98 protein-coding genes and 1 pseudogene (1 of these 99 running past the window's edge) are annotated in these 115,343 nt (G+C 53.1%); 55 read left to right on the top strand and 44 right to left on the bottom strand.

What is annotated here, in order from left to right; all coding sequences use genetic code 11:
• Nucleotides 1-26 precede the first annotated feature (26 nt).
• From IMQ48_RS07090 to IMQ48_RS07110, 5 genes are all read left to right on the top strand, one after another.
• A complete protein-coding gene (locus IMQ48_RS07090) occupies nucleotides 27-5,354 on the top strand; it encodes a peroxidase family protein (protein ID WP_196208456.1) in 5,328 nt (1,775 codons plus the stop codon).
• A gap of 10 nt (nucleotides 5,355-5,364) precedes the next feature.
• Nucleotides 5,365-7,104, top strand: a complete 1,740-nt coding sequence (locus IMQ48_RS07095; protein ID WP_196208457.1) for a type I secretion system permease/ATPase — start codon at nucleotides 5,365-5,367, stop codon at nucleotides 7,102-7,104.
• 2 nt (nucleotides 7,105-7,106) lie between these two features.
• On the top strand, nucleotides 7,107-8,441 hold the full coding sequence (locus IMQ48_RS07100; RefSeq protein ID WP_196208458.1) for an HlyD family type I secretion periplasmic adaptor subunit: 1,335 nt from the start codon (nucleotides 7,107-7,109) through the stop codon (nucleotides 8,439-8,441).
• A gap of 158 nt (nucleotides 8,442-8,599) precedes the next feature.
• On the top strand, nucleotides 8,600-8,887 hold the full coding sequence (locus IMQ48_RS07105; RefSeq protein ID WP_196208459.1) for a VF530 family DNA-binding protein: 288 nt from the start codon (nucleotides 8,600-8,602) through the stop codon (nucleotides 8,885-8,887).
• An 11-nt stretch (nucleotides 8,888-8,898) separates the two neighbouring features.
• On the top strand, nucleotides 8,899-10,266 hold the full coding sequence (locus IMQ48_RS07110) for a glycoside hydrolase family 10 protein (RefSeq protein ID WP_196208460.1): 1,368 nt from the start codon (nucleotides 8,899-8,901) through the stop codon (nucleotides 10,264-10,266).
• Nucleotides 10,267-10,409: 143 nt separating this feature from the next.
• Here IMQ48_RS07110 and IMQ48_RS07115 read toward each other — a convergent pair whose 3' ends face one another.
• Complete coding sequence (locus tag IMQ48_RS07115; RefSeq protein ID WP_196208461.1) at nucleotides 10,410-11,048, bottom strand: helix-turn-helix domain-containing protein; 639 nt, start codon at nucleotides 11,046-11,048, stop codon at nucleotides 10,410-10,412.
• Nucleotides 11,049-11,244: 196 nt separating this feature from the next.
• On the opposite strand from IMQ48_RS07115, the gene IMQ48_RS07120 reads away from it, so the two are divergent.
• Together IMQ48_RS07120 and IMQ48_RS07125 are read left to right on the top strand one after the other, a co-directional pair.
• Nucleotides 11,245-11,583, top strand: a complete 339-nt coding sequence (locus IMQ48_RS07120; protein ID WP_196208462.1) for a DUF3302 domain-containing protein — start codon at nucleotides 11,245-11,247, stop codon at nucleotides 11,581-11,583.
• 2 nt (nucleotides 11,584-11,585) lie between these two features.
• The gene (locus tag IMQ48_RS07125; RefSeq protein ID WP_196208463.1) at nucleotides 11,586-12,725 is read left to right on the top strand and encodes an HlyD family secretion protein; all 1,140 of its coding nucleotides are present in this window, start codon (nucleotides 11,586-11,588) and stop codon (nucleotides 12,723-12,725) included.
• 48 nt (nucleotides 12,726-12,773) lie between these two features.
• Here the strand turns inward: IMQ48_RS07125 and IMQ48_RS07130 are convergent, their stop codons facing one another.
• Complete coding sequence (locus IMQ48_RS07130) at nucleotides 12,774-14,717, bottom strand: methyl-accepting chemotaxis protein (RefSeq protein WP_196208464.1); 1,944 nt, start codon at nucleotides 14,715-14,717, stop codon at nucleotides 12,774-12,776.
• Nucleotides 14,718-14,872: 155 nt separating this feature from the next.
• Nucleotides 14,873-15,202: an acid-activated periplasmic chaperone HdeB gene (gene hdeB / locus IMQ48_RS07135; protein ID WP_196208465.1), complete on the bottom strand. Its 330-nt coding sequence runs from the start codon at nucleotides 15,200-15,202 to the stop codon at nucleotides 14,873-14,875.
• 399 nt (nucleotides 15,203-15,601) lie between these two features.
• Here hdeB and IMQ48_RS07140 point away from each other — a divergent pair, with 399 nt between their 5' ends.
• The 7 genes from IMQ48_RS07140 to IMQ48_RS07170 are packed head-to-tail and all read left to right on the top strand — an operon-like array spanning nucleotide 15,602 to nucleotide 22,526.
• On the top strand, nucleotides 15,602-16,468 hold the full coding sequence (locus IMQ48_RS07140) for a MurR/RpiR family transcriptional regulator (protein WP_196208466.1): 867 nt from the start codon (nucleotides 15,602-15,604) through the stop codon (nucleotides 16,466-16,468).
• A gap of 14 nt (nucleotides 16,469-16,482) precedes the next feature.
• On the top strand, nucleotides 16,483-17,070 hold the full coding sequence (ddpX, locus tag IMQ48_RS07145) for a D-alanyl-D-alanine dipeptidase (protein WP_196208467.1): 588 nt from the start codon (nucleotides 16,483-16,485) through the stop codon (nucleotides 17,068-17,070).
• Nucleotides 17,071-17,085: 15 nt separating this feature from the next.
• Complete coding sequence (locus tag IMQ48_RS07150) at nucleotides 17,086-18,648, top strand: ABC transporter substrate-binding protein (RefSeq protein ID WP_196208468.1); 1,563 nt, start codon at nucleotides 17,086-17,088, stop codon at nucleotides 18,646-18,648.
• Nucleotides 18,649-18,696: 48 nt separating this feature from the next.
• Nucleotides 18,697-19,719 carry an ABC transporter permease gene (locus IMQ48_RS07155; RefSeq protein WP_096757048.1) on the top strand — a complete coding sequence of 341 codons (1,023 nt, stop codon included), beginning with the start codon at nucleotides 18,697-18,699 and terminating at the stop codon, nucleotides 19,717-19,719.
• Nucleotides 19,716-20,612, top strand: coding sequence for a D,D-dipeptide ABC transporter permease (gene ddpC, locus IMQ48_RS07160; protein ID WP_196208469.1), 897 nt, complete (start codon nucleotides 19,716-19,718; stop codon nucleotides 20,610-20,612). Before IMQ48_RS07155 ends, ddpC begins: the two co-directional genes overlap by 4 nt.
• Entirely contained in the window at nucleotides 20,609-21,595 is a 987-nt protein-coding gene (locus IMQ48_RS07165; protein ID WP_196208470.1) for an ABC transporter ATP-binding protein, read from the top strand. Before ddpC ends, IMQ48_RS07165 begins: the two co-directional genes overlap by 4 nt.
• Nucleotides 21,588-22,526 (top strand): ABC transporter ATP-binding protein, encoded by a 939-nt coding sequence (locus tag IMQ48_RS07170; protein WP_196208471.1) that lies wholly within the window; start codon nucleotides 21,588-21,590, stop codon nucleotides 22,524-22,526. The genes IMQ48_RS07165 and IMQ48_RS07170 overlap by 8 nt, the downstream gene beginning before the upstream one ends.
• Before the next feature lie 27 nt (nucleotides 22,527-22,553).
• Here IMQ48_RS07170 and IMQ48_RS07175 read toward each other — a convergent pair whose 3' ends face one another.
• Nucleotides 22,554-23,444: a LysR family transcriptional regulator gene (locus IMQ48_RS07175; protein WP_181619426.1), complete on the bottom strand. Its 891-nt coding sequence runs from the start codon at nucleotides 23,442-23,444 to the stop codon at nucleotides 22,554-22,556.
• Between the two features lie 142 nt (nucleotides 23,445-23,586).
• Between IMQ48_RS07175 and IMQ48_RS07180 the strand changes: the two genes are divergently transcribed.
• The 6 genes from IMQ48_RS07180 to IMQ48_RS07205 are packed head-to-tail and all read left to right on the top strand — an operon-like array spanning nucleotide 23,587 to nucleotide 29,296.
• Nucleotides 23,587-24,294: a CoA transferase subunit A gene (locus IMQ48_RS07180; RefSeq protein WP_196208472.1), complete on the top strand. Its 708-nt coding sequence runs from the start codon at nucleotides 23,587-23,589 to the stop codon at nucleotides 24,292-24,294.
• 2 nt (nucleotides 24,295-24,296) lie between these two features.
• A complete protein-coding gene (locus tag IMQ48_RS07185) occupies nucleotides 24,297-24,953 on the top strand; it encodes a CoA transferase subunit B (RefSeq protein WP_196208473.1) in 657 nt (218 codons plus the stop codon).
• A gap of 10 nt (nucleotides 24,954-24,963) precedes the next feature.
• Complete coding sequence (locus IMQ48_RS07190) at nucleotides 24,964-26,169, top strand: acetyl-CoA C-acetyltransferase (RefSeq protein ID WP_196208474.1); 1,206 nt, start codon at nucleotides 24,964-24,966, stop codon at nucleotides 26,167-26,169.
• Nucleotides 26,159-27,082, top strand: a complete 924-nt coding sequence (locus tag IMQ48_RS07195; RefSeq protein WP_196208475.1) for a 3-hydroxyacyl-CoA dehydrogenase family protein — start codon at nucleotides 26,159-26,161, stop codon at nucleotides 27,080-27,082. The genes IMQ48_RS07190 and IMQ48_RS07195 overlap by 11 nt, the downstream gene beginning before the upstream one ends.
• A gap of 40 nt (nucleotides 27,083-27,122) precedes the next feature.
• Entirely contained in the window at nucleotides 27,123-28,514 is a 1,392-nt protein-coding gene (locus IMQ48_RS07200; protein WP_196208476.1) for a GntP family permease, read from the top strand.
• A gap of 11 nt (nucleotides 28,515-28,525) precedes the next feature.
• Nucleotides 28,526-29,296: a 3-hydroxybutyrate dehydrogenase gene (locus tag IMQ48_RS07205; RefSeq protein ID WP_196208477.1), complete on the top strand. Its 771-nt coding sequence runs from the start codon at nucleotides 28,526-28,528 to the stop codon at nucleotides 29,294-29,296.
• A 42-nt stretch (nucleotides 29,297-29,338) separates the two neighbouring features.
• Here IMQ48_RS07205 and IMQ48_RS07210 read toward each other — a convergent pair whose 3' ends face one another.
• Nucleotides 29,339-29,770: an OsmC family protein gene (locus tag IMQ48_RS07210; protein WP_196208478.1), complete on the bottom strand. Its 432-nt coding sequence runs from the start codon at nucleotides 29,768-29,770 to the stop codon at nucleotides 29,339-29,341.
• Between the two features lie 228 nt (nucleotides 29,771-29,998).
• Between IMQ48_RS07210 and sra the strand changes: the two genes are divergently transcribed.
• Together sra and maeA are read left to right on the top strand one after the other, a co-directional pair.
• Nucleotides 29,999-30,139, top strand: a complete 141-nt coding sequence (gene sra, locus IMQ48_RS07215) for a stationary-phase-induced ribosome-associated protein (RefSeq protein ID WP_181619429.1) — start codon at nucleotides 29,999-30,001, stop codon at nucleotides 30,137-30,139.
• A gap of 179 nt (nucleotides 30,140-30,318) precedes the next feature.
• Complete coding sequence (gene maeA / locus IMQ48_RS07220) at nucleotides 30,319-32,016, top strand: malate dehydrogenase (protein WP_196208479.1); 1,698 nt, start codon at nucleotides 30,319-30,321, stop codon at nucleotides 32,014-32,016.
• Nucleotides 32,017-32,210: 194 nt separating this feature from the next.
• On the opposite strand, the gene IMQ48_RS07225 is transcribed toward maeA, so the two are convergent.
• A complete protein-coding gene (locus IMQ48_RS07225; RefSeq protein WP_196208480.1) occupies nucleotides 32,211-33,113 on the bottom strand; it encodes an endonuclease/exonuclease/phosphatase family protein in 903 nt (300 codons plus the stop codon).
• Nucleotides 33,114-33,578: 465 nt separating this feature from the next.
• Between IMQ48_RS07225 and IMQ48_RS07230 the strand changes: the two genes are divergently transcribed.
• From IMQ48_RS07230 to IMQ48_RS07240, 3 genes are all read left to right on the top strand, one after another.
• Complete coding sequence (locus IMQ48_RS07230) at nucleotides 33,579-35,294, top strand: ABC-F family ATP-binding cassette domain-containing protein (protein ID WP_196208481.1); 1,716 nt, start codon at nucleotides 33,579-33,581, stop codon at nucleotides 35,292-35,294.
• Nucleotides 35,295-35,481: 187 nt separating this feature from the next.
• Complete coding sequence (locus IMQ48_RS07235; RefSeq protein WP_196208569.1) at nucleotides 35,482-35,760, top strand: type II toxin-antitoxin system RelE/ParE family toxin; 279 nt, start codon at nucleotides 35,482-35,484, stop codon at nucleotides 35,758-35,760.
• Complete coding sequence (locus IMQ48_RS07240; protein WP_196208482.1) at nucleotides 35,760-36,044, top strand: HigA family addiction module antitoxin; 285 nt, start codon at nucleotides 35,760-35,762, stop codon at nucleotides 36,042-36,044. The genes IMQ48_RS07235 and IMQ48_RS07240 overlap by 1 nt, the downstream gene beginning before the upstream one ends.
• A 103-nt stretch (nucleotides 36,045-36,147) precedes the next feature.
• Here IMQ48_RS07240 and fdnI read toward each other — a convergent pair whose 3' ends face one another.
• The 3 genes from fdnI to fdnG are packed head-to-tail and all read right to left on the bottom strand — an operon-like array spanning nucleotide 36,148 to nucleotide 40,742.
• Nucleotides 36,148-36,804 carry a formate dehydrogenase-N subunit gamma gene (gene fdnI, locus IMQ48_RS07245; RefSeq protein ID WP_096757031.1) on the bottom strand — a complete coding sequence of 219 codons (657 nt, stop codon included), beginning with the start codon at nucleotides 36,802-36,804 and terminating at the stop codon, nucleotides 36,148-36,150.
• Entirely contained in the window at nucleotides 36,797-37,681 is an 885-nt protein-coding gene (gene fdnH / locus IMQ48_RS07250; RefSeq protein WP_115258486.1) for a formate dehydrogenase N subunit beta, read from the bottom strand. Before fdnH ends, fdnI begins: the two co-directional genes overlap by 8 nt.
• A gap of 13 nt (nucleotides 37,682-37,694) precedes the next feature.
• Nucleotides 37,695-40,742, bottom strand: a complete 3,048-nt coding sequence (gene fdnG / locus IMQ48_RS07255; protein WP_196208483.1) for a formate dehydrogenase-N subunit alpha — start codon at nucleotides 40,740-40,742, stop codon at nucleotides 37,695-37,697.
• A gap of 288 nt (nucleotides 40,743-41,030) precedes the next feature.
• Between fdnG and yddG the strand changes: the two genes are divergently transcribed.
• The 3 genes from yddG (at nucleotide 41,031) to IMQ48_RS07270 (ending at nucleotide 43,979) form a co-directional block, all read left to right on the top strand.
• Complete coding sequence (gene yddG / locus IMQ48_RS07260; RefSeq protein ID WP_196208484.1) at nucleotides 41,031-41,912, top strand: aromatic amino acid efflux DMT transporter YddG; 882 nt, start codon at nucleotides 41,031-41,033, stop codon at nucleotides 41,910-41,912.
• Between the two features lie 460 nt (nucleotides 41,913-42,372).
• On the top strand, nucleotides 42,373-43,455 hold the full coding sequence (gene ompD, locus IMQ48_RS07265; protein WP_196208485.1) for a porin OmpD: 1,083 nt from the start codon (nucleotides 42,373-42,375) through the stop codon (nucleotides 43,453-43,455).
• Between the two features lie 143 nt (nucleotides 43,456-43,598).
• The gene (locus tag IMQ48_RS07270; protein WP_196208570.1) at nucleotides 43,599-43,979 is read left to right on the top strand and encodes a GFA family protein; all 381 of its coding nucleotides are present in this window, start codon (nucleotides 43,599-43,601) and stop codon (nucleotides 43,977-43,979) included.
• Here the strand turns inward: IMQ48_RS07270 and IMQ48_RS07275 are convergent, their stop codons facing one another.
• Nucleotides 43,980-45,467, bottom strand: a complete 1,488-nt coding sequence (locus IMQ48_RS07275; RefSeq protein WP_196208486.1) for an MFS transporter — start codon at nucleotides 45,465-45,467, stop codon at nucleotides 43,980-43,982.
• Nucleotides 45,468-45,583: 116 nt separating this feature from the next.
• Here IMQ48_RS07275 and IMQ48_RS07280 point away from each other — a divergent pair, with 116 nt between their 5' ends.
• From IMQ48_RS07280 to IMQ48_RS07310, 7 genes are all read left to right on the top strand, one after another.
• Nucleotides 45,584-46,162: a TetR family transcriptional regulator gene (locus IMQ48_RS07280; RefSeq protein ID WP_196208487.1), complete on the top strand. Its 579-nt coding sequence runs from the start codon at nucleotides 45,584-45,586 to the stop codon at nucleotides 46,160-46,162.
• A gap of 207 nt (nucleotides 46,163-46,369) precedes the next feature.
• On the top strand, nucleotides 46,370-47,755 hold the full coding sequence (locus IMQ48_RS07285) for a NarK family nitrate/nitrite MFS transporter (protein WP_196208488.1): 1,386 nt from the start codon (nucleotides 46,370-46,372) through the stop codon (nucleotides 47,753-47,755).
• Nucleotides 47,756-47,810: 55 nt separating this feature from the next.
• Nucleotides 47,811-51,551, top strand: coding sequence for a nitrate reductase subunit alpha (locus tag IMQ48_RS07290; RefSeq protein ID WP_196208489.1), 3,741 nt, complete (start codon nucleotides 47,811-47,813; stop codon nucleotides 51,549-51,551).
• Nucleotides 51,548-53,092: a nitrate reductase subunit beta gene (narH, locus tag IMQ48_RS07295; RefSeq protein ID WP_115258480.1), complete on the top strand. Its 1,545-nt coding sequence runs from the start codon at nucleotides 51,548-51,550 to the stop codon at nucleotides 53,090-53,092. The genes IMQ48_RS07290 and narH overlap by 4 nt, the downstream gene beginning before the upstream one ends.
• On the top strand, nucleotides 53,092-53,787 hold the full coding sequence (gene narW / locus IMQ48_RS07300; protein WP_196208490.1) for a nitrate reductase molybdenum cofactor assembly chaperone: 696 nt from the start codon (nucleotides 53,092-53,094) through the stop codon (nucleotides 53,785-53,787). The genes narH and narW overlap by 1 nt, the downstream gene beginning before the upstream one ends.
• Complete coding sequence (gene narI, locus IMQ48_RS07305) at nucleotides 53,784-54,464, top strand: respiratory nitrate reductase subunit gamma (protein ID WP_096757016.1); 681 nt, start codon at nucleotides 53,784-53,786, stop codon at nucleotides 54,462-54,464. Before narW ends, narI begins: the two co-directional genes overlap by 4 nt.
• Nucleotides 54,465-54,584: 120 nt before the next feature.
• A complete protein-coding gene (locus IMQ48_RS07310; RefSeq protein WP_196208491.1) occupies nucleotides 54,585-55,481 on the top strand; it encodes a PhzF family isomerase in 897 nt (298 codons plus the stop codon).
• 51 nt (nucleotides 55,482-55,532) lie between these two features.
• Here the strand turns inward: IMQ48_RS07310 and nhoA are convergent, their stop codons facing one another.
• On the bottom strand, nucleotides 55,533-56,378 hold the full coding sequence (nhoA, locus tag IMQ48_RS07315; protein ID WP_196208492.1) for an N-hydroxyarylamine O-acetyltransferase: 846 nt from the start codon (nucleotides 56,376-56,378) through the stop codon (nucleotides 55,533-55,535).
• A gap of 157 nt (nucleotides 56,379-56,535) precedes the next feature.
• Between nhoA and IMQ48_RS07320 the strand changes: the two genes are divergently transcribed.
• Both IMQ48_RS07320 and IMQ48_RS07325 read left to right on the top strand, forming a co-directional pair.
• Nucleotides 56,536-57,108 (top strand): flavin reductase family protein, encoded by a 573-nt coding sequence (locus tag IMQ48_RS07320; RefSeq protein WP_196208493.1) that lies wholly within the window; start codon nucleotides 56,536-56,538, stop codon nucleotides 57,106-57,108.
• 209 nt (nucleotides 57,109-57,317) lie between these two features.
• Nucleotides 57,318-59,294, top strand: coding sequence for an alkyl/aryl-sulfatase (locus IMQ48_RS07325; protein WP_196208494.1), 1,977 nt, complete (start codon nucleotides 57,318-57,320; stop codon nucleotides 59,292-59,294).
• 39 nt (nucleotides 59,295-59,333) lie between these two features.
• On the opposite strand, the gene pptA is transcribed toward IMQ48_RS07325, so the two are convergent.
• Together pptA and IMQ48_RS07335 are read right to left on the bottom strand one after the other, a co-directional pair.
• Nucleotides 59,334-59,561 carry a tautomerase PptA gene (gene pptA, locus IMQ48_RS07330; protein WP_196208495.1) on the bottom strand — a complete coding sequence of 76 codons (228 nt, stop codon included), beginning with the start codon at nucleotides 59,559-59,561 and terminating at the stop codon, nucleotides 59,334-59,336.
• Nucleotides 59,562-59,583: 22 nt separating this feature from the next.
• Complete coding sequence (locus tag IMQ48_RS07335; RefSeq protein ID WP_230326315.1) at nucleotides 59,584-60,519, bottom strand: LacI family DNA-binding transcriptional regulator; 936 nt, start codon at nucleotides 60,517-60,519, stop codon at nucleotides 59,584-59,586.
• A 388-nt stretch (nucleotides 60,520-60,907) separates the two neighbouring features.
• Between IMQ48_RS07335 and IMQ48_RS07340 the strand changes: the two genes are divergently transcribed.
• Nucleotides 60,908-62,104, top strand: coding sequence for an L-talarate/galactarate dehydratase (locus IMQ48_RS07340; RefSeq protein ID WP_196208497.1), 1,197 nt, complete (start codon nucleotides 60,908-60,910; stop codon nucleotides 62,102-62,104).
• A 74-nt stretch (nucleotides 62,105-62,178) separates the two neighbouring features.
• On the top strand, nucleotides 62,179-63,489 hold the full coding sequence (locus IMQ48_RS07345) for an MFS transporter (RefSeq protein WP_196208498.1): 1,311 nt from the start codon (nucleotides 62,179-62,181) through the stop codon (nucleotides 63,487-63,489).
• A 139-nt stretch (nucleotides 63,490-63,628) separates the two neighbouring features.
• Here the strand turns inward: IMQ48_RS07345 and IMQ48_RS07350 are convergent, their stop codons facing one another.
• The 6 genes and pseudogenes from IMQ48_RS07350 to IMQ48_RS07375 form a co-directional block, all read right to left on the bottom strand.
• Entirely contained in the window at nucleotides 63,629-64,402 is a 774-nt protein-coding gene (locus IMQ48_RS07350; protein WP_146716843.1) for an amino acid ABC transporter ATP-binding protein, read from the bottom strand.
• Nucleotides 64,386-65,312, bottom strand: a complete 927-nt coding sequence (locus IMQ48_RS07355; RefSeq protein WP_115258470.1) for an amino acid ABC transporter permease — start codon at nucleotides 65,310-65,312, stop codon at nucleotides 64,386-64,388. Before IMQ48_RS07355 ends, IMQ48_RS07350 begins: the two co-directional genes overlap by 17 nt.
• Nucleotides 65,313-65,321: 9 nt before the next feature.
• A complete protein-coding gene (locus IMQ48_RS07360; RefSeq protein WP_196208499.1) occupies nucleotides 65,322-65,831 on the bottom strand; it encodes a GNAT family N-acetyltransferase in 510 nt (169 codons plus the stop codon).
• 9 nt (nucleotides 65,832-65,840) lie between these two features.
• Nucleotides 65,841-68,099, bottom strand: a pseudogene (locus tag IMQ48_RS07365) (NtaA/DmoA family FMN-dependent monooxygenase).
• Nucleotides 68,100-68,124: 25 nt separating this feature from the next.
• Nucleotides 68,125-69,246: an amidohydrolase gene (locus IMQ48_RS07370; protein ID WP_196208500.1), complete on the bottom strand. Its 1,122-nt coding sequence runs from the start codon at nucleotides 69,244-69,246 to the stop codon at nucleotides 68,125-68,127.
• The gene (locus tag IMQ48_RS07375; RefSeq protein WP_196208501.1) at nucleotides 69,246-70,244 is read right to left on the bottom strand and encodes an MsnO8 family LLM class oxidoreductase; all 999 of its coding nucleotides are present in this window, start codon (nucleotides 70,242-70,244) and stop codon (nucleotides 69,246-69,248) included. Before IMQ48_RS07375 ends, IMQ48_RS07370 begins: the two co-directional genes overlap by 1 nt.
• Nucleotides 70,245-70,876: 632 nt before the next feature.
• On the opposite strand from IMQ48_RS07375, the gene IMQ48_RS07380 reads away from it, so the two are divergent.
• Nucleotides 70,877-72,418 carry a PAS domain-containing methyl-accepting chemotaxis protein gene (locus IMQ48_RS07380; protein WP_196208502.1) on the top strand — a complete coding sequence of 514 codons (1,542 nt, stop codon included), beginning with the start codon at nucleotides 70,877-70,879 and terminating at the stop codon, nucleotides 72,416-72,418.
• A 147-nt stretch (nucleotides 72,419-72,565) separates the two neighbouring features.
• The gene (gene ansP, locus IMQ48_RS07385; protein ID WP_196208503.1) at nucleotides 72,566-74,008 is read left to right on the top strand and encodes an L-asparagine permease; all 1,443 of its coding nucleotides are present in this window, start codon (nucleotides 72,566-72,568) and stop codon (nucleotides 74,006-74,008) included.
• A gap of 43 nt (nucleotides 74,009-74,051) precedes the next feature.
• Here the strand turns inward: ansP and IMQ48_RS07390 are convergent, their stop codons facing one another.
• From IMQ48_RS07390 to IMQ48_RS07405, 4 genes are all read right to left on the bottom strand, one after another.
• Nucleotides 74,052-74,273, bottom strand: coding sequence for a YgdI/YgdR family lipoprotein (locus IMQ48_RS07390; RefSeq protein ID WP_196208504.1), 222 nt, complete (start codon nucleotides 74,271-74,273; stop codon nucleotides 74,052-74,054).
• Nucleotides 74,274-74,410: 137 nt separating this feature from the next.
• The gene (locus tag IMQ48_RS07395; RefSeq protein ID WP_196208505.1) at nucleotides 74,411-75,472 is read right to left on the bottom strand and encodes a YncE family protein; all 1,062 of its coding nucleotides are present in this window, start codon (nucleotides 75,470-75,472) and stop codon (nucleotides 74,411-74,413) included.
• 208 nt (nucleotides 75,473-75,680) lie between these two features.
• Entirely contained in the window at nucleotides 75,681-76,715 is a 1,035-nt protein-coding gene (locus IMQ48_RS07400) for an NADP-dependent oxidoreductase (RefSeq protein ID WP_196208506.1), read from the bottom strand.
• A 69-nt stretch (nucleotides 76,716-76,784) separates the two neighbouring features.
• Entirely contained in the window at nucleotides 76,785-77,360 is a 576-nt protein-coding gene (locus IMQ48_RS07405; RefSeq protein ID WP_196208507.1) for an XRE family transcriptional regulator, read from the bottom strand.
• 37 nt (nucleotides 77,361-77,397) lie between these two features.
• Between IMQ48_RS07405 and mddA the strand changes: the two genes are divergently transcribed.
• Nucleotides 77,398-77,916, top strand: a complete 519-nt coding sequence (mddA, locus tag IMQ48_RS07410) for an L-methionine sulfoximine/L-methionine sulfone acetyltransferase (protein WP_196208508.1) — start codon at nucleotides 77,398-77,400, stop codon at nucleotides 77,914-77,916.
• On the top strand, nucleotides 77,913-78,362 hold the full coding sequence (locus IMQ48_RS07415) for a DMT family transporter (RefSeq protein ID WP_196208509.1): 450 nt from the start codon (nucleotides 77,913-77,915) through the stop codon (nucleotides 78,360-78,362). The genes mddA and IMQ48_RS07415 overlap by 4 nt, the downstream gene beginning before the upstream one ends.
• 87 nt (nucleotides 78,363-78,449) lie before the next feature.
• Here IMQ48_RS07415 and IMQ48_RS07420 read toward each other — a convergent pair whose 3' ends face one another.
• Both IMQ48_RS07420 and IMQ48_RS07425 read right to left on the bottom strand, forming a co-directional pair.
• Nucleotides 78,450-78,683, bottom strand: a complete 234-nt coding sequence (locus tag IMQ48_RS07420) for a YdcY family protein (protein ID WP_096756992.1) — start codon at nucleotides 78,681-78,683, stop codon at nucleotides 78,450-78,452.
• A 17-nt stretch (nucleotides 78,684-78,700) separates the two neighbouring features.
• Nucleotides 78,701-80,299 carry an ABC transporter substrate-binding protein gene (locus IMQ48_RS07425; RefSeq protein WP_196208510.1) on the bottom strand — a complete coding sequence of 533 codons (1,599 nt, stop codon included), beginning with the start codon at nucleotides 80,297-80,299 and terminating at the stop codon, nucleotides 78,701-78,703.
• Nucleotides 80,300-80,581: 282 nt separating this feature from the next.
• Here IMQ48_RS07425 and IMQ48_RS07430 point away from each other — a divergent pair, with 282 nt between their 5' ends.
• The 3 genes from IMQ48_RS07430 to IMQ48_RS07440 are packed head-to-tail and all read left to right on the top strand — an operon-like array spanning nucleotide 80,582 to nucleotide 87,034.
• Nucleotides 80,582-81,892: an SrfA family protein gene (locus IMQ48_RS07430; RefSeq protein ID WP_196208511.1), complete on the top strand. Its 1,311-nt coding sequence runs from the start codon at nucleotides 80,582-80,584 to the stop codon at nucleotides 81,890-81,892.
• Between the two features lie 4 nt (nucleotides 81,893-81,896).
• Nucleotides 81,897-84,878, top strand: a complete 2,982-nt coding sequence (locus IMQ48_RS07435) for a virulence factor SrfB (RefSeq protein ID WP_196208512.1) — start codon at nucleotides 81,897-81,899, stop codon at nucleotides 84,876-84,878.
• The gene (locus IMQ48_RS07440) at nucleotides 84,875-87,034 is read left to right on the top strand and encodes a virulence factor SrfC family protein (protein WP_196208513.1); all 2,160 of its coding nucleotides are present in this window, start codon (nucleotides 84,875-84,877) and stop codon (nucleotides 87,032-87,034) included. Before IMQ48_RS07435 ends, IMQ48_RS07440 begins: the two co-directional genes overlap by 4 nt.
• 8 nt (nucleotides 87,035-87,042) lie before the next feature.
• Here IMQ48_RS07440 and IMQ48_RS07445 read toward each other — a convergent pair whose 3' ends face one another.
• Complete coding sequence (locus IMQ48_RS07445; protein ID WP_196208514.1) at nucleotides 87,043-87,216, bottom strand: GhoT/OrtT family toxin; 174 nt, start codon at nucleotides 87,214-87,216, stop codon at nucleotides 87,043-87,045.
• A gap of 192 nt (nucleotides 87,217-87,408) precedes the next feature.
• Here IMQ48_RS07445 and yncL point away from each other — a divergent pair, with 192 nt between their 5' ends.
• Complete coding sequence (gene yncL / locus IMQ48_RS07450; RefSeq protein ID WP_115258458.1) at nucleotides 87,409-87,504, top strand: stress response membrane protein YncL; 96 nt, start codon at nucleotides 87,409-87,411, stop codon at nucleotides 87,502-87,504.
• 211 nt (nucleotides 87,505-87,715) lie between these two features.
• Here yncL and IMQ48_RS07455 read toward each other — a convergent pair whose 3' ends face one another.
• Together IMQ48_RS07455 and IMQ48_RS07460 are read right to left on the bottom strand one after the other, a co-directional pair.
• Nucleotides 87,716-89,458 (bottom strand): SulP family inorganic anion transporter, encoded by a 1,743-nt coding sequence (locus IMQ48_RS07455; protein WP_196208515.1) that lies wholly within the window; start codon nucleotides 89,456-89,458, stop codon nucleotides 87,716-87,718.
• A gap of 389 nt (nucleotides 89,459-89,847) precedes the next feature.
• Nucleotides 89,848-90,714, bottom strand: a complete 867-nt coding sequence (locus IMQ48_RS07460; protein ID WP_196208516.1) for an arylamine N-acetyltransferase — start codon at nucleotides 90,712-90,714, stop codon at nucleotides 89,848-89,850.
• Between the two features lie 243 nt (nucleotides 90,715-90,957).
• Between IMQ48_RS07460 and IMQ48_RS07465 the strand changes: the two genes are divergently transcribed.
• Nucleotides 90,958-91,872, top strand: coding sequence for a LysR family transcriptional regulator (locus IMQ48_RS07465; RefSeq protein WP_196208517.1), 915 nt, complete (start codon nucleotides 90,958-90,960; stop codon nucleotides 91,870-91,872).
• A gap of 318 nt (nucleotides 91,873-92,190) precedes the next feature.
• On the opposite strand, the gene patD is transcribed toward IMQ48_RS07465, so the two are convergent.
• From patD to IMQ48_RS07495, 6 genes are all read right to left on the bottom strand, one after another.
• On the bottom strand, nucleotides 92,191-93,618 hold the full coding sequence (gene patD, locus IMQ48_RS07470; protein ID WP_196208518.1) for an aminobutyraldehyde dehydrogenase: 1,428 nt from the start codon (nucleotides 93,616-93,618) through the stop codon (nucleotides 92,191-92,193).
• 21 nt (nucleotides 93,619-93,639) lie between these two features.
• Complete coding sequence (locus tag IMQ48_RS07475) at nucleotides 93,640-94,446, bottom strand: ABC transporter permease (protein ID WP_196208519.1); 807 nt, start codon at nucleotides 94,444-94,446, stop codon at nucleotides 93,640-93,642.
• Nucleotides 94,436-95,380: an ABC transporter permease gene (locus IMQ48_RS07480; RefSeq protein ID WP_196208520.1), complete on the bottom strand. Its 945-nt coding sequence runs from the start codon at nucleotides 95,378-95,380 to the stop codon at nucleotides 94,436-94,438. Before IMQ48_RS07480 ends, IMQ48_RS07475 begins: the two co-directional genes overlap by 11 nt.
• Nucleotides 95,381-96,397: an ABC transporter ATP-binding protein gene (locus tag IMQ48_RS07485; protein WP_196208521.1), complete on the bottom strand. Its 1,017-nt coding sequence runs from the start codon at nucleotides 96,395-96,397 to the stop codon at nucleotides 95,381-95,383.
• A 16-nt stretch (nucleotides 96,398-96,413) separates the two neighbouring features.
• On the bottom strand, nucleotides 96,414-97,559 hold the full coding sequence (gene ydcS, locus IMQ48_RS07490; protein WP_196208522.1) for a putative ABC transporter substrate-binding protein YdcS: 1,146 nt from the start codon (nucleotides 97,557-97,559) through the stop codon (nucleotides 96,414-96,416).
• A gap of 330 nt (nucleotides 97,560-97,889) precedes the next feature.
• Complete coding sequence (locus IMQ48_RS07495) at nucleotides 97,890-99,299, bottom strand: PLP-dependent aminotransferase family protein (RefSeq protein ID WP_196208523.1); 1,410 nt, start codon at nucleotides 99,297-99,299, stop codon at nucleotides 97,890-97,892.
• A gap of 349 nt (nucleotides 99,300-99,648) precedes the next feature.
• Here IMQ48_RS07495 and IMQ48_RS07500 point away from each other — a divergent pair, with 349 nt between their 5' ends.
• The 4 genes from IMQ48_RS07500 (at nucleotide 99,649) to IMQ48_RS07515 (ending at nucleotide 102,604) form a co-directional block, all read left to right on the top strand.
• Nucleotides 99,649-101,052 (top strand): cytochrome ubiquinol oxidase subunit I, encoded by a 1,404-nt coding sequence (locus IMQ48_RS07500; RefSeq protein ID WP_196208524.1) that lies wholly within the window; start codon nucleotides 99,649-99,651, stop codon nucleotides 101,050-101,052.
• Nucleotides 101,052-102,062 carry a cytochrome d ubiquinol oxidase subunit II gene (gene cydB, locus IMQ48_RS07505; RefSeq protein WP_115258450.1) on the top strand — a complete coding sequence of 337 codons (1,011 nt, stop codon included), beginning with the start codon at nucleotides 101,052-101,054 and terminating at the stop codon, nucleotides 102,060-102,062. The genes IMQ48_RS07500 and cydB overlap by 1 nt, the downstream gene beginning before the upstream one ends.
• Nucleotides 102,062-102,187: a DUF2474 domain-containing protein gene (locus tag IMQ48_RS07510; RefSeq protein WP_135912010.1), complete on the top strand. Its 126-nt coding sequence runs from the start codon at nucleotides 102,062-102,064 to the stop codon at nucleotides 102,185-102,187. Before cydB ends, IMQ48_RS07510 begins: the two co-directional genes overlap by 1 nt.
• A 186-nt stretch (nucleotides 102,188-102,373) precedes the next feature.
• Nucleotides 102,374-102,604, top strand: a complete 231-nt coding sequence (locus IMQ48_RS07515) for a DUF2554 family protein (RefSeq protein WP_196208571.1) — start codon at nucleotides 102,374-102,376, stop codon at nucleotides 102,602-102,604.
• A gap of 3 nt (nucleotides 102,605-102,607) precedes the next feature.
• Here IMQ48_RS07515 and IMQ48_RS07520 read toward each other — a convergent pair whose 3' ends face one another.
• Nucleotides 102,608-104,569: a U32 family peptidase gene (locus IMQ48_RS07520; protein ID WP_196208525.1), complete on the bottom strand. Its 1,962-nt coding sequence runs from the start codon at nucleotides 104,567-104,569 to the stop codon at nucleotides 102,608-102,610.
• Nucleotides 104,570-104,647: 78 nt separating this feature from the next.
• Nucleotides 104,648-105,184: a helix-turn-helix domain-containing protein gene (locus tag IMQ48_RS07525; protein ID WP_196208526.1), complete on the bottom strand. Its 537-nt coding sequence runs from the start codon at nucleotides 105,182-105,184 to the stop codon at nucleotides 104,648-104,650.
• A gap of 103 nt (nucleotides 105,185-105,287) precedes the next feature.
• On the opposite strand from IMQ48_RS07525, the gene IMQ48_RS07530 reads away from it, so the two are divergent.
• Entirely contained in the window at nucleotides 105,288-106,454 is a 1,167-nt protein-coding gene (locus tag IMQ48_RS07530) for a benzoate/H(+) symporter BenE family transporter (protein ID WP_196208527.1), read from the top strand.
• Here the strand turns inward: IMQ48_RS07530 and IMQ48_RS07535 are convergent.
• Nucleotides 106,437-107,306, bottom strand: coding sequence for a helix-turn-helix domain-containing protein (locus IMQ48_RS07535; protein WP_115258445.1), 870 nt, complete (start codon nucleotides 107,304-107,306; stop codon nucleotides 106,437-106,439). The genes IMQ48_RS07530 and IMQ48_RS07535 overlap by 18 nt on opposite strands.
• Nucleotides 107,307-107,494: 188 nt before the next feature.
• Between IMQ48_RS07535 and IMQ48_RS07540 the strand changes: the two genes are divergently transcribed.
• Nucleotides 107,495-108,403, top strand: coding sequence for a DMT family transporter (locus IMQ48_RS07540; RefSeq protein ID WP_196208528.1), 909 nt, complete (start codon nucleotides 107,495-107,497; stop codon nucleotides 108,401-108,403).
• A 41-nt stretch (nucleotides 108,404-108,444) separates the two neighbouring features.
• Here the strand turns inward: IMQ48_RS07540 and IMQ48_RS07545 are convergent, their stop codons facing one another.
• From IMQ48_RS07545 to tehA, 3 genes are all read right to left on the bottom strand, one after another.
• The gene (locus IMQ48_RS07545; RefSeq protein ID WP_196208529.1) at nucleotides 108,445-109,116 is read right to left on the bottom strand and encodes a DUF3313 domain-containing protein; all 672 of its coding nucleotides are present in this window, start codon (nucleotides 109,114-109,116) and stop codon (nucleotides 108,445-108,447) included.
• 156 nt (nucleotides 109,117-109,272) lie between these two features.
• Nucleotides 109,273-109,869, bottom strand: a complete 597-nt coding sequence (tehB, locus tag IMQ48_RS07550; protein WP_196208530.1) for a tellurite resistance methyltransferase TehB — start codon at nucleotides 109,867-109,869, stop codon at nucleotides 109,273-109,275.
• Nucleotides 109,869-110,870, bottom strand: coding sequence for a dicarboxylate transporter/tellurite-resistance protein TehA (gene tehA / locus IMQ48_RS07555; protein ID WP_196208531.1), 1,002 nt, complete (start codon nucleotides 110,868-110,870; stop codon nucleotides 109,869-109,871). Before tehA ends, tehB begins: the two co-directional genes overlap by 1 nt.
• 113 nt (nucleotides 110,871-110,983) lie before the next feature.
• Between tehA and ydcK the strand changes: the two genes are divergently transcribed.
• On the top strand, nucleotides 110,984-111,964 hold the full coding sequence (ydcK, locus tag IMQ48_RS07560) for a YdcK family protein (protein ID WP_196208532.1): 981 nt from the start codon (nucleotides 110,984-110,986) through the stop codon (nucleotides 111,962-111,964).
• Here the strand turns inward: ydcK and rimL are convergent.
• The 4 genes from rimL to IMQ48_RS07580 all read right to left on the bottom strand — a co-directional run.
• Complete coding sequence (rimL, locus tag IMQ48_RS07565; protein ID WP_196208533.1) at nucleotides 111,956-112,501, bottom strand: 50S ribosomal protein L7/L12-serine acetyltransferase; 546 nt, start codon at nucleotides 112,499-112,501, stop codon at nucleotides 111,956-111,958. The genes ydcK and rimL overlap by 9 nt on opposite strands.
• A 394-nt stretch (nucleotides 112,502-112,895) precedes the next feature.
• Complete coding sequence (locus tag IMQ48_RS07570) at nucleotides 112,896-113,120, bottom strand: YdcH family protein (protein WP_003833168.1); 225 nt, start codon at nucleotides 113,118-113,120, stop codon at nucleotides 112,896-112,898.
• A 167-nt stretch (nucleotides 113,121-113,287) separates the two neighbouring features.
• Nucleotides 113,288-114,943 (bottom strand): glucan biosynthesis protein D, encoded by a 1,656-nt coding sequence (locus IMQ48_RS07575; protein ID WP_196208534.1) that lies wholly within the window; start codon nucleotides 114,941-114,943, stop codon nucleotides 113,288-113,290.
• Between the two features lie 193 nt (nucleotides 114,944-115,136).
• On the bottom strand, nucleotides 115,137-115,343 hold the 3' end of the coding sequence (locus IMQ48_RS07580; RefSeq protein ID WP_196208535.1) for a VOC family protein. Its footprint extends 1,137 nt past the window's final position; the window shows 207 of its 1,344 coding nt (coding positions 1,138-1,344); the start codon falls outside the window, past its right edge; the stop codon is at nucleotides 115,137-115,139.

Raw genomic sequence — 115,343 nt, forward strand, 5'->3', positions numbered from 1 at the left:
CAAAGTAAAGATAGGGGTAATTATTTATGGCCTCACAATATGACTTTACTGTCACACTGCACGATCTCGCTTTTATTCTTAAGCAGATCAAAATATCTGAAGCAGCAACGAACGAAGATGGTTCCGTCAATGGCGACCTGCTTCGAGAACTGGTGTCCAGCCCACTATTGCCCTATGGACTACGTACAGTAGATGGTTCATGGAATAATCTTCTGCCTGGTCAGGAATTATACGGCTCTGCCGATCAGACAATGCCGAGGTTAACGGCTTTAAACTGGCAGGACGCCGATCTGGGTTCCAGCTACTTCCAAATCGGCGGTACGGTTACTGATGCGGACCCCAGAATTATCAGTAACTTGATTTCGGACCAAACAGCCTCTAACCCAGCAGCACAAGAGGTGTTTGACGCATTATCAGGCGTGCCTGGCGGTGGTACCATCACGGGGGAAGGCAATACGTTAACCATCCCTAACCAGTCTCCTGATGTGGGTCTATCCCCTGCTTTCAACGGCTGGATGACTTTCTTTGGTCAGTTTTTTGACCATGGGCTGGATTTGATCCCTAAAGGGGGGAACGGTATTGTCTTTATTCCGTTGCAGCCCGATGACCCTTTATACGTGGAGGGCTCGCAAACTAACTTTATGATCTTAACCCGGGCCACGGTTGATAAAGACCGTGAAACGGTCAACACAACGACGCCTTTCATTGATCAAAACCAAACCTACACCTCGCACCCTTCTCATCAGATTTTCATCCGCGAATATGTATTGATTGATGGAAAACCTGAGCCTACCGGTAATTTGTTGGGCGGCGCTAACGGTGGTCTGGCGACCTGGGCTGATGTCAAACACCAGGCGGAGACCTTACTCGGTATTACACTCACCGACCAGGATGTCTTTAGTGTTCCACTGCTGGCAACCGACCGTTACGGTAATTTGATTTTAAGTGACAGTGGTAAAGTACAAATTGTGACTAAAGGCGGCCTGGTTGAGGCTAACGGTGGCGTGTTACCCGAAGATACGTTCCGGACGGGACATGCGTTCCTCGATGATATTGCCCACACGGCTGCGCCAAAAGCGGGCCTGATCGCAGATGATGATGATGTCATTGGCGGCGTACAAGCTCCCGGAACGTATGATGATGAGCTGCTCGACCGCCACTTTATCACCGGCGACGGGCGCGGTAATGAAAACATTGGCTTAACTGCAGTCCATGCTGTGTTCCACAGCGAACATAACCGCCTGGTGGAACAATATAAAACGACCCTGCTGGAAACCGGTGATGTCGGTCTCATTAACCAGTGGTTGATGCCGAATCACCAGATAACTGAACTGCCAGCAGATACCAGTACCCTGGTCTGGAATGGTGAGTACTTATTCCAGGCGGGACGTTTCTCCACGGAAATGCAGTACCAACACCTGGTGTTTGAGGAGTTTGCCCGTACTGTACAACCTGCCGTCGACCCGTTTGTCTTCTCTAACACGGCGGATATTAACCCGCTGATCTTTGCCGAGTTTGCACATGTGGTTTACCGTTTTGGCCACTCGATGCTCACAGAAACCGTGGCGCGTATCGATATCGACAACAAAGACGGCGATCTCGATTTAATTACTGCGTTCCTCAACCCGGTGGCATTTAATCAAATTAACGGCGTCGGCGTTTCTGATGACGTGGCCATCGGCGCGATTGTTCGCGGTATGACGCGCCAGGTCGGCAACGAAATTGATGAGTTTATTACCGATGCCTTGCGTAATAACCTCATTGGGCTGCCGCTGGACTTAGGTGCACTCAATATTGCCCGCGGTCGTGATACGGCAATGCCAACGCTGAACCAGGCTCGCGAGCAGTTTTTTGAACTCAGCGGTGATTCTCAATTACGCCCGTATACCAGTTGGGCTGATTTCACCACCTACCTGAAAAACCCGGCGTCCATTATCAACTTTATGGCCGCCTACGGTCAGCATGAGCTGATCCTTAACGCCACCACCCTCGTCGAAAAACGCGCAGCGGTTAACTTCTTGTTGTTTGGCGAGGGCACCACTAAACCACCTGTAGATGCGCTCGATTTCTTTAACAGTACCGGTGCATGGGCTACCAAAGAAACCGGTCTGAATATGGTCGACTTCTGGATTGGCGGCCTGGCAGAGCGCAAAAACGAATTCGGCGGCATGCTGGGTTCAACCTTCAACTTTGTTTTTGAAACGCAGATGGAAATGCTGCAGGACGGCGACCGGTTCTACTACCTGAGCCGTGTTCAGGGGCTGAACTTACTCAACGAACTGGAGGCAAACTCGTTCTCCGCACTGGTGATGCGCAACAGTGACCTTGGCGAAGCGAATTCCTCTCACCTGCCCGCTAACCTGTTCCAGACGCCGGATCATATCTTCGAAGTCAACACCGCACTGCAAATGGAAAGCGACCCAACCTGGAATAATCCGCTGAAAGACCTGCTGACTCCTTTACTGGTGCGTCGCGCACCGGGGAATGATGTGGATGGTGATAGTCATGCCGACGGCGGCTACCTGAAATATATCGGTGACGGGCACGTGGTACTTGGCGGTACTGCCGGAAACGACACGTTAATTGGTGGTAAAGGTATCGATAGCCTGTGGGGTGACGGTGGTGATGACCGTCTGGACGGGGGCGACGAAGCAGATGTGGTCCACGGCGGTGACGGCAATGACATTATTACCGACACCGGGACACCGGTTGGCGATGCTGATTTTCTGCACGGCGATGCCGGGCACGATGTCATCTTCTCCGGCAACGGTAACGATCTGGTCTTTGGCGGCAGCGGTAGCGACTTCGTGGTGGTTGGCGAAGATGCACAGGAGGTCTTCAGCGGGCAGGATAACGACTTTGCACTGGGCGGATCGGGTGCTGATACCCTGATGGGTAACGAAGGCGATGACTGGCTGGAAGGCGGCGACGGCTTCGACACGCTCGCCGGTGATAACTCTGAGCTGTTCTTCAACAGTACCATTATTGGCCATGATGTCCTGAACGGTCAGGGCAACGATACCGACTATGATGGTGAAGCTGGCGACGACATTATGGTTCAGGGCGCGGGTATTCAACGCAACAATGGCATGGCCGGTTTCGACTGGGCAATCCATAAAGGTGACCCGAACGGTGCGAACTCCGATCTCGGGATCCCGATTTTCGTTAACCAGCAGGAATTTATTCTGCGTGACCGCTTTGACCTGGTCGAAGGGCTTTCAGGATGGAAGCACAACGATATCTTAACCGGCACGGAACAGCCCATTGGTACTGCGCCGGTTCAAGGTACCCCGCTCTCCAACAACTTGACCCAGGAAGGTGCAGACAGAATTAGCGGCCTGCAAAGTATCCTCGGTGTACAGCGTTCCTCTAACCCAAATGCGGTGTTGCTGAATCCGGATGACGGCAGCGACATCATCCTCGGCGGTGGCGGCAGCGACCGTATTATGGGTAAAGCGGGTAACGACATCATTGATGGCGATGCCTGGCTGAACGTGCGGATTGCCGTCACCGGCATGGCAGGACTCACCAGTGCAGAAAGCATGGCTGAGCTGAAATCGTACATGCTGGCCGGCACCCTGAAACCGAACCAGCTGTCGATCGTGCGTGAGATCTTGCGTGAAGGTAACGGCACCGAAACTGACGTTGCGGTATATCGCGATGTCAGCAGTAACTATGCCTTTACCCGTATGGCGGACGGTAGCCTTCGGGTCGACCACGCAACGCCTAATGCTGCTCTAAACCTGGATGACGGGACCGACCGCCTGCTGAACATTGAAAAACTGGAGTTTGGCGACGGTCAACAGCTGTGGGTCACCGCACAAAAAGCGACGGGTAACGTCAACATTAGCAGCGCGACACCTTCGGTCGGTGACTTGCTGCGCGTTAACGTGGCCAACTTGCTGGATGGTAACGGACTCGCGGCAAACACGGTGATCACCATGACCTGGCAGGCTCTGGTCAACGGACAATGGCGCGATCAGGCAACCGGCGTAGAGTTCAGAGTACCGGGCTCTATTCAGGGTGCTCCGCTGCGTGTGGTCGCCAGTTTTAACGACCAAATGGGTGATGCGGAAACCTTAGTCTCTGCACAAACTCAGGCGATCATGCCGCGAAATCAGGCGACCACCGGCGCACCGGTGATCAACGACCTGACGCCGACGGAAAGCCTGACGCTGACCGCAGTGGTCTCCGGCATTGCCGACGCTGACGGTCTGACTGGCGGCAACTTCAGCTACCAATGGCGAATGAGTTCCCCAACCGGATTCATCAACATTGCGGGTGCCACATCGGCCACCTACACCCCAGGCCAGGCGGCCGTAGGACGGACGTTGCAGGTGGTGGTCACAGTCGTTGATGACGAAGGCAACCCCCCTGTTGTTCTGACATCAACCACCACCCAACCGGTGGGCGATCTGATTGTCGGTAATAACGGAAACAACACCCTGAACGGTACCGCATGGAGTGACATTCTGCGCGGCGAAAACGGCAATGACAATTTGTTTGGTGGTGCGGGTGATGACCTGCTGGTCGGTGGGGCCGGAAACGACAACTTGTCTGGTGACGCGGGACAAGACACGCTGCAGGGCGATGCCGGAGACGACCTCCTCGACGGCGGTTTGGGGGCAGATAGCATGACCGGGGGAACCGGAAATGACACTTACATCGTCAATGACGTTGGTGATGTGGTGATCGAAGGTCTGAACGGTGGGACGGATGTGGTTCGCACCAACCTCAGCAGCTACGACCTGACCGGCAACGTTGAAGAACTGGTGTTCACCGGCAGCGGCAGCTTTATCGGTACCGGTAATGGGCTCGCCAACATCATTACCGGTGGTGCGGGCAACGATCAGCTGTTTGGTATGGGAGGCAACGATCAGCTGTTCGGTGGGATCGGGAATGACTTCCTGGATGGCGGAGACGGCAATGATAACCTGCAAGGTGGAAACGGCAACGACGTCATGATTGGTGGTGCGGGTGTCGATACTCTCACCGGCGGTAACGGTAACGATATCCTCAATGGTCAGGAAGGCAATGACAATCTGGATGGCGGTACCGGGAATGACATCTTCGCCTTTGCTGCCAGCTTTGGGCGAGACCGCATCACCGGTTTCGATAGTAACCCCAATGGTGGTCAGGACTATCTTGACCTGGTTCAGTTGGGCATTAACGCAGGCAATTTTGCCAGCAGCGTGTCCATCACCGGCAACAACGGCAATACCGTCGTTACCATCGGTACTGACAACATTACATTGGTTGGCGTCAATTCGAACACCGTCACTATTGGTGATTTCTATCTGGAAATGCCGAACACCCTTGCCAGTAACAACGGCAACGGTTCATTGATCGTATAAGGAGAAGACTATGTCGCGCCAGCATACGCCAACAGAACTGAATGATGCATTAAAAGGAACGAAACCTACTTTTCTTATCCTGTTATTTTTTAGTTGTGTGATTAATATGCTTATGCTGGCGCCGGCAATTTATATGCTACAGGTTTATGACCGCGTTCTGGTAAGTAAAAACACCACCACGCTGTTAATGTTAACCTTACTCATTGTCGGCTTATATATTGTAATTGCCATGATTGAATCGGCCCGTGCTAAGGTCATGGTTCGTCTGGGGAATCGGCTGGATGTAAAGTTAAGCCAGCTGATTTTTAACTCGGCGTTTAAAAGAAAGATTGCCACCGGTGATAACAACCCCGCGCAGTCAATAGCAGAACTTGACCAGGTTCGTCAGTTTCTTTCTGGCAATAGCCTGTTTGCCCTGCTGGATATTCCGTGGACGCCCATTTATTTATTCATCGCGTTTCTTGTCCACCCTTTATTGGGATATCTCTCCCTCGGTGGGATATCCATACTGTTTATTCTCACCATAGTGTCTGAATTATCGACGAAGCGACCTATTCAACAGGCCCATGCATTGACCATCAACAATGCCACCAAACTCAATAAGCAGTTGCAAAACTCCGATGCCATTGAAGCGATGGGGATGCTCTCTACCCTCAAGTCCAACTGGCAGACCCAGCATGACAAGGTGCTGGTATTACAAACGCAGATCGCCGACAAAACGGCAGGATTAAGCAGCCTGAGCCGCTTCGTGCGAGTGTTATTGCAATCCATCGCGCTGGGCGCGGGTGCCTTACTGGTAATCGGCGGGCAAATTACCCCCGGCCTGATGATTGCCGCCTCGATTATTCTGGGGCGCGTACTGAACCCGGTTGAACAAGTGATCGGCAGTTGGAAGCAGTTTGTACAATTTCGCAGCGCGTGGCACCAGTTATCAAACCTGCTGAAGGAGTACCCGGCACCGAAAGATGTCCTGCCCCTGCCGAAACCCAAAGGAAATATCAGCGTCGAAGCCGTCTTCGCGGCGGCACCCGGCCAGCATACTCCGCTGTTACGCAATATTTCATTTCAGCTCGAGCAAGGCGAAGTGCTGGGGATTATCGGCCCATCAGCCTCAGGCAAAACATCGCTGGCTAAAGTGCTGGTCGGTGTGTGGAAACCGTTATCAGGAAAAGTCAGATTAGACGGCGCGGATATCTGTCAATGGGATAAAGAACTGCTCGGCCCGTCCATCGGCTACCTTCCGCAGGATGTCGAACTGTTTGACGGCACAATCGCGCAAAATATCGCCCGTTTCACAAAAAATGACAGTGAACTTATCGTGGCAGCCGCGCTGCTGGCGGGTGTTCACGAGATGATCCTGCGCCTGCCACAAGGGTACGACACGCTACTGGGTTCTGGCGGACATCAGCTATCCGGTGGTCAGCGTCAGCGTATTGGACTGGCGCGCGCCGTGTATAACAACCCTGCATTTCTGGTTCTTGATGAACCGAATGCTAACCTGGATGATGCCGGTGAATTTGCCCTCATCAAGGCCATTAATACGCTCAGGACCCAAGGGCAAACCACCGTTATCATATCCCACCGACCCACACTGCTTGGTGTGGTGAATAAGGTATTACTGCTCAATGAGGGAGCTATCCAGGAGTTTGGTACCCGCGACCAGGTATTTACCACGTTACGCCAGGCCAACGTATTGAAACCGGTGGCGACAGCGTCTTCATCCAACAATGAACAAAAACGCGAGGCATGAAGATGAAAAAGAACACCAAAGGTTCCGGAAATCCGGGCTCTGCAGATGTGGATACCAACATATGGGCCCCTATTATCCGGGGAGTCATCGTCATCGTACTCGGCGTCGGCGGCTTTCTGCTCTGGGCGGTGCAAGCACCGTTGGATGCCGGGGTCGTCGCGGATGGCACGGTAACCGTGTCAAGCAACCGGAAAACAATTCAACATCTGAGCGGAGGGCGCGTAACGGATATTTTTATTAAAGAAGGTGACCAGGTCAAAAAAAATCAGGTCCTCGTCCGTCTGGATAAAATGCAGCTCGATATGCGTTTCAGTGCCTTAAACGCACAGTACATTTCAGCAAAAAGTATTGAAGACCGGCTGATGGCAGAGCGAGACGGCCTGGAGGAGATTGCCTTCAATAGCGCGCTCACTCAGCAGTTTTCCGGGAATAAACGTCTGACAGAGGTCAGAAATTTGCAGGCCAAACTCTTTGATACCCGGCGTAAAACGATTCAGGATGAATTGTCGATGATTCAGGAAACGCTTGATGGACTGATCGGCCAAACAGAAAATCTCAACAAAATAAAAGGCTATCGCGATCATCAGTTCACGCTGATTAACCGCGAGCTCGGCGCAATTCGTGCTCTGAGTGAAAAAAACTACTATCCGAAAGCACAATTACTGGTGCTTGAACGTGAGGCCGCTGAAATCTCCAGCAGTGTGTCAGAAGATATTCTGAACATTGCCAAACTTAAATCTCAGCAAAATGAGTTGAAAATCAAAGCGTACCAGTCGCGCCATCAATATCTGCGCGAAGTGGAGTCTGAACTGACCGAAAACCAAAAAGAAGTCGCCATGCTGGAAGATGAACTGGTATCTACCCGCCATGAGCTGGACAACACGGAAATTCGCTCCCCCATTAATGGTGTGGTACTGGACGTTAAGGTCAGTACCGTCGGGGGTGTTATTCAGCCAGGCGAACATTTGATGGATATTGTCGCCGCCGGACAACCGATGCAAATCGATGCCAAAATACCAGTGCATGCCATTGATAAACTTGCCCCGGGGTTAACCGTGGACGTCCTGTTCCCGGCCCTTAACCACGCGCTGCTGCCGTCAGTACCTGCGCATGTATTAACCGTCTCCGCTGACCGGTTAATTGATGAAGCCACTCAGCAGCCGTATTATCTCGCCGAAGTGCAGGTTTCCTCTGAAGGTGCGCGCTTGCTGGGTGATTACAAGATTAAAGCCGGGATGCCCGCCAGCGTAACGATAAAAACCGGCGAGCGGACATTTTTAAGCTACCTGTTTAAACCGTTACTCGCCCGTCTGGAACTGGCGTTTAAAGAGTACTGATTGCCAATTCATTACCATGACAGGACCCCTGGTGCTCATTCGCGAGCATCAGGCCTGTTTATGCCATTGCTGGTCGCCCTGCTTTCTTGTAACCTTCCCCTTCGCAAGCCTACTGCGTGCGTGAATGATTAATTTGGAACCCCTGAACTGGACTTCATATGAATGCTCATACTTCTAAAGACCCTTTACACGGCGTAACGCTTGAAATGCAGATCAATGCGTTGGTTGCTCGCTTTGGTTGGGCTGAGCTGAGCCAGCTCATTAACATCAACTGTTTTAAAAACGATCCCAGCGTTAAGTCCAGTTTAAAATTTCTGCGCCGCACACCCTGGGCGCGTGCCGAAGTTGAAGCGTTGTATCTTGATTCCCTGAATGATCCCGCCCCGGAAAATACCGCGTCTCCTGCCTTCGACCCTTGGGCGAATAGTCGTATTAACAAGAAATAAGAGCCTTTCAGATGTCAGCATCCGGTTTTATTTCAGGTCATTATCAGAAAAAACTGGCGAATCTCATCGCCCGTTCTCGCAACATACTGCCAATAACTAACGTGAAATGGTTCGCCGTGCTTGTCGGCAGTATGCTCTTACTTGGTAGCTGTTCCTCCGAGCCTCCGGTGCCAAAAACCTCGCCGAAGCCGCCGCTGACCAAACCGCAGCGTAGTCATGAACCTGTGCGCGGTGTCTGGCTGGCAACGGTTTCTCGTCTGGACTGGCCGCCGATCTCCTCCGTTAACGTTAGTTCACCCACTATCCGCATTAGCCAGCAGAAAAAAGCGCTGACGGATAAGCTGGATAATCTTAAGCGTCTCGGGGTCAACACCGTATTTTTCCAGGTCAAGCCGGACGCCACCGCGCTATGGCAATCCAAAATTTTGCCGTGGTCAGATACCCTGACGGGCAAAATTGGTGTAGATCCCGGTTACGATCCGCTGCAGTTTATGCTCGATGAAGCCCACAAGCGTGGGATGAGAGTTCATGCCTGGTTTAATCCGTATCGTGTTTCCGTCAACACCAAACCCGGAACCGTAACGGAATTAAATAATACCCTGTCCCAGCATCCATCAAGTGTCTATGTTCTGCATCGGGACTGGATCCGCACGGCGGGTGAACGTTTTGTCCTCGACCCGGGCATTCCCGATGTCAGAGACTGGGTTGCCAGCATCGTTGCGGAAGTGGTTGAGAATTATCCCGTCGACGGCGTGCAGTTTGATGACTACTTCTATACCGAGTCACCCGGCTCGACGCTTAACGACAGTGAGACCTTCAGAAAGTATGGCCAGGGATTTGCCTCGAAAGCGGACTGGCGACGCAATAACACAGAAAAGCTGATTGCGCAGGTTTCGCAGACCATTAAGAAACTGAATCCTGAAGTGGAGTTCGGCGTCAGTCCGGCAGGCGTATGGCGTAACCGTTCACACGACCCGGCAGGTTCCGACACGCGTGGTGCAGCGGCATATGATGAATCCTATGCTGATACCCGCCGCTGGGTACAACTGGGTCTGCTGGATTACATCGCCCCGCAGCTTTACTGGCCTTTTGCCCGGGATGCCGCGCGTTATGATGTGCTGGCGAAATGGTGGGCTAACGTGGTTAAGTCGACCAACACGCGCCTGTATATTGGGGTTGCGTTGTATAAGGTTGGTGAGCCATCAAGAAAAGAGCCCGACTGGGCGGTTAACGGTGGTGTTCCGGAACTGAAAAAACAGCTCGATATGAACGAGTCTGAACCACACATTAACGGGACGATCCTGTTCAGAGAGGATTACCTCAATCAACCGCAAACCCAGGATGCAGTAACCTATATCCGCAGTCGTTGGGGGCAGTAATATTGCCACTGTCCGCCGCTATGGCACTAAGCGGCGGACAGTTCAGAACCCTGCTCACCCAGTCCCGCAATAAGCCCCATTAAAAGAAGGTTAACGGCATAAATCCAGGATAAGTATCGCTATATTGGATTTACGTGCGAGCGTTAATCTATACAGATGCACACCAGATGACCGCGCTGAAGCTGGATTGCCCCCTGCCGTTTGAGTCTGGCAAGGGTATCCATAACGGTGCTGCGCGAAAGTCCCGTTCGTTCCCTGATGTATTGTGCTGCAGAGATCCTTTTTCTGATTTCCTCAGGCTCTTGCTGTAACAGTTCGAGGTGTCCCCAAACCATATCCGTTGCGCTCCGGCTGGTGATAAGGCGATCGCGTTGGCTCATCACCTGGATAATGTAGGCTTCCACGACCGCTACCGATTCCCATAACTGGTCGCGATTTACGACGGTCATAAAATCTGTTTTCTTGATCACATGTGTCGTACAAGGACTGACGGCCTCGATATCATAAAATTTTTGCCCGGTAGGGAGAAAAAATTCGGCCATCCCCAGCATTATCGGTGCCTGCTGGCTTGCCAGAATAAGCCCATCAATACGACGTCTGATTACTATCCTTCCTTCGGTCAACAGCCAGATCCCGTTCTCTCCCTGAGAATCCATAATAAAAGAGCCACTGCGATATAAGGATTGTGGCTCGGAGAGTGGTAATAATGCATTGAAAAGTCTGGTAATATTTATCGCCAGAAGTTCGTCACTGCAACCTGATTGTTCGGGAGGATTTGTCATAGCGTTCTCAAGATTATTTATATTGCCTTTCTTAAAGAATCATCCTTTTTAACGAAAAAAGCAAATATGGAAAATCCAATTTCGGATTAAATTATATTTAGATTTTTTTGATAAAGTCTTATTTTATACTTTTAACATATTAAAACTCTTTGCCATTAAAAAATAGCGATAATGTATGCTAACCACAGGAGTTTTTATGTTACTCAATTATATCGCACTGGCGATGCTCGTTTTCGTGTTCTTAGTTATTTTTTATGGCGTGCTGACATTGCATGACATTCCCTATGAAATTGCCAAGAAGCGCAACCACCCGCACCTGGATGCTATTCATGTTGCCGGGTGGGTAAGTCTGTTTACGCTGCATGCGATCTGGCCATTTCTGTGGATATGGGCAACGTTATACAGTGATAAGAATGGCTGGCATGGACGTCCCCCACGCGATGATGCGGAGGAACTTAGCGCGCGTATCGCATTATTAGAGAAAACACTTGAACAAATGGCACCCGGCAACGTGCAGGAATCGAAGGTGAATTGATCGTGGAAACATTACTAGTATTAACCTACGCGGCTATTGTTTATGTCATTTTCAAAATATTTAAAGTCCCACTGAATAAATGGACGGTCCCTTCGGCAGTCCTGGGTGGAATAGTGATGCTGGGTGCATTAATTCTCACCATGAATTACAACCATCCCTATACCGAGGATGCGCAAAAACTGGTTGTCGGTATTCCTGTTGTCCCGCAGGTCACCGGGGTGGTGTCCGAGGTCACGGATAAAATTAATACCCCAATCAAAAAAGGTGACGTTTTGTTTAAAATTGACCCTACCCGCTATAAAGCCAAACTGGAAAAACTGGAAGCGGACATTGCTACGCAAAAGCATGACGTCATGGCGCTGGAAGAAAAACGTAACAGTGCGCGTCTTCAGTTTGAGCAGGCAAAAGCGGAGCGCGATAAATATTACAAAAATTATCAGCGCTACCAGCAAGGAAGCCGGGCCAGGGTCAATCCCTTTACTGCCAATGATATTGATACTGCACGTCAGGATTATCTGGCACAGAATGCCGCAATGGATGCAGCCCATGCTGAATTGAACAGCATTCAAAAAGAACTCGACAGCAGTATTAATGGTCAAAATTCGCAGATAGCCAGTTTACAGGCTGAGATTGATGAAGCGCGATTTAATTATGAACAAACGATTGTTCGTGCCCCAAGCGACGGTTATGTCAGCCAACTTTTGGTTCGTCCGGGAACGTATGCGTCGAGGCTCCCATTTAAACCCGTGATGGTCTTTATTCCTGCCCACAAGAATCAAATTGTGGCGGCTTTTCGCCAGAACTCTATTTTACGTCTTAACGTGGGCGACGACGCAGAGATTGTATTCAATGGTTTACCCGGACAGGTGATTGAAGGAAAAGTGGTGAACATAGCGCCGGTAATTCCAACTGGGGCCTATTACGCCCAGGGCGCGCTACAATCGCTGAATGTGGCGTCAGGAAGCAACAAAGTGCTCGTCAGTATAGATGTCGATGACAATCAGGCGGAAAAGCAGTTGCCAGATGGTGTCACCGCCCAGGTCGCCGTCTATTCCGCACACCATTTTGAAGCCTTATCATTGATACGAAAAATACTGCTACGCATGACCAGCTGGATGCACTATCTGTATCTGGATCACTAATTGCGTATCCGGGCGCAGACGTTGCGCCCGGATACGGTTATTGCTGAATCAAGCCGCTGTCGGTTCAGGTAATCTGAAAGTAGAAACCAGCAACGCTAACTGCTCGGCCTCTTCTTTAAGCACCTGGGTTCGTGCGGCAGCATCATCGATTAACGACGCATTCTGTTGTACGGTGCTGTCCATTTCGGTCACCGCCAGCGTGACTTCAGAAACGCCTTTGCGCTGTTCTTCCCCCGCGACGCGAATTTCACCCATCAACTGGCGTACCTGACGCACATTGTTGACCAGTTCTTCCAGTCGTTCACCGGCAGTGTGAATTTGCTGACTGCTACTGCCAACATGAGACACCGACTCATCAATCAACGCTTTGATTTCTTGAGCAGCTGTCGCACTGCGCTGCGCCAGTGTGCGAACTTCAGAGGCGACTACGGCAAATCCTCTACCCGCATCGCCGGCGCGTGCGGCTTCAACGGCAGCATTCAGAGCCAAAATATTGGTCTGGAAGGCAATGCTGTCAATCACCGCGACAATTTCCACCATTCTTCCGGATGAGCCGCTAACGTTATCCATGGTTGAGATCACGCCCTGCATCACATCGCCGCAGCGGTTGGCCGTTTGCGCGGTATTGTCAGATAACTCATCCGCCAACTGTGTATTGCTCGCATTTTGATGAACGGTCGCATTTAATTGTTCCATTGCCGCCGAACTTTCTTCCAGCGCCGCAGCCTGCTGTGTCACCCGCGAAGAGAGTTCCATATTGCTGTCTGCCAGACTGACGGCGTTATTGGCAACGACTACGCTACTGCTTCTGACGGTAATCAGGATGGCCGCGATTTTATCGACAAACAGATTAAACGCCTCAGCGATGGCTGATATCTCATCTTTGCCGCGCACATCGAGACGACGGGTGAGATCACCTTCGCCCTGTGCAATATCATCCAGGGCGCGACGCGTATCGTCCAGACGCGAGATCAGTCTGCGTACCACCAGCCAGGAACCCACCAGCAGAACCGTCATAATCGGGATCAACACTTCCAGTACGTCCTGCATCATTACTTTGGCGAGGCCAACGATGCGTGATTCTGGCGTGACCAGGCCCACCACCCAGCCGGTGTCAGCCATCGGGAACAGCATCACCCGCGACGGCGCATTCAGTACGCCATCATTTTCCAGCGGAATAGTCTTCACACCGTCTGTAACGCGAAGCGATTTCAGGCCATTCTCGATCGGTGTCAGCCATTGTGCGCTACGAGACAGATCGCTAAATGTTTTCTGTTTCACGTTGTCGGCCTGTGGGAAATACAGGATTTGCCCCTGCTTATCGACCACGAATGCATAGCCACCGGTACTGTTACCCTGCTGCTGCATAAAGGTGGCGACGTTATCCAGACGAATATCGGTGGTCGCTACCCCGGCGAACTTACCCGAGAGCAGGTATGGGATACTGCAGGTCACCATATTGACGCCGGAACTGGCATCCTGATAAACATCAGACCACAGACAACTGTTCTGCGAATGCCCTTTGGCATGCTGATACCAGCTTTCGTTGTGATAACCGGCAGATCCTTCAACATTGTAATCATTGGAGAAATCAAGTTTTCCCTCGGTGTTGCGCGCCCAGAAAAAGCTGCGCTTCTCCACTCCCGGAGTGAAGGCATTTGGCTCCGGCCAGATCCCGCCGCCGGTAATAATCGAATTGTTATCCTCGCCAATCAGATGTGGTACCACGCTTTGGTACAGGGATTCATCGTTAGGCAGCACCTCAGCAAGACGTGACAAACTGACCGTTTCGCCTTCAATACGCGACAACACGGTACTCAGTTGACGGGTTAACCCTTGTCCCGTCTCTTCTATCAGGGCGGTATTGATCTCAACGACGCGTGGCTGACCGCGCCAGAGCATAATAGCGACAATCACCAGAGTAGTGACAGCAAGCAACAGAATGCCGCCAATGGTTAAACGCGTGGAAATACGAGTAGGATACCAGGCCATACAAACTCCTTCTGCAAAAGGCTAACTTTTATGCAGTATCGGCACCGGAGTTTATATCTTTATAAGATTTTCTTAAGTATTACAAAGTAAATAAGTGACGTTGTCACAAATAACAAAACCCAGCACTATGACTGGGTTTTTATAGATCTAAAATCTTATTTAGATAATTCTTTTTTGATCTCAGCTTTTATTTTGCTTAATTCACTCTGTGGGTTTTTCTTGCACATCTCAATGGTCAGCGGAACCGCAGTGGTGATTGTTTCGTTATAGTCTACGAAGTCGCCACCTTTGAAGTCTTCATCTTCGTTCAGCACCCAGAAGGCAACCGGCGCCATAGTTTGCGGGTTCAAATCAATAAATTCCTGGCAGCTCATACCTTTCGGGGTCACTTCCGTTTTTGCTGCCTCTGTTGCTGCATTGACGCTGACACTGGTTAACAATGCAGCAACCAGAATGCCTGCAGTAGAAAGGGAGAATTTATTCATTGTAGTACTCCATTTATAATATAGATAATATCTACACTTGCGCTTTAAACCGTTAATGTAGTTCGAGAAAAATAATACTCCCGCAGCCAAAATAATAAAGATTATGGTCATTGATATGGCTGAAATTTATATTTCAGTTAACCAATTCTGATGTCAGTGGGTAAACCTCGTCCACAATGTGATCCTCCCGACGAAATCAGCAGATTCATACCCCGTCTTCCCTACCGTTGCACCAAAACTGAACTACGCTGCACAAATGTTGATCATTAGTTAATTGAAATGCGTAATTTTTAACAATCAACGCCAGTAAACCGGGCGCGCAGACATGGCACGCGTCCTGCATTGTTAATCCAGTAACAACGAAACGGTATCTGACAGATAACTAACAGCGAGACGGTAATGACATCAAAGCCTGAATTATTCGCCCGCGTAGAACATACCTTCAGCCAGCTTACACCGAGTGAAAAGCGCGTTGCCGGTTGGCTGTTAGCACACGCTGCACAGATCCCGTTCGAAACGGCAGACGGCATTGCTAAAGCGACAGGGACCAGTGGTATTACCGTTGGACGCTATCTGCGCAAACTGGGTTTTCGCAATCTGGAAGATGCTAAAGCCAGCCTGCGCGAACTGCCTGCTATGTCCTATCAACCGTGGGGAATGAATGAACGGCTTGATTCCTGGCACCAGCAGCAACGTCTGCCGGACCGGGCACAGCAGTCGCTGTTGCTGGAAATTGATGCCATTACCCATGTTTATCAGCTGGCGCAAAGCGAGACATTTTTACGCATTGCGCGGCAGCTGGCGCACGCCGAAGCCGTGTATATCCTCGGCATTCAGTCGACCCGAGGGATCGCCAACGCCTTTTTCAGCCATCTGGAATATCTGCGGCCCAAAGTGAGTTACTCCGAAGGACTTTCCGGTAGCTGGGTTGAGTCGCTGAATTCAGGGTTTGATCAGCCGTATGTGGTGATAACCGATACGCGCGCCTATTCCGCAACGTCACGACAATATTGCCGGGTCGCCAGTGAACGCCAGATACCGCTTGCGCTGATAACCGACGTCTGGTGTCCATGGGCCAGAGACTACAGCATAGATTTACTTCAGGTGAAAACCGACACCGGGCATTTCTGGGACTCCCTTGCCCCCGTCAGCTGTCTGTTCAACTTATTACTCTCCGCGGTGGTGGCGCAATTAGGCGACACCCTCGCCGGGCGCCTGCAAACCAATCGTCAACTCCAACAGCAGTTTGGTCAATTCGAACAATAAACAGGAATCGTGCTATGCCAGAAACCTCTGTTCTGGTCGATCTGTCGGTGATCTTTCCGTCACTGCATATCGATCTCAAATACGCCACCCGCGATAACATTACCGGCGCACCCGTCTACCGGGAAGCACGCTGCCTGTTACACACCGATGCGGTCACGGGACTGGCCAAAAGCATCAGCATTGCGAAGCTGGCGGGCCTGAATCTGGTGGTCTACGACGCCTACCGTCCACAGCTGGCACAGGCGATGCTGTGGAATGCCTGCCCGGATCCGCAGTATGTCGTCGATGTGGCGATTGGCTCCAATCACAGTCGGGGCACAGCCATTGACGTCACGCTGATGGATGAACGTGGCAATGTCCTCGATATGGGGGCCGCTTTTGATGAGATGCACGATCGTTCCCACGCCTGGCATCCTTCCGTTCCCCCACAGGCGCAACGTAATCGGCTGATGCTCAACGCCATTATGTCCGGAGGCGGTTTTGTCGGGATCAGCAGCGAATGGTGGCATTTTGAATTACCAGACGCGGCTCGTTACCCCCTGCTTGATGACTGTATTGCGTGTTTTCCTGCACCCCAAATAACAACACCACACCCCCTTTAATTCTGGAGCCAGGTTATGAAGACAACACAGACCTTAACATCGCTGTTTCGCCCCGCTCTTATTGCCTTAGCATTAGCAGCAGCCCTGCCCGCTGCACAGGCCGCGGTGCCCAAGGATATGTTGGTGATCGGTAAAGCCGCCGATCCACAAACGCTCGACCCTGCCGTCACGATTGATAACAACGACTGGACGGTAACTTATCCGTCATATCAGCGTCTGGTGCAGTATAAAACCGAAGGTGATAAAGGCTCCACGGAAGTAGAAGGCGATTTAGCCAGCGGCTGGAAAGCGTCTGACGATCAAAAAGAGTGGACCTTCACCCTGAAAAGTGAAGCCAAATTTGCCGACGGTACGCCGGTAACGGCAGAGGCGGTGAAACAATCTTTTGAGCGCTTACTTAAAATTGGCCAGGGACCTGCCGAGGCGTTCCCCAAAGATTTGAAGGTAGAGGCCATTGATGCCAGTACGGTGAAATTTACCCTCAGCCAGCCGTTCGCGCCGTTCCTGTACACACTGGCGAATGACGGTGCGTCGATAATCAACCCGGCGGTGTTAAAAGAACATGCCGCCGACGATGCGCGCGGTTTCCTTGCCCAGAATACGGCGGGCTCGGGTCCCTTTATGTTAAAGAGCTGGCAGAAAGGACAGCAGCTGGTCCTGGTGCCTAACCCGCATTGGGCGGGCACCAAGCCGGTGTTTAAGCGCGTATCGGTGAAAATCATCGGTGAAAGCGCCTCCCGTCGTCTGCAGCTGTCGCGCGGCGATATCGACATTGCCGATGCGCTACCCGTTGACCAGCTTGCAGCCTTAAAGCAGGAGGGCAAAGTCAAGGTAGCGGATTACCCGTCACTGCGCGTGACCTACCTGTACCTGAACAACAGTAAAGCGCCGCTCAATCAGGTGGATTTGCGCCGCGCTATTTCGTGGTCAACGGATTATAAGGGCATGGTGAACGGGATCCTCAGCGGCAACGGTAAGCAGATGCGCGGCCCGATCCCCGAAGGCATGTGGGGCTTTGATGAAAAAGCCATGCAATACAGTTTTGATGAAGCGAAAGCCAAAGCCGAGTGGGACAAAGTCGCAAACAAACCAGACAGCCTGAGCTTCCTGTACTCGGATAACGACCCTAACTGGGAGCCAATTGCCCTCGCTACCCAGGCCAGTCTTGGCAAGCTGGGGATCAAGGTCAAGTTGGAGAAACTAGCCAACGCCACCATGCGTGACCGCGTCGGTAAAGGTGATTACGACATCGCCATCGGCAACTGGAGCCCGGACTTCGCCGACCCGTATATGTTTATGAATTACTGGTTTGAGTCGGATAAAAAAGGCTTACCGGGCAACCGCTCATTCTATGAAAACAGCGAGGTCGATAAGTTACTGCGCAGCGCGTTGTCAACGACCGACCAGGTGGCCAGAACCAACGATTACCAGCAGGCGCAAACCATCGTCATTGATGAGGCGGCCTACGTCTATTTATTCCAGAAAAACTACCAGCTGGCGATGAACAAAGACGTCAAAGGATTTGTATTCAACCCAATGCTGGAACAGGTCTTCAACATCTCCACCATGAGTAAATAATCTCACCACGTTTATGCGGAGCCACATTGGCTCCGCAAGGGGAAGCCAATGACTTTCTGGAGCATTTTACGCCAGCGCTGCTGGGGACTTATCCTGGTGGTGGCCGGTGTTTGCGTCATCACCTTTATTATTTCGCACCTGATCCCGGGCGACCCCGCGCGGCTGCTGGCGGGCGATCGCGCCAGTGATGAAATTGTTGAAAACATTCGCCAACAGTTGGGCCTTAATCAGCCGCTGTACGTGCAATTTTTTCGCTACGTCAGTGATGTGTTTCAAGGCGATTTAGGCACCTCGATTCGCACCGGACGTCCGGTGATGGATGAGCTGCGTGTGTTCTTCCCCGCCACGCTTGAACTGGCCTTTTGCTCCCTGCTGCTGGCGCTAATTATCGGGATCCCACTGGGGATTTTATCTGCAGTCTGGCGTAACCGCTGGCTTGACCACCTTGTGCGTCTGATGGCAATTACCGGGATTTCGACGCCGGCGTTCTGGCTTGGCCTCGGGGTTATCGTACTGTTTTACGGTCATCTGCAAATATTGCCCGGCGGTGGACGCCTGGACGACTGGCTGGATCCACCGACGCACGTTACCGGCTTTTATCTGATAGATGCGCTGCTGGAAGGCAATGGCGAGGTGTTTTTCAATGCGCTCCAGCATCTGATCTTACCGTCCCTGACGCTGGCCTTTGTGCATCTTGGCATTGTCGCCCGTCAGATCCGCTCTGCCATGCTCGAACAGCTTAGCGAGGATTACATCCGCACCGCTCGCGCCAGCGGCTTACCGGGCTGGTACATCATTTTGTGTTATGCGCTACCCAACGCGCTCATTCCGTCCATCACCGTCCTCGGTCTGGCGCTGGGCGATCTGCTCTACGGCGCGGTACTCACCGAAACAGTGTTCGCATGGCCAGGCATGGGTGCCTGGGTCGTCACCTCCATTCAGGCGCTCGACTTCCCGGCCGTCATGGGATTTGCCGTGGTGGTGTCATTTGCCTATGTGCTGGTCAACCTGGTGGTGGATTTACTCTACCTGTGGATTGACCCGCGCATCGGACGCGGAGGTACGCAATGATGCTCTCACAAGAAACGCCCGCCACCTCGCCAACCGCTCACCGTCGCCGCGACTGGGGCAAACTGTTCTGGATGATGAAAAGCAGTCCGCTGACGCTGATTGGCGGAGCGATCATCGTGCTGATGCTGTTGATGATGGTGCTATCACCGTGGATAACACCTTACGATCCCAACGCGATTGACCTCACCGCACGTCTGCTCCCCCCGTCAGCCACGCACTGGTTTGGTACTGATGAGGTGGGACGCGATCTGTTTAGCCGTGTACTGGTCGGCAGCCAGCAGTCGATCGTCGCCGGCCTGGTGGTGGTGGGTATCGCCGGTGGGATTGGCTCATTGGTTGGCTGTTTGTCCGGCGTGATGGGCGGCCGAGCCGACGCGATTATTATGCGTGTGATGGATGTGATGCTGTCGATCCCCTCGCTGGTGCTGACCATGGCGCTGGCCGCCGCACTGGGCCCCAGCCTGTTTAACGCCATGCTGGCGATTGCGATTGTGCGCATTCCTTTCTATGTACGCCTGGCCAGGGGACAAACCCTGGTAGTCCGCCAGTTTACGTACGTACAGGCTGCCCGTACGTACGGCGCGTCTCGCTGGCATCTGATTAGCTGGCATATCTTACGTAATTCGCTGCCGCCGCTGATCGTGCAGGCATCACTGGACATCGGCAGTGCGATCCTGATGGCCGCCACGCTGGGGTTTATCGGTCTGGGTGCGCAGCAACCGAGCGCAGAATGGGGAGCCATGGTGGCAATTGGCCGCAACTACGTGCTCGACCAGTGGTGGTACTGCGCGTTTCCTGGCGCTGCCATTCTGATCACCGCCGTGGGTTTCAATCTCTTTGGAGATGGTATTCGTGACCTGCTGGACCCGAAAGCCGGAGGAAAACAGTCATGAGCCAATCCGTACTGGAAATCGAGAATTTACACCTGAGTTTCTCTGGCTATAAAGCCGATGTACATGCGCTGAACCATGTCTCGCTGCACATTAACCGGGGTGAGATTGTCGGTGTGGTCGGCGAGTCCGGCTCCGGGAAATCCGTTACCGCCATGCTTGCCATGCGCCTGTTGCCGGAGGGCAGTTATCGCATTCACCAGGGACGCGTGTCACTGCTGGGTGAAGATGTACTGAACGCCAGCGAGAAGCAAATGCGCAAATGGCGCGGGGCGCGTGTGGCGATGATTTTTCAGGAACCAATGACGGCGTTGAACCCGACCCGGCGCATTGGCCAGCAAATGGTGGAGGTGATCCGTCATCATCAATCACTCAGCCGCACGGATGCGCGACAAAAAGCCATCGCCTTACTGGAGGAGATGCAAATCCCGGACGCCGCCGAGGTCATGTCACGATTCCCGTTTGAGCTTTCCGGCGGTATGCGCCAGCGGGTGATGATCGCGCTGGCTTTTTCCTGCGAGCCGGAGCTGATTATTGCCGATGAACCGACGACCGCGCTGGATGTGACGGTGCAACTGCAGGTGCTGCGCTTGCTGAAGCATAAAGCACGGGCCAGCGGCACGGCGGTGCTGTTTATCAGCCATGATATGGCGGTGGTTTCGCAACTGTGCGACAGGGTATATGTCATGTACGCCGGAAGCGTGATAGAAAGCGGACCAACGCAGACGGTGATCCAGCACCCGACGCATCCCTACTCCATTGGTTTGCTGAAATGCGCGCCAGAACACGGAGTGCCCCGCGCGCCGCTGCCCGCAATCCCGGGTACCGTACCTAACTTAACCCAATTACCTGCCGGATGTGCATTCCGCGAACGCTGCTATGCGGCCGGGACGCAGTGTGACGCGGTCCCGGCATTACGCAGTCAGGGGCATGCGGATCAGCAGTCCGCCTGCTGGTATCCCCAACTGGAGACTCGTCATGACTGACATTTTACTGTCACTACAGGATGTACATGTCAACTTCCCGGCCCGAAAAAACTGGCTTGGCAAGGTCACCGAGCGCGTGCATGCGCTCAACGGATTAGATTTACAGATCTGCCAGGGGGAAACGCTTGGCATTGTCGGCGAATCTGGCTGTGGCAAAAGTACACTGGCCCAACTGCTTATGGGTATGCTCAAACCGAGCCAGGGGCAATGCGCCCGTCGTGCAGAAAAACACAGCAGCATGCAAATGGTCTTTCAGGACCCACTCTCGTCGTTGGATCCGCGCTTACCGGTGTGGCGAATTATTACTGAACCGGTGTGGATCCAAAAGCGCAGCACCGAACGTCACCGCCGCGCCCTCGCTGAAGAGCTGGCGTTACACGTGGGGATTCGCCCGGAATACCTTGACCGCCTGCCGCACGCGTTTTCCGGCGGGCAGCGCCAGCGCATTGCCATTGCCCGCGCGTTGTCCTCTGAGCCGGATGTGATTGTGCTTGATGAACCCACCTCGGCGTTGGATATTTCCGTGCAGGCGCAAATCCTCAACCTGCTGGTGGCATTACAGGCACGCAGAAACCTGACCTATGTGCTGATCTCGCATAACGTGTCGGTCGTGCGGCATATGAGCGACCGGGTGGCGGTAATGTACCTCGGGCAAATCGTCGAACTGGGTGACACACAACAGGTATTAACCTCTCCGACGCACCCCTATACACGTCTGTTGCTGGACTCGGTCCCTAAAACCGGTGCACCGCTGGCGGAAGATCTGGTGTTACGTAAAACCGATTTGCCGGGAAATCGAACCCTACCGCAGGGATGTTATTTCCGCGATCGCTGCCCGCTGGCGACTCAGGGATGTGAGAAGAAACAGGCATTATTGAAAAACGAGACCGGGAGTGAAGTCCGCTGCTGGCGGGCAGTTAGCGGAATCTGACCGCACAGGCATAGTGTACCTGGTGTATCAGGCGCAATATGCCTTTTTCAGCGCATCCACCAGCATTTCGGATGCGGTCGACAACTTATGATGCGCAGAACGCAGGATCCCAATACGACGCTGGATAACCGGGCCGTCCAGCTCGATACAGGTTGCGCCAAGTTCGGTCATCTGTGTGCGGCACAATGCAGGCACGGCACTGCCGCCTAAACCATTCGCCACCAGGCGTCCAATGGTCACCAACTGGTGACTCTCCAGCGCCACTTCCAGCGCATGGCCGCTTTGTACCAGTTGCTCTTCCAGCATCAGACGTACAGCAGAGGGACGTTGCAAGGTAATAAAATCCAGCGTCAGCAAGTCCTTCCATGCGATGCGTTCCCGGCCAGCCAGACGACTGGTCGGAGGGACGATGGCGATAAAACGATCCATTCCGAGCGGGGTAAAATGCAGGTGTCCGGAGTAGTCCGGTTCAAAGGCAATCCCCATCTCGACCCGCCCTTCGCTTACCATTTCAATCACCTGCTCGTTAATTACGTCGTGCACCGTGACATTGACACCGGCATAGCTGTCGCGAAAGGTCTTGAGCACCGGCGGCAGCACGTTCGCGGCGAATGACGGCATCGCAGCAATCGAAATTTTGCCACGTTGCAGTGTAAAGCGCTGGCGCATGGCTTCTTCGGTATTTTCCCAGTCGGCAAGCAGCTGTCGCCCCATGGTCAGCAGCGTTTCGCCCTCCTGCGTCAGGGTCACCTTGCGGGTGGTTCTCAACAGTAAAGCGCCGCCTAACGACTCTTCTAGTCCTTTGATCGCCAGGCTTAACGCAGGCTGCGACATATTCAGCCGTTCACTGGCATGAGCAAAATTCAGAGTGTGAGCTACCGCTAAAAACGCGCGTAACTGTTTGATGCTCATTCTCATTACTCATTCCTTTAACTTGTTGAATACCTTTAATTAACATTAAATTGATAAAAAAACCCAATGAGTGAGTCACAAATTTAAAATTAACAAATCATTTTTCACCCCCAATGATGTCGCCAGGAACAACTGGAGGGGCAAGTGTATGGCTGGACTGGATAAACGGGTCGCCACGTATCAACAGGCGCTGGAAGGACTGACCGACAACATGACGCTGCTGGCAGGCGGTTTTGGCTTATGCGGTATTCCTGAGAATCTGATTGCAGAAGTGCGCCGTCGGGATGTTCAGGGACTGACCGTGGTGTCGAACAACTGCGGCGTGGACGGCTTTGGCCTCGGCGTGCTGCTGGAAGCACGCCAGGTACGCAAAGTAGTGGCGTCCTATGTGGGTGAAAATGCCCTGTTCGAAAAGCAGGTGCTGAGCGGAGAGCTGGAAGCCATTCTGACACCACAGGGCACGCTGGCGGAGCAGCTACGAGCCGGTGGTGCGGGCATTCCCGCCTTCTTCACCGCTACCGGGTACGGTACCCCCGTCGCCGAAGGCAAAGAGGTGCGTGAGTTTGCCGGCCGGCCTTACATCATGGAGCAGGCGATTACCGGTGATTTCGCGCTGGTCAAAGGCTGGAAAGCCGACTGGTACGGCAACGTCATCTATCGCCATACCGCACAAAACTTTAACCCGCTGATGGCAGCAGCCGGACGCATCACGGTAGTCGAAGTGGAAGAAATTGTCCCTCCCGGCGAGCTGGATCCCGCCGCTATTCACACCCCCGGAATTTTCGTCAATCGCATTATTCAGGGTCAGTTCGAAAAACGTATTGAACAACGCACCCTACGCCATCAAGGAGCCTGACCATGTTAACGCGTGAACAAATGGCGATGCGTGTCGCTCGCGAACTGCGCGACGGTTATTACGTCAACCTCGGTATCGGTATCCCGACCCTGGTGGCCAATTATATCCCCGACGGCATGGACGTGATGCTGCAATCAGAGAACGGCTTGCTTGGTATGGGGCCGTTCCCTACCGAGGACGACATTGATGCCGACATGATCAACGCCGGTAAGCAAACCGTGACGGCGCGTAAAGGCGCGGCAATTTTCGACTCCGCACAATCCTTCGCCATGATCCGCGGCGGCCACGTCGACCTGACGGTGCTTGGCGCATTTGAAGTGGATACCAATGGCAATATCGCTTCGTGGATGATCCCCGGAAAAATGGTGAAAGGCATGGGCGGCGCGATGGATCTGGTCGCTGGCGCTGAAAACATCATCGTGGTGATGACGCACGCCTCGAAAAGCGGCGAATCCAAGCTGCTTCCCGCCTGCACTCTGCCCTTGACCGGCGTGGCCTGTATCAAGCGCGTGCTGACCGACCTGGCGCTGCTGGAAATTGCCGACGGCGCGTTCATTCTGCGCGAACGGGCACCGGGCGTCAGCGTGGACGACATTGTTGCCAGAACCGCCGGCAAGCTGATCGTTCCCGATCATGTCCCCGAAATGCACTTCAACTGAGGATCTGACCATGATGGATGTTGTTATTGTTGCGGCAACGCGCACGCCAATTGGCAGTTTTCATGGTGCCCTTGCCCCGCTCTCTGCCGTTGAGTTAGGGACAACGGTTATCCGTGCCCTGCTGGAAAAGACCGGCGTTGTGCCAGAACAAATAGACGAAGTGATCCTGGGCCAGGTCCTGACGACCGGCTGTGGTCAGAATCCGGCCAGACAGACCGCAATTCGTGCCGGTTTGCCGGTAACTACCCCGGCGATAACCCTCAATTTACTGTGCGGCTCGGGGCTAAAAGCGGTCCATCATGCGGTACAGGCCATTCGCTGCGGTGATGCGGACATCGTGATTGCCGGCGGCCAGGAAAGCATGAGCAATGCGCCCTATTTTCTCGACGGCGCGCGCGCAGGATTACGTCTGGGGCATACCAGCCTGAAGGACAGCGTGGTACATGACGGGCTGTGGGATGCGTTCAACGACTACCATATGGGCATTACCGCCGAGAATCTGGCGGATAAATTTGCCATCAGCCGCGAGCAACAGGATGCCTTCGCCCTGCACTCCCAGCAAAAAGCGGCCGCCGCCCTCGAAGCCGGTCGGTTTAACGCAGAAATCACCCCGGTTAGCGTCCCGCAAGGGAAAAAAGCACCGCGCGTGGTGGAGCGTGATGAGCAACCTCGCCCGGAGACTCAGGCAGAAAAACTGGCGCAGTTGAAACCGGCATTTCGTCCTGGCAACGGCACGGTGACGGCGGGCAATGCGTCTTCCCTAAACGACGGCGCGGCGGCGGTAATGGTAATGAGTGCCGCTAAAGCCGCTGAATTAAACCTTCCGGTACTGGCAAAAATCACCGGCTACGCTGTCTCGGGCGTCGATCCGGCCATTATGGGGATCGGCCCGGTAGACGCCTCGCTGAAGTGCCTGAAGCGTGCGGGCTGGACGCTGGATGAGATTGATTTGATTGAAGCCAACGAAGCTTTTGCCGCCCAGGCGCTGGCGGTCGGCGAATCGCTGAACTGGGACAGCAGCAAGGTTAACGTAAACGGTGGGGCAATTGCGCTCGGTCACCCTATCGGAACCTCAGGCTGCCGCATTCTGGTCACCCTGCTACATGAAATGGCGCGGCGCAACGTCGCCAAAGGTCTGGCGACGCTGTGCGTCGGTGGTGGCCATGGCGTGGCGCTGACGGTGGAACGTCCAACAGGAGCACACTATGCAGACTAATCACATTAGCGTCCTGGGGGCCGGGCTAATGGGCGTTGGTATCGCCACCCACTTTGCCCGTTTTGGTCATCCTATCTGGCTGTTTGATACCGACAGCAACCGCATTGCCGAGATAACGGCTGTTGCCAGTAGCATTCTGGACGAGCTGATCGCCACCGACCAGTTTGCCGCCGCAGAAAAAGCCCCCGTTCTCGCGCGACTGCACAGCACAACCTCTCTGGCGGATATCGCCGCGTCAGGATTATTGATTGAAGCGATCCCGGAACGGCTAGAGCTGAAGCACGCGCTGTACGCACAGCTGGAAGCCGTTATCTCACCGGAAGCGATTATCGCCAGCAACACCAGCGGCCTGCCGCCAGATGCGCTGGCGGAAAAGCTCGCGCACCCGGAGCGGTTGCTGATCGCACATTTCTGGAACCCACCGCATTTTATTCCACTGGTCGAAATCGTGCCGGGCACGGCGACCAGGCCTGAATATCTCAGTGATTTGCAGCAATTGCTGGTCGCGATGCAGCTTGAGGCGGTGGTGCTCGATCGCGCCGCGCCGGGCTTTGTCGGCAACCGCCTGCAGTTTGCCCTGCTGCGTGAAGCGCTGCATATCGTCAAAAGCGGTATTGCCAGCGCCGAGGTGGTGGACCAGGTGATGCGTGCTTCGCTGGGTCGCCGCTACGCGATGGTTGGCCCGCTGGAAGCGGCGGACATGACCGGACTTGCAACCGTGCAGGATATTTGTCGACATCTGCTTCCAACACTTGCCACCGGCAGCGACATGATGTCGCTGGTCGCTGACAAGGTTGCTCGCGGTGAAACCGGTTTACGCAGCGGTCAGGGGTTCTATCACTGGGATGATTCGCGCAAGGAATACATCCAGCAACGCCGGGAACATCAGCTGCGCTTTGCCCTGAAACCATAATGTCACTTTCTGCACCCAACTATAATAATAAGGAGTCAAGATGAGTGTATTAATCGCCCTGGCCGCGCTGGGCCTGCTGATGCTGGCAGCCTATCGCGGATACAGCGTCATCCTGTTTGCCCCCATCGCGGCATTAGGTGCTGTTTTGCTGACTGAACCCAGCGCCGTCGGCCCTGCCTTTACCGGCTTGTTTATGGAAAAAATGGTCGGTTTTGTGAAGCTGTACTTCCCGGTGTTCTTACTGGGCGCGGTGTTTGGCAAGTTAATCGAATTATCCGGTTTTTCCCGTTCAATCGTCGCCGCCGCCATCAATATTCTCGGTCGGCGACACGCCATTCCTGTCATCGTACTGGTGTGTGCGCTGCTGACTTACGGCGGTGTTTCGTTGTTCGTGGTGGCGTTTGCGGTGTATCCGTTTGCCGCTGAGCTGTTTCGTCAAAGCAACATTCCTAAGCGACTGATCCCGGCAACTGTGGCGCTGGGCGCCTTCTCTTTCACCATGGATGCGCTGCCCGGTACACCGCAGATCCAGAACATTATCCCGACCAGCTTCTTTGGCACCAACGCCTGGGCCGCGCCCTGGCTGGGGTTGATAGGCTCGCTGTTTATTATCTTTGTCGGCCTGATTTACCTTGAGCGTCAGCGCCGCAAAGCGCAGGCAAAGAACGAAGGCTATGGCACTGAACTGCTTAATGAACCGGAAACGCCGGATAACATTAACCTGCCAAACCCGATTATTGCGATCTCGCCGCTGATTCTGGTCGGTGTGTTTAACCTGTTGTTCACCCGCTGGATCCCGGTATTTTATGGTTCGACGCATCAACTTGAACTGCCGGGTCTTGCCAAACCGATTACCACTGAAGTCGGCAAAATTACCGCTATCTGGGCGGTGGAAGCCGCGCTGATTGCCGGGATCCTGCTGGTCGTGATTTTTGGTTTTCGTAATATCAAAGGTCGCCTGGCGGAAGGCAGCCGAACGGCGGTGGGAGGTGCGATCCTCGCGGCAATGAATACCGCCTCAGAATACGGTTTTGGCGCCGTGATCGCCGCGTTGCCGGGCTTTCTGGTACTGTCAAAAGCGCTGGCGGCTATTCCGGACCCGCTGCTCAATGAAGCCATCAGCATCACCACTTTGGCCGGGATCACCGGTTCAGCATCCGGCGGGATGAGTATTGCGCTCGCGGCAATGTCCGACACCTTTATCGCCGCCGCCCATGCCGCTAACATCCCGTTGGAAGTCTTTCACCGCGTGGCCTCTATGGCCAGTGGTGGCATGGATACTCTGCCGCATAACGGGGCGGTTATCACGTTGCTGGCCATCACCGGTCTCAGCCACCGTCAGGCATATGGCGGGATCTTCGCCATCACCGTGATCAAAAGTCTGGCCGTTCTGTTTGTGATCGGCGTCTTCTACACCACTGGAATTGTTTAAGGAGAATCATCATGAACTTAACGGGAAAAGTGGCCCTGGTTACCGGCTCTACCAGCGGTATTGGATTAGGTATTGCGCAGGTGCTGGCGAAAGCCGGCGCCACCCTTATTCTCAACGGCTTTGGTGATGCTGAGGCGGCAAAAGATGCCGTGGCGAAGTATGGCAAAACACCGGGGTATCACGGGGCGGATCTCAGCGATGCAGCGCAAATTACCGAGATGATGCGCTACGCCGACAGCGAGTTCGGCGGTGTGGATATTCTGGTCAACAACGCCGGGATCCAGCATGTTTCACCGCTGGAGACGTTCCCGGTCGATAAATGGAATGCGATCATCGCGATTAACCTGTCCTCCGTTTTTCACACCACCCGTCTGGCGCTGCCCGGTATGCGTCAACGCAACTGGGGGCGGATCATTAATATTGCCTCCGTGCATGGGCTGGTGGCGTCAAAAGAAAAATCGGCCTATGTCGCGGCCAAACACGGCGTGGTAGGGTTAACCAAGACCACGGCACTGGAAACAGCGCAGACCGGCATAACCTGTAATGCGCTGTGTCCCGGTTGGGTACTGACGCCGCTGGTACAACAGCAGATCGACAAGCGCATTGCCGAGGGCACGGCGCCGGATGTCGCGCGCGAAGCTCTGCTCGCGGAGAAGCAACCGTCACGCGAGTTTGTTACCCCGGAGCAACTGGGAGAGCTGGCGCTATTTTTATGTTCAGACGGTGCGGCGCAGGTGCGCGGAGTGGCGTGGAATATGGACGGCGGTTGGGTGGCGCAGTAAATGATATCAGCCGGATGCGCTCTCGCATCCGGCACACCATCGTTAAGACTTCAGCTGGTAATCCAGCGTAATTTCCGCGTTCAGAACCTGTGATACCGGACATCCGGCTTTCGCTTTCTGGATAATTCCGTCGAAGGTTGCGGCATCAATGCCGGGTACAGAAACTTCACTGTGCAGCGCCACTTTGGTAATAGCAAAACCTGCATCTACCTTATCCAGAGAAACATCGGCAATGGTATCAATGGCGTCAGGCGTGAAGCCCGCCTCACCCAGCATTAACGAAAGCGCCATCGAGAAACAGGCCGCATGAGCCGCGCCAATCAACTCTTCAGGATTGGTGCCTTTCGCCCCTTCAAATCGCGTATTAAACCCATACGGTTGCTGGTTCAGCACGCCACTTTCGGTCGACACGGTCCCTTTACCGCGTTTAATGTCGCCTTCCCAGTGTGCCTGACCTTTCTTATGGATAGTCATTACCGCTCTCCTGTGTTGTCGTTGGAGTAACAAGTATAGGACGCTGAGGGAAACGTATGACACATATTGGATAGTTCTGTATTAAATGCTTAAGCATTGACCTTTCAGATGAAATGACCGACCATCCAGAAAGCCGTTATTTAAGACATCGGCTGTTAATCAGGTTGTATTTCGTCCGCACTTACGCGGGCTCGCCCTTGAAACCAGTAACAGGATTAAGGAGTTAGAATGAAATCGAACCGTCAGGCCCGTCATATTCTTGGACTGGACCACAAAATCTCCAATCAACGTAAAGCCGTGACCGAAGGCGACAAAACCAGCGTGGTCAACAATCCTACCGGAAGAAAACGTCGCGCTGACGCTAAGTAGTTCTCCGCACGTCATACCGAATAATGATGATAAACACCATTGCAACCGCAGTGGTGTTTTTGCTTATAAAACCCCTTAACCCATTCACAATGCTTTATACTTCGGCCGTTTCCCTGGCGGAAGGCAACCTACGATCATAAACAGTGCCAGGGAGGGTTATTCAAAAAAGAGTGAGTGACATGGAAAACGAAACTAAAACACTGCGTTCCCTTTACATCCCTTACGCTGGCCCGGTACTGCTGGAATTTCCCTTATTGAACAAAGGGAGTGCTTTCAGTGTGGAAGAACGCCGTAACTTCAACCTGCTGGGGTTACTGCCGGAAGTGGTCGAGACGATTGAAGAGCAGGCCGAACGCGCCTGGATCCAATATCAGGGATTCAAAACGGAAATCGACAAACATATCTACCTGCGCAACATTCAGGATACCAACGAAACCCTGTTTTACCGACTGGTGCAAAATCATCTTGATGAGATGATGCCGGTTATCTATACCCCGACGGTGGGTGCCGCCTGTGAGCGTTTCTCTGAGATTTATCGTCGCGCGCGCGGCGTGTTCATCTCCTATCAGAACCGCCATAACATGGACGATATCCTGCAAAACGTCCCGAATCACAATATCAAAGTTATCGTCGTGACCGACGGTGAACGTATTCTGGGTCTTGGCGACCAGGGGATCGGCGGGATGGGTATTCCTATCGGCAAACTGTCGCTGTACACCGCCTGTGGTGGCATCAGCCCGGCCTACACCCTGCCGGTGGTGCTGGATGTTGGTACCAACAACCAGCAGTTGCTGAACGATCCTCTGTATATGGGCTGGCGTAATCCGCGCATCACCGACGATGAGTACTACGAATTTGTTGATGAGTTCATCCAGGCGGTGAAACATCGCTGGCCAGAAGTTCTGCTGCAGTTTGAAGACTTTGCGCAGAAAAACGCCATGCCGTTGCTAACCCGCTATCGTGATGAAATTTGCTCGTTTAATGACGACATTCAGGGCACGGCGGCGGTTACCGTCGGGACGCTGATTGCAGCCAGCCGCGCGGCGGGCAGCCAGTTGAGCGAACAAAATATTGTCTTCCTTGGCGCAGGCTCCGCCGGTTGCGGGATTGCCGAGCAGATCATCGCACAGATCCAGCGTGAAGGATTAAGTGAAGAAGCCGCCCGTCAGCGTGTGTTTATGGTTGACCGCTTTGGCCTGTTAACCGACAAAATGCCTAACCTGCTCTCGTTCCAGACCAAACTGGTGCAAAAACGCGAAAACCTGCAGCACTGGGATACGAAAGAAGATGTGCTGTCTCTGCTCGACGTGGTTCGCAACGTGAAGCCGGACATTCTGATCGGTGTCTCCGGTCAAACGGGTCTGTTTACCGAAGAAATTATTCGTGAGATGCACAAGCACTGTCCGCGTCCAATCGTCATGCCGCTGTCTAACCCGACGTCGCGCGTGGAAGCCACGCCGCAGGATATTATTGCCTGGACCGAAGGCAATGCGCTGGTGGCCACCGGTAGCCCGTTTGCTCCGGTCGCCTGGAAAGATAAAATTTACCCGATTGCCCAGTGTAACAACGCCTATATCTTCCCGGGTATCGGCCTTGGCGTAATCGCTTCTGGCGCCAAGCGCATCACCGATGAAATGCTGATGTCGGCCAGCGAAACGCTGGCGCAGTATTCACCGCTGGTGCTGAATGGTGAAGGGCTGGTGTTACCGGAACTGAAGGATATTCAGACCGTTTCCCGCGCCATTGCCTTTGCCGTCGGTAAAATGGCCCAGCAGCAAGGTATGGCGGTGAAAACGTCTGCCGAAGCCCTGCAGCAGGCGATTGACGAGAATTTCTGGCAAGCAGAATATCGCGACTACCGTCGTACCTCTATCTGACGGTTTACCCGGCGGCGCCCTGCCGCCGGGTCATTTTAATCGTCGCTGAACAAAACGGTTTTATATATACCCGTCATACTTCAAGTTGATTATGTGTTGGCTACGCTCGCTCACCCCAGTCACATAGTTATCTATGCTCCAGGGGAATCACTCCCTTGCCGCCTTTAAGCAACTCGAATTATTTAGGGTATAGATCATTGCTCTGAAAGTTCAAGCTCCGCAATAATCGGTAAGTGGTCACTTGCCGTGGACCAGGTAAACTCTGGTGAATTATGCGGGACATCTAATTTTGAGACGTTCCACTTTTGACCTTTGAATGTAAAAATATGGTCTATGTCAATTGCAGGGTTTACGGCGGGCCAGCTACGAGTATCGGTTTTTTCTTTCGCCACTTCATTGAAAAAATAACGTATTTCTTTAATGGGCTGTTCATCGCTGGTCGAATTAAAATCGCCCGCGAGGATCTTAATAGAGGAAGCGATGTCTTTGAAATCAGACGTTGCGTCACCAATGCTGAGATCTAACAGATAACGGGCTTGCTCAGTGCGCATGGTTGGATCTTTTTGCCAGTCGAGATGAGTCACCATAATAATAGGTGCTGAATCAAATCCCGGCACGTCAACCTGTGCCAGCAACACCACGCGTTGCTCGGCATTACCTGACGGTAATTTTACTACCTGTGAATGCAGTATTTTATATTTAGAAAGAAGTCCTAAGCCGTACTCCCCACCATCAAAATCAATGGCTTTGCCAAAGGCGTAATACAGTTTATTAGCATCCGCGATTCTTTTGAGTTGATCAATCTTTTGACTACGATTTGTCTTATTATCCACCTCCGGGACAGCAATAATATCGGCATCAATTTTTTTAATGGCTGAATTAAGTGCAGTAAAATCCGAAACATCAGCAGAGGCTTCGTTTTTACCAATGTTATAGGTCGCTATCTTTAAATGAGGTTTATTCTGCGAGTATATTTTGTCTGGAACTCCGCCTTTTTGAACGGCAAGTATCTCATTACCAGAAAGTTTTTCACTTGCTTGTGCATTTGCTAAAAGACAACCTAGAGCAATCATAGTAAATGTAATTGTTTTTCTCATGTCATCTAATTCCTCAATGAAATAAATAATGGTTAGAAGATACTGAAGAAATTTGAGCGTTATCGTGATCCTTAACTCAAACTTTCAATGTGAGGAAAATTAACTTTCAGGAGGCGCGGGTCCTATCATTGCAACAGACCACTCTGCCCTTGTGTTTGAATTTCAGCGTGCAAACTGCCGCCGGGTGTTCAACACTTGCGCAATTCAGCGACTTGCGATTACACTTTCACCATCGATTAACATTCGGGAAAAATAAAAGGAGGATACTTATGCTGTACTGTGAACGTTTGATCGTTTCACATGCTTTTGGCGATCGCCAGTGCTCAAGCGTTATCGGTATCGTGCTGCGATAACTTCTGCTTGAGCGAAGCTAACTTCTAAACCCCCTTCTCTCGGGCTTACCGGGTTATCGTCAGCGATGTTTGACGAGGCGTTCTTACGCCTGTAACTCTTGAGTAAGCAACAATGAGCACATTACTAACCGCACAATCCTTACACGTTGATACGGCATTTGGCACGCTATTCGACGATCTCACTTTTACCCTGAAAAAAGGCGACCGCATTGGGCTTATCGGCTACAACGGCTGCGGCAAAAGCACGCTGTTAAAACTGCTGGATGGCACGATTTCTCCCACCAGCGGATCCATTGCCCAGGCACATTACTGTCACCTCGCACGCGTAGAACAGCATTTGCCGGATGAAATCCTGCCGCTAACACTCCAGGAAGCTGTACTGGCACAACTTCCCGAGCATGAACGCGCGGGTCAGCAATGGCGGGTTGAGTCATTACTCGCAGAAATGGGCTTTACGCCGGAGAATTTGCACCTCACCGCACAAACGCTGAGCGGCGGCCAGCACACCCGCCTGCTGCTGGCCCGCGCGCTGATGCGCAACCCCGACCTGCTGCTGCTGGATGAACCGGGTAACCATCTGGATTTACCCACATTGCTGTGGCTGGAGCAGTTTTTGCAGCGCTGGTCCGGCAGTTTTGTGGTGGTGTCTCACGATCCACAATTGCTGGATGCAGTGACGCACGGAACGTGGATCCTCCGAGATCATTCCCTGCACGCGTTCGATCTCCCCTGTAGCGCAGCGCGTCAGGCGTTGGTGGACAGAGATGCCAGCGATGCCCTGCGCCATAAGGCTGAACAAAAGGAAATTGATCGCGTTACTGCCAGCGCCAAACGTCTGGCCACCTGGGGACGGGTCTACGACAACGAAGATTTATCCCGTAAGGCCAAACAGATGGAAAAACAGGTGCAGCGCCTGAAGGATGACCAGACGGATGTCACCGCCGGAAGTCAGTGGTCACTAACATTGCACGGCGATGCCCTGCGTGCCGATCGCCTGCTGGAAATGACGGACCTCCCCGTCTCTCCGGCAGCAGATGCGGCAACGCTGTTTTCCATTGCCGGTATTCGCATCAAAAGCGGCGATCGCGTGGCGATTGTCGGGCGTAACGGCTGTGGAAAATCGTCGCTATTAAAGCTTATCTGGCAGCAATATCAGACGCAAATGACCTCGACATCGCTGGTGCTGCACCCGCGGGTGACGCTGGAGTATTACGACCAGTCGCTCAACCAGCTTGCGGATGATGATTCGTTGTTTGAGGCTCTCGAACCGTTTGCCCCACAGCCGGATGTGCGCAAAATGGCGCTAATTAGCGCGGGTTTCCCGTGGATCCGCCACGCACAACGGGTCAGCACCTTAAGCGGTGGCGAGCGTTCGCGCCTGCTGTTTATCGGACTGACGCTGGCGCGCTATAGCCTGTTGATGCTCGATGAGCCGACCAACCATCTGGATATGGAAGGCAAAGAAGCGCTGGCGCACACGCTGCAACACTTCAGCGGCGGCGTGCTGCTGGTCAGTCATGACCGTCAGCTTATCAGCCAAAGCTGCAACCGCTTCTGGTTTATCGACGAGGGTGAGCTTAGTGAATGGCACGATCTGGAAGCGATTAACGCCTGCATTCAGGAAACCGCCGATGAGCTAACGGTGAGCAAAACGGTGGCAGAGGTTGTTCCTGATCCCCATCCTCATAGCGACGAAATACTGGAGAAACTGCTTGAGCTGGAGCAGCGACTGAATGATGACCTGGCGCGCAAAACCAAACATCAAAAGCCGCACCTGCAGGCGCAGTGGCGTAAGGAGATTGAGGATCTAAATTCACGACTGGAGTAAAACGGTTGCCGGATGGCGGCATTATGCTGCTGTCTGGCGAATCTTGCGTGCTGCTTTCCATTTATCCTCCTGCCCGCTTTTCCTTTTAACGTACTCGCTGCACACTCTGACAAAATTCGGTAATGAGTGTTGCGTTCAGCGGAACATTCATGATAGTGTTCCTTTTGAGGGAACAAGGATGGTATGGATGATCATGAACTTCAGACACAAAGGATTGCGCGACTTGTTTCTTCATGGGCGAACATCAGGCGTGACGACGAAGCATGTCCGGCGATTGCGGCACCGACTTGCCGTTATTGATGCAGCGAGCCATGTAACAGATATCAATATGCCCGGTTATAAACTGCATGCGTTAACGGGCGATCGCGACGGCGTTTGGTCGATTTCTGTTTCAGGCAACTGGCGTATTACGTTTGAGTTCGTCAATGGCGATGCATACATACTGGATTACGAGGACTATCATTGATGAAAATGGCTAATCATCCCCGTCCGGGGGATATTATTCAGGAAGCGCTGGATGAGTTAAACGTCAGTCTGCGCGAATTTGCCAGAGCAATGGAGATTGCCCCCTCAACTGCGAGTCGACTGTTAACGGGCAAGGCAGCATTAACCCCGGAAATGGCGATCAAACTTTCAGTGGTGATCGGCAGTTCCCCCGAAATGTGGTTGAATCTGCAGAATACCTGGAGTCTGGCAGAAGCGCAAAAAAGCGTCGATATCTCACGTCTGCGCAAACTGGCAGCACAGTAACGGTATTGTAGGCTGAATAAGCTTGCGCTATCCGGCAGGTCTTAATGGACAAAAAAATGGCGCTACACCGGTAGCGCCATTTCATCAGCAGAACATCAATGGGTTATTGTAACCCTTGCTCGTTCTCTTTTTTCGCCTCGGCTTTTTCGACTTCGCGATACCAGCGTGGGTGATGCTTTTTCGCCCAGCGGCGGCTAACCTTCCCTTCGACCATGCCTTTAATCGATCCTTTCACCCAAAATGCCATGTACATATGGATGAGGATAGCGTGCATCAAAATAATGCCTGCCGCAGCGTGGATCAGCAGGCTGTAACGTACAACCTGCATTGGGAAGAACTGCGCAAAGTACGGACGCCAGATAATCACCCCGGTAATCAACAGCACAAAAATCATGCTCATGATCGACCAGAACATCATTTTTTGTCCGGCGTTATACTTACCGACGTCCGCCACCTTGTGTTCATTGCCCTTCAGCACTTCCACAATGTTTTTCAGCCACGGAATATCTTTCTTATCCGGGATGTTGTGGTGCACAAAGCGCACAAACATGAACATCAGCGCGACGAAAATCAGCAGACCGAAGAACGGGTGCAAAATGCGGCCCATCTGCGGTGTACCGAAGGTCTGCGTCAGCCATTGCAGCGTCGGGAAGAAAAACGAAATCCCCGACAGCGACACCAGAAAGAAGCAGATCACCACCGTCCAGTGACAGGCGCGGTCGATAAACTTCGTGCGCACAATCATTTTCGACTTACTCATGATGATCCTCCTCGTCGTCGTCCACTTCCTTGTTCGGGCCAATACCGATGTAGTGATAAATCAACCCGGCGAAGGTGGCGATAAATCCGGCGGCGGCCAGCGGTTTCAGCGCCCCTTTCCACAGATTGATAGAGGTATCTATCTGCGGATCTTTTGGCAAACCGTGGTACAACTCCGGCTGGTTGGCGTGATGCAGGACGTACATAACGTGCGTACCACCCACACCCTGCGGGTTGTAGACACCGGCATGTTCGTAGCCGCGCGATTTCAGTTTTTCAACGCGCTGTTCGGCCATTTCCAGCATCTCTTGCTTGGTACCGAAATGTATCGCCCCGGTCGGACACGTTTTCACGCAGGCAGGTTCCTGCCCGACGCTGACGCGATCCACACACAGCGTACATTTATACACGCGGTTATCCTCTTTATTGAGGCGCGGAATATTAAATGGACACCCGGCAATACAGTAACCGCAGCCAATGCAATGCTCTGACTGGAAATCGACAATCCCGTTGGCGTACTGAATGATTGCCCCGGCAGACGGGCACGCCTTCAGGCAGCCAGGATCTTCACAGTGCATACAGCCGTCTTTACGAATTAGCCATTCCAGCTTGCCATTCTGTTCGGTTTCGGTAAAACGCATCACCGTCCAGGATTTAGCGCTGAGATCGGCAGGGTTGTCGTACACCCCGACACAATGGCCGACTTCATCACGGATATCGTTCCACTCTGAACATGCCACCTGACAGGCTTTACAGCCTATACAGGTGGATACGTCGATTAGCTTCGCGACTTCTGCTTTGTAATCACGTGCCTGAGGAGGCGGCGTGATGGAGTTGGTAGCGGACCTTTTGATGATGTCCTGCGTTTCCATAGACATATGATCGCCTCCCTTACGCCTTCTCGATGTTAACTAAAAACGCTTTGTATTCCGGCGTTTGCGAGTTTGCATCACCGACATTTGGCGTCAGGGTGTTGGCGATAAAGCCTTTACGCGCGACTCCTTCAAAGCCCCAGTGAATCGGGATCCCCACCGTCTCAACCTGCTGACCGTTGACGTTCAGCGAGCGCAGACGACGTGTCACCACCGCAACCGCACGAATGAATCCGCGCTTGCTGCTGACTTTCACGTGATCGCCGTTGGCAATCCCTTTCGCCGCCGCCAGCGTTTCGCTGATTTCCACAAACTGCTCTGGCTGGGCAATCGCATTCAACAACGCGTGCTTGGTCCAGGTGTGGAAATGTTCGGTCAGACGATAGGTCGTCCCAACGTATGGGAAGTCTTTCTTGTTCCCCATACGTAACGCATCAGCCTCGTACACACGCGCTGCCGGGTTGGAGATGACGTTCGGGTGCAGCGGGTTGGTGCCCAGCGGCGTTTCCATCGGCTCGTAGTGTTCCGGGAACGGTCCTTCCGCCAGCTTATCGATGGCAAACAGACGACCCAGACCTTCCGGCTGCATGATAAACGGATTGGTCGCGCTGCCTGGTGCTGCGTTGTTGAAGTCCGGGATATCGTTCCCCGTCCACTTCGTCCCATTCCACTTGATCAGCATCCGCTTCGGATCCCACGGTTTACCCTGCGGATCCGCCGAAGCGCGGTTATACAGCACGCGACGGTTCAGTGGCCATGCCCATGCCCAACCCAGCGTATTCCCCAGCCCCGACGGGTCAGAGTTATCGCGGTTAGCCATCTGGTTGCCCTGTTCGGTCCAGCTACCGGTGTAAATCCAGCAGGAGGATGCCGTGGTGCCGTCATCACGCAGCAGCGCAAAGCTGTTCAGCAACTGACCTTTCTTCGCAATCAGCACGCCGTTGGCATCATAGAGATCTTCCAGCGCATAGCCGTTGTTCTCTTTCGCCACTTCCTCTGAGTGAGGCTCGTCCGGCTGCTTGTAGCTCCAGCTCATTTTCAGTATTGGCTCGACACCTTTACCACCTTCGGTGCGATACATATTGCGCAGACGATGGTAAATACCGGCCAAAATTTCGCCGTCATTACGCGCTTCACCCGGTGCATCCTGACCTTTCCAGTGCCACTGCAGCCAGCGTCCGGAGTTGGCAATTGAGCCGTCTTCTTCCGCAAAGCAGGTTGATGGCAGACGGAACACTTCGGTCTGGATAGTTGACGGATCGACATCGTTCGATTCGCCGTGGTTTTGCCAGAACGTTGAGGTTTCTGTCACCAGCGGATCGATAACCACCAGATACTTCAGTTTGCTCAGAGACTGCACCACTTTGTTTTTGTCCGGGAAGGACGCAACCGGGTTAAAGCCCTGACAGATGTAGCCGGTGACTTTCCCGCTATCCATCATGTTGAAGTATTTAATGACGTCGTAGGACTGATCCCACTTCGGCAGCCAGTTAAAGCCCCAGTCATTGTCTTTCTGCGCCGCATCGCCGTAGAAAGATTTCATCAGACTAACGAAGAACTTAGGATAGTTACCCCAGTAGTTCACCTGATCGGCCAGCGTTGCTTTTGGCGTATTCGCCGTCAGATACGTTTGCAGATCGGTCTGTTTCTCAGATGGCAGCGTCAGATAACCCGGCAGGCTGGTAGACAGCAGACCTAAGTCGGTTAACCCCTGAATGTTGGAGTGACCGCGCAAAGCGTTGACACCGCCACCGGCCATCCCCATGTTACCCAGCAGCAACTGGATCATCGCCATGGTACGGATGTTCTGTGCGCCCACGGTATGCTGAGTCCAGCCCAGTGCATACAGGAAGGTGGTGGTACGATCGGCTGCGCTGGTGGAGGCCAGTACTTCACATACTTTCAGGAAGTCGGCTTTTGGCGTACCGCAAATGTTTTCCACCACGTCCGGCGTATAGCGGGAAACGTGCTGTTTCAGCAAGTTCCAGACGCAGCGCGGATGGGACAGGGTTTCATCGCGTTTGGCGTAGCCGTTTTCATCGAACTGGTAGTTCCACGACGATTTATCGTATTGACGTTTTTCTGCGTCGTAGCCGCTGAACAGGCCATCTTCGAAAGCAAAATCATCCCGCACCAGCAGGCTGGCGTTGGTGTAGTGCTTAACGTATTCAGCGTTAATTTTGTTGTTTTCAATCAGGTACAGCAGCACACCGGAAAGGAACGTAATGTCCGTACCGGAACGAATCGGCGCGTAAATATCCGCGACGGAGGCTGTACGTGTAAAACGAGGGTCGACAACAATCAGCGTGGCATCATTGTTGTTCTTGGCTTCCATCGCCCAGCGGAATCCCACCGGATGTGCTTCAGCGGCGTTACCGCCCATCACCATCACGACGTTAGCGTTTTTGATATCAACCCAGTGGTTGGTCATCGCACCGCGACCAAATGTTGGAGCAAGACTTGCTACCGTTGGTCCGTGTCAGACGCGCGCCTGGTTATCTACCGCCAGCATGCCGAGTGAGCGCACAAATTTTTGCGTCAGCATGCCGGTTTCATTACTTGCCGCAGATGCGCACAGCATCCCGGTTGAAAGCCAGCGGTTTACTGTTACGCCCTGCTCATTCTTCTCAATGAAGTTGGCGTCACGGTCGGCTTTCATTAATTTTGCAATGCGGGTGAATGCTTCATCCCAGCTAATGCGCTGCCATTTATCGGAACCCGGAGCGCGATATTCAGGATAACGTAAACGGTTTTCACTGTGTACGTAGTCCAGCAAACCTGCGCCTTTCGGACATAATGCCCCACGGCTCACCGGATGATCCGGATCCCCCTCGATATGGTAAATCGATTCTTTGGCGTTTTTTGCTCCATCACCCAGGCTATACATTAATAGCCCGCAACCTACGGAACAGTATGTGCAGGTGTTTCGGATCTCTTTCGCGCGAATCAGCTTGTAATTTCGCGCCTGAGCCAGTGCCATTTTGGGTGCAAAACCCAGTGCGGCTACTGTTGTTCCCGCCATACCGCCCGCGCAGATTTTAAAGAATTGTCTGCGGCTGACGTCCATTGCTTTCCTCTTTTTTGCAGGGATGCGTACACTGGCATCTTCTCGTTGCACTAAAGCGGCAGCTTGAAAGATGATGTGTACAACTTCGCGACGAAACTAACAGCTATACCCATAAATTTTTTGCGTCAAATCAATAACGAAACGGTTCCGCTACTAAATAGTGCAATTTGTTTAACCCGCATACCTACAAGGGGTTAAACAAAAGGTAATTCGTTAGCGTGTTACGACCTAAAGGTGCTATAAATTTCCGCTCCATTTTTTTGCCAGTACTATGGACAGACAAACAGAATGACAAAACAAAAAGCAACGTTGATTGGGCTTATCGCCATCCTACTCTGGAGCACCATGGTCGGGCTGATCCGTGGCGTCAGCGAAGGACTGGGGCCAGCAGGCGGCGCGGCCATGATCTTTTCTTTAAGCGGCCTGCTGCTGATATTCACCGTTGGTTTCCCGAATATCCGTCAGTTTCCTGTACGCTATCTCATCGCCGGTAGCGTACTGTTTGTCAGCTATGAAATATGTTTAGCGTTGGCCCTGGGCTATGCCGCCACCCGCCATCAGGCGATTGAGGTCGGCATGGTTAATTATCTCTGGCCCAGCCTGACCATTTTGTTTGCGATATTATTTAATGGCCAAAAAACAACCTGGCTGATCATCCCCGGATTAATCGTCGCATTAACCGGCGTTTGTTGGGTACTAGGCGGCGAGAATGGACTTAATCCAGATGAAATTATCAGTAATGTTGCCAGTAGCCCACTCAGCTATTTTCTCGCTTTTCTTGGCGCGTTTATCTGGGCAACTTATTGCACGGTGACTAACAAATATGCAAAAGGCTTTAACGGTATCACCGTATTCGTTTTACTGACGGCCACCAGTTTGTGGATTTATTATTTTTTCACGCCGCAACCTGAAATGGTGTTCAGCACACCGGTCACTATTAAATTGTTTACCGCGGCATTAACTTTAGGATTTGCCTATGCGGCGTGGAATATCGGCATCCTGCACGGGAATGTTACGGTTATGGCCGTTGGATCTTATTTCACCCCGGTCCTGTCTTCAGCGCTCGCCGCCATGCTGTTAAGCGCCCCGCTGTCGTTTTCGTTCTGGCAAGGTGCGCTGATGGTTTGCGCCGGCTCTTTGCTGTGCTGGCTGGCAACGCGCCGCGCCTGAAAAAAGACGCCGGGTTTAGCATTAAATCAAAACCCGGCTACACTGAAGTCAAATTAATGGATAATTATTGTTCATTCCACTTGCGCTTTATGTTTTATTTTGTTTAATTAAATGTTAAAAATATGATAATTAATTAACCTTTGAAAATATTGCATAGGTATCTATAACCCTCCGAATGTATATATTAAACAAGCGTAACTAACGCTAATTAAACCATAGTCACCACAATAGTCCCCTGTGTAAATATACCCATTCCGACAAGTAACATAATACGACTAATATAATCAGTTGTATTATGTAGATCTGGATCACACAACTTCAAATATTCTGCAATATTATGAAACTTATTATTGAACTCATACCTCAAGGTCATTTAAAAATAGTTCGCCATTGACGAACCCCTTCGTTTAGCAATGGTTTAGGAATCACACCAAGAAGAAAATTATAAGGATTATTTAGAATGAAACTTAAATTAGTTGCAGTGGCAGTGACTTCCCTGTTGGCAGCAGGTGCGGTAAACGCAGCTGAGGTATATAACAAAGACGGCAACAAACTGGATCTGTACGGTAAAGTTCACGCTCAGCATTACTTCTCTGACGACAACGGCAGCGATGGCGACAAAACTTACGCACGTATGGGCTTTAAAGGCGAAACTCAGATCAATGACCAACTGGTAGGTTTTGGCCAGTGGGAATATGAATTTAAAGGCAACCGTACCGAATCTACCGGTGGTTCAGACAGCGACAAAACCCGTCTGGCATTCGCTGGCCTGAAATTCGCTGAATACGGTTCTTTCGACTACGGCCGTAACTACGGCGTAGCCTACGACATCGGCGCATGGACCGACGTTCTGCCTGAGTTCGGTGGCGACACCTGGACCCAGACTGACGTATTCATGACTGGCCGTACTACTGGCGTTGCAACCTACCGTAACACTGACTTCTTCGGTCTGGTTGAAGGTCTGAACTTTGCTGCTCAGTACCAGGGCAAAAATGACCGTAGCGACGTTCAGGAAGCGAATGGCGACGGTTTTGGTCTGTCTACCACTTATGAGTACGAAGGCTTCGGCGTAGGTGCTACCTATGCGAAATCTGACCGTACTGACGCGCAGAACAACCATAACAGCATCTACAAAGCTAACGGTGAAAACGCAGAAGTATGGGCTGCAGGCCTGAAATATGATGCGAACAACATCTACCTGGCAACCACCTACTCCGAAACCCGCAACATGACCACTTATGGTTCAAAAGTTGCAGGTATCGCTGAGAAAGCACAGAACTTTGAAGCAGTGGCTCAGTACCAGTTCGACTTCGGTCTGCGTCCGTCCATCGCTTACCTGAAATCCAAAGGTAAAGACATTAATACTTATGGCGACCAGGATCTGGTTGAATACGTAGATCTGGGTGCGACCTACTACTTCAACAAAAACATGTCCACCTTCGTTGATTACAAAATCAACCTGCTGGACGACAATGCCTTCACCAATGCTGCCGGTGTAAGCACCGACAACATCGTTGCTGTTGGCCTGAACTACCAGTTCTAATTTTGTTGTAAGTGGAATACAAAGCCAGTCCTCTCCGGGCTGGCTTTTTCTCTTGAAGTAGACTCGGTCATAAGGAGTATGCCGTGCAGACGTTCACAGGTCGTTGTCTTTGCGGACAAAGTCATTTTACCGTTAACGTCGACATGCTTGATGTCTATGCCTGCCACTGCACGCTGTGCCAGAAGTGGTCTGGCGGCATCGCCATGTATCTGGAAGCCAGCGGTCATCCGCTGATGTCACCAGAATCTGCGGAACCTTCGCACTTCCCTTCGTCAACGCGCGGAGAGCGTTTCTTCTGTTCCGGTTGCGGATGCCCGCTGTGGTTTACGCTGACCGACAGCGAACGCTACTTTATACCGTGGACATTACTGGAACTTAACGAAGTAGACCGCCGCCGCCTGATTTTAGCGGCAGAGATCTACACCGAAACACAGCCTGCGTTCTGGAGACTGACGGGGCAATACGCTCGACTGAGTGGAAAAGAAGTCGAAGAGATGGATTACCCCTGCCATTTAGCCCACTAGTTATTGCCGTTTCACTTTTGCCAGACTGAACCACATTCCTACTGCCAGGACGATCAGCATGCTGCCCGCGCTGCTCAATGCCACGCTATGCGACCAGGTAAAGGCTTCTCTGGCTGCTGTTAATAGCGCATCGCTGAGTGACTGCGGGAGCGAGTGCGCCAGTTGCACGGCTTCCCCCATCGATGATGAGGCACGCTCAATCTCCTGCGGGTTAAGTCCTGCTGGCGGCACAATCGACGCGGAAAAACTGCGGCTCAGCAGTAATCCAAAAATCGCAATTCCCAGGCCCGCGCCCAGCTCGTAGGCCATGGTTTCGATGGCCCCGGCGGCGGCCGCTTTTTCTGCGGGTGCCGCCGCCATAATGGCCGCCGTGGAGGCTAACAGCGCGCTGGCGGCGCTGAAGCCCAACAGGGCCATTAATATCCAGGCCTGGATCTGCTGGGTGCTAAAATCGGTCATCGCCAGCCCGTAGAAGCTGACGGCACTCAGTGCCATGCCCGCCGTTGCTACGCAGCGTAATCCCAGACGCGACACCAACATCCCGGCAATTGGGCCGCTGAATCCACTGGCCAGCATCACCGGCAGCATAAAGAGACCAGCCTGATACGGTGTTAATCCGTGCACAAACTGCAGCTCCTGGGCCATCAACAGCTCAAAGCCTACCAGGGTTATCATCGCGGTCATCGCCATGACAACGCCGCTTAAGATAATGCGATGGGTAAACAGTCGCATATCAATCATCGGGCGCGATGCGGCAAGCTGGATGCGCACGAACTGCCCCAGCAGTAAAGCACCCACCAACAGCGTCAGCACAATCACGCCCGTGGCGATGTGTCCCTTCAGCGCCGTTTTCGCGCTATACACCAGCAGCAGAATGGCGACAATCAGCATAATCGCATGGCCGAAATTTAGTGACTGATCGCGACGACCGGCCTGGCGCGGAACAAAACGCGCGGTCAATGCCATCACCACTAACACAATCGGTACATTGATTAAAAATACAGATCCCCAATAGAAGTGCTCCAGCAGCATACCGCCAACCAGCGGACCAAATGCTGCCCCGCCGGAACCGACCGCCGCCCAGACGCCAAGCGCCATATTACGGTGGCGCTGTTCAGCAAAAGTCGCACGAATACCGGCCAGCGTCGCCGGGACGATCATCGCTGCACCAATTGCCAGCACGGCGCGCGTGGCGATCAGCCATCCGGCAGTATGAGCAAAAGCGGCGGCCAGCGATGCCATACCAAACAGGCCGCCACCCAACAGCAGCAGGCGTTTAAAGCCAATGCGATCGCCCAGTGCCCCCATCGGCAGCACCATCCCTGCCATCACCAGGGAATAAATATCAATGATCCACAGCAGCTCGTTACCACTGGCACCCAGCGTCATACTCAGCGTGGGCGCGGCAACGTGCAGCACCGTTGCATCAATCGCAACAGGGATGTAGACCAGCACAATAATCACTAACGTTAACCACTGACGAAACATAAAACTCCCTACAAAACTTAAACTGGACACATGTCCAGCTTTAACGATCCTACGGAAAATTGAACATATGTCCAACTTTTTGTTAGACTGCCTTCAACGTAGGTAGAGGGGGATGTATGAGTTATTTGAATCGGGATGAACGTCGGGAAGTGATCCTGCAGGCGGCAATGCGCGTCGCGCTGGAAGAAGGGTTTAGCGCCATGACGGTGCGACGCATTGCCACCGAGGCGAAAGTGGCGACAGGTCAACTGCATCATCATTTCACCTCTGCCGGCGAACTTAAGTCTCAGGCGTTTGTTCGTCTGATTCGTACCCTACTTGATGCGGAACAGGTCAGCGAAGGTGCCACATTCCGTGAGCAACTCCACGCTATGCTCGGCAGTGATGACGGTGGATTTGAGCCGTACATTAAACTCTGGCGTGAAGCGCAGATCCTGGCGGACAAAGATCCCGAAATCAAAAGCGCCTATTTGCTGACCATGCGCATGTGGCATGAAGAGACAACGGCGATCATTCTTCGCGGCCAGAAGGAAGGTGAATTTTTGGCCGAGCCGGATGCTGCCGACGTCGCCTGGCGCTTGATCGGACTGGTGTGTGGCCTCGATGGTATGTATGCGCTGGGGATGTCAGAAATGGCGGATCCGGCCTTTACGCGGCATCTGGATCGAATGATTCGTCTGGAGCTGTTTGGTTAATGTTATTGATACATTAATAATGTATCTTTTATATTTACAATTAGTAACACATAAGCAACGCTTAATTCTCCACTCACTCCGCACTACTGCGCTTTTTTATCTATCCTTTCATTCAATATTCTTAACGCTTTTCAATAATTTCTAATCAGGGCCAGTACGGCTCTGTATGCGTTTATTTCTTGAACGTCGTGCGCATGTGAGGATAATATGTCACCTTCAAATGAGAAAAATAATCGTTATCTTTTAACCGACTGGAAACCAGAAAATGCCGCCTTTTGGGAAAATAAAGGTAAGCATATCGCCCGAAGAAACCTCTGGATATCAGTCAGTTGTCTCCTTCTTGCTTTCTGCGTCTGGATGCTATTTAGCGCCGTAGCGGTAAACTTAAATAAAATTGGTTTTAATTTCACCACCGATCAACTCTTTTTATTAACCGCATTACCGTCCCTTTCTGGTGCAATATTACGCGTCCCCTACTCCTTTATGGTGCCTATATTTGGTGGCCGCCGTTGGACGGTTTTTAGCACCGCGATTCTTGTTATCCCTTGTCTGTGGCTCGGATTTGCGGTGCAAAATACGGCTACTCCGTTTGGCGTATTTATCATTATTGCGCTGATGTGTGGTTTTGCCGGTGCCAACTTTGCTTCCAGCATGGGCAATATCAGTTTCTTCTTCCCAAAAGCAAAGCAAGGCAGCGCGCTCGGCGTTAACGGCGGCCTCGGTAATCTGGGCGTCAGCGTGATGCAATTGATCGCCCCGCTGGTGATTTTTCTGCCCATTTTTACCTTCCTCGGTGTCCAGGGTGTGCCACAACCCGATGGTTCGTTACTGTCGCTAACCAACGCCGCCTGGATTTGGGTACCGTTGCTGCTGCTCTCCACTCTGGCTGCGGGCATCGGCATGAACGATATCGCCAGTTCCAAAGCCTCTATCGCCTCGCAGCTGCCGGTGCTGAAGCGTTTTCATCTGTGGCTGCTAAGCCTGCTGTATCTCGCCACCTTCGGTTCATTTATCGGTTTTTCCGCCGGGTTTGCCATGCTGGCCAAAACCCAGTTTCCTGACGTGAATATTCTGCAACTGGCGTTCTTTGGGCCGTTTATCGGTGCTCTGGCGCGCTCGGCGGGTGGCGTTATCTCCGACAAGTTCGGCGGTGTGCGGGTGACATTAATCAACTTTATGTTTATGGCGCTGTTTAGCGGCCTGCTGTTCCTCACCTTGCCGGGTTCTGGTTCGGGAAACTTCACCGCCTTCTATCTGGTGTTTATGGGACTGTTCCTGACCGCCGGTCTGGGCAGCGGCTCAACCTTCCAGATGATTGCGGTGATCTTTCGCAAAATCACGATTTACCGCGTGAAGCTGCACGGTGGTACGGAAGAACAGGCCCAGCGTGAAGCGGTAACTGACACAGCAGCAGCCCTCGGTTTTATCTCGGCCATCGGTGCGGTGGGCGGTTTCTTTATCCCGAAAGCGTTCGGTACATCTCTGGCACTGACCGGTTCGCCTGTCGGCGCAATGAAAATATTTTTAGTGTTTTACATTGTCTGCGTGCTGGTGACCTGGCTGGTCTATGGCCGCAAATCGCAAAAAAAATAACAACTATTTGGCCTGCAGAACGTAGGCAGCATCCATTAGGAGCAGGAGAAATGTCATGAGTAAACTGTTGGATCGCTTTCGCTATTTTAAACAAAAGGGCGACACGTTTGCCGACGGGCATGGGCAAGTGATGCACACCAACCGGGACTGGGAAGACAGCTATCGTCAGCGCTGGCAGTTCGATAAAATTGTCCGTTCGACCCACGGGGTCAACTGTACCGGCTCATGCAGCTGGAAAATCTACGTTAAAAACGGTCTGGTCACCTGGGAAACCCAGCAAACTGACTATCCGCGCACCCGCCCTGACCTGCCTAATCATGAACCCCGCGGATGTCCGCGTGGTGCCAGCTACTCCTGGTATCTTTACAGTGCCAACCGCCTGAAATATCCGCTGGTGCGTAAACGCCTGATCGAACTGTGGCGCGACGCCCTTTCCCGCCAGCCCGACCCGGTGCTGGCGTGGGAATCTATTATGCACGATCCGCAAAAGTGCCAGAGCTACAAACAGGTACGCGGACGCGGCGGATTTATCCGTTCCAACTGGAAGGAGTTAAATCAGCTGATCGCCGCCGCCAACGTCTGGACGGTGAAAACCTACGGCCCGGATCGCGTGACCGGATTCTCCCCCATCCCCGCCATGTCGATGGTTTCCTACGCGGCGGGAACACGCTATCTCTCGTTGATTGGCGGCACCTGCCTGAGCTTCTATGACTGGTACTGTGACTTGCCTCCGGCCTCACCTATGACCTGGGGCGAGCAGACTGACGTGCCGGAATCCGCCGACTGGTATAACTCCAGCTATATCATTGCCTGGGGTTCTAACGTTCCGCAGACCCGTACGCCAGATGCTCACTTCTTTACCGAAGTCCGCTATAAAGGCACCAAGACCATCGCCATTACACCGGACTACTCGGAAGTTGCCAAGCTGTGCGATCAGTGGCTGGCACCGAAGCAAGGCACTGACAGCGCGCTGGCGATGGCCATGGGGCACGTTATCCTCAAAGAATTCCACCTTGATAAGCCCAGCGACTACTTCATCAACTATTGCCGCCGTTATACCGACATGCCGATGCTGGTGCTGCTGGATGCCCGTGAAGACGGTAGCTTTGTACCAGGACGGATGATGCGTGCCTCTGACCTCGTCGACGGACTGGGGGAAAGCAACAATCCTGAATGGAAAACGGTCGCGTTCAACAGCGCCGGTGAACTGGTGGTGCCGAACGGCTCTATCGGTTTTCGCTGGGGCGAAAAAGGCAAATGGAACCTCGAATCGCTGGCAGCCGGCACGGAAACCGAACTGTCCCTGTCGTTACTCGGTCAGCATGATGAGGTGGCGGGTGTGGCGTTCCCCTATTTTGGTGGTAACGAAAATCCGCATTTTCGCAGCGTGAAGCAGGAGCCGGTACTGGTGCGTAAACTGCCGGTTAAGCACCTTACCCTCGCTGATGGCCGCCGTTGTCCGGTGGTCAGCGTGTACGATTTAGTGCTGGCGAACTACGGGCTCGATCGCGGACTTGATGATGACCTCGCGGCCCATGATTACAGTGAGATTAAAGCCTACACCCCGGCCTGGGGCGAACAAATCACCGGCGTGCCTCGCCGTCATATCGAACAAATTGCCCGTGAATTTGCCGATACCGCGCACAAAACCCATGGTCGCTCGATGATCATCCTCGGGGCGGGCGTCAACCACTGGTACCACATGGACATGAACTACCGTGGGATGATTAACATCCTGGTGTTCTGTGGTTGTGTCGGCCAAAGCGGCGGCGGCTGGGCGCACTATGTCGGACAGGAAAAACTGCGCCCACAGACCGGCTGGTTACCGTTGGCCTTTGCGCTGGACTGGAACCGCCCTCCGCGTCAGATGAACAGCACCTCGTTTTTCTACAACCACTCCAGCCAGTGGCGCTATGAAAAAGTCACCGCCCAGGAGTTACTCTCTCCGCTGGCCGACGCGTCGAAATTTACCGGACATCTGATCGATTTCAACGTCCGAGCCGAGCGTATGGGCTGGCTGCCTTCTGCCCCACAGCTCAACCTGAACCCATTGACCGTTAAATCAAGGGCGGAACAGGCGGGATTGTCTCCAGCGGAATACACTGCGCAGGCACTGAAGTCTGGTGATATCCGCATGGCCTGTGAGCAACCGGACAACGGCAGTAACCACCCGCGTAACCTGTTTGTCTGGCGTTCGAACTTGCTTGGCTCCTCCGGCAAAGGGCATGAATACATGCTCAAGTATTTGCTGGGTACCGAAAGCGGTATTCAGGGTGAAGCGTTGGGCGAAAGTGATGGTATTAAACCTGAAGAGGTGGAATGGCAAACGGCGGCCATCGAAGGCAAACTTGACCTGCTGGTCACGCTTGATTTCCGTATGTCCAGCACCTGCCTGTTCTCCGATATCGTGTTGCCGACCGCCACCTGGTATGAAAAAGACGACATGAATACCTCGGATATGCATCCGTTTATTCACCCACTGTCTGCGGCGGTTGATCCGGCCTGGGAATCCAAAAGCGACTGGGAGATTTACAAGGGCATTGCCAAAGTGTTCTCCGAGGTCTGCGTGGGGCATCTGGGCCAGGAAACCGATGTGGTGCTGCAACCGCTCCAGCATGACTCTCCGGCAGAGTTGTCGCAGCCGTTTGATATTCAGGACTGGCGCAAGGGTGAATGTGACTTCATTGCCGGTAAAACGGCACCCAATATAACCGTTGTGGAACGCGACTACCCCGCCACTTACGAACGCTTCACCTCACTCGGTCCACTAATGGATAAACTGGGTAACGGCGGGAAAGGCATTTCGTGGAATACCCAAGCTGAAGTCGATTTCCTCGGTAAGCTGAACTACACCAAACGTGAAGGCCCGGCGAAAGGCCGACCGCTAATCGACACCGCGCTGGACGCCTCTGAAGTGATCCTCGCGCTGGCGCCGGAAACCAACGGTCAGGTGGCGGTGAAAGCCTGGCAAGCGCTGGGGGCGATGACCGGGCGTGACCACACGCATCTGGCCCTGAACAAAGAAGACGAGAAGATTCGTTTTCGCGACATTCAGGCACAGCCGCGCAAAATCATCTCCAGCCCAACCTGGTCAGGTCTTGAAAGCGAGCATGTCTCCTACAACGCTGGCTATACCAACGTACACGAACTGATCCCATGGCGCACCCTATCCGGTCGCCAGCAGCTGTATCAGGATCACGCGTGGATGCGTGCCTTTGGCGAAAGCCTGGTGGCTTATCGACCGCCAATTGATACCCGTAGCGTGACGGAAATGCGTGAGGTTCCCCCGAACGGCTTCCCGGAAAAAGCGCTGAACTTCCTGACTCCGCACCAGAAATGGGGCATTCACTCCACGTACAGCGAAAACCTGCTGATGCTGACATTGTCTCGCGGTGGGCCGATTGTCTGGATCAGTGAAACCGACGCCAAAGAGCTGGGGATCGAGGATAACGACTGGATCGAAGCCTTCAATGCCAACGGCGCGTTGACCGCCCGTGCGGTGGTCAGCCAGCGTGTGCCGCCGGGAATGACCATGATGTACCACGCGCAGGAGCGAATCATGAATATCCCCGGTTCTGAAGTTACCGGTATGCGCGGTGGTATTCACAACTCAGTGACCCGCGTGTGTCCGAAACCGACCCACATGATTGGCGGCTATGCACAGCTATCCTACAGCTTTAACTACTACGGCACCGTCGGCTCTAACCGCGATGAGTTCATCATGATTAGAAAAATGAAAAATATTGACTGGCTGGATGATGAAGGTCGCGATCAGGTACAGGAGGCGAAAAAATGAAAATACGCTCACAGGTAGGCATGGTTCTTAATCTGGATAAGTGCATCGGCTGCCACACCTGCTCCGTCACCTGTAAAAACGTCTGGACCGGACGTGAAGGTATGGAATACGCATGGTTTAACAACGTCGAAACCAAACCGGGGATTGGTTACCCCAAAAACTGGGAAGATCAGGAAGAATGGCAAGGCGGCTGGGTTCGCGACGTTAACGGTAAAATCAGACCGCGCCTGGGCGGTAAGATGGGCGTGATCACCAAAATCTTTGCCAACCCGGTGATCCCGCAAATCGATGATTACTACGAGCCGTTCACCTACGATTACCAGCATCTGCATAGCGCACCGGAAGGCAAACATCAGCCCACCGCCCGTCCGCGTTCGCTAATTGATGGCAAACGGATGGACAAGATTATCTGGGGGCCAAACTGGGAGGAACTGCTCGGCGGCGAGTTTTCTAAACGCGCGCGCGACCGTAACTTCGAAAAGATGCAAAAGGAGATGTACGGCCAGTTCGAAAACACCTTCATGATGTATCTGCCGCGCCTGTGTGAACACTGCCTGAACCCAAGTTGTGTGGCGACCTGCCCGAGTGGTGCCATCTACAAGCGTGAAGAAGACGGCATCGTATTGATTGACCAGGATAAATGCCGCGGCTGGCGTTTATGTATCAGCGGTTGCCCGTATAAGAAAATCTACTTTAACTGGAAGAGCGGCAAGTCGGAAAAATGTATTTTCTGCTATCCGCGCATTGAATCCGGCCAGCCGACGGTGTGTTCAGAAACCTGCGTCGGGCGCATTCGCTATCTCGGCGTCCTGTTGTACGACGCCGACCGCATCGAAGAAGCGGCCAGCACCGAGCATGAAACCGATCTCTACGAGCGCCAGTGTGATGTGTTCCTCAACCCGAACGATCCGGCGGTGATTGAAGAAGCGCTGAAACAGGGTATTCCGCAAAACGTGATTGACGCCGCCCAGCGCTCGCCGGTCTATAAAATGGCAATGGACTGGAAGCTGGCGCTGCCGCTGCATCCGGAGTATCGCACCCTGCCAATGGTCTGGTACGTACCGCCGTTGTCACCGATTCAGTCAATCGCCGACGCCGGTGGCCTGCCGCACAATGGCAATATTCTGCCTGCGGTAGAATCGCTGCGCATTCCGGTGCAGTACCTCGCCAACATGCTCAGTGCGGGTGATACCGGCCCGGTACTGCGTGCGCTGAAACGTATGATGGCGATGCGCCACTATATGCGCTCGCAAACCGTCGAAGGCGTCACCGATACCCGCGCCATCGACGAAGTCGGATTGAGCGTGGAACAGGTTGAAGAGATGTATCGCTATCTGGCGATTGCCAACTATGAAGACCGCTTCGTGATCCCAACCAGCCACCGCGAAATGGCCCGCGATGCCTTCCCGGAGAAAAACGGCTGCGGCTTTACCTTCGGCGATGGCTGCCACGGTTCCGACACCAAATTCAACCTGTTCAACAGCAGTCGCATTGATGCTATCGACATCACCGAAGTGCGCGATAAAGCGGAGGGTGAATAATGCAAATCCTCAAGATTATCGGGCTGCTGATGGAGTATCCGGACGAATTGCTGTGGGAATGTAAGGACGATGCACTGACGCTAGTCGCCAGTGATGCACCGATGCTGAGCGAATTCACCCGTGAGTTGTTAAATGCCCCGCTGCTGGATAAGCAGGCCGAATGGTGCGAGGTGTTTGACCGCGGTCGCGCCACCTCGCTGCTGTTGTTTGAACACGTTCATGCGGAATCACGCGACCGCGGTCAGGCGATGGTCGACCTGCTGGCGCAGTACGAAAAGGTCGGGTTACAGCTCGCCTGCCGTGAGCTGCCGGATCACCTGCCGTTGTATCTGGAGTATTTGAGCGTGCTGCCGGAGGCAGAGGCTAAAGAGGGATTGCAAAATGTCGCGCCGATCCTGGCGCTGCTTGGTGGGCGCTTGAAGCAGCGTGATACCCCATGGTATCAGCTGTTTGACGCCCTTCTCATGCTGGCGGGCAGTCCGCTTTCAAGTGACAGTGTCACGAAACAGGTCGGCGCAGAAACCCGGGACGATACCCGCCAGGCGCTCGACGCTGTATGGGAAGAGGAACAGGTGAAGTTCATTGAGGATAATGCCACCGCCTGTGACAGTTCACCGTTACAAAGCTACCAACGGCGCTTTAGCCAGGACGTGGCGCCACAGTATGTTGACGTCAGCTCGGGAGGCCCGAAATGATACAGTACCTGAACGTCTTTTTTTACGACATCTACCCGTATCTGTGCGGGACGGTGTTTATCCTCGGCAGTTGGCTACGCTACGACTACGGCCAGTACACCTGGCGCGCCTCCTCCAGCCAAATGCTGGACAAACGCGGCATGGTGCTGTGGTCAAACCTGTTCCACATTGGCATTTTGGGGATTTTCTTCGGCCATCTGTTCGGCATGCTAACCCCGCACTGGATGTACGCCTGGTTCCTGCCTATCGCAGTGAAGCAGCAAATGGCAATGATTGCGGGTGGGATTTGCGGCGTGCTGACGCTGGTCGGCGGCGCGGGTTTGCTGGTTCGTCGTCTGACGAATTCGCGTATTCGCGCGACATCCTCTACCGCTGATATTCTGATCCTGTGTGTTCTGCTGGTTCAGTGTATTCTCGGCCTGACCACTATTCCGTTCTCAGCACAACATCCGGACGGCAGTGAAATGCTGAAACTGGTGGGCTGGGCGCAGTCGGTGGTGACATTCCAGGGCGGCGCGTCCGCGCATCTGGACGGCGTGGCGCTAATTTTCCGCGTTCATCTGGTTCTGGGGATGACCATCTTCCTGCTGTTCCCGTTCACCCGTCTGGTCCACGTGTGGAGCGCGCCGGTCGAATATTTCACCCGTCGCAACCAGATAGTCCGTTCTCGCCGATAAACTCGCGTTACATTGCCGGGTCCGGCCTACAGAGAGATTCCGTAGGCCGGATAAGACGCAGGGCGTCGCCATCCGGCATTTTGCACGTTATGATGCTTCTCCACTCCAGGGAGAACGCCAATGAAACCACAGGTTTACCACGTCGATGCCTTTACTTCACACCCGTTTCGCGGCAATTCCGCAGGCGTTGTGCTGCATGCTGACGGATTGAGTGAGGCGCAGATGCAGCTGATTGCGCGTGAACTGCGTCATTCTGAAACCGCCTTTCTACTGACCAGCAGCGACAGTGACGTGCGTATTCGCTACTTCACGCCAACGGTCGAAGTACCTATCTGTGGGCACGCCACCGTCGCCGCGCACTATGTTCGCGCCAGCGTGCTTGGGCTGGGCAATACCACTGTCTGGCAGACGTCGTTGGCCGGGCGTCATCGCGTTGATATTCATGCTGAAGATAACGACTATCGCATCAGTCTGGAACAGGGTACGCCGACTGTTGAGCTACCGCTGGAGGGGGCCACGCGTGCGGCTATCATCGCCGCCCTGCATCTGACCGAAGACGATATGCTGCCGGGACTGCCGATCCAGATTGCTTCTACCGGGCATTCGAAAGTGATGATCCCGCTGAAATCAGAGGTTGACCTCGATGCCCTGTCCCCGGACCTGTCGGCATTAACCGCACTCAGCCAGCATATTGGCTGCAACGGCTTCTTCCCGTTTCAGATCCGTCCAGGGGAAAACGCCACCGATGGCCGCATGTTTTCACCGGCGATTGGCATTGTGGAGGATCCGGTCACCGGCAATGCCAATGGTCCAATGGGCGCATGGCTGGTGCACCACAACCTGATGGCGCATGACGGAAAAACCTTGCATGTTCAGGGGCATCAGGGCCGCGCGCTGGGACGCGACGGCATTGTCGAGGTGACGGTGGCAATCCAGGACAATCAGCCGCAAAAAGTCACGATTTCCGGTGCGGCGGTGATCCTGTTTCATGCTGAATGGGCAATAAATTTTAATTGAGTCTGTAGGCCGGATAAGACGCATCGCGTCGCCATCCGGCAAATCATCACCCTATTTCCCCGCCTCCGGATGCGTATCAAACGCCGCCATCACCGTTGCCAGTTCCGCCTCGGTAAAGCCGTGTTTGACGTCATCAACCCCCAGACCAAAGCGGTCCTGTAACAGAGCATACAGGCTCGCGACGTCAGGTAAGTTTATCTGCTCTACCGCATGGCCCGCTTCATAGTGCGTAAAATGGAAGTTGGTCAGGGTCAGCTTACCGCCGTCTGGCAGATGACGACACATCAGCAGGTGATGGCGAAAATGCGACTGTGGCCAATGCGCGGACCAGAAGTTACCTATCAGATGATCGCTCTGATGCTGAGTGACCAGATCGAAGTGGTACATCGATTGCCAGTTCTGATGATGACGGAACTGCAGGATCCAGTCCTCGTCTTCCCGAATCAGCCGATATTCACCGTGCGGTGTCTGCTGTTCAATGTCGGCCTGCAGACGAATCGGCGCGGTCAGCGTTTGTCCACCAAAGCCGACATCGGCAATCCACGCTTCACCCTGCAATTCGACCAGTAACAGTCGATGCGTGCGCGGCGGCAAGCTGGGCGGATTTGCCAGCACCACCCGCCCAAGTAAACTGCGCACGGTAAAGCCAATCTCTCGCAGCGCGCGCTCAAATACCCCATTCTGCTCAAAGCAATAGCCGCCACGACGCGCACTCACCAGTTTCTCTTCCAGCGACTGATCGTCGAGTTGCATTTCTCGCGGCAGCAGCACATCGAGATTTTCAAACGGAATCGCACCGTTGTGCAGTAAATGCAGCGCCTGCAAAGTGTTAATGTTGACGTTGGCCGTACCTGACCAGCCAATACGGGAAAAATAAGCGGTTAAAAAAGGCGTCATACCGGATCCCTGTGCGTTGAATGTTGTACTTATAACGCATTTTTCATTTTCCGCCGTCGATTTTGTGCGCTCCCGCCGTATGCCGGGCGACAAAATCGCTAATCCCGTTAATATCTATATTAATTGTGTGCACTATCCACTCAACTGAGGATCCACCATGAGTCATTTTCGTCCGGTTGAATTACACCATGCCAGTCGACTGTTAAATCACGGTCCCACGGTTTTGATAACCAGCCGGGATGAAAATACGCAGCGGCGAAATGTGATGGCGGCAGCGTGGTCCATGCCCGTTGAGTTTGAACCGCCGCGTATTGCCATTGTGGTGGATAAGACAGCCTGGTCGCGCGAACTCATTGAACGTAGCGGCATGTTTGGCATTGTTATTCCCGGCGTGGCGGCAACTAACTGGACCTACGCGGTGGGCAGCGTTTCCGGTCGCGTGGAAGATAAATTTAACTGCTACGGTATTCCGGTAGTCAAAGGTCCAGTGCTGGGCTTACCGCTGATAGAGGCTAAATGCCTGGCGTGGATGGAGTGTCGCCTTCTGCCTGCGACATCCGCGCAAGAAAAGTATGACACCTTGTTCGGCCAGGTCGTTTCCGCCGCAGCGGATGATCGCGTCTTTGTCGACGGGCGCTGGCAGTTCGATGATGACAAACTCAACACCCTGCATCATCTCGGTGCGGGCACATTTATCACCAGCGGAAAACGCATTACTGCTGGTGAGTAATCGGAACGGATGACAGCCCTCCTGTCATCCACGTTTTTTTATTCTGCTTTTTTCTTAAAACTTCCAAAAAAAACAATTAGATAAAACAGCCTCCCTGACCTTGCTGATTCATTCATGTGGATTATAGTTAAGTTTGCTCTAATTCAAATATCTAACCAAAACGCTATCCGTAGACACCGCACTTCCTGAAGTCTCTGAGAGGATTTACGATGCAACTTAATAGAATCGCACAAAGTTTACTCCTGGCTGGGTTATTAACATCTTTTGCCGCCCCCGTTATGGCTGCTGAAGCGCCAAAAGACGCCACTGCCGCCACGCAACAGGCCAACAATGCGCTCTACAATCAACTACCGTTCTCCGATAACACCGACTTTACCGACGCCCATAAAGGTTTCATCGCCCCGATTCCTCAGGAGGTGATTAAAGGTGAGCAAGGTAACGTGGTGTGGAACCCGCAGCAGTACGCCTTTATTAAAGAAGGTGATAAATCACCGGATTCGGTCAACCCAAGCCTGTGGCGTCAGGCTCAGCTAATCAACATCAGCGGACTGTTTGAAGTGACGGATGGCGTCTACCAGATCCGTAACCTCGATTTGTCGAACATGACGATTATCGAAGGTAAAGAAGGCATCACCGTGGTTGATCCACTGGTCTCTGCTGAAACAGCTAAAGTAGGGATGGATCTTTACTTTAAAAACCGGGGTAACAAACCGGTTGTAGCGGTAATTTATACCCACAGCCACGTCGACCATTATGGCGGCGTACGCGGCGTTGTTGATGAAGCCGACGTGAAAGCGGGCAAGGTGAAGATTTATGCGCCAGCTGGCTTTATGGAAGCCGCGGTGGCGGAAAATATCATGGCCGGTAACGTCATGAGCCGTCGCGCCAGCTATATGTACGGTAACCTGCTAAAACCGGACGCCAAAGGCCAGGTCGGCGCGGGACTCGGCACCACCACCTCTGCGGGCACGGTTACTCTGATTGCACCCACCAATATCATTGAGAAAGATGGGCAAAAAGAAGTTATCGACGGTCTGACCTATGATTTCATGTTGGCACCAGGCTCTGAAGCCCCGTCGGAAATGCTGTGGTACATCGAAGAGAAAAAGCTGATTGAATCTGCCGAAGATGTCACCCATACCCTGCACAACACCTACTCGCTGCGCGGCGCTAAAATCCGTGAACCGCTGCCGTGGTCCAAATACATCAACGAAGCAATTGTACGTTGGGGTGATAAAGCGGAAATCCTGATGGCGCAGCACCACTGGCCAACCTGGGGTAACGACAAGGTCATGACGCTACTGAAAAGCCAGCGTGACTTGTACCGTTACATCAACGATCAAACGTTACGTATGGCCAACGAAGGTCTGACCCGTGACGAGATCGCCGCGAACTTTAAACTGCCGGACTCGCTGGCACATACCTGGGCCAACCGGGGCTACTATGGCTCTGTTAGCCACGATGTGAAAGCCACCTACGTGCTGTATCTCGGCTGGTTTGACGGCAACCCGGCCACGCTTGATGAATTGCCGCCGGAAGAAGCCGCGAAGAAATTCGTCGACTATATGGGCGGCGCCGATGCCATTTTGCAAAAAGCGAAGACTGACTATGACCAGGGTAACTACCGCTGGGTGGCGCAGGTCGTGAGCAAAGTGGTATTTGCAGATCCGAACAACCAGGCTGCACGTAATCTGGAAGCCGATGCGCTGGAACAGTTAGGCTACCAGGCTGAATCCGGGCCGTGGCGTAACTTCTACCTCACCGGTGCGCAAGAGTTGCGTAACGGCGTGGTTAAAGGGCCAACCCCGAATACCGCCAGCCCGGATACCGTCCGCGCTATGACGCCAGAAATGTTCTTTGACTATCTGGCGGTACATATTAATGGGCAGAAAGCGGGCGATGCGAAATCGGTATTCAACATCGACCTCGGTAGCGATGGCGGTAAATACAAGCTGGAGCTGGAAAACGGCGTGCTAAACCACACTGCCAATTCTGAAGCCAAAGACGCAGACGCAACTATCACGCTCAACCGTGACACGTTGAACAAAATCATCCTTAAGGAAGTGACGCTGAAACAGGCTGAACAGAGTGGCGATGTGAAGATAACCGGTGACGGCGCTAAACTTGATTCTATGCTGGGCTACATGGACAAATTCGAGTTCTGGTTCAATATCGTTACGCCTTAAACATAACGTACAACGGGCGGATTATCCGCCCGTTTTCTCTCACATACTGTAACCCGGCTTTTTAATCAGCGTATCCATGTGCGGTGCGATATCCCTATCCCACACGCCCTGCCACGCCTCTGGCTCAATTTCATTCAGCGCAACGCTTACCGAGCTGTCTTTGCTTTGCAAATGACGAATAATGACTTCGGTAATATCCGCTGCCAGCGCGGATTTTTGTTCGTCATTCAAATCGCGGGGGAAACATTTAATATCAACGTGCGGCATAGCAGGCTCCTTATTATTGTCTTTACGCGGACTCGCGTACGATAAGATGAAATCCGACATCGATAATATCGTCTACACGAGGAATGTGTTCAATTCTGTCGGCGAGCAGCGAGGCGGCCCGCTGCCCAATGGCGCGTCGGTCTACGCTGACGGTGGTAATTGCCGGACGATTGCTGGCGGCGAAATCAAGATCGCCAAACCCCACCACCGCTAAATCGTGCGGCACCGTCAAGCCTCGGCTTTCGGCCTCCATAATCGCCCCCTGCGCCAGGGTATCCGAGCTACAGACAATCACATCAAATTCGCTGGCGGCAAAAAGCTGCGTCAAGCCACTGCGTCCCAACGCCAGCGAAGCCGGAAGCGGCACATCCACCTGCGGCACCGTGGTAATGCCATGGCGACTCAACACATCACAGAGCCCGTGTTTACGCTGGCCGGCGCGGCGATCGGCGGTCCATAACAGGCCCGGGCGACGATAACCTTTTGCAAGGAGATACTCAGCCACCGCCTGCCCAACTTTTTCGTGCGAGAACCCCACCAGCATATCGATGGGGGTTGGCGTCAAATCCCAGATTTCCACCACCGGGATGGCGGCGTTGAGGATCACTTTTTTCAGCTCAGCGGTGTGGTGGATGCCAGTGAGCACCACGCCGTCCGGTCGACGAGAAAGCAGAGTTGCTACCAGCTCGGCTTCAGTTTGCTGCGTATACCCAGCCACGCACAGCAAGATGTGATACCCACGTTCAGCCAGTTCGTCGCTCAGCGACTGAATGGTATCGACAAACATATTGTTGTTAATTTGTGGGACCACCACCGCAATCAGTTTGCTACGTCGTGAGGCCAACCCCCCCGCCAGTGCGTTGGGAATATACCCGGTGGCGCGAACGGCCTGCATCACCTTTTCGACTGTTTTCGGGCGCACCAGCTGCGGGGTATTCAGCGCCCTGCTTACGGTCATTGGCGATAATCCCGCGGTGCGAGCAACATCTTCCAGCGTTGGTGCGCGCGGAGGTCTGGAATTTTTCACGGTTGATGCCTTTGTAAAAATCGCCGATGAAGCTGTGCATTATTCATCATGATTTCAGCCATTGCCAGCATCCCTGGCGCATAACGCAGAGAAAACAGCAGCTTAGTGAAATATCATTTTATAAAATGTTAGCGCCATCATAATGCTTTGTGCATTTTCACACAAAGCATTGGAATGTGATGCTGCTTATAACAATAGACCCTTTCATCTCAGCACTTGTGATCAATTGTTCAAATCAGAAGCAATTTACTGGCGTAATGATTGCGCCGCCATTAAAAATGTTAGCGCAATCATTTGATAACCATCAGGAGAGAACAACATGTCACTAAGTGCGAATTCCGATGCCGTAACTTATGCCAAAACGGCCAACGCAAAAACAGCAGCTGAAACAGGCGACCGTATTGAGTGGGTAAAACTGTCTCTGGCCTTTCTGCCGCTGGCAACGCCGGTCAGCGATGCTAAAGTGCTCACCGGTCGCCAGAAACCGTTAACTGAAGTCGCCATTATCATCGCTGAGATCCGTAGCCGTGACGGATTTGAAGGGGTGGGATTTAGCTACTCGAAGCGCGCAGGCGGTCAGGGTATTTATGCGCATGCCAAAGAGATCGCCGATAATCTGCTTGGCGAAGATCCGAACGATATAGACAAGATCTACACCAAGTTGCTGTGGGCCGGGGCTTCCGTTGGCCGCAGCGGGATGGCGGTCCAGGCCATCTCCCCTCTCGACATTGCCCTGTGGGATATGAAGGCCAAGCGCGCGGGTCTGCCGCTGGCAAAACTGCTGGGCGCACATCGCGACTCCGTTCAGTGCTATAACACCTCCGGAGGGTTCCTGCATACGCCGCTGGATCAGGTGCTCAAAAACGTGGTTATCTCCCGCGAAAACGGCATTGGCGGCATCAAACTGAAAGTCGGTCAGCCAAACTGCGCCGAGGATATTCGTCGCTTAACCGCGGTGCGTGAAGCGCTGGGCGATGACTTCCCGCTGATGGTTGACGCCAATCAGCAGTGGGATCGGGAAACCGCCATTCGCATGGGCCGCAAAATGGAACAGTTCAATCTGATCTGGATTGAAGAGCCGTTGGATGCCTATGACATTGAAGGCCACGCTCAGCTGGCCGCTGCGCTTGATACACCTATTGCAACCGGCGAAATGCTGACCAGCTTCCGCGAGCACGAGCAGTTGATCCTCGGTAACGCCAGCGACTTTGTGCAGCCCGACGCCCCACGCGTGGGCGGTATTTCGCCGTTCCTCAAAATTATGGACCTCGCGGCAAAACACGGGCGCAAGCTGGCTCCGCACTTTGCCATGGAAGTGCACCTGCATCTTTCCGCCGCCTACCCACTCGAACCGTGGCTGGAGCATTTTGAATGGCTGAACCCGTTATTCAATGAACAGCTGGAACTGCGCGATGGTCGGATGTGGGTTTCAGATCGCCATGGTCTGGGCTTCAGCATGAGCGAACAGGCACGCCGCTGGACGCAGTTAAGCTGTGAGTTTGGCAAGCGCCCTTAACGTATCTGGCGGGGAATAATACCCGCCCTCTTTCCCTACAGAAATGCTCTCAAACCTAATAGCAGGAGTGGGTGATGAACACAATAATAAAGCGCACTAAAGTGCGTTACAGTATTTTGATATTTCTGTTTCTGGCCACCGTATTTAATTATGCCGATCGTGCAACGTTATCCGTCGTCGCACCGATCATGAGCAAAGAGTTGGGCTTTGATCCTGAAGCAATGGGGCTGGCCTTTTCTGCATTTGGTATTTCATACGTCATTATGCAATTGCCAGGCGGCTGGTTACTGGATCGCTACGGCTCTCGCCTGGTGTATGGCTGCGCGCTGATCGGCTGGTCGCTGGTGACCATGTTTCAGGGCACAATTTATCTGTACGCCAGTCCGCTGATCGTATTGATTATCTTACGTCTGATGATGGGCGCTATCGAAGCCCCCGCCTTCCCCGCCAACAGTCGCCTGAGCGTACAGTGGTTTCCTAATAACGAGCGCGGGTTTGTCACCTCGGTTTATCAGGCAGCGCAATATATCTCACTAGGCATTATTACGCCGCTGATGACCATCATATTGCATAATTTGAGCTGGCATTTTGTCTTTTATTATATCGGGGCAATTGGCGTTATTCTGGGTATATTCTGGCTGGTTAAGGTCAGAGACCCGATGCATCACCCGAAAGTAAACCAGCAGGAACTTGATTACATTCGTAATGGCGGTGGCGAACCATCGTTGGGAAATAAACAAGAACCGCAAAAAATCACCCTTGCACAGATTAAAAGCGTTTGCGTCAACCGAATGATGATCGGTGTTTACATCGGGCAGTTCTGCGTCACATCCATTACCTGGTTCTTCCTGACCTGGTTTCCTACCTATCTGTACCAGGCTAAGGGAATGTCGATTCTCAAGGTCGGGTTTGTCGCCAGTATTCCTGCGATTGCCGGTTTTATCGGTGGATTGTTAGGTGGCGTATTCTCTGACTGGTTATTGAAACGCGGCTACAGCCTGACGGTTGCCCGCAAGCTGCCGGTCATCTGCGGGATGCTGCTTTCCTGCGTGATTGTTATCGCTAACTACACCTCTTCAGAATTTGTGGTGATCGCCGCCATGAGCCTGGCATTCTTCGCCAAAGGTTTTGGTAATCTGGGCTGGTGCGTACTCAGCGATACCTCACCAAAAGAAGTGTTGGGCATTGCCGGAGGCGTGTTTAATATGTGCGGCAACATGGCCAGTATCATCACCCCACTGGTTATCGGCGTCATCCTTGCCAATACCCAGTTGTTTGATTACGCCATTTTATACGTCGGCTCGATGGGGCTGATAGGGCTGTGCTCGTATCTGTTTGTCGTCGGACCGTTGGATCGTATTACCCTGACGCCGTCCGTCGCGTGATTTAACCGTATGGCGATATTTCGCCCGCTGTTCCGGGACTTGCACTCCTGCGGAACAGCGTTTTTTTACGCCAACGATTTGCTCAGCACACGCTGCGTCGAGGTTAGCCATTTTCCCGCGGCACAGAGCGCGCCCCGGTTCACAGAACCTTCGACAAAAACTGCTGCGTGCGCGTATGGCGCGGATGATTCAGCACCTGTTCGCTGCTACCCTGCTCGACGATTTTACCATCAACCATAAACACCACCTGATCCGCCACCTCCCGGGCAAAACCAATCTCATGCGTTACCACCACTAACGTGGTACCGGACTTTGCCAGGGCTTTAATGACATCCAGCACTTCGCCCACCAGTTCAGGATCAAGCGCGGATGTCGGTTCATCAAACAGCATCACACGCGGGTTCAACGCCAGCGCACGAGCGATGGCGATACGCTGCTGCTGCCCGCCAGATAAGTGTCGTGACCAGGCATCGGCTTTATGCCGCAAACCTACCGCATCCAGCAGGGTTAATGCCCGCTCGGTAGCGGATTTCCGTGACGCGAGTCCGTGAGCCACTGGCGCTTCAATCAGGTTCTCCAGTACCGTTAAGTGTGGGAAGAGATTAAAGTTCTGAAACACATAACCCACGTTAATGCGCTGGCGCAGAATGTCTGCCTCTTTCAGTTCATACAGTTTGTCTCCCTGACGGCGATAACCTATATAGTCGCCGTCAATCTGAATGAAGCCTTCATCGACGCGCTCCAGATGGTTGATAGCCCGTAGTAACGTGGATTTTCCCGAACCCGATGGCCCGAGAATAACCGTTACCGTACCGGGCGGGATCTCCAGCGACACGTCATCCAGCGCTTTATGGCGGCCGAAGGACTTGCTGACGCCAGTAATGGAAATATGGCCTTCAGGCGAGTGGGACATGGACGGCCTCCTGAGGCGTAAGTTGACGGCGACCTTTAACAGCGCGGCTGACGCGGGTGGTATTGATGGCCGAGCGCCGTTCGCTGCGGGCCAGCGCGCGTTCAACCAGGTGTTGAATCAGTGACAGAACGCTGGTGATCGCCAGATACCACACCGCCCCAACCATCAGCAACGGGATCACCTCCTGGGTACGGTTGTAGATCATCTGGATGGTGTAAAACAGCTCCGGCATCGCCAGCACGTAAACCATCGCCGTACCTTTCGCCAGGCTAATAATTTCATTGAAGCCGGCAGGCAAAATGGTGCGCAGCGCCTGCGGCAGGATAATGCGCAGCGTGCGTCGCCAGGCTGGTAAACCCAGCGCTGCCGCGGCCTCATACTGACCGTGATCGACACCGAGAAATCCGCCACGAATGATTTCGGCGGTATAAGCGCTTTGCACCAGCGTCAAACCCACTACCGCGGTAGAAAACTGACCCAGCACATTGATAGTGGCGAAGCTGCCCCACTGAACGCTGGTGAACGGAATGCCAATCGCCAGCGTGTCGTACAGATACGAGAAGTTGTATAAGATTATCAGCACCACAATCAGCGGCAGCGAGCGAAACAGCCAGATGTATCCCCAGGCCAGGCTATTCAACAGCCACGATGATGAAAGGCGGGCCAGTGCCAGCAATCCACCGAACACCACGCTCAACAGTGTGCCGATAAGGGTCAGCAGCAGCGTTTGCCCCAGACCGGACAAAATCACCGGGTCGAAGAACCAACGGGCAAACACGCCCCACTCCCAACGCGGATTAAACGCCACCGACTGGATAATCACCGCCAGTACAAACAGCGCGACTATCGCACCTGCCGTGCGCATCGGATAGCGTGCCGGGACGACTTTGATGGTTTCCGTCGTTTTCATTTTTTCTCCTCAGGCAATTTTTGCCTGACCTGCGATGGTCAACAGTTTGGTAAAGCGCAGCCGACCGTCAAACGGCGGCAGGCTGTACTCTTCCGGGTTACGTGCAATATCAAATTGTGGATCGTACCCCTGACGCAAATAGAGCTGAACGGCCTCCGGTTGGCGAAACCCTGTCGTCAGGTAGATACGGCTGTAGCCCGCCAGTAGCGCCCGTCGTTCCAGTTCCTGTACCACGCGCGCCGCCAGCCCCTGCTTACGCAGGGTGCTTTGGGTCCAGATACGTTTAATCTCAGCCGTATCTTTGTCGTAAGGTTTGTAGGCCCCGGTGGCGATAATCTCGCCGTCGCGCTCCAGCACCACAAAGATCCCCTGCGGCGCCAGATACCATTCAGTCAATTCAACTTCAGCATCACGGGAAAAATAATCGCCATAGCGCACGGCATATTCGGCAAACAGACCGTTCAGAATCGGTTGCAGTTCTGCCGCCTCCGGCGAGACCACGCGGAATTGATCGCTCACATTACCTCCTTAGTCGCCTAAACCGGCCGGGTTGATTTCAGATTGTGGAATGCGTTCCACCCCCTCTCCCCAGCGATTCAAGACTTTGTCGTAGTCACCGTTGGCGATCACACCGTTAAGCGCGGTTTGCACCGGCTGTACCAAACCGCTGTCTTTTTTCAGCGTTACGGCGATATGCGCGGCCTTTGGCCAGCCACCGTCGACGCTACCCACGAGTTGCGTTTTTCCATTGAGCGCCGCTTTCCACGCGCCGATAACGTTAGGGCCAAAATAGGCATCGGCGCGGCCTGACTGTAGCGCCAGCGTCTGGGCGGCATCATCCTTGGTATAGACTGGCGTAAACGCCGGTAACCCTTTCTTCAGGTTCTCTTCATTCCATGCCAGAAGAATGGCTTCCTGGTTGGTCCCGGAGCCGACAATAATGCGCAGCCCGGCGATATCTTTCGCCTGTTCAATTTTGGTCAACTTACTGCCGGTTTTGACGTAAAAACCGAGTGAATCTTTACGATACGTGGCGAAGTCGAACTTCTCTTTGCGTGCTTTGGTGACGGTAATATTGCTGATCGCAGCATCATATTTGCCAGAAGCTACGCCCAACGGCCAGTCTTCCCACGACGTTGGCACCACGTTCAGCTCCAGCCCCAGACTGTCGGCCACCAGACGGGCGATATCCGCCTCGCTGCCGATCAGCGTTTTATTGTCATCTGCAAACACCGTCAGCGGCGGCTGGCTCAGTCCGGCAATCGCCACCGTGAATTTACCCGGTACGGCCAGCTGCAGCCTGGCGGGCAGTTGCGCGATCGCCTGTGGATTTTTCACCGTGTTAATCGGCGTTTTATTGGCCTCCAGGCTTACGCCCGTGCCATTGATAGTGACATCGTTTGCCCAGACGGAAGCGCTGAAAGCCAGGGACAGCGCCAAAAGTAATGATTTTTTCTGCATCGTGTTTGTCTCTTATTGTGTGAATTGATTGGCAGGTGTCGTTAAGCCAAGGCTGGCGCGCAAAGTCGTGCCGGGGTAGTCAAGACGGAACAAACCGCGCGCTTGAAGTAACGGAATCACCTGCTCAACAAAGCGTGGGAAGGTGTCCGGCGTGCCGCCCTGGATGATAAATCCGTCGGCGGCTCTCTCATCGAACCACTGCTGCAGGCCGTCAGCCACCTGTTCCGGCGTACCGCTAAAGCGGGGACGTGGACTGGCCGCTTCCAGCGCAGCCTGGCGCAGGGTTAACCCGCGCTCTCGTGCATTGCGCTTGATTTCATCGGTGGTGCTGCGAAAACTGTTTTGCCCGAGATTGCCGAGCTCCGGGAACGGCGCATCGAGGGAATATTGCGTGAAATCGTGATGCTCAAAATAGCGGCCGAGGTAATTCAGCGCATCGTTAATGGAAACCAGCGCGGCGGTGGTTTGATATTGCTGTTCAGCATCCTGCTCACTGTCACCCACAATGACGCTGACGCCCTGGAAAATATGCAGGTCATCGTCACCCCGCCCGGCTATTTCCAGCTGGCTTTTCACATCCTGATAAAAAGCTTTGGCCTCTGCCAATGATTCCTGATGGGTAAAAATGGCGTCAGCGTGTGTTGCTGCTAATTTCTTGCCATCCTCAGAGGCGCCTGCCTGAAATATAATTGGCCGGCCCTGCGGTGTCCGGGCAATATTTAAGGGGCCGGCAACCTGGAAATAATCGCCATGATGATTGAGCGTATGCAACTTCTGCGGATTAAAGAACTCGCCGCTGGTTTTATTGCGGGTAAACGCATCCTCTTCCCACGAATCCCACAACCCTTTGACCACCTGCAAATATTCATCGGCAATACGATAGCGCTGAGCATGTTCCGGATGCTGTGCCCGAGAATAGTTCTTTGCTGAACCCTCCAGGGGCGATGTCACCACATTCCATCCGGCGCGCCCCTGGCTGAGATGATCGAGGCTGGCAAATTGCCGTGCGGTGGTAAACGGCTCGCTGTATGACGTTGAAACCGTACCCACCAGTCCCAGATTGTTGGTGATGCTCGCCAGTGCCGACAATACCGTTAGCGGTTCAAAGCGATTTAAAAAATGCGGGATAGATTTCTCATTGATATACAAACCATCGGCAACAAAAATAAAATCCAGTTTACCTTTCTCGGCAATTAATGCAGTGTCTTTGACAAACTCAAAATTAATACTGGCATCGGCAAGTGCTGCCGGATGACGCCATGCTGACATATTCCCGGAGGCACCATGCAGAATAGTACCCAACCGTAGTTGCCTTTTTTTAGCCATAGTAACCCCTACCCAACAGGTGAAATTAAAGGTGTGTGAATGCCGTTTTTGCTAAATGCGTAAAGTACTGCGCGGCGGGTTCAATTAATCGTTCGTCCGGATTAAATCCCGGATGGTGTAATCCGTATTCGCTGGCGCTGCCAATACTGACAAATACCCCGGGCGTATTTTGCAGATAGACGGCAAAATCCTCCCCACCCATATGCAGATCGGCATAGTGCGTCGTGTACCCGGACGTTTTTGCTACCTCAGTGGCAATCTCTGCCCAGCGCGAGTCGTTGACCAACGCCGTGGGACCTGCGTGCCAGATAACATCAATTTGTACGCCAAAGGCGTGGGCAAATCCGGCAGCGATGTCATTCACCCGTGATTTGACCTGCTGCTGAACGACTGTGCGATGGGTTCTGAGCGTCCCTTCCAGCTCAACGGATTCTGGCAGCACGTTCCACGTGTTGCCACCCTGAATACGGGTCACGCTCAGCACCACCGAATCCAGCGTGTTAACTTCCCGGCTGGCCACGCCTTGCAACACCGTCACCAGTTGGCTGGCAAGCAGAATGGCATCTTTGCCTTCATGTGGACGTGCGGCATGTGCGCCTTTGCCATGGACACGCAGCACGACGCGATCGACGTTGGCATAAAATGCGCCACCACGCGTGGCAAACTCACCCACCGGTAACCCCGGTTCGTTGTGCATACCGAAAATCGCCGCCACGTTTTGTAGCGCCCCGGCGCGGATTAACGCTTTCGCACCACCAAAGTTTTCTTCCGCGGGCTGAAACAGAATGCGAACCCGCCCCGGCAATGCGCTTTCTTGCTGTTTCAACAACAGCGCCGCACCGAGCATGACGCTGGTATGCACGTCGTGTCCGCAGGCGTGCATGACGCCTGGCGTAACGGAGCGAAACGCCACATCAGCGTTCTCTTCTATCGGCAAGGCGTCGATATCAGCCCGCAGGGCGACAATATCGTCTCCTCGCCCAATCTCAGCCACCAGACCGGTGTTTAGTTCAAAGGGCAAAATGTTGACATCGGCAGCATGCAACCAGTCGCGAATACGTGCTGTAGTCGCCACCTCCTGTAAGGACAACTCCGGGTGCTGGTGCAGTTCACGGCGCCAGCCGATAAGCGTCGAGGCCAATGACATCAGATGACCTCCACAGCGGAATGGGCTTGCGCCAACAAATGCAACGATGTCAGACGCGCATAACCTTCTGCTAACGGGGTATCGATAATAAATTCATCAATGCCGTACTGCGCGTGCAGGCTGTTCAGCTTTGCGACCACATCCTCGGCCGTTCCGTGCAACAACGCCTGCGTTCGACGGGCAATTTTTCGTGGCACGCTGCCCGCCTGTGCGGCGAAGGCCAACGCCTGCTCTTCGCTGGCCACCGTCACGCGTTGACCATCTTCCAGCTCAACACCCCAAATTTGAACGTTCTCCGCTAATTGCGCGGCAGTCTCCGGATTGTTCGCCACAATCACCTGCACGGCGACAATCGTCGGGCGCGCACTGTTGGCTTGCCAGTAAGTCAGAACATCGCGCAGCAGCGCCGGGTCACCGTTCAGGTGCGCGGCAAAGATGAAATTCCAGTCAGACTCTGCCGCCAACTGTGCACTTGGCACGCTGGCCCCCAGCACGAATCTTTGCGGCGGTGAGGGCGGGATCGGCGTCGGAAATACCGCGTGCCCGGTTTCCGTCCCGGTCAATGCCAGCCAGGCGTCGAGCTGCGAAAGCTGTTCGGCAAAGCTGCCTTTTTCAAGCTGATGCAGCCCCTGCTGGAGCGCCTGCGTTGACAGCGGTAAACCGCCTGGGGCTTTCCCCACGCCGAGATCAACGCGCCCCGGGGCCAGTGAAGCCAGTAAATTGAAGTTTTCCGCCACTTTATACGGGCTGTAATGTTGCAGCATAACGCCACCAGAGCCAACGCGGATACGTTGTGTTTGGCCGAGGATCCAGGCGATCACCAGCTCCGGTGACGGACTGGCTAGCTGTGGCGTATTGTGATGCTCCGCTATCCAAAAACGGTGGTATCCCCACGCCTCTGCCTGTTGTGCCAGCTGTAGCGTACGGGCAAGCGCAATGGCGGCGGTTTCGGTTTCCCCTACGGGGCTTTTATCGAGAATACTCAGGCGATATGACATGTTACAGGCCCATGGTTGTTAACATGTCTTCATTATTAAATTATCAAACAACTATTTAGAAACATTTAATTTACATTTGCTCAGCTAAAAAATAGCTAACCAACCTTGCTTCTACTCCGGGTAATCGCTTTCCCGGGCGGTTACATCAATCAGAAAAAATGGCTTGTATTCATGCCCTACAAAATATAATAGGCTTTCTGTTTGTGTCTAAAACTCTGCAATATCATTTTGGGTTAGTTTTATTTTTGCGCACTACATTTACGCTGAATTTAATTTAAGTCAGGTTAAATGACTCTTCAGGTTATACGTTTGTATTTATTGTTTCATATTTATGACCATCTACAAATCGCACAGAGTAAAATTTTTATTTTAAATACTTTCACCGAACTGATGATTAGTAGAGAATGCAGCGTTTCTTATTAAAACGGTTTAAAACAGTTTTTTAATATCCCCTGATGTTATTTAGGGATTTTTTGTATGACTTATATACCCGTCATAGTTCACGTTGCATATACGTTGGCTACGCTCGTTCTCCCCAGTCACTTACTTTAGTAAGCTCCTGGGGATTGGCTCCCTTGCCGCCTTCCTGCAACGCGAATTATTTAGGGTATACATACCACCATGGGACCGCTATGAAAAGTAACATGCCCGTTACACAAGTTGAGCACTCACTTAACGCGAAAGCGACGCTGCTGTCGACGACAGATAAAGAAAGCCATATTACCTATGCCAACACAGCTTTTATTGAGGCCAGCGGCTTTAATGAAACCCAGCTCATGGGCGAACCCCACAATATTATTCGCCATCCCGATATGCCCTCTGCCGCCTTCGCCGACATGTGGCACACTCTCCAGCAGGGTGACAGCTGGACCGGAATGGTGAAAAATCGCCGGCAAAATGGTGACCATTACTGGGTTCGCGCCAACGTCACCCCCGTCTGGCACCGTGAAAAATTAACTGGCTACATCTCTGTGCGTACTGTTCCATCGCGGGAAGAAATAGCCCAGAGTGAGCAGTTGTATGAAAAAATGAATAGCCACAAATTTAAAAGTTTCCGGCTTTTTAAAGGCATTGTTATTCGTCGTGGCATACTGGCATGGACCTCTGTGTTTAAATGGCTAAGCATAAGTCAGCGCGTCAATTATGCTTTAGGGGTAGTAGCCCTGCTCTGCGTATTATTAACACTCGCGCCGGTGAGTTCATTTATTCAGGCTGGCGGAATGGCCATGCTATTTCTGTTATTCGGTATTTACCTTAAGTGCCAAATTTGTCAGCCAGTTAATACGCTACTCAGTCAAATGAAAAAAGTTGTCTCCGGCCGTAAACCCGATAACTGTCATTTAAATCGCGTGGATGAAATCGGGATGCTGATGCGACTGGTTAATCAATCCGGGTTGAATCTCAATTCTCTGGTTGATGACGTCAGTACGCAAATTTCCGGGATCCGCGAAATCAGTCAACGGGTATCAAAAGAAGGCGTTGCACTGCATACACGCTCCGAAGAAACCGCCGCGGATCTGCAACAAACCGCTGCCGCCATTGAAGAAATTGGCAGCGCGGTGCAGCAAACCGCCGATACCGCCGCACAAACGATGACCATGGCCGATAAGACCAGCACCAACGCGACGGAAGGCGGCGATATCATGAAACAGACCATCGCTATGATGCAGGCTATCTCACGTGATAACAGCCAGATCGTCGACATCATCGGTGTTATCGACAGTATCGCTTTTCAGACCAATATTCTGGCGCTGAATGCTGCCGTCGAGGCGGCGCGTGCCGGGGAGTCCGGACGCGGTTTTGCCGTTGTGGCGGCGGAAGTGCGCAATCTGGCGCAGCACTCCGCCTCGGCCGCCAAAGAGATTAAGCAGTTGATCGAAAAGAACGTCGCGAACGTCAACTCCGGCGTAAAAATGGTGGAGCAAACAGAAACGCATCTCACGGGCATGATCGGTGACGTATTACAAATGTCGATGATGATCAAAGACATCAGCCTCGCCACACGGGAACAAACCCAGGCGCTGGATCTGATCAATGACTCGATTTCACGCGTCGGCACCATGACCCACAATAACGCCGAGATGGTAGAGCGCGTCACTGATGCCACCGCCGATTTAACTCAGCGCTCCTCGCGACTGCAGCAGGCCGTTCAGGTCTTTGGCGTATCGGCATAATCCAGACTTTGCGTCACTGATTAATTGAATGTAGGATGCTCGGCCGACAGTTTTCCCCTTCTAACACCATGAAGGGTAAAGCTGTTTTCGCCGCTGCACGGGCGGCAAAAAGGATTTTGTTAATTTGTCAGGCCAACAGGAAACGCAATGAACACACACAACACGCAAGCCGCAGAACAACATGCGGCGAAACGACGCTGGCTGAATGCTCACGAAGAGGGGTATCACAAAGCGATGGGCAACCGCCAGGTACAGATGATCGCCATCGGCGGCGCGATTGGTACCGGGTTGTTTTTAGGGGCCGGGGCACGTTTACAAATGGCTGGACCAGCTTTAGCGCTGGTGTATCTGGTATGCGGTATTTTTTCATTCTTTATTCTTCGCGCGCTCGGAGAACTGGTACTACACCGCCCTTCAAGCGGTAGTTTTGTCTCCTACGCCCGTGAGTTCCTGGGGGAGAAAGCGGCCTACGTGGCAGGCTGGATGTACTTCATCAACTGGGCGATGACCGGAATCGTCGATATCACCGCCGTCGCGCTGTACATGCACTACTGGGGAGCGTTTGGCGACGTACCACAGTGGGTATTTGCCCTTGGTGCGCTGGCTATTGTCGGTACTATGAACATGATTGGCGTGAAATGGTTCGCCGAGATGGAGTTCTGGTTTGCGCTGGTCAAAGTGCTGGCGATCGTGATTTTTCTGGTGGTTGGTACGGTCTTTTTAGGTACCGGACAACCGCTGGACGGTAACACCACCGGGTTTCATCTGATCACCGATAACGGTGGCTTCTTCCCGCATGGCCTGCTACCTGCACTGGTGCTGGTACAGGGTGTGGTCTTTGCTTTTGCCTCTATTGAACTGGTGGGTACGGCCGCCGGAGAATGCAAAGATCCACAAACCATGGTGCCAAAAGCGATCAATAGCGTGATTTGGCGCATTGGTCTGTTCTACGTCGGCTCCGTCGTGCTGCTGGTGTTGCTGCTGCCATGGAATGCCTATCAGGCGGGCCAAAGTCCGTTTGTGACCTTCTTCTCGAAACTTGGCGTGCCGTATATCGGCAGTATCATGAACATTGTGGTGCTAACCGCCGCCCTTTCCAGCCTCAACTCGGGATTGTATTGCACCGGGCGTATTTTACGTTCGATGTCGATGGGCGGTTCGGCCCCCAAATTTATGGCGAAAATGAGCCGCCAGCAGGTCCCCTGGGCTGGGATCCTCGCCACGCTGGTGGTGTATGTAGTAGGCGTTTTCCTCAACTATCTGGTGCCATCGCAGGTGTTTGAGATCGTGCTGAACTTCGCGTCGCTGGGAATTATTGCGTCGTGGGGATTTATCGTGGTGTGTCAGATGCGTTTGCGTCGGGCCATTAAAGAGGGCAAAGCGGCAGATGTCAGCTTCAAGCTACCGGGCGCGCCGTTCACCTCGTGGTTAACGCTGCTGTTCCTGCTGAGCGTGCTGGTGCTGATGGCCTTTGATTATCCGAACGGCACCTACACTATCGCGTCGTTACCGTTGATTGCTATTCTGCTGGTTGCCGGATGGTTTGGCGTGCGTAAACGCGTGGCGGAAATCCAGCGCACCGCGCCGTAATCACATTCAGGCCTGACAGCGTATCCCCGTCAGGCCTGCTTTCTTAGTTGGCTTCGATTAACTGCGCAACATCATTGCTGTTAATTTCCCGCGCGTTGCCATCCTGATCGGTATAGCTGGTCATCCCGGTGTCTTTATCCAACTGTGGTTTGCCCTGAGTCGTAATGGTTTGTCCGCTTTTCGTCGTCATGACGTAATCGGTGGTGCAACCTGCCAGAGTAAACAGCATTACGCCTGCGCAAAGGCAGATAAATGGCTTTTTCATGATATTCCCGTGTTATGCAATGAGCCGATAAGGACCCAGTGTAAGTCCCTGATGTTTATCAGGCCAGCGATGGGGTGTAACGAGGCGTATCGTGGGGTATGGATAAATGACAGGAGGGGTTTCCCCCTCCGGGCAAATTACAGCGCGATGCGAATCACATCGTCCGGCTGCGTGGCTTCCTGCTCACGTGAAGATTTCTGTTTCACGCTTACATACAAGGTTTTGCCATCAGCGGAGAGCTCCAGGCTGTTCGGGAATGTCGGGGTGTCGAATGTTTTGACGACTTTATAGCTTTTCGCGTCAATCACACTGACCTTACCGGCCTGACGATGCGTCACGTAGGCTTCGTTGCGCGCGGGGTTGAACAGCACGGCCAGAGATTCCGGTGCGGCAACTTTCGCCAGTACCTTGCCGTCACGGGTATCAATCACCAGCACTTCTGCCGCTTTAGAATCGGTGATAAACGCGCGGTTGCCAGCGGTGTCCAGACTCAGGTTGATGAAGAAATGCTCTTTACCGTCATCCAGCAGCTTTTTACGGCTGAGAATTTTATTGTCAGCGGTATCAATGGTAATGAACTCACCGTCGGCATTGGTGGTGTACAGGCGTTTAGCCTTGCTGTCGACGGCCAGACCGGTGCTCATTTTACCGGTGTTAGCAATGGTGGTTTTCAGTTTGATGGTTTCACCGTCGACCACCCAGATCACGCTCTCTTTGCCAATCCCGCTGATATAGACCGTGTTGGTGGCATCATCGGCTACCAGCTGACGCGGCTGCAGCGGACGGACATCTTCTGAACGTTTACGCGCATCCAGTACCAGACGGCCTTTTACGTCGCCGGTTTTAGCATCCATCGCGGTGACCGCACTGTTGACGGTATTACCAAACCACAGGGTCTGCGTTGCATTGTTGATGGTGGCGCCAAACGGTTTCAGGTCGTTATGAATCGCCTGAGTCACTTCCAGCGTGACCGGGTCGAGACGGTAAACCACCCCGCCCTTATCCAGCTTACGACTCTGGGAGGTGGCAAGCCACAGCGCGTTTTCCTGTTGGCTGTACGCCATTTCGTAGGCGCCTTTGCCTACCGCTTTGCGCAGCAGTTCTTCCGCAGCCTGCGTACTAAAAGAGGATGCAACAAGCAGTGAACCTAACAGTAAAGAACCACGCAGACGCGGTGAAAACAGATGACGTAAAGACATGACGACTCCCTTTGATAAATTCATTTGTTACTGCTTCACAGTGCTTCAATCAGCAAAATCATGGTTTTGCTTTTTAAGAATGAGAATAGTAATCATTATTTATCTCAAAGTAGAGTGTTTATTCGCTTTCTGGCAACAACCTTCTTATTTTCTCCATAAATGCTTAACGTGCCGCTCACAAACAGAGCGGCACAGCGGATTTTCGCAATTAATCTTCAGCGAGGCGAATCACAACCTTGCCAAAGTTTTTCCCGGTCAGCAGGCCGATAAAGGCTTCCGGCGCGTTCTCCAGGCCCTCCGTAATCTGTTCCCGGTACTGGATCTTGCCTTCTTTGACCCAGCGCCCCATCTCCTGCTGGAACTCATGGATGCGATGACCGTAGTCCTGACTAATAATAAAGCCCTGCATCCGGATGCGCTTTTTCAGTATGGTGGCCATCAGCAGCGGTAAGCGGTCGGGGCCTGCCGGTAACGCCGTGGCGTTATAACCACTGACCAGCCCACACACCGGAATGCGCGCAGAGGTGTTGAGTAACGGCAGCACCGCGTCGAAGACTTTGCCGCCAACATTTTCATAATAAATATCAATCCCCTGCGGACAGGCCTGCACCAGCTGTTGCGCGAAATCAGGCGCATGGTGATCGAGGCAAATATCAAAGCCGAGAACCTCGGTGGCATGACGGCATTTTTCCGCCCCACCGGCCACGCCGACCACCCGACACCCTTTGAGTTTGCCAATTTGCCCGACGGTTGCGCCTACCGGCCCGGTGGCTGCTGCCACCACTAACGTCTCTCCGGCTTTAGGTTGACCGATATCCAGCAGGCCCATATACGCGGTAAAGCCCGGCATCCCCAACAGACCTAGCGCCCAGGATGGATGTTCCGGGTTATCGCCTAATTTGACCAAGCCGCTGCCATCGGAGATGTCGAAATCCTGCCAGCCGCTGTAGCTCAAAACCCATTCACCAACGTGATAATCAGGATGATTTGATGTCACTACCCGGCTGACAGTACCGCCCACCATCACCGCGCCAATCTCTACCGGGGGGGAATATGAAGGTTCATCGCTCATGCGACCGCGCATGTAGGGATCAAGAGACAGATACACGGTGCGCAGTAAAACTTGTCCTTCGCCGGGCGTGGCGACGCTATCATCTTCTAAACGGAAATTACTGAGTGCCGGGGCGCCATGGGGGCGAGAAGCCAGTACCCAGCGGCGGTTGCGTTGCAGTTGTTGACCCATTGATGTTCTCCTCTGCTTTTGGCATGAATCCATCAATAGTAGACGCCCTCCGCTGGCGATGCTTTCACATTAATTGCCGACGGCGTTTAACCGCACAACCAGATAAACACAAGTATGCGCGGTTTCATTAATAAACCGGCAGTCATTTGGCGGGCCGAGTTCCAGACAATCCCCGGCCTTCATTTCGTGGCGCGTATCTCCTTCGACGAACACCAACTCTCCCTGCTGCAGCCAGATAAGCTGTCTGGCCTGCACGTAGGACGACGCAGGCATGGGAATGTCACTCCCGGCGGGTAGCGCTATCTGCACCAGATCGATGGGCAGATCGCTGCGCGGGGAGACGTGGCGACGCAGATAATGGCTTTGCGGATCGTGCCAGACAGGCTGGTCGGCGAAGCGCAGCAGCTTGCCCTCCTGCATTTCCGCCCGCGCAATCAGCGTTGACATGCTGATGCCAAACGCCCCGGAAAGCCGCCCCAGCAGCGTTGCCGTTGGGCTGCTTTCGCCGCGCTCAATTTTATGGATCATTGCCCGCGACACGCCCGCCCGCTCGGCAAGCTCCGTCAGCGACCAGCCGCGTGATTCTCGCTCAATGCGAATTCTTGCACCGATCCGTTGATTTATGCTGTCTTCAATAGTATTCATATTGTAATACTATAGTGAACAATCCCTGAGGTTCAACATGTCAATTCGCTTTGCCAGTAAAGAAGACTGCGCCGCCATTGCAGAAATCTACAATCACGCGGTGCTGCACACGGCGGCTATCTGGAATGATCAAACCGTCGATGCCGAAAACCGTATCTCCTGGTACGAAGCCCGGCAAATGCTGGGGTATCCGGTGCTGGTGAGTGAAGAGAATGACGTGGTCACCGGGTATGCTTCTTTCGGCGACTGGCGTAATTTTGATGGTTTTCGTCATACCGTTGAACACTCGGTGTATGTGCATCCGGAGCATCAGGGAAAAGGCCTGGGGCGCGCATTACTCAGCCGGTTGATTGAAGAGGCCCGCAGGTGCGGTAAACATGTGATGGTCGCGGGCATTGAGTCGCAAAATCAGGCATCGTTGCACCTGCACCGCACGCTCGGTTTTGTCTTAACCGCGCAAATGCCGCAGGTGGGGACGAAGTTTGGTCGCTGGCTGGATCTGACCTTTATGCAGCTGCAACTGGACGATCGCCGGGATCCGGATGCGCGCGGATGAACCAGACGCTGACCCTTTCCTTTCTGATCGCCGCCGGCATTGGTCTGGTGGTGCAGAACACCTTGATGGTACGTATTACTCAGACCTCTTCAACCATCCTGATAGCCATGCTGCTCAACTCGCTGGTGGGGATTGTGCTGTTTGTCAGCATTCTATGGTTTAAGCAAGGTGCGGCGGGGTTTGGCGAGCTGGTTTCCAGCGTACGCTGGTGGACGTTAATTCCCGGCTTATTGGGTTCGTTTTTTGTCTTCGCCAGTATTAGCGGCTATCAAAATGTAGGGGCTGCCACCACCATTGCGGTGCTGGTTGCCAGCCAGTTGATTGGCGGTTTGGTACTGGATATCTTGCGAAGCAACGGCGTACCGCTGCGTGCGCTGGTGGGACCCGTCTGTGGCGCGGTGTTGCTGGTAATCGGCGCCTGGCTGGTGGCCAGGCGCTCGTTTTAACTGCCTGATGGCGCTTTGCTTATCAGGCCAACAGAATATGCCTGTAGGCCGGATAAGGTGTGAGCACCGCCATCCGGCAAGGAAATATCAGAGAATAGTGCCACCTTTGGTGAGCTGCTCACGGCGGGCTTCCATATCCTCTTTATACTGACGACCATGATGTGCGATCGCCGTACGCAGACGCTGTTGCTGGGTGTAGCGATCTTCCCGGCTCAGTTCTGCGTCATCGCTGAGCGCAATCAGCAGTTCGTTCATATGCGTAATGACGCTCTCTTCAATGGCGGCGTCGACGCGGGCGCTGACCTCATCCAGGTGCGACATACTTTCTCCTTAACTGATTAATTTAATTTAGCTTTTGAAAAATCACTGCCCATCAGGCTGACGCTGTATCCGCTGACATTACTGCGTGTGGCATAAAATGTTTTGCCGTTTGCCAGTGCGATCCACGGGGCCTGCTGATAGAAAATCTCTTGCGACTGCTGGTAAAGCGCGGCGCGCTCTTGCGGTTTGCTCACCAGTTTCGCCTTTTGCACCAGTGTATTATACGCATTATCGCACCAGCGTGCGGCGTTGGATCCGGTTTTAATGCTGTTGCAGCCCAGCAGCACATCGGCAAAGTTATCCGGATCGCCATTGTCGGACATCCAGCCAAACAGCGCGGTGTCGTGCTCACCCTTACGCATTCCGGAGAGGTATTCTCCCCACTCGTACGATACGATTTTTGCCTTCACACCAACCTTCGCCCAGTCGCTTTGGATCATCTCAGCGATCCGACGGGAGTTCGGATTGTACGGCCGTTGAACCGGCATCGACCACAGCGTCGCCTCAAACCCATTCTCCAGCCCTGCTTTCTTCAGCAGTTCTTTCGCTTTTTGCGGGTCGTAATCGTAGTCTTTCAGATCGTTGTTGAAGCCCAGCATATTCGGTGGAATCGGTGATTTTGCCACCGTGCCTGAACCTAAGAAGACGGCGTTAATGATCGCTTTTTTATCGGTCGCGTAATTCAGCGCCTGACGTACCAATACGTTATCAAACGGTTTTTTCTCAGTATTAAACGCCAGATAACCGACGTTCAGTGCGTCGACCGAATGCAGCGTCAGGTCGCTGTTTTTCTTAATTTCCTCAAACTGCACCGGCGCAGGCGCGGGAATTATCTGGCACTCGTTGGTTTGCAGTTTTGCCAGTCGCGTTTGCACGTTTGGCGTAATGGCGAAGATCAGGTGTTTGGTCGGAACGTCACCATCCCAGTAGTTCGGGTTGGCCAGATAGCGGATTTGTGAATCCTGCTTGTACTGTTGCAGCACGTACGGTCCGGTACCAATCGGCCAGTTATCGACGTTTTCCGGCGTGCCTTTTTTCAGCATTTGATCGGCATATTCCGCAGAGAGAATAGACGCGAAGTCCATCCCCCAATCGGCCAGAAACGCCGCATTAGGTTCGTTCAGCACAAACTGGACATGATAATCATCAACCTTCTTCACCTCTTTGATAAGCTTATCCAGTCCGACATCATTGAAGTACTCGTAGCTACCCTGTGAAACCTTATGGTACGGATGATCGGCATCTTTCTGACGTAATACCGAGAACAGCACGTCATCCGCGTTAAAATCACGCGTCGGTTTGAAGAATTTATTGCTGTTGAACTTCACGCCCTGACGCAGGGTAAAGGTATACGTCAAGCCGTCAGGGGATATCGTCCAGTCGGTGGCCAGAGATGGTACCGGGGTATTTTTCACCGGATCAAAGTTGATCAGTCGGTTATACAGCACCTGAGAACTGGCCACAAACGACGGGCCGGAGCTGGCAATTTGCGGGTTAAACGATTCGGGAGACGCTTCAGAGCAGTAGATGAGGGTGTCGGTATTGGCAGCAAATGTAGCGCCGGTCGGTAATACCGCGCTGAGCGCCAGCGCGAGCAACGTTTTCCTTGCAGTCATGGTCTAATGCCTTCTTATTTTATTATTCAGCTCATTATCAGAGCATAGCTGACAAAAACTGACTAATAACAAATCACTATCAGGTTATTCAAATCCGGTGGTTTTTGCTGATTAATTCGACAGCACCGGTGAAATAATTTCCCTTAAGTCTTTTTCAAAACGTCAAGATTTTTCCCCACGCTCTATGCCATGAAAATTCACCCCTTTTTGCCTCTCTTCCACCGTTTGCTCGTTTTTATAAGCCGTAAAGTAGATGTGTGAAGAAGTCTAAGGGATAACAACGTGGCAAAAATTCTCTTGCGCAGCGGCAATTTGGATGACTATCAGGCCGTGGGCGGCGGTGGTCAGGCCGTTTTTGATTCAGCATTGCAAATTCGTGAAACGCTTCGTCTGCGAAAACAGCAGGCCATGGCCGATTGTCTGGCGATCCCACAAGTCAACGATAACGGCGATCGGGTTGACTGGTATTCCCCGATTGAAGGACAGGCTGTCGCCTGGAAAGCCGCTGATGAAGACGCGCGCTTTCGGGCATTACGCTATCTGGCCAGCACGCTGGACAGCGCGGCGACTCTCAGTCGTAAAAGCCTGCAATCGGGTAAAACCTCGCTGCAATTGTTTGGATCTCTGCTGGAAAAGGCCGTTCAGTTTCCTGGGGAAAATCACGTTTTTCTGGTTGATGGTAAACCGGTTATTACGTTCTGGGGTTTCGTTAATCTGAATGAAAATACGCGTGACGATGTGCTCGACTGCTTGCGGATCGCCGATATTCCTCCGGTCATGCCCGCAGCGGAAGCCGAACCTGAAGAAGCGATGGTCGTCCCGGAAATTACCTTTGCCGAAGCCGATGCACCTTTACTGACGCCGATCGTGGAGCCACCTAAACCCGCAGAACCTGAACCACCATCCCCGGTCATTGAGAATGAACCTGAAGTCGTGCCGTTGCCCGTCTTGCCAAAACCTGCGCGTAAACTGCCACTGTGGAGCCTGCCAGTTGCTGCGGTCATCATTGCCGCCATCATTGGACCGCTGCTGTGGAAACAGCAGGCGACACGCCCTGCGCCCACACAGCAGCCGGTTGAGATAGCGAAGGTCGACGTTAAGCCACTGCCAACCCTGACGTCTGCACTGCCGCTGCATCGTGCGGAAGTGATCCCGGCGGTGAAAAAAGAAAAGCCCGCCGAAGGGCCGGTAGTGATTGCCGCGATCCCGAAAGATGCGCTGGTGATGGAAGCGAATCAGATGAAGGTCGGCACTACTCGTTTCCTCAACGGCAACTGGCGCGTGATGGTTGACATCAAAGATCCGGTCAGCGGTAAAGCGCCATCGCTGCGTTATCAGATTCAGACCAATAAAGGCACTGCGCGGGTCGTCCACGGCGACAATGTGGTGTGTCGCGCGGAGATTTTCTCCGGTCTGCATCAGTCGGGGGAATTAATGATTAAGAGTCGCGGGAATGCGCGTTGTACGGACGGCTCGCGCTATCCGATGCCGGAAATCACCTGTAAAGCGGGAACCAACGACGTGGCAGCCTGTACCGCCCGTTATGACGATCACGCGGAGATCCCCATGACCATCAAAAAGATAGGTGCCTGATTTTATGTTGGTGAATCTGTGTGATTACAAACAGAGCGTGACGCTCATCGCCAATAGCGGCGTGCAGTTTCTGGATTTTGGCCTGACGCCGCAGGAATCCGCGCATCACGGGCGCTTTGTGCGAAAAACGGCCAACGGCCCGCTGCTGCGACTGGATTTCGACCTGACAACGGGCCGCTATACGTTACCAGGTAGCACTGGCGGGCAACCCGAAGTGGTCAAGCCAGAAAGCACCCAGACATTACATTATTCACTGGACGTGCTCGACGGCGTCTGGCTGCCGCTGCCGTTCCTGCGCTTTAACCCACCGCGCACGTTTGTCGAAGGCCCGGATAACTGGGCACGCGTGCAGGTACGCAAGCTGGCGCAACCGGACAGCGCGGGTAACACGCACCGCGTAACCGTGGCGCTGGACAGCCAGTTGACCGAGCATGCCCCCGCCGCGTTGACGCCAAATGAAAACGACCTGCTCAATGGCACGCGATTTGCGCTGGCCTGGCACGATAAAGAAATCGCTGATTTCCTCGACCAGACGTGGATTGACGGCTGGCTGCGCGAATCCTTTTTGCATCATGTCTCGCAGCAAGAAAACCGTGCCGAACATGAGATCCAGCTCGCACTGCGCAATTTTGAGTATCAGGCGCACTGGCTGAATGTGCTGACCCTGCTAGGCGAGCAACTGGCCATTCCGGAAGTGAAGCTGGTGACGCACACCCTCAGCGCCCCGGCCATTCCCGTCGATCTGATTTTAGATATTGGTAATACCCATACCTGCGGCGTATTGATTGAAGATCACGGTGACGCCAATGACGGTCTGCGCCAGACGGCAGAGTTACAGGTACGTTCATTAAGCGAGCCGCAATACCTCAACGATCCGCTGTTCACCAGCCGACTGGAGTTTTCCGAGGCGCGTTTTGGGAAACAGCACTTTTCCGTGGAGAGCGGTCGTGACGATGCCTTCATCTGGCCGTCGATCGTTCGTGTCGGCGATGAAGCCCGCAAGCTGGCCATGCAGCGCGTCGGCACCGAAGGCAGCAGCGGGATCTCCAGCCCGCGTCGTTATCTGTGGGATGAAACGCCAGTGTTGCATGACTGGCGCTTTAGCCAGATGAATGGCAAAACTCAGCGCGAGCCGCTGGCAACCGCCTTCCCGCTGATGAATCTGATGAACGATGACGGGCAGCCGCTGTTTAGCCTGCCGCAGGATGACCGGCTGCCGGTATTCTCACCGCAGTACAGTCGCAGCACGCTGATGACTCATATGCTGTGTGAAATTCTGGCGCAGGCGCTGGGGCAAATTAACAGCGTGGCGACACGCCTGCGGCTTGGTTTTCCGGCCTCGCCCCGCCAGCTGCGTACGCTGATCCTGACCCTGCCGTCTGCGATGCCGAAACAAGAACGTGAGATCTTCCGTTTACGCATGTTTGAGGCCATTGCATTAGTGTGGAAAGCGATGGGCTGGCATCCGCAGGATGACGATTTTACCACCCGCAAGCAGCAGGAAAAAAGCGTGGTTCCCGTCCCTGAGATCCAGATGGAATGGGATGAAGCCAGCTGTGGGCAGCTGGTGTGGTTATATAATGAAGCGATTTCACACTACGACGGGCACACCGAATCATTCTTCAACGCCCTCGCCCGTCCGGACCGCCTGCCGGAGCCTGGTGAAGTCAACGGTCGCGCCCTGCGTGTGGCATCGATCGACATTGGCGGCGGCACTACTGATATGGCCGTGGTCCATTATCAGTTAGATGATGGCGTGGGGGCGAATGTCAAAATCACGCCGCATCTGCTGTTTCGTGAAGGATTCAAGGTTGCCGGGGATGACATGCTGCTCGATGTTATCCAACGCTGCGTGCTACCCGCCCTGCAAACCCGCTTACAACAGGCGGGCGTCACCGACGCCGCCGCCCTGCTGGCCGCGCTGTTTGGCGACTCCGGGCGCATCGACACCCAGGCGATTTTACGCCAGCAAACGGCGTTACAGCTGTTTATGCCGCTCGGGCATGCGGTGCTCTCAGCCTGGGAGCAAAGCGATGTTAACGACCCGGTGGCGGGACTGCATGCCACCTTTGGTGAATTGCTTACCCAGCCCCCGACGCGCAACGTGATGAACTATATCCAGCAGGCTATCGATCATGCGTTGCCTGCGGGCTCACCGGTCTTTGACGTGCTGAGCGTGCCGCTGCAGGTGCAGTTCAGGCCGTTACAAGAAGCCTTGCTGGCCGGGCAGTTTACCCTGACATCTCCACTGCACGCCGTGTGTGAAGCCATCTCGCATTATCGTTGCGACATTTTACTGGTAACCGGCAGACCCGCCTGTTTACCTGGTGTACAGGCGCTGATTCGCCACCTGCAGCCCGTTCCGGTGAATCGTATGATTTGGATGGACAGCTACCGCGTGCATGAGTGGTATCCGTTTAGCCAGCAAGGGCGCATTGGCAATCCGAAGTCCACCGCCGCCGTGGGCGCCATGCTGTGCAGCCTGGCACTGGATTTACGTCTGCCGCGTTTTAACTTTAAAGCCGCCGATATCGGCGCGTACTCGACGGTACGCTATCTCGGCGTATTAGATAATACGGTTAATACCCTGCGCGATGAGAATATCTGGTATCACGATATCGACCTTGATAAGCCGGGTGCAAAGCTGGATGCGCGTCTGAATTTCCCGCTACGTGGCAATGTGACATTAGGTTTCCGTCAACTGGCGAACAGTCGCTGGCCTGCTACCCCGCTGTATACACTCAGTATCAACTCTGCTGAGCTGGCGAAAACCATCGCTGGTGATGGCGTATTAAACGTGCGTCTGCAATTACGCGGCGGTAGCAAAGAGGCTGGCCCGGAATACTTCGTTCTCAGCGATGCCTGGCTGCAGGATGGCACGCCCGTTGCCGCCAACGCCTTAACCTTAAAATTGAATACGCTGGCAGACCGCCGCCACAGCGGCAGCCATTACTGGATTGATAGCGGGAGTGTGTACCTGAAATGAGCAAGACGTTAAACACCGCACAGGCCGCCATCGAATGGGTGACGGACACGCGCACACGCGCGGCGCGCCTGGATGATGAAGCGGATTCCCTGCTGGCTCAGCTCACGTTAGCGGCTGTAAATGAAACCGCCCTCAATGCGACCTTTGCGTCACAAGGTTGTGTGGGATTGTACGGACACTCGCAGGCGGCGAAAGCGCATCTGCTCTGCGCATTGTGCAGCAATGCCAGTGGCAAACTGAACATCACTACGCCGGACCGCAGCTTCGATTACTTCACGCACATTAATCCTGGCCATGCGCCAACCAACATGGCTATCCGCTTTACGCGCGAGACGCCTCCAGTTGACAACGCGTGGCCGCTACGCCTGCGGTTGATTAGCGAGGCGGAACTGGTTCAGCTGTTTATCACACAGTTCTGTTCGTCACCTGACAACCGACAGGTTGAAAAAGCAATCATTGAAGCGCGATTAGAAAAATGGCAGGCATTGCGCCAGCGTCATCCTGTGCCGGGGATCTGCGCACAAGACGTGGCGGCTATTGCGCGTTTCTGGCGCTGTCGGGTACCCTCAAATCAGCAGCAAATTGACGATGCACTATGGCATCAGTTTGCTACGCTGCTTCCGGCGCTGGATCTCACCACCCGGGCACATGCCTGGGCGTTACTGTGGGGAGAGCAACCGGAACTCACGCAGCAGTTTCTGGCACTGGCGCATACACTACAACAGACCGGGCATGCGGACGAATTAGCCGCCCCGCTTAGCCTGCTGGTTGATCATTTCGGCTTACCCGCCGAAAGTTATCTTACTCAGGCTGCGCTGACCGGTAGTGATACCCCAGGCGATGTGGTGGTGCATCCCGTTGCCAACAATCAGTTGCTCAATGCGGTCAGCTTGTCACTGGATTCACTGGCGCTGCTGACCCGCGAACTGGTGCTGACAGTAGAAGACGCGGTGCTGGAGGGCACTGACCTGCTGGATATTCCCCTCGCACCGGATGCACACCCACACCCGCTATGGCAGGCAAAATTGGGTTGGATGCTGGAACATTACCGCCAACATCTGCAACCCGATGTGCTGCTCATCTGTAACGCGGTATCCGCCCGTTCACAGACGCCGACTGTCACCCGTACGCTACTCGGCTGGGTAAATGATACCCAACCGCTACATGATGCCGCATTACCGGGCGTGGTGTGGGCTATTACCCCACAGGATGCGCGTTTTAGCACCCAGCAAAACCTCGATGAGGCGGTTCAGCAATTAATGGGCAAGCCCGGACTGCACTGGGGAACGCTGCAGGCGCTGGATAAGCACAGTTTACAGCGACTGGTTGAATGGCTGTCGCAGGCCACCTCACCCGTTCAGCGGCAGGCTCGGTTTATCTCCCTGCGCGAGCAGAACCAGCAGCAAATTCGCGCCACATTGATGAACTGGTTACATGCCGGTGATGAGCCGCCCGGCGCAAGCGAATCACTTATCCGCCAGTTGCAGGCTCAGGCGGCCAGGCATGGCGAACTGCTGGAGGGGCTGCTGCCATCCATGCGCAGCTTTGAATCACTGTTGCGCGTTCAGCAACCGCGAGAGGAGCAGGTTAGCGGCTTATTTAATGACGCGATCGACCTGTTTGCCGACGTGCGGGATACCTCTTATCCACAAGAGAGTAAAGAGGCCGGATATCAGGCACATAAAATGTGGATCAACCATGTGCGCCAGTGGTGTCGTAATGAGAATAACGCGCGTCGCCTGCAGCTGCAGCCGCAAACCTTAAGGCAGGTTGCCGACATTCTGGTGACCACCAGCTACCGGCTGGAGATGCCGCAACGCCTGCACGCAATTATGCAGCGCGAGAACGTCTGCGCAGCACAGTTGCACGCGGATATCGGTGATTTTATTACCTGGCTCGGGTTTGCTCGTGTTGCCGAGGAACAGCGCCCTGCCAGCAGGGTCCAGAAAGGCGCCGCTATCTTTAGCGCCCCGCCGCAACAGCCGATGCGTCGACTGGCAAAACTGGACGAGCAACCTCGGCATGGTGCCAGCCGATACGTTTATGACTGGTTGGTTGCCCTGTACACCCGCGCCAATGAAAACGCGGGTTATCAGCATCCGCTGGATGTGACTGAAGCAGACAGGTTGCGATTAATCGCGCTGCTAAAGATCTGACGCCGCCATCAGAAAAGAGAAAACAGGAGTGCGACAGGAAAGCTCATCGGCCATGTCGCCCCGACTAATACCGCACTGAGAAAGCGAATACGCTTTTTATCATGCGAAAGAAACCAGGTGATGATTGCCGCGATGGCGGCCATTGCCGCATAAAAAACCAGCATATTTTGGTACAGAGACATTTAGGGCATCCGGGCCTGAAGGGAAAATCGCGCGCAATATGCTATTTTTCATGACGCACATCAAGTTTTATTCATTTTTTTAAGAGAATTTCCGAGAAAACAGCCGTTCTCCGTGATGTTCAGATTTCGTACTATTGCGGATAGTTTTAACCCGTACTATACCCATAGGGGTTAAATCGAAAGGTGGCAAAAATGAATGTTTCCAGTAAAACCGTGGTACTGATAAATCTCTTTGCTGCTGTAGGACTTTTCAGCCTGATATCCGCAAGGTTCGGCTGGTTTGCATGATGTGCTCTGGTTGATTAATTGCAGCGCCTGCTGGCAGAGAGAACATTCTCTCTGCCATTAGTGTGCGATCTTCCCACTGCTGCACAGCCTGGTAAATTATCCTTAGTGTGTAATAGCCCTAACCTTTCTGCGGTAATGAAATAGCGAAGCCCCGACATGCACTCCCCCTAAATTGTTCCGTATGAAGTGGTCTACTGAATTTGCCCCCCTTTCAAGAATTGTGCCACTGGGATGGTACATCACCGTCTGATTCGCCCTCACCCGCACTCTCTTTGCTTTGAATGAACCGGAGTGCCAAATAGAGGTCTGGTGCCAGAAGCATGTCATCATCATTCATTGTTGGCCTGCTTTCTTTAAACCAGCGTGTTAATTCCGTTTTCCGGCCCGCAAGGATTAACGTAATCTGTCGACTTTTCAGGTCACGCTTTAACTCATTAATGGTGGCCAGGACACTTATATCTGAATAGGTGAAGCAGGCAACGGCATCAATCACCACCCATTTAGGTTGTAATGTTGTACCATCAACTAAGTTCAATACCCGACGTTTAAAATAAGCCACATTAAAATAGGTCAGCGGGGAGTTAAATCGATACATCAACACGCCCGGAACCATTTTAATATCGGTTGAATTACCTAATGAGTGAATCATTCCATTTTCGTCAGTTCCCAGTAAGTGCTCAGAGGGACGAAAGACTGTACGCAGGAACTGTAACAGACCAAGCAACACGGCAAGCCCGATCCCCTGGATAACGCCGATAATTAACACACAGCCAAAGGTGAAAAAGGCCAAACGAAATGCCTGTTTATTTCTTCGCCTCAGGTTCCATAGCCCACGTAAATCAATCAATGACCACGAGGCATACATTAGAACAATACCTAATGCAGAAACCGGAATAAACTGTAATGGCTGAGTAAAAAATACGACTACGATACCGATAAGTAAGGCTGCAACCACGGAGACCAGCTGACTTTTCCCCCCAGTTGAATCATTAACAGCGGTTCGGGAATCGGCTCCACTGATAGCAAACCCCTGAGATAATCCAGACATGAGATTCGCAATACCCAGAGCTCTAAACTCAGCATCAGCATTAATGTCATAGCCATTTTTCGCGGCGAAACTGCGGGCGGTCAGCATAAGACTGACAAAACTGACCAAAGCCAGGTTCAGCGCCGGGATCACTAAATCACGCATCAGACCTGGCTGGAACGCCGCCCAGTTAACGACGGGTAAAGCAGGCTGAAAACCGTCTCCTCCAATCGTGGCAATCCCATGATTTTGTGCTGATGTTCCCCATACCAGCGCCGTTGTTATCACAATGGCAATCAACGGTGCTGGCCAGTGGCTGCGATACGTTTTGATAACCATTAAAATAACTAACGTTAAAAGTGACAGTCCTAAGGTTAATAAATGGCTGTCTGCAATTCGGCCTGGCAAGGCAAGTATTTTTTCAATAACCTGCGCCTCATCAAGCGTGATCCCTAAAGCCTTGCCTAATTGCCCGACAATAATCGTCACGGCTACACCATTAAGTAAACCAGTAAGAATGGGATGAGAAAGCAGATCGGCAAGTGCGCCCAGGCGAAATTTACTGGCAAGCAGGCACCATCCACCCATCATCAATGTCATGATGATCGTCAGTTGCCAGTGCAGTTCGGGATTACCTGCAGAGAGGGGAAACACGACGGCCGCAATCACCGCGCAAGTTGTTGCATCAGGGCCAACAATAAGCTGACGTGAAGAACCAAACAGTGCATAAGCGATCATCGGTAAAACGCAGGAATACAGCCCTACGATTGCCCCAACACCCGCCAACTCAGCGTAAGCAATAGCAACGGGTAGTGCGACAGCCGCAACAGATAACCCGGCTTTAACATCATGTTTTAGCCAGCTTTTATCGTAGGCTAATAAATTTTGTAAACCAGGCATGTAATTTAATAAAAATTTTCCGAACACTTTATTCTCCGGATATTGTTCTTACCCACGCAATGTTGGCACACTTTTGAGTGAGATTCTGGTTTTCAAATGCTTCCGGAATGTGGCAGCCACCGTTCAGGCCCTAATAACCTCAACCACCTTATTATTCTGACTGGTGTTAAACATAGTTCAAAACCGACCGTGCCTTCTGGCCCCAAAAATTGTCCATTTAGTGCCAGCAGCTGACATTAAGCATGGATTTATGTAGGGGAAAGTGCGATTAGTGCAGTTGCAATATTAATAAGATTTCGCTCGCTGCCGAATAATGAGCAAATCCAGTATACAATTGTTGGTACTCCGCTCAATGATACTGCTCCGGTCGATAACATCAATGTATGTATCAGGCCGGTCGTCAACAACTCGCTGTTTTACGTACTTTCGCGAGTCTGGGCCCATTCTTCATGGATCTTCTGTACTTTAACCCATAGTTTTTTTAGCGATATCTCAGGAACGTTTTCGAAAGTCAGACCGAATTCTTCTTCAAGCACGTCCTGCCACTCGCGTAAAGACGTTGAGATGTGAGTCGTAACGACTTCGCCATCGGTTTTTGTTAAAACGCAACCTCGCAGTACCGTTTTGCCGTGTGGCTTCCGGAGTTGTGCAGTAACAACTTTTGCATATCCGGATTCCGGGGAATGCATATTAAAGTGATGACGGTCTACGAAATCACTCATAGAAGCGGGTTGCTCAGCCATATTCACGCCTGCGATCCAGCACGATGGATCGGCAATGAGGTGCCAATCACCCACGCCGTCCTTGCCCACGGCTTCCATGCCAAACTGCATCGAGTCCTGGTTAACGGTAGTATTCATCAGAGGCATTTGCTCATGAAGCGCATCGCCAAGACCGACATCCACCCACCATCTCCCGTTGGGATTATTTTCACTCGGCAACCCCTCAGCGATGATAGCTGCATGGTTTTCCAGTTTTATATGTTCAGGGCCTTCAGCGCCGTGGACATTTGCTGGGTGAATACTCACACGATAACCAAGGTGGGTGAGTAGCGTATGTAAGCCGCCATTGAGCTGAAAACAATAACCACCTCGTCGGGTTGTTGCCGCTCTTCTGAAACTTTCCATGGCGTCAATTCCCCAATCCTGACCAAGGTGGATCCAGAATGTTTCGTAAGGGACCCGTTCTACATGAGCTTGATGTAAACGGGTAAGTGCCTCAATGGAGGGTTTTTCTGCGTCAAGGCCAAGGCGAGCCAGATAGGCTTTTACTAAATCGTTCATGCTAATGTCATATTCCTAAGTCTGTGCATACTGTATTTTCATTTTTGAGAGTTTATCAGAGGGAAAGTTTGGAGCTTTAAAAAGGACTGATGGCGTCAGATAGATTCTAAATCTGCTCCAGGCAATACATTTTCTCTATAATTACTGGCATTGCTAACTGAAAGTGGCTGTATTTTAATATCCACATTCAGTACTGTGTAGCGTCTAAATTGAGAATAATGTTTTCATATTTGAGAGGAGCTAATGGACTTAAATGCCTTAAAGATGTTTGTTCTGACAGCCCGCTGCGGCAGCCTTTCTGCAGCAGCACGGGAAAACAACATACCGCTTCCGACGCTAAGCCGTAGGATCGCTGAACTTGAGCATGAGCTGGATGTTGTTCTGCTCGAACGAACTGTGAAAGGTTGCAGAGCAACAGAGGCGGGGAAAAAATTGCTGGATCAGGCCAGTTCGGCCATTGATACGCTTAATGATGCCGAGCAGTTCCTCACCACTGCCGATTCCCGCATCACAGGCCGATTACGCCTGACAATGCCTCAATCACTTGAACCGTGGTGGGAAATCATCAGGCAGTTTCAGCGTATATATCCGGGTATTGCCATTAACGTTTATACGACTGAGCGTCGAGTGGATTTAGTTTCTGAAGGTATTGATGTCGCGCTGAGAGTTGGAAGCATCTCTGATGATGATGTTGTTGCGAGCCATCTCATGGATTTCAGGCATATTCTGGTCGCCAGCCCGGCGCTTTTTCAGGGCGGTGAGCATCCCAAAGCGCCGTCAGACCTTATGAAGTACCCCTACGCCGCCTGGGGTTCGGTGATAAGCGCGCGCCCGGTATGGATGCTCGGTGAACATACCTACGATGTTCCAGCGACCTTCACCGTCAATGATTATCTTCATTTGCGCTCCGGAGCCCTTGCTGGTGACTACATTACTGAGTTACCTGCTTTTTTTGCTGCGGAATACATTAATAGTGGAAAACTGATTGAGGTTTTACCCCAGACACGTTTGCCCTACTCATCATTGCATCTGGTTTATAAAAAACACAGACATGTTTCCACGGCTGCCAGAGCCTACATAGAATTCTGTAAGGCTAATGTACACATACTAAAAGAAAAAAGCCGCGTACCCTCAGATGATGAAAATATGTATCCATGAATTTGAATTGTCAGTCAAACCGATAGAGTATGTAGGTAAGGCTGTGACCGCTTCACGCTGTGAGTTCAAGGGGTAGATGCAATGCTATTCTTAATCGAAGGGGATGTTGCCATGAAACCCAGATATTGGACACCAGAGTCGCGATATTCATTAAGTGAACGGAACGCGACTCCAATGTACGTAAATTAGCCTGACCTCGCGGATATTTCCAACTTACCGCCGTCCGATGGCGACGAGGCCAGTGGCGCGCATAGTATAGACACACGTCTTGCTGTAATTAGCTATCCGTGCGTCTATGACGCGTTGCGATTGCAGATATCAGTCGTGTTTAATCATCACATGGCGGATAACGGTGTAATCCTCAAGTCCATAAACCGACATGTCCTTACCGTAACCGGAGAGTTTTTGTCCGCCGTGCGGCATTTCGCTCACCAGCGTGAAGTGGGTGTTGACCCAGGTACAACCATACTGCAAGCGGGCGCTGAGACGATGCGCACGACCGACGTCTCGCGTCCAGACCGAAGATGCCAGCCCGTATTTTGAATCGTTAGCCCATGCCAGGACCTGAGCCTCATCATCAAACTGGGTGATGCTAACCACCGGGCCAAAGACTTCCCGCTGAACGATAGCATCGTCCTGCTTCGCACCCGCCAGCAGCGTTGGCGCAAAGTAGTAGCCTGCACCCTCTACTTTTTTACCGCCAGTGATGACTTTGATATGCCCGAGCGCTTTGGCCTCATCCACCGCTTTGGTGATGCGATCCAGATGGGCCTGAGAACTTACCGGCCCCAGCTCTGTTGATTCATCATTCGGTGAACCGGTTTTCAGGCTGGCGACCGCGGCACCCAGCTTTTCGACCAGCGCATCGTAAATGCCTTTCTGCGCGTAAATGCGACAGGCTGCGGTGCAATCCTGCCCGGCGTTGTAATAACCGAACGTGCGGACGCCGCTCACCACCGCATCGAGATCGGCATCATCAAAAATAATAACCGGGGCCTTGCCGCCCAACTCCATATGCGTGCGCTTAATCGATGGCGCAGTATGTCCAATAATGTGCTCCCCGGTAGCAATGGAGCCTGTCAGTGAAACCATGCGCACTTTTTCATGACCGGTCAACGGATCGCCCACGGTCTTACCGCGCCCAAACAGCACGTTAATCACGCCTGCCGGGAAAATGTCTTTCGCAAACTCTGCCAGTTTCAGCGCTGTTAGCGGTGTAATTTCAGACGGTTTAATCACCACACAGTTGCCTGCCGCCAGCGCCGGGGCCAGTTTCCACGCGGCCATCATCAGCGGGTAGTTCCACGGTGCGATAGACGCCACCACCCCCAGCGGATCGCGGCGGATCATCGATGTGTGCCCTTCCAGGTATTCTCCGGCAGCCAGGCCGTTCTGTGTACGTGCGGCACCGGCAAAGAAACGGAAAACATCCACAATGGCCGGAATTTCATCATTTAGCACGCAGTGAAACGGCTTGCCGCAATTCAAGGATTCCAGCTCAGCAAATGTCTGCGCGTTTTCGGCGATAGTGTCCGCCAGCTTCAGTAACAGCTCCGAACGCACTTTCGGCGTGGTTTGCCCCCAGCTGGCAAAGGCATCGTCGGCGGCACGGACGGCTGCATCAACCTGCACGGTTGATGCCTCGGCAATTTCCAGGATCACGTCACCGGTAGCAGGGTTATAGACCGGCTGCTTTTCACCTTCACCGTTGACCAGTTCGCCGTTAATCAGTAATTGATGTTGCATAGCAATTTCCCATATTGTCGTTTATTTACCGTTTCCGGCGAGAGTGTCGCCTTCACGCGTCAGCCACCAGGCCCCTAAAATCGGCAGTGTTGTGACCGCCATCACCAGCAATGCCACAACGTTGGTCACCGGGACATCACGCGGACGCCCCAGTTGATTGAGTAGCCACAACGGAAGTGTTCTTTCGTGTCCGGCCGTGAACGTTGTTACGATGATTTCATCAAACGACAAGGCAAACGCCAGCATGCCTCCGGCCAACAGCGCCGACGCCAGATTCGGCAGCACTACGTAGCGGAAGGTTTGCCAGCCGTTCGCACCCAAGTCCATTGACGCTTCAACCAGACTCCATGAGGTACGACGAAAACGGGCCACAACGTTGTTAAAGACCACCACCACACAAAACGTCGCATGTCCCACCACGATGGTCAGAAAGCCCGGCTCCAGATTGATGGTTTTAAATGCAGTCAGCAGTGCCAGACCGGTAATAATGCCCGGGAGCGCAATAGGCAACAGCAGCAACAGCGATACTGCGTTCTTGCCAAAGAAGTCCCGCCGCCACAGAGCCGCAGCCGCCAACGTCCCCAACACCAGGGCGATGGCCGTCGACAGTGCGGCAATTTTAAGTGACAGCGTCACTGATTCCAGAATATCGCTACGTTGTGCCGCTACGCTAAACCACCGCAGTGTGAGTCCCTGAGGCGGAAAACTAAAGGCCGCTTCCTCAGTATTAAAAGCATAGGCCGCAATGATGAGAATGGGAAAGTGCAGGAAAATCACACCACCCCATGCGGCCAGTTTGAGTAAAAACGGTGCGCGTTCAGAGTGCATCAAATGCTCCCAGACGCTTCACGAACGCCAGATACAGTGCGATTAACACAATCGGCACCAGGGTGAATGCAGCCGCCATTGGCATGTTGCCGATAGCCCCTTGTTGCGAATAGACCATGTTGCCGATGAAAAAACCCGGCGGCCCCACCAGTTGCGGCACAATAAAATCACCCAGCGTCAGCGAGAAGGTAAAGATTGAACCAGCAGCAATACCGGGGATAGCCAGCGGCAGCACCACATAGCGGAAGGTCTGGCGCGGGCGAGCGCCCAAATCTGCCGAGGCCTGCAGCAATGACGGCGGCAACCGTTCCAGCGCGGCCTGCACTGGCAGGATCATAAATGGTAGCCAGATGTAGACGAAAACCAGAAAACGCCCTAATCCTGAAGTCGACAGCGTATTCCCGCCTACGGCTGGCAACGTCAGAAACGCGGTCAGGATCGGCTCCAGCCCGAGATGGGTTAAAAACCACTGCGCCACGCCGTCTTTAGCCAGCAGCAACGTCCACGCGTAGGCTTTGACGATATAGCTGGCCCACATTGGCAACATGACGGCGATGTAAAAAAAGGCCTTCATCTTGCCGCTGGTGTAACGCGCCATATACCACGCCATCGGAAACGCCAGAATGGCGCTGGCAATAGTCACCGCTATTGCCATGGTCAACGTGCGTAAAATGATGTCGTAATTCGCCGGGTTAAACAGCGCCTGCAGATTCGCCAGCGTCAGATCTGGCGTAACGGACATGGTGAAATCGTCAAAGGTATAAAACCCTTGCCACAGTAGCGTCAGTAATGAGCCAAAGTAGACGACGCCAAACCACATCAGCGGTCCGAGCAGCAGTAAAAACAGACCCAGCCCCGGATTACGCCAGAAATAGCCCGAGATTTTGTTCAAACTGGTGGTCTGGGGAGGTGAATGTAAAACGTTCATCGCCATTCACCTCTCCTCAACCAGCGGGATCATCACGTCACGTGACCACGAAGCCATAACCTGCTGACCCGGTGACAGCGTTGACGGCAGTGTTTCTCCCGTCAGGTTCGCCTGGCTTACCAACAATTTTTCGCCACTGGCCAGCTTTAGCTCAAACCGCGTCGCTGCGCCCTGATATTGCACCGCCTGAATAACGCCCGGCGCCTGCACTTCTGCGCCAGGATCATTCAGGCGAATGTGTTCCGGGCGCAGGGAGAACATGCCCTGTAAACCGCACACATTCGCTGACATTGCCGCATCAAAGACGTTGGATGTCCCGACAAAGCTCGCCACAAACGGCGTGCGCGGGCGCATGTAGAGCTCACGGGGGGAGTCCACCTGCTCAATACGTCCGTTATTAAACACCGCCACGCGATCGGACATCGACAGAGCCTCGCCCTGATCGTGGGTGACAAAAATGAAGGTAATGCCCAGCGCCTGCTGTAATTTTTTGAGTTCCAGCTGCATTTGTTCACGCAGTTTAAGATCCAGCGCCCCGAGCGGTTCATCCAGCAGCAACACCCGCGGTTCATTAACCAACGCGCGGGCGATCGCCACGCGCTGACGTTGTCCACCGGAAAGCTGTGACGGCTTACGCTCATACACGAAGCCGAGCGCCACCTTCTCCAGCGCTTCGCGCGCTTTGGCATGACGCTGTTTTTTATCCATCCCTTTGACCATCAGCCCGTAGGCCACGTTATCGAGGATCGACATATGCGGAAACAACGCGTAATCCTGAAATACCGTGTTAACGTCACGTTCCCAGGGCGGCAGTTCGCTGGCCTGCTTACCAAAAATTTTAATTGCGCCACCTGACAGCTGTTCAAAACCGGCTATCAGGCGCAGGCAGGTGGTTTTGCCGGAGCCGGACGGCCCCAGCATAGAGAAAAACTCACCATCATTAATCGCAATACTGACCCCGTCGACGGCACGAACATCGCCGTACAATCGCGAGACATTGTCAAATTCCACTGCGTACGTCATAAAACCCCCAGCGGAATCAGCGACCGCCCATAATGGCTATGTAATCCTGCGTCCAGCGGCTGTAAGGAACAAACTTGCCACCTTCAGCGATCGGCGTTTTCCAGAAGGCGATTTTGTCGAAATAGCTATAGCCATTGGTTTCACATCCTTTTTCACCCAGCAGCGGGCTGGCCTTGCACCCTTCAGGCACGACCGGCAGCGATCCAAACCAGGCGGCAACGTCACCCTGCACTTTCGGAGTTAATGACCAGTTCATCCATTTGTAAGCACAGACCGGATGTTTTGCTTCACTGTGTAGCATGGTAGTGTCAGCCCAGCCTGTGACGCCCTCTTTTGGAAAAACGGTGGCAATCGGTTGTCCTTCTGCCTTCAGGGCATTAGCCTGATACGGCCAGGCGCTGGAGGCCACAACACCTTCGTTTTTAAAGTCACTCATTTGTACGGTGGTGTCATGCCAGTAGCGGTGGATCAGCCCGTGTTGATCTCTCAGGACCTTAATGACGGCCTGATACTGTTTCTCGGTAAGCTGATAGGGGTCGGTAATGCCCAGTTGTGGCTGGGTGGCTTTGACGAATAACGCCGCATCGGCAATATAAATCGGGCCATCGTACGCCTGAACGCGCCCTTTATTGCTTTTACCGTCTTCAAGTTTTTGCTCTACAAACACCACTTTCCAGCTATCCGGCGGCGTTGGGAAGGTTTTGGTGTTGTACATCAGCAGGTTTGGCCCCCACTGATATGGCGTGCCGTAGACTTTGCCTCCGACGTTAAACCATTCACCGTTGACCACGCGCGGGTCGATAATTTTCCAGTTCGGGATAAGCGCAGTATTAATAGGCTGGACACGTTTACCCATAATTAAACGCAGTGACGCGTCGCCGGATGCCGTGACCAGGTCATATCCGCCTTTTGCCATCAGGCTGACCATTTCGTCTGAGGTGGCTGCGGTTTTCACATTAACCGCGCAGCCGGTTTCCTTCTCAAACTGCGAGACCCAGTCATATTGTTTATCCGTTTGACCACGTTCGATATAACCCGGCCAGGCAATAATATCCAGGCGCCCTTCCGGTTTATCTAATGATGTTGGGGGTTCAGCTGCGTGGGCGGTCATCAGCGTCATACTGAGCGCACACAGGCTCGTGAGGGCAAATTGCTTGCTCATAACGTCTTACTCCTGTCGAAAAAAAATAATGAGCGGCAGCCTTGCCGTAAATATATGTCCTTTCCTAAAAGTAGTCGGGGTGTTGCAAGCGTTCCTGCTGGCGCAAGGAAATTTAATCAGGTTGTGAGCTAACGCTCATTACGCTGTCAGTTATTGCAACGTTATTTAATCTTCTGGAGTATAGACAACGAGTTAGATGCACAGAGGGGAATAATTAGAGGTATTGGTATTTTGTATGGTTACACCTGAAGAAATAACATCGTGATTTTACTGGCGCTATTTCATAAATAAGAATGCGCTATTCTTTTATATTGAATAGCGCACTCTCTATTATTTCATCATCTCGCGAATTAATTTCCCCAGCTGTTTCACCGCCAGCTCTTCGCGTTCTCCCCAGTTCCAGGCGGTATTGAAGCGAAAGAAGCGTGTCCAGGTTCCCGATGTTGAGAACATTTTCCCCGGTGCAATACTGATGTGGTGCGCCAGGGCCTGTGTACTGAGAATACCTGCATCAAGCGGTTCGGGCAGTTCGAGCCATAGAAAATAGCCGCTATCGCTATGATGAATTTTGACTTCTGCCGGAAGATGGCGCAGCAGCGTTTGCCAGGCCTGCTGTTTGCGTTCTGCCAGTTGACGACGTAGCCGACGCAAATGCGCGTCATAACGTCGGGTAGACAGGTAATCCACCAGTGCGAGCTGCATCGGGGAGCTGGTTGACAAGGTGCTCATCAACTGGAGCCGCTGAATGCGCCGCGCATGCTTCCCCGCCGCCACCCAGCCAACGCGAAATCCGGGCACCAGGCATTTTGAAAACGACGAACAGTGCAGCACTCTGTCGCCACGATCCCAGGCTTTGGCGGGCAGCGGTTTTTCACGACCAAAATACAGCTCGCTGTAGACATCATCCTCGATCAGCATCACGTTGTATTTTTCCAGCAACGCGACCAGATGGGCCTTTTTCTCTGCGCTGAGCGTAAACCCCAGCGGGTTTTGGCCGTTGGTCATCAGCCAGCAAGCCTTAACCGGATACTCTTGTAAAGCCTGCTCCAGCGCGACGAGATCGATCCCATCCTTGACGTCGGAGGCAACAGATAGCGCTTTTAAACGCAGCCTTTCAAGCGCCTGCAAGGCGCCGTAAAAACAGGGATTTTCGACAATCACCCAGTCGCCGGGCTCGGTCACCGCCTGCAGGCTCAGGTTGAGGGCTTCCAGCGCCCCGGCGGTAATCACAATGTCATCCGGCGAAATAGTGATCCCCTGCTGGGCATAGCGACGTGCAATGGCATTGCGCAATTCGGCATTACCCGGCGGCAGGTTTTCAATCACGCTCATTGCCGTCGCCGTTTTGCTCACCTGCGCCAACGAACGATTAAGCTGCTGCAGGGGAAATAAACGGGGATCGGGAAATGCGGACGCAAACGGCATCACCGAAGCGTCCCGGCTGGCCTGCAGCATGTCAAAAATATAGGTGTTGATATCGACCGCTTCATCGCGCACAACCTGCGCTTGCGGGGTTGCCGACTCACGTTCGGGCCGTGCGGCAACATAATAGCCAGATTGCGGCCGCGCAATGATCCGCCCCTGACTTTCCAGAAGCTGATAAGCATGGCCGACGGTCATAAAGCTCATCCCGCTGGTCGCCACCTGTTCACGTAAAGAAGGCAGACGATCGCCGGGTTGCCAGACGCCAGAGGCGATTTGATCGCGAATTTGTTCCGCCAGCCGTTGATATTTTTTCATGATGATTCTCGGGAGTCAGATGCAGGTGACGCTCGCAGTGTATATCAGTTAATAAAATTAACAACATCGTGACAACTGTTATGGTGTTGCGTTTTTACAGTATCGTTAACGAAAGCCCTTTGCCTAATGCTCGCACCGCGAGCCTGCACAGCATCAATTTTTGCGCGTACTTTGAATCTCATAACCAGCTGATTTCTTGTATATTTCAGAAATGAAGGTTTTATATCAGCACCGTCAACAGATAACAGCGACGCAACTGTTATGGTTAAAAAGAACTGTTCTGTTTCTGCCCCCCACTGTTCCTCAGGCATAGAATTGCGCTAAATCAATTTTGCCTGCGGAGTTAAGCATGTTCGGTCTTGACGCGTTTCACCTGGCGCGTATCCAGTTCGCGTTTACGGTGTCGTTTCACATCATCTTTCCGGCCATTACTATTGGTCTTGCCAGCTATCTGGCGGTGCTTGAAGGTCTGTGGCTAAAAACCAAAAATCCCACCTGGCGTTCGCTGTATCATTTCTGGTCTAAAATATTCGCCGTCAACTTTGGTATGGGCGTGGTTTCGGGCCTGGTGATGGCCTACCAGTTCGGCACCAACTGGAGCGGTTTTTCCGAGTTCGCCGGGAGTATCACCGGGCCGCTGCTGACCTATGAAGTGCTGACCGCCTTCTTCCTCGAGGCAGGATTCCTTGGCGTGATGCTGTTTGGCTGGCAGCGCGTGGGTCCAGGTCTGCACTTCTTCGCCACCTGTATGGTCGCGCTAGGCACCATTATTTCAACCTTCTGGATCCTCGCCTCCAACAGCTGGATGCAAACACCGCAGGGTTACGAAATTATCAACGGACAAGTCGTGCCGGTGGACTGGTTTGCCGTCATCTTCAATCCGTCCTTCCCCTATCGTCTGCTACATATGTCCGTCGCCGCCTTCCTGAGCAGCGCTCTGTTTGTCGCGGCGTCGGCGGCCTGGCATTTACTACGTGGAAATAATACGCCGGCAATTCGTGCCATGTTTTCAATGGCCCTGTGGATGACGCTGATCGTCGCCCCGTTACAGGCGCTGATTGGCGATATGCATGGGCTGAACACCCTGAAGCATCAACCCGCCAAAATTGCCGCCATTGAAGGTCACTGGGAAAACGTGCCCGGTGAACCGACCCCGCTGTTGCTGTTCGGCTGGCCGGATATGGAACAGGAGCGCACCCGCTACGGGCTGGCAATACCGGCGCTGGGCAGCCTGATTTTGACCCACAGTCTGGATAAACAAGTTCCGGCTCTGAAAGAGTTTCCGAAAGAAGACCGTCCTAACTCCACCATGGTGTTCTGGTCGTTTCGCATTATGGCGGGCCTGGGGATGTTGATGATCTTGCTCGGCACGTTTGCCCTGTGGCTACGCTACAAACAACGCCTGTATACCTCGCGTCCTTTCCTGCGCTTCGCGCTATGGATGGGACCCTCCGGTCTGATTGCCATTCTGGCCGGATGGGTCACCACCGAAGTCGGTCGTCAGCCGTGGGTTGTTTACGGCCTGCAACGGACGGCGGATGCGGTTTCCGCACATGGTGATTTGCACATGAGCATCAGCCTGCTGGCCTTCTTTGTGGTTTACAGTTCGGTCTTCGGTGTGGGCTACAGCTACATGATCCGTCTGATCCGCAAAGGACCGCAGGAAGATGGCCCGACGAGTCCGCCAACGGGTACCCCTGCTCGACCGCTTTCCGCTGCGGTCCTTGATTCTCAACCGGAGGCACACCGCTAATGGGTATTGATTTATCAGTTATCTGGTTCGTTATCATCGTGTTCGCCACGCTGATGTATATCGTGATGGATGGTTTCGACCTTGGGATTGGCATCTTATTTCCGGCCATTCAGGACCCCGACGATCGCGATGTGATGGTCAACAGCGTGGCGCCGGTCTGGGACGGCAATGAAACCTGGCTGGTACTGGGGGGCGCAGGCTTGTTTGGTGCCTTTCCGCTGGCCTACGCGGTGATCGTCGATGCGTTGACCATCCCCTTAACCCTGATGCTAATCGGCCTGATTTTTCGCGGCGTGGCCTTTGAGTTTCGTTTCAAAGCAACGCCCGCACACCGGCCATTCTGGGATAAAGCGTTTATATGCGGTTCAATCCTCGCCACCTTTACCCAGGGCGTTGTCGTCGGTGCGGTGCTTAATGGATTCTCAGTCAGCGGACGCAGTTACAGCGGCGGACCTTTCGACTGGCTCACCCCTTTCACGCTGTTTTGCGGCGTGGGCCTGGTGGTGGCCTATGCGCTACTGGGTGCGACATGGCTGGTGATGAAAAGCGAAAATCCGCTGCAGGACAAAATGCGCAACGCCGCCAAAAAACTGTTGCTGGCGCTGTTGGTGGTCATTGCCATTATCAGCCTGTGGACGCCGCTGGCGCACAGCGCCATTGCCGATCGCTGGTTTAGCCTGCCGAATCTGTGGTTCCTGATGCCGGTTCCGCTCCTGGTGGCGCTGATCAGCCTGTGGTTGTGGCGTTCGCTGGGTCAGCAGCACAGCCATGCACTGGCGTTTATCCTGACGCTGGGGTTGATTTTCCTCGGTTTCAGCGGATTGGGGATCAGCATCTGGCCGCATATCATTCCACCGTCCATCACCCTCTGGCAGGCGGCAGCACCGCCGCAAAGTCAGGGCTTTATGCTGGTAGGTGCCTTGTTGATTATCCCGATAATCCTCGTGTACACCTTCTGGAGCTATTACGTTTTTCGCGGCAAAGTTCAACCTGGTGAGGGGTATCATTGATGCAGCAATCAATCTGGAAACGCCTGATGTGGTTGGTGATCCTGTGGGGCGGCAGCGTGCTGGCTCTGGCCGCTGTTGGCATGGCCTTTCGTGTGCTGATGACGGCAGCAGGTTTTAAGTCCTGAGTCTGCATTAATAATGGTCGGGTAGCGTAGCGTTACCCGACGGCTAAAATCCCAACGCTATATAAACAAAAATGCAATAACCGGCGAATTGATGAAACACCGATTGCCTTTAACCCGATTAAATAATGAAATAGTCACCCGGAGAAATTATCGCCATTTTTGTTAAAACGTACCAGAGGGTGAATGATGTTTAAGAAAGGGTTAACGGTGTTTTTGCTGACCAGTGCGCTTTTCTCTGGCCAGCTTTTCGCTACTAATCAGGGACATGAATATCTTCAGGTGCAGGATGCCGATCACTTATTACGTCACACGGCTGACAGCGATGAACTGCGCGTGACGGCGGAAGAATCCGCCGCCGATCTCCGTGAACACCATCACTGGCAAAAATCACGCAAACCCGATACCCATCAAAGTTAACGCTTAGCCTTTACGCTTCGGCAGCGTTTTCATCAGTTCATCCGGGCTGACGGAAGCCACGATGCTGCCCGGCAGCGGCATTTTCAGAATGTGATGTTTCATCTTGCCGATGACGTGCATTTCGCACGGTCGGCAATCAAATTTCAGCGTCAGCACGTCGTCACCGTTGACCAACTGCATTGGCGTCGCTTTCCAGCTTTTGATGTTGCCTTTGGCCTGTTTCGGGCACAGATTAAAGGCAAAACGCAGGCAGTGCTTGGTGATCATCACCGGCACTTCACCTTTTTCTTCATGCGCTTCATAAGCGGCATCAATCAGCTGAACGCCATAACGGTGGTAAAACGCGCGCGCTTTGTGGTTATAGACGTTTGCCAAAAAACTCAGATGCGTTTGCGGGTAAACCGGGGCCGGATCGGCTACCGGCTTACGGCATCCACGCTGGTAACTGGCCAGTCGCGCTGCGTCCAGCATTTCAACGGCGTCACGACGCAGTTGATTAAGCTGACCGTTCGGCACAAACAGCGCACCCGGCAGATTCACCTGAATATCGCGGGCGTAATACAGCGTCTGCCCAAGCTTTGCCAGCCCTTCCTGCAAATTGCTCAGCGCTTTTTCCGCGTTGTTCGCTTCTTCAAACTGGCCGTCCAGCGTGTGGGTGATGCTCACGCCCTCCTCACTGGTGAGCGTCAGGATCAGCTGTTCCTGCCAGCCGCCCAGTTCAATATCGACCGCCACGCGACGTTCGCTGGACGTTTTGGTCAACGCCTGCTGCCAGTTATGATCGAGGTTACGATTCAACGGATGATGCGGACGCACTTTATGCAGATCGGCCGGCATTTCATTTGGCCAGACCCGATAGCGGTTGTTCCCCGTTTTCTCGACAGTATTGGCACGAAACCCAACCACATCACGCTTGATCAGCACGTTCAGGCCATCACCGTTAGCCAGCGGTTCCGTCACTTCAACGTCAAGGTGATCTTTTGCCACTTTCAGCACTTCGCCTACCGGCAAGCCGATAAACTTCGGCGAGTCGAATGCACCGATATCCCCTTTGCGGGCGGTGACAAAGTAATCAGTGCTACCGCGGTGGAACGTTTTGTCCGTAGAAGGGGTAAAGAAATGTTCTGTACGTCCGGCTGAGGCACGGGCTAAATCATCGCGCTGTTCGATAATCGCATCCAGCACCTGGCGATAATGGGCGGTGATATTCTTCACGTAGCTCATGTCTTTGTAGCGGCCTTCAATTTTGAAGGACCGCACGCCTGCGTCGATCAACGCGCCCAGGTTGGCAGTCTGATCGTTATCTTTCATCGACAGCAGATGTTTTTCGTATGACACCACCCGCCCCTGATCGTCTTTCAGGGTATACGGCAGGCGGCAAGCCTGAGAGCAGTCACCGCGGTTGGCGCTGCGTCCGGTCTGGGCGTGAGAGATATAGCACTGCCCGGAATACGCCACGCATAACGCACCGTGAATGAAAAACTCAAGGGTCGCGTCGGTGGCCTGATGGATAGCGCTAATCTGTTCCAGACTCAGCTCGCGCGCCAGTACAATCTGGGTAAACCCCACATCGCCGAGAAATTTAGCCTTCTCGACGCTGCGAATATCACACTGGGTACTGGCATGGAGTTCAATGGGCGGAATATCCAGTTCCAGAATCCCCATGTCCTGTACAATCAGGGCATCAACGCCGGTCTGATACAGGTCGGTAATCAAGCGCTGAGCAGGTTCCAGCTCATCATCGTGTAAAATCGTATTCAACGTCACAAAGATTTTTGCCCCATAGCGATGGGCGAAAGGCACCAGTTCAGCGATATCCTTCAGGCTGTTACTGGCATTATGACGTGCGCCAAACCCCGGTCCACCAATGTAAACGGCATCTGCGCCGTGCAAAATGGCTTCGCGTGCAATCGCGGTATCACGGGCCGGGCTTAACAATTCAAGACGATAAGGTTGCTGAGGCATACGGTTGTTACCATCCAAAAGCGGTAAAATGGCGGCTATTGTAGTCAGAAGCGCGACGTTGCGAAATAGTTTTCCCGATTAACTGCGCGGGTAATGGATGAGCGAATGAAAGTAAACCGTCTGTTCGCTGCTGTTCCGATAACTGTGCGCGGAATCCCCGGCAAAACGCACCCCCTCGCCGGTTTTTAACGTTCGCCAGCTGCCGTCAATGTCCATATCCAGCAGGCCATTAATCACCACCACATGTTCAATAACGCCGGTCTCGTGCGGGGTAGATTCGCTGAGCGCTCCCGGTGCCAGCAGTATCGAAAAATGGTCAAAGCAGAGTTGCGGATCCCACGGGAACAGCGGCGTGACGATCATCGCCTGCTGCTGTGGGTCGAATGCGGGCGTGCTGTCGGCTTCCGGCGGCGTGATAAAGGTCGAAAAGGGCACGTTCAGCCCGGTAGCGATTTTCCATAATGTCGCCACCGTTGGGCTGGATTCGTTGCGCTCAATCTGCCCCAACATGGCTTTTGACACGCCGGTCTCCTGCGCCAGACGCGCAAGGCTCCATTCCCGCTGTTGACGTAGCATCCTGAGCGTAGTCGCCAGATAGTGGGTAACATTATCCATTCGTTTTCTCCCGATCTCATGTGGCAAAGACATAGCCTATCACTTGTACGTTATAACGCACAGTGCTACAGTGAATGACCGTTATAACGCACGCGGAGTTGCTATGCGCACATGTTATCTTCCTCTGCCTACTGTACTGTCTGGTTTCGTGGCCGTGCTGGTCGGCTATGCCAGTTCAGCGGCGATTATCTGGCAAGCAGCGATGTCCGCTGGAGCAACTACCGGGCAAATTGCGGGTTGGATGACTGCCCTGGGCATCGCCATGGGCGTCAGTACGCTGGCATTAACGTTATGGTACCGTGCGCCGATATTAACCGCGTGGTCAACGCCCGGCGCGGCACTGTTGGTCACCGGTCTGCAGGGTTTAACCATGCAGGAGGCAATTGGCGTATTTATTGTCGCCAATGCGCTGATCGTCCTGTGCGGCGTGACGGGATTGTTCGCCCGACTGATGCAAGTCATCCCTCACTCGCTGGCGTCAGCGATGCTGGCTGGGATCCTGCTGCGTTTTGGCCTACAGGCATTTAATAGTTTGAACAACGAGCTGCTACTGTGCGGCAGCATGCTGCTGGCGTGGCTGGTGCTCAAAGTTGTCGCCCCCCGCTACGCGGTCATTGCTGCGATGTTGGTGGGGATAATGATTGCCTTGATAAAAGGTGACATTGTCACTAATAACATAACTCTCTCACCGGTGATGCCGGAATTTATCGCCCCCCACTTTTCCCTCGCCCACAGCATCAGTATTGCCCTGCCGCTGTTTCTGGTCACCATGGCCTCGCAAAATGCCCCCGGCATTGCCACCATGAAGGCCTCCGGCTATTCATTACCCGTTTCGCCGTTGATCGTGTTCACCGGCCTGCTGGCGCTGTTGTTTTCCCCGTTTGGCGTCTACTCCATCTGTATTGCCGCCATCACCGCCGCGATATGCCAAAGCCCGGAAGCGCACCCGGACGCCCAGCGACGCTGGTTAGCCGCCGCAGCTGCGGGTGTTTTCTATCTGCTGGCGGGCGTATTCGGCGGTTCAGTGACCGGGTTAATGGCGGCCCTGCCGGTAAGCTGGATCCAGATGTTGGCCGGTCTGGCGCTGCTGGGAACGATTAGCGGCAGCCTGTATCAGGCACTGCATCATGAAGCCGAGCGTGACGCGGCGATTATCACCTTTCTGGTCACCGCCAGCGGTTTGACGCTGCTGGGGATTGGATCTGCATTTTGGGGATTAATTGCCGGAGGGGTGTGCTACACGGTGCTGAGATTAGCGCGCCGCACGTAGCTGCGAGGGCGTTTTGCCCGTCACCTGTTTAAAACGGTTGCTGAAGTGGCTGGCAGAGCTAAATCCGCAGGCCATCGCGATATCCGACAAGCTGCGGGAAGAGTAACAAACCAGCTGCTGCGCCAGCGCCATACGCCGCTGCATCACATATTGATGGGGTGCCATGTTCATCGACTGGCGGAACATTCGGGCAAAGTGAAAATCGCTCAACGCCGCTTCACCGGCTAAATCGCTCAGGGTGATGGGGTACGCCAAATGCGCGTCGATATAGGCCAGAACGTTACGCAAGGTGACGGGCGCGAGTCCTCCCGTGACCACCGGCGGTCGCCATTGTACGTTGCTGTAATGCTGGATCAGGTGCGTCAATAACAGCGAGGACGCGGCGCTGAGCGTGAGATGGTTAGCAGGCTGTTGCCAGTCATTACCAAGCAAAAACTGGCGGTACACGGCGGTGATCCCCGGATCGCTGCCGAAAGTATGTTCATCCAGCGTGACGCTATAGGGGCTCTTATCCCAGACTTTCTCCCCCACCTCGCGCAGATGCGCGTCGGTGCAGTAGAGATGCACAAACGACAGATCGTCGCGGATATCCCAGCTGGATTCGCTCTCTTTGGGCATCAGGCAGAAGCGGTCCGGGCCACCGCCGTTCTTCCAGCCGCCCGCCGTTTTGTGGTAACTCTCATAGCCATCTGCCACATACAAACTGAGCGTATGGTGATCGCAATATTGGGTGATGGTATCGCGTTTGTTCGACCATGCCGCCAGCTGGATCCCAGAATGTAACGCAACCGATTCATGCAGCACGGCATTATGTTTGCGTAAGTTTTCAAAGGCATCGTAGGGCTGAGGCATACCATCACTTTCAAAGACGTTGTGAGCAGACTTTCAGTCTATCTCAGCAACAGGGTGTTAACAGCCCTCTTTTCCGCTTTGCAGAAAAAAAAGCGCAAGATTTTGCAAGTCTCTCGCAATCGGATGAAAGCGCCCGCGGAGGTGGCGTGGCAAAGTCTGCCTTTGAATAGGCAAAATGAGAGCGATGTATGAACGCACTGTTGTACAGTCTGGTGGTGGTGATATGGGGCACGACGTGGATTGCGATTTACCTGCAACAGGGCCCGGTTGCCGCACCGGTTTCTATTTTCTGGCGCTTTGCCGTTGCCAGCACGGTGATGATAGCTATTCTGCTGGTAAGCGGAAAATTGCGTAAGCTTTCTGCGCGTGACCATCTGTTTTGTTTGTTACAAGGTGGATGCGTTTTTTGTTTTAACTTCTGGTGTTTTTACACGGCTGCCGCGTGGATCAATACCGGACTCGAATCGGTTATTTTCTCGATGGCGGTCCTGTTCAATGCGGTTAATAGCTACCTGTTTTTTGGTCAAAAACCGCCGCGACGTTTTTATGTCGCCGCTGGACTGGGGCTGACAGGTATCGTCACCTTGTTCTGGCAAGATTTAGTCAACAGTGGGTTGAATCACTCGCTGCTGCTGGGCATTGGTTTGAGCGCCCTCGGCACTTTTGGTTTCTCGCTTGGCAATATGATCAGTCTGCGTCATCAGAAAAATGGCCTTGAAGTGATGACCACCAATAGTTGGGCGATGTTATACGGCACGGTGTTGATTGCTACCATTGCGCTGGTGCGTGGCGACAACTTCACGCCACAGTGGACCTTCAGTTATCTCAGTGCGCTGTTGTATCTGGCGATTTTCGGTTCGGTGATCGCCTTTGGCGCCTATTTCACGCTAGTCGGACGTATCGGCCCCAGTAAAGCGGCATACAGCACGCTGCTTTTCCCGTTGGTGGCACTGACGCTGTCCACGCTGTATGAGGGATATGTCTGGCAGGTCAATGCGATTATCGGGTTAGTGCTGATTTTGCTGGGGAATCTGGTGATGTTCACCCGTCCGGAAATGCTGATGGGGAAACTGCTGTACCGTCGCAGGGTAGCCTAAAAAAACGCACCATCCGCAGAAAGCAGATGGTGCATTTTTCATTATTGTTTTTGGTTTATGTTAAACATGGAGGCATCGGTCGCCATGTCATCAACCACTTTCTTCAACGTTTCGAACGCCATCGGCGTACTTTCGTTGTTCAGGTCTTTACCTTCACCCTTACGAACAACTTTGATCACAGGTTTATTGGTTGCCGCATCGATCAACTCACCTTCAAAATAGAGGTGGGTATCCATGGTGCGGTGCCCTGTCGCCATTTGCGTACCGGCAACAACCAGTGCAACCGGAACCACTTCATAGAATTGCAGCCCTTCTTTACTGGTATCAACACCGGTGATCGCCCCACGGAAAATCAGGCTACGTGGGCCAGGGGTTGTCACCAGAGGCTTACGCTTACCAATGGAAGTTTTCATTTGAGTATTGGTATAGCTCAGCAGCTTATCAAGCACCTGCTGTCCAACCTGAGTGGTTGGCTTAGGAACCGGATAATACGTGACCGGGTTATAAACGATATTATCGTATTTAGATTCATTAAAGCCAGGGTCAACCCAACGAAGCACGGTTTGCCCCGATGCTGATTTAGTTTCCTTCAGGCCAGAATAGTCTTTTAAAAACCCAGAGTATTTATCCGGCTGAGTCACTTTTGACGCACAGCCAGATAATGCCAACAGGCCAGTAAGCACTGCAACTTTAAATAAAGTTTGAGTACGCATGAAACGATCCCTTTAGTTTTCGCAATGATGCTTAAAAAGAATAGCAAAACAGAATCGTTTTGGATGTACTAAAAATGGTAAGGACCGCACAATTTTATCTTAACGTTCAGCATAAAAAAATGCTGAACGTTGAAAGAGTTATCTCAAATGCAAGCTTTATGCAGTTTTACGCGCCAGCATTGTCGCAAAGCGTAGTTTAATACGATTGCCGTTCTCATCCGTACGGTGAAGTTCACCCACGTCTTCATTGTACTTCAGGAGATCCCATCCGTTGTAATAGCGGCGTAACTCGCCTGCTTTAAACGCAAACGGGAACCCAACGGTACACGGAAAATCATCGGTATCCATTGCCGCGACGATCAGGTTATATCCACCTGGTTTTGTGCAGCGCTGCATATTCTCAATCAGGCCCGGAATGGTTTTCGCTTCGAGGAACATCATCACCACGGTAGAGAGAATAAAATCATATTCCCCGTCAAAGCGTAACGCATTGAGGTCCACTACCCCGGCTTGCAGGTTGGTCAGCCCTTCCGCATCTTTAATGCGCTCCAGGTTGGCAATGCTCATTGGGTTTTTATCCCACGCGGTCACGTCATAACCGTTAGCCGCCAGGAACAGACTGTTACGACCATTCCCGCAGCCCAAATCTAACGTTTTGCCAGGGGCAACAATTTTTGCCGCCTCAACAACGTCGGAATGTGTACGGGTTAAATCATATTTCTCAGTAAAGTAGTTTTCGTCACAACGGGTCATTATTTATCCTCAGATTTCAGTAATGCAGCACGTTCCGTGCGGATAAGCAGTTTTCCCTGCATCAGCAATGCAAACGTACGTATCAGTAATAGCGCAATGATAAAATTGGTAAAAATAAACAGCGGGATCGCCAACGTATGGAAAAAGCCTGACGCGCTGCCGTGGCCTAAATGCAGCCCCGTCGTCGCCAGCGCGGACACGCCAAACGAGAAGCTCCAGAATGACGCATTAAACGGCTGAGACAGGTACCACGGCATCAGTCGTAACATGAACAGCAGTTGCAGCAAGCCATAGCCGAACAACATTTTTGCCAGCGTATCGCCTTCTCCGCCGTTGACACTGAGCCAGGCGCTACAGGCAACCAGCGCCGGAGCCAGTTGGATCCCTAGCGAGGTACGTAATACCGCCGGCAGCTCACCTGAACTACGTAATCGTTGCAGAATAACCGGTTCAAGGCTTAGCCACGAAAAGACGCCCGCGCCCAAAAAGACCAACCCTGCATCATTGTAACCGAGCGCGCCACAGGCCATGGCGCTGATAAAGTTGTTGGCCACGGTCGGCAGGTACAAACCCGGCGTGGTGGCTTCTTCAGGATGAGAACCCCGCCACAGTCCTGCCGTTTGCCAGGCCGCATACGACAGTTGGATCACCACACCAATACCAAACAAGGCCACGGCTAATGGTCGGCACCACGGAACAAAACCAATTGCTACCAACATGGTTGTGGCAGGGAAAAGACTAACAAAGCTACTCATTACCGGGTGGCGTATTTCTGCCAGCACGCTGTGGGGAAAACGCACCAGGCGGGTAACAAATGCCAGCGTTAGCAGTCCCCAAATGACCATCGCGAGGATTACCAGACCGTCACCCATCCAGTGGCTCACCGGCCATATCTGACTGGCATATCGCCAGGCAAAACCCATCCCGATAGTTCCCAGTACCATGCCAAAATAACCGGCCGGAAGATTAAGGACTCGCTCACTGTGCTTGTTATTACTCATTTCGTTTATTTTTTAAAGTATATTTGAAATACATTTTATGGAATTTACGGCTGTTTAGCCAGTGCGGAAAACTTTGCTACGTTTAACTAAGGTGTGCAACAGGGAAATTCGCCATGACCAAGTATTGTCTTTGCAACGAACCCCGTACCTTCAGTTATCAGGATAATGACCACAAAAAAAACGTATCGTTACGCCAGATAATCGCCCTCATCGACTTTAATGATGTAAAAGCCGGAACGCGGGGCGGCTGGATTGACGATGAAAGCGTGCTGGCACAAAACGGCAATTGCTGGATTTACGATGAGAATGCTATCGCCTTTGCCGGGGCGGTTATCTCCGGTAACGCCCGCATTACCCAGGCAAGCGTGGTCCGAGATGCCGCCCAGATTAGCGGTGAGGCGTGGATTGACCAGTCAGAAATCAGCCACGGCGCACAGATAAGTGACAACGTCACAGTTAAAAGCGCAATTATCCGTGGAGAATGCCTCCTTTCCGGTGAGGCCTGTGTGTTAAGTGACTCGGAAATCATTGCCGCCAAAGGATTAACCCGTGAAAGCGACCAAATGCTGCACATTTACGACCGCGCTATCGTCAGCAACTCGCGCGTGGTGCATCAGGCGCAAATATATGGCGACGCCGTCGTCAGCTACGCCTTTATCGAACACCGCGCCGAAGTTTTTGATTTTGCGCGAATAGAGGGCAACGAGGAAAATAACGTCTGGATCTGCGATTGCGCGAAAGTGTACGGGCACGCCAGGGTTGTCGCCGGAACCGATGACGATGCCATTCCTACCCTGCGCTACAGTTCGCAGGTGGCGGAACACGCCGTGGTCGAGGGTAACTGCATCCTGAAGCATCACGTGCTGGTTGGGGGGCACGCGCACCTTCGCGGCGGTCCAATCCTGCTTGATGATCGCATCCTCATTGAGGGTCACGCCTGCATCCAGGGAGAAGTGTTGATCGAGCATCATATTGAGGTTACCGGCCAGGCTTGCATCGAGGCATTTGAGGGCGACGTGATTCATCTACGCGGCCCGAAAGTGGTCAATGGTCAACAGCGTATTACCCGCACGCCTCTGGCTGGCTTATTCTGAGGTGCAATCAATGATACGGGCGTAGAGATTCACATCGTGGTACTCACCGTTGAGGTACTCCGCCTGCATCATACGCCCTTCCAGCAGGAAGCCATTGCGCTGCGCGACCTGATTACTTTCATGGTTGTCCACCCGGCATTTAATAATAAAACGGCGGATCTCACCACGCTGCGCATAATGCTGAATAAACGCCTGTAGCGCCCGGGACAGTATGCCGAGCCCCTGATGCTCTTCATTCAGCCAGTAACCGATATAGGCGGCTTTATTCAGCGGTTCAATCTGGTTAAACGAGATCACTCCCACCACATTCTGCTGTTCAAAAATAAGGAACATTTTGGCGTAGCCGCGCTGATGCAACATCATATTCCCCTGCACGTTCTTGCGCGTGTCATCCTCGGATCCCACAAACTGTGGCCAGTTCAGCGACTGCTGCAGCCAGAGCTTATTTTTGAGTACCAACTGATGCAATGGCGTGACGTGTTGCTCTTCGACTGCCCGCAGTTCCAGCGTATCGCTGACGGGAATGACTTCTGGCATGTTTTTCTCCTTCACTTGCATTAACAGGGCATTTCTGACTGCCATCCGCTGATATTAATCTGTTTATCACCCCGGACATCCTCATGGGGATGAACATCCTATCTCAGAGAAAGGTTCCGTTCACCTCATGTTCATCGTTTCTCTGAAGCACCGATTCCTGTGAACGAGTAAAGGCCGTTCTACGCCACGCTCTTTACAATCCCGGCACCCGGCACGGAAAATTGTTGCTGCGCAATTCCCTCAGGAAGTGGAAGAAATCAGCGGCGCGCTGTTCACCGAAATGTCGATTCTATGGGGCGCGACGCATAAACGGGGGGATGGTCGATTAAGCTTTAAACAGGAAGGGCTTCCCATTCTTGCGGAAAGCCCTTTTACACAGCGAGAGTCGTATTATTTAGCTCTCACTGACACTCTCTTTTTGCAGGATTTTGAGCAGGTCTTCCTTCAGGTGAAGTTTCTGTTTCTTCAGGCGAACAATATCCAAACTGTATCCCCGACCATCCGAACCTTCCAGTCTGGAAATCTCATGATCAAGGCTGTTGTGTTTTTCGAATAAAGACAGAAAGCGAGGATTCTCGGATTTCAGTCGGGAAATGAGGTCTCTGTATTCTGGAAACATACTTTCTCCCTGTTAGTGGACATAAAGCGTGTATAAGAAATACACACCTTCAGCTTACCCATTTGGCATAGGGAAAAATGCGAACAGGATCGAGTAAATAGCGTACAGAATGTTCCAGCAGAGATGAGGTCTGTGACTCCCCTTCAGGAGAGCCACAGGACTTGCGATTAACGCATTTCGCGGTCGTCGACGTACTGACGTTTATCTGGTGCTGGCGGGAAATACTGATACAGCCAGGTCTCGCTGATAGCATCGCCCTGGCAACGCAGGAACATGCGCATATCTACCGGATCGGTTGAGTCCGAGGTCGGATACCAGTCAAACTGAATACGATAGCCATCGATAGGCTCTACGTAGAGGATTTCAATCTGCTTCGCTTCTCCACTGGAGAGCGTAATCACCGGCTCAATACCCTTCGGCGCAGCGGCTTTCAGATCGCCACCGACGAAATCAACGGCAAAACGACGTGCCCATTTTTCCGGGTAATGCTCGCCCGGTGCCCATCCTTCCGGGAATCCCCCCATGCCGGTGCGGGTTGCCAACACGCGCGCCAGCGGCGAGCGTACCGGCGGCTGTGCGCTCCAGTACAGGCGATATTTGAATTCCAGATCGTCACCAGCTTTGATCGCTTTCTCCGGCTGCCAGAAGCAGACGACGTTATCCAGCGTTTCACCCGTGGTTGGGATCTCCATCAAGCCAATGGTCCCCTTGCCCCACTGGTTACGCGGCTCGACCCACAGGCTTGGGCGCTTGTTGTACCAGCCCATGATGTCCTGGTAGTGGGAGAAATCACGATCGAGTTGCAGTAGACCAAACCCGCGCGGGTTGTTATCGGTGTAGGCATTGAACTGCAGTTTTTGCGGATTGTTCAGCGGACGGCAGATCCACTCCCCGTTGCCGCGCCACATTGCCAGGCGGTCGGAGTCATGGATTTGCGGGTGAATGGTGTCGCACATCCGGCGTTCGTTATTGCCACAGCTAAACATGCTGGTCATCGGCGCAATGCCGAGCTGTTTGATGTCTTTGCGGGCGTAGACATGGTTCTGCACATCCATGATCACCTGCGTTTTCTCACAGTGGATCACAAATTTAAACGCACCAGTTACGCTCGGGCTGTCGAGCAGCGCATATACCGTAAAACTGGTCGCGCCCGGTTTGACTGTTTCGAACCAGAACGCGGTAAAGTCAGGAAACTCTTCTTTGCTATCGGTGTAGGTATCCACCGCCAGACCACGCGCCGACAAACCATACTGATAGGTGTCATCTACGGCGCGGAAATAGCTGGCACCGAGGAAAGAAACCACATCGCGGCGGGCCAGTTCCGGTGCTTTAAACACGCGGAAACCGGCGAAGCCGAGATCGGTTTGCCCTTCCAGCTGTTTGGTATCTACGCCCGCATCGTTGTACTTGAACAGTTCAGGGCGGAAGTGGATCTCACGCGCCATATGCGTACTGTCATCAACCGAGAACATGCGCACGCGGCGACGGAAGCCCATGCCGACATGGAAGAACTGCGCGTCCAGCTGACGATTTTCAACGTTGTTCCACAGTGACTGCTCGGCGTCGTACTGAATACTGTTGTAAGCCTGAGGCGTGAGTTTCGCCAGCGTATCCGGCAACGCGCGCGGCGCACCGCCCCACGGTTTTTGTGCCAAATCATGGGCCATTGATTGCAGTACGGAAAAATCAAAACGTACGGTTTTTCCGTCTGCAATGTCAGACTCTGCCGCATAGGCAGCACGGGAAAAGAGTGATGCAATACCACTGGTTCCGCACACGGCGGCCATTGCCATTGAACCTTTAATAAATCGTCTACGATTCATGCCTGAAAGTAAGTCCTTCTGGTCGTGTGAATGGTCCCGCGCCGGTCACAATCTGCGGCAAGAGAGTGCACATTTCTGATCGCTCACTCTAGACAAAATTCATTAATAATCCAATTGTTGGTCGCCGATTATCTGTACAAAATCGAAAATATTTTATGTCGATGGGAACAGACCGAATCCCGTGTAAATTCCATTAAAGTAAACCACAGCGCCGTTTACTGCGCTCTTCTGCCTCCCGATACAACACAAACTCATCATATACCGCACAACCCAGCGCCTGTTCAAACGCGTCCCGACTGGCGTTACCGTGACTGCGCGCCTGGGTTTCATTGCCCAGATTAGACTGGAAAATACCCGCGGCGCTCACCGGTAAAAAATCTTCGTAGGTGATCGGTTGAGC

The organism is Citrobacter sp. Res13-Sevr-PEB04-36, from assembly GCF_015672735.1.
GTDB lineage: Bacteria > Pseudomonadota > Gammaproteobacteria > Enterobacterales > Enterobacteriaceae > Citrobacter.

What these genes read in the sequence shown, in the direction of transcription:
- IMQ48_RS07090 (WP_196208456.1), top strand. Translation starts at nt 27, where the DNA reads ATGGCCTCACAATATGACTTTACTGTCACACTGCACGATCTCGCTTTT.
- IMQ48_RS07095 (WP_196208457.1), top strand. Translation starts at nt 5,365, where the DNA reads ATGTCGCGCCAGCATACGCCAACAGAACTGAATGATGCATTAAAAGGA.
- IMQ48_RS07100 (WP_196208458.1), top strand. Translation starts at nt 7,107, where the DNA reads ATGAAAAAGAACACCAAAGGTTCCGGAAATCCGGGCTCTGCAGATGTG.
- IMQ48_RS07105 (WP_196208459.1), top strand. Translation starts at nt 8,600, where the DNA reads ATGAATGCTCATACTTCTAAAGACCCTTTACACGGCGTAACGCTTGAA.
- IMQ48_RS07110 (WP_196208460.1), top strand. Translation starts at nt 8,899, where the DNA reads ATGTCAGCATCCGGTTTTATTTCAGGTCATTATCAGAAAAAACTGGCG.
- IMQ48_RS07115 (WP_196208461.1), bottom strand. Translation starts at nt 11,048, where the DNA reads ATGACAAATCCTCCCGAACAATCAGGTTGCAGTGACGAACTTCTGGCG.
- IMQ48_RS07120 (WP_196208462.1), top strand. Translation starts at nt 11,245, where the DNA reads ATGTTACTCAATTATATCGCACTGGCGATGCTCGTTTTCGTGTTCTTA.
- IMQ48_RS07130 (WP_196208464.1), bottom strand. Translation starts at nt 14,717, where the DNA reads ATGGCCTGGTATCCTACTCGTATTTCCACGCGTTTAACCATTGGCGGC.
- hdeB (WP_196208465.1), bottom strand. Translation starts at nt 15,202, where the DNA reads ATGAATAAATTCTCCCTTTCTACTGCAGGCATTCTGGTTGCTGCATTG.
- IMQ48_RS07140 (WP_196208466.1), top strand. Translation starts at nt 15,602, where the DNA reads ATGACATCAAAGCCTGAATTATTCGCCCGCGTAGAACATACCTTCAGC.
- ddpX (WP_196208467.1), top strand. Translation starts at nt 16,483, where the DNA reads ATGCCAGAAACCTCTGTTCTGGTCGATCTGTCGGTGATCTTTCCGTCA.
- IMQ48_RS07150 (WP_196208468.1), top strand. Translation starts at nt 17,086, where the DNA reads ATGAAGACAACACAGACCTTAACATCGCTGTTTCGCCCCGCTCTTATT.
- IMQ48_RS07155 (WP_096757048.1), top strand. Translation starts at nt 18,697, where the DNA reads ATGACTTTCTGGAGCATTTTACGCCAGCGCTGCTGGGGACTTATCCTG.
- ddpC (WP_196208469.1), top strand. Translation starts at nt 19,716, where the DNA reads ATGATGCTCTCACAAGAAACGCCCGCCACCTCGCCAACCGCTCACCGT.
- IMQ48_RS07165 (WP_196208470.1), top strand. Translation starts at nt 20,609, where the DNA reads ATGAGCCAATCCGTACTGGAAATCGAGAATTTACACCTGAGTTTCTCT.
- IMQ48_RS07170 (WP_196208471.1), top strand. Translation starts at nt 21,588, where the DNA reads ATGACTGACATTTTACTGTCACTACAGGATGTACATGTCAACTTCCCG.
- IMQ48_RS07175 (WP_181619426.1), bottom strand. Translation starts at nt 23,444, where the DNA reads ATGAGAATGAGCATCAAACAGTTACGCGCGTTTTTAGCGGTAGCTCAC.
- IMQ48_RS07180 (WP_196208472.1), top strand. Translation starts at nt 23,587, where the DNA reads ATGGCTGGACTGGATAAACGGGTCGCCACGTATCAACAGGCGCTGGAA.
- IMQ48_RS07185 (WP_196208473.1), top strand. Translation starts at nt 24,297, where the DNA reads ATGTTAACGCGTGAACAAATGGCGATGCGTGTCGCTCGCGAACTGCGC.
- IMQ48_RS07190 (WP_196208474.1), top strand. Translation starts at nt 24,964, where the DNA reads ATGATGGATGTTGTTATTGTTGCGGCAACGCGCACGCCAATTGGCAGT.
- IMQ48_RS07195 (WP_196208475.1), top strand. Translation starts at nt 26,159, where the DNA reads ATGCAGACTAATCACATTAGCGTCCTGGGGGCCGGGCTAATGGGCGTT.
- IMQ48_RS07200 (WP_196208476.1), top strand. Translation starts at nt 27,123, where the DNA reads ATGAGTGTATTAATCGCCCTGGCCGCGCTGGGCCTGCTGATGCTGGCA.
- IMQ48_RS07205 (WP_196208477.1), top strand. Translation starts at nt 28,526, where the DNA reads ATGAACTTAACGGGAAAAGTGGCCCTGGTTACCGGCTCTACCAGCGGT.
- IMQ48_RS07210 (WP_196208478.1), bottom strand. Translation starts at nt 29,770, where the DNA reads ATGACTATCCATAAGAAAGGTCAGGCACACTGGGAAGGCGACATTAAA.
- sra (WP_181619429.1), top strand. Translation starts at nt 29,999, where the DNA reads ATGAAATCGAACCGTCAGGCCCGTCATATTCTTGGACTGGACCACAAA.
- maeA (WP_196208479.1), top strand. Translation starts at nt 30,319, where the DNA reads ATGGAAAACGAAACTAAAACACTGCGTTCCCTTTACATCCCTTACGCT.
- IMQ48_RS07225 (WP_196208480.1), bottom strand. Translation starts at nt 33,113, where the DNA reads ATGAGAAAAACAATTACATTTACTATGATTGCTCTAGGTTGTCTTTTA.
- IMQ48_RS07230 (WP_196208481.1), top strand. Translation starts at nt 33,579, where the DNA reads ATGAGCACATTACTAACCGCACAATCCTTACACGTTGATACGGCATTT.
- IMQ48_RS07235 (WP_196208569.1), top strand. Translation starts at nt 35,482, where the DNA reads ATGATCATGAACTTCAGACACAAAGGATTGCGCGACTTGTTTCTTCAT.
- IMQ48_RS07240 (WP_196208482.1), top strand. Translation starts at nt 35,760, where the DNA reads ATGAAAATGGCTAATCATCCCCGTCCGGGGGATATTATTCAGGAAGCG.
- fdnI (WP_096757031.1), bottom strand. Translation starts at nt 36,804, where the DNA reads ATGAGTAAGTCGAAAATGATTGTGCGCACGAAGTTTATCGACCGCGCC.
- fdnH (WP_115258486.1), bottom strand. Translation starts at nt 37,681, where the DNA reads ATGTCTATGGAAACGCAGGACATCATCAAAAGGTCCGCTACCAACTCC.
- yddG (WP_196208484.1), top strand. Translation starts at nt 41,031, where the DNA reads ATGACAAAACAAAAAGCAACGTTGATTGGGCTTATCGCCATCCTACTC.
- ompD (WP_196208485.1), top strand. Translation starts at nt 42,373, where the DNA reads ATGAAACTTAAATTAGTTGCAGTGGCAGTGACTTCCCTGTTGGCAGCA.
- IMQ48_RS07270 (WP_196208570.1), top strand. Translation starts at nt 43,599, where the DNA reads ATGCTTGATGTCTATGCCTGCCACTGCACGCTGTGCCAGAAGTGGTCT.
- IMQ48_RS07275 (WP_196208486.1), bottom strand. Translation starts at nt 45,467, where the DNA reads ATGTTTCGTCAGTGGTTAACGTTAGTGATTATTGTGCTGGTCTACATC.
- IMQ48_RS07280 (WP_196208487.1), top strand. Translation starts at nt 45,584, where the DNA reads ATGAGTTATTTGAATCGGGATGAACGTCGGGAAGTGATCCTGCAGGCG.
- IMQ48_RS07285 (WP_196208488.1), top strand. Translation starts at nt 46,370, where the DNA reads ATGTCACCTTCAAATGAGAAAAATAATCGTTATCTTTTAACCGACTGG.
- IMQ48_RS07290 (WP_196208489.1), top strand. Translation starts at nt 47,811, where the DNA reads ATGAGTAAACTGTTGGATCGCTTTCGCTATTTTAAACAAAAGGGCGAC.
- narH (WP_115258480.1), top strand. Translation starts at nt 51,548, where the DNA reads ATGAAAATACGCTCACAGGTAGGCATGGTTCTTAATCTGGATAAGTGC.
- narW (WP_196208490.1), top strand. Translation starts at nt 53,092, where the DNA reads ATGCAAATCCTCAAGATTATCGGGCTGCTGATGGAGTATCCGGACGAA.
- narI (WP_096757016.1), top strand. Translation starts at nt 53,784, where the DNA reads ATGATACAGTACCTGAACGTCTTTTTTTACGACATCTACCCGTATCTG.
- IMQ48_RS07310 (WP_196208491.1), top strand. Translation starts at nt 54,585, where the DNA reads ATGAAACCACAGGTTTACCACGTCGATGCCTTTACTTCACACCCGTTT.
- nhoA (WP_196208492.1), bottom strand. Translation starts at nt 56,378, where the DNA reads ATGACGCCTTTTTTAACCGCTTATTTTTCCCGTATTGGCTGGTCAGGT.
- IMQ48_RS07320 (WP_196208493.1), top strand. Translation starts at nt 56,536, where the DNA reads ATGAGTCATTTTCGTCCGGTTGAATTACACCATGCCAGTCGACTGTTA.
- IMQ48_RS07325 (WP_196208494.1), top strand. Translation starts at nt 57,318, where the DNA reads ATGCAACTTAATAGAATCGCACAAAGTTTACTCCTGGCTGGGTTATTA.
- pptA (WP_196208495.1), bottom strand. Translation starts at nt 59,561, where the DNA reads ATGCCGCACGTTGATATTAAATGTTTCCCCCGCGATTTGAATGACGAA.
- IMQ48_RS07335 (WP_230326315.1), bottom strand. Translation starts at nt 60,519, where the DNA reads ATGACCGTAAGCAGGGCGCTGAATACCCCGCAGCTGGTGCGCCCGAAA.
- IMQ48_RS07340 (WP_196208497.1), top strand. Translation starts at nt 60,908, where the DNA reads ATGTCACTAAGTGCGAATTCCGATGCCGTAACTTATGCCAAAACGGCC.
- IMQ48_RS07345 (WP_196208498.1), top strand. Translation starts at nt 62,179, where the DNA reads ATGAACACAATAATAAAGCGCACTAAAGTGCGTTACAGTATTTTGATA.
- IMQ48_RS07350 (WP_146716843.1), bottom strand. Translation starts at nt 64,402, where the DNA reads ATGTCCCACTCGCCTGAAGGCCATATTTCCATTACTGGCGTCAGCAAG.
- IMQ48_RS07355 (WP_115258470.1), bottom strand. Translation starts at nt 65,312, where the DNA reads ATGAAAACGACGGAAACCATCAAAGTCGTCCCGGCACGCTATCCGATG.
- IMQ48_RS07370 (WP_196208500.1), bottom strand. Translation starts at nt 69,246, where the DNA reads ATGTCATTGGCCTCGACGCTTATCGGCTGGCGCCGTGAACTGCACCAG.
- IMQ48_RS07375 (WP_196208501.1), bottom strand. Translation starts at nt 70,244, where the DNA reads ATGTCATATCGCCTGAGTATTCTCGATAAAAGCCCCGTAGGGGAAACC.
- IMQ48_RS07380 (WP_196208502.1), top strand. Translation starts at nt 70,877, where the DNA reads ATGAAAAGTAACATGCCCGTTACACAAGTTGAGCACTCACTTAACGCG.
- ansP (WP_196208503.1), top strand. Translation starts at nt 72,566, where the DNA reads ATGAACACACACAACACGCAAGCCGCAGAACAACATGCGGCGAAACGA.
- IMQ48_RS07390 (WP_196208504.1), bottom strand. Translation starts at nt 74,273, where the DNA reads ATGAAAAAGCCATTTATCTGCCTTTGCGCAGGCGTAATGCTGTTTACT.
- IMQ48_RS07395 (WP_196208505.1), bottom strand. Translation starts at nt 75,472, where the DNA reads ATGTCTTTACGTCATCTGTTTTCACCGCGTCTGCGTGGTTCTTTACTG.
- IMQ48_RS07400 (WP_196208506.1), bottom strand. Translation starts at nt 76,715, where the DNA reads ATGGGTCAACAACTGCAACGCAACCGCCGCTGGGTACTGGCTTCTCGC.
- IMQ48_RS07405 (WP_196208507.1), bottom strand. Translation starts at nt 77,360, where the DNA reads ATGAATACTATTGAAGACAGCATAAATCAACGGATCGGTGCAAGAATT.
- mddA (WP_196208508.1), top strand. Translation starts at nt 77,398, where the DNA reads ATGTCAATTCGCTTTGCCAGTAAAGAAGACTGCGCCGCCATTGCAGAA.
- IMQ48_RS07415 (WP_196208509.1), top strand. Translation starts at nt 77,913, where the DNA reads ATGAACCAGACGCTGACCCTTTCCTTTCTGATCGCCGCCGGCATTGGT.
- IMQ48_RS07420 (WP_096756992.1), bottom strand. Translation starts at nt 78,683, where the DNA reads ATGTCGCACCTGGATGAGGTCAGCGCCCGCGTCGACGCCGCCATTGAA.
- IMQ48_RS07425 (WP_196208510.1), bottom strand. Translation starts at nt 80,299, where the DNA reads ATGACTGCAAGGAAAACGTTGCTCGCGCTGGCGCTCAGCGCGGTATTA.
- IMQ48_RS07435 (WP_196208512.1), top strand. Translation starts at nt 81,897, where the DNA reads ATGTTGGTGAATCTGTGTGATTACAAACAGAGCGTGACGCTCATCGCC.
- IMQ48_RS07440 (WP_196208513.1), top strand. Translation starts at nt 84,875, where the DNA reads ATGAGCAAGACGTTAAACACCGCACAGGCCGCCATCGAATGGGTGACG.
- IMQ48_RS07445 (WP_196208514.1), bottom strand. Translation starts at nt 87,216, where the DNA reads ATGTCTCTGTACCAAAATATGCTGGTTTTTTATGCGGCAATGGCCGCC.
- yncL (WP_115258458.1), top strand. Translation starts at nt 87,409, where the DNA reads ATGAATGTTTCCAGTAAAACCGTGGTACTGATAAATCTCTTTGCTGCT.
- IMQ48_RS07460 (WP_196208516.1), bottom strand. Translation starts at nt 90,714, where the DNA reads ATGAACGATTTAGTAAAAGCCTATCTGGCTCGCCTTGGCCTTGACGCA.
- IMQ48_RS07465 (WP_196208517.1), top strand. Translation starts at nt 90,958, where the DNA reads ATGGACTTAAATGCCTTAAAGATGTTTGTTCTGACAGCCCGCTGCGGC.
- patD (WP_196208518.1), bottom strand. Translation starts at nt 93,618, where the DNA reads ATGCAACATCAATTACTGATTAACGGCGAACTGGTCAACGGTGAAGGT.
- IMQ48_RS07475 (WP_196208519.1), bottom strand. Translation starts at nt 94,446, where the DNA reads ATGCACTCTGAACGCGCACCGTTTTTACTCAAACTGGCCGCATGGGGT.
- IMQ48_RS07480 (WP_196208520.1), bottom strand. Translation starts at nt 95,380, where the DNA reads ATGGCGATGAACGTTTTACATTCACCTCCCCAGACCACCAGTTTGAAC.
- IMQ48_RS07485 (WP_196208521.1), bottom strand. Translation starts at nt 96,397, where the DNA reads ATGACGTACGCAGTGGAATTTGACAATGTCTCGCGATTGTACGGCGAT.
- ydcS (WP_196208522.1), bottom strand. Translation starts at nt 97,559, where the DNA reads ATGAGCAAGCAATTTGCCCTCACGAGCCTGTGTGCGCTCAGTATGACG.
- IMQ48_RS07495 (WP_196208523.1), bottom strand. Translation starts at nt 99,299, where the DNA reads ATGAAAAAATATCAACGGCTGGCGGAACAAATTCGCGATCAAATCGCC.
- IMQ48_RS07500 (WP_196208524.1), top strand. Translation starts at nt 99,649, where the DNA reads ATGTTCGGTCTTGACGCGTTTCACCTGGCGCGTATCCAGTTCGCGTTT.
- cydB (WP_115258450.1), top strand. Translation starts at nt 101,052, where the DNA reads ATGGGTATTGATTTATCAGTTATCTGGTTCGTTATCATCGTGTTCGCC.
- IMQ48_RS07510 (WP_135912010.1), top strand. Translation starts at nt 102,062, where the DNA reads ATGCAGCAATCAATCTGGAAACGCCTGATGTGGTTGGTGATCCTGTGG.
- IMQ48_RS07515 (WP_196208571.1), top strand. Translation starts at nt 102,374, where the DNA reads ATGTTTAAGAAAGGGTTAACGGTGTTTTTGCTGACCAGTGCGCTTTTC.
- IMQ48_RS07520 (WP_196208525.1), bottom strand. Translation starts at nt 104,569, where the DNA reads ATGCCTCAGCAACCTTATCGTCTTGAATTGTTAAGCCCGGCCCGTGAT.
- IMQ48_RS07525 (WP_196208526.1), bottom strand. Translation starts at nt 105,184, where the DNA reads ATGGATAATGTTACCCACTATCTGGCGACTACGCTCAGGATGCTACGT.
- IMQ48_RS07530 (WP_196208527.1), top strand. Translation starts at nt 105,288, where the DNA reads ATGCGCACATGTTATCTTCCTCTGCCTACTGTACTGTCTGGTTTCGTG.
- IMQ48_RS07535 (WP_115258445.1), bottom strand. Translation starts at nt 107,306, where the DNA reads ATGCCTCAGCCCTACGATGCCTTTGAAAACTTACGCAAACATAATGCC.
- IMQ48_RS07540 (WP_196208528.1), top strand. Translation starts at nt 107,495, where the DNA reads ATGAACGCACTGTTGTACAGTCTGGTGGTGGTGATATGGGGCACGACG.
- IMQ48_RS07545 (WP_196208529.1), bottom strand. Translation starts at nt 109,116, where the DNA reads ATGCGTACTCAAACTTTATTTAAAGTTGCAGTGCTTACTGGCCTGTTG.
- tehB (WP_196208530.1), bottom strand. Translation starts at nt 109,869, where the DNA reads ATGACCCGTTGTGACGAAAACTACTTTACTGAGAAATATGATTTAACC.
- tehA (WP_196208531.1), bottom strand. Translation starts at nt 110,870, where the DNA reads ATGAGTAATAACAAGCACAGTGAGCGAGTCCTTAATCTTCCGGCCGGT.
- ydcK (WP_196208532.1), top strand. Translation starts at nt 110,984, where the DNA reads ATGACCAAGTATTGTCTTTGCAACGAACCCCGTACCTTCAGTTATCAG.
- rimL (WP_196208533.1), bottom strand. Translation starts at nt 112,501, where the DNA reads ATGCCAGAAGTCATTCCCGTCAGCGATACGCTGGAACTGCGGGCAGTC.
- IMQ48_RS07570 (WP_003833168.1), bottom strand. Translation starts at nt 113,120, where the DNA reads ATGTTTCCAGAATACAGAGACCTCATTTCCCGACTGAAATCCGAGAAT.
- IMQ48_RS07575 (WP_196208534.1), bottom strand. Translation starts at nt 114,943, where the DNA reads ATGAATCGTAGACGATTTATTAAAGGTTCAATGGCAATGGCCGCCGTG.